110 protein-coding genes (1 of these 110 running past the window's edge) are annotated in these 115,343 nt (G+C 34.3%); 46 read left to right on the top strand and 64 right to left on the bottom strand.

Going from position 1 to position 115,343, the window contains the following annotated elements; genetic code table 11:
• Window positions 1–231: 231 nt before the first annotated feature.
• The 9 genes from D7004_RS00660 to D7004_RS20525 all read right to left on the bottom strand — a co-directional run bounded on the left by D7004_RS00660 (window position 232) and on the right by D7004_RS20525 (window position 7,592).
• Entirely contained in the window at window positions 232–570 is a 339-nt protein-coding gene (locus D7004_RS00660; RefSeq protein WP_123203947.1) for a MobC domain-containing protein, read from the bottom strand.
• An 85-nt stretch (window positions 571–655) separates the two neighbouring features.
• Complete coding sequence (locus D7004_RS00665; protein ID WP_123203948.1) at window positions 656–1,558, bottom strand: toprim domain-containing protein; 903 nt, start codon at window positions 1,556–1,558, stop codon at window positions 656–658.
• 245 nt (window positions 1,559–1,803) lie between these two features.
• Complete coding sequence (locus D7004_RS00670; RefSeq protein WP_123203949.1) at window positions 1,804–2,967, bottom strand: VapE domain-containing protein; 1,164 nt, start codon at window positions 2,965–2,967, stop codon at window positions 1,804–1,806.
• Window positions 2,968–3,078: 111 nt separating this feature from the next.
• The gene (locus tag D7004_RS00675) at window positions 3,079–3,399 is read right to left on the bottom strand and encodes a helix-turn-helix domain-containing protein (RefSeq protein WP_123203950.1); all 321 of its coding nucleotides are present in this window, start codon (window positions 3,397–3,399) and stop codon (window positions 3,079–3,081) included.
• Window positions 3,400–3,486: 87 nt separating this feature from the next.
• The gene (locus tag D7004_RS00680) at window positions 3,487–4,305 is read right to left on the bottom strand and encodes a hypothetical protein (protein ID WP_123203951.1); all 819 of its coding nucleotides are present in this window, start codon (window positions 4,303–4,305) and stop codon (window positions 3,487–3,489) included.
• Window positions 4,302–5,417: a tyrosine-type recombinase/integrase gene (locus D7004_RS00685; RefSeq protein ID WP_123203952.1), complete on the bottom strand. Its 1,116-nt coding sequence runs from the start codon at window positions 5,415–5,417 to the stop codon at window positions 4,302–4,304. The genes D7004_RS00680 and D7004_RS00685 overlap by 4 nt, the downstream gene beginning before the upstream one ends.
• A 5-nt stretch (window positions 5,418–5,422) precedes the next feature.
• The gene (locus D7004_RS00690; RefSeq protein WP_123203953.1) at window positions 5,423–5,782 is read right to left on the bottom strand and encodes an excisionase family DNA-binding protein; all 360 of its coding nucleotides are present in this window, start codon (window positions 5,780–5,782) and stop codon (window positions 5,423–5,425) included.
• 246 nt (window positions 5,783–6,028) lie between these two features.
• Window positions 6,029–7,387 (bottom strand): tRNA uridine-5-carboxymethylaminomethyl(34) synthesis GTPase MnmE, encoded by a 1,359-nt coding sequence (mnmE, locus tag D7004_RS00695; protein ID WP_123203954.1) that lies wholly within the window; start codon window positions 7,385–7,387, stop codon window positions 6,029–6,031.
• 28 nt (window positions 7,388–7,415) lie between these two features.
• On the bottom strand, window positions 7,416–7,592 hold the full coding sequence (locus tag D7004_RS20525; protein ID WP_167459367.1) for a hypothetical protein: 177 nt from the start codon (window positions 7,590–7,592) through the stop codon (window positions 7,416–7,418).
• 76 nt (window positions 7,593–7,668) lie between these two features.
• On the opposite strand from D7004_RS20525, the gene D7004_RS00700 reads away from it, so the two are divergent.
• The 3 genes from D7004_RS00700 to D7004_RS00710 all read left to right on the top strand — a co-directional run bounded on the left by D7004_RS00700 (window position 7,669) and on the right by D7004_RS00710 (window position 9,589).
• Complete coding sequence (locus D7004_RS00700) at window positions 7,669–8,781, top strand: AI-2E family transporter (protein WP_123203955.1); 1,113 nt, start codon at window positions 7,669–7,671, stop codon at window positions 8,779–8,781.
• Between the two features lie 20 nt (window positions 8,782–8,801).
• Complete coding sequence (locus D7004_RS00705; RefSeq protein ID WP_123203956.1) at window positions 8,802–9,326, top strand: protease; 525 nt, start codon at window positions 8,802–8,804, stop codon at window positions 9,324–9,326.
• 62 nt (window positions 9,327–9,388) lie between these two features.
• Window positions 9,389–9,589 (top strand): YtxH domain-containing protein, encoded by a 201-nt coding sequence (locus D7004_RS00710; protein WP_123203957.1) that lies wholly within the window; start codon window positions 9,389–9,391, stop codon window positions 9,587–9,589.
• A gap of 68 nt (window positions 9,590–9,657) precedes the next feature.
• Here D7004_RS00710 and D7004_RS00715 read toward each other — a convergent pair whose 3' ends face one another.
• Window positions 9,658–10,296 (bottom strand): DNA-3-methyladenine glycosylase family protein, encoded by a 639-nt coding sequence (locus D7004_RS00715; protein ID WP_123204195.1) that lies wholly within the window; start codon window positions 10,294–10,296, stop codon window positions 9,658–9,660.
• 33 nt (window positions 10,297–10,329) lie between these two features.
• Window positions 10,330–12,102: an arginine--tRNA ligase gene (gene argS, locus D7004_RS00720; protein ID WP_123203958.1), complete on the bottom strand. Its 1,773-nt coding sequence runs from the start codon at window positions 12,100–12,102 to the stop codon at window positions 10,330–10,332.
• 301 nt (window positions 12,103–12,403) lie between these two features.
• On the opposite strand from argS, the gene D7004_RS00725 reads away from it, so the two are divergent.
• The 4 genes from D7004_RS00725 to D7004_RS00740 all read left to right on the top strand — a co-directional run bounded on the left by D7004_RS00725 (window position 12,404) and on the right by D7004_RS00740 (window position 17,671).
• A complete protein-coding gene (locus D7004_RS00725; RefSeq protein WP_123203959.1) occupies window positions 12,404–13,849 on the top strand; it encodes an arginine deiminase family protein in 1,446 nt (481 codons plus the stop codon).
• A 119-nt stretch (window positions 13,850–13,968) separates the two neighbouring features.
• Window positions 13,969–14,865: a citrulline utilization hydrolase CtlX gene (ctlX, locus tag D7004_RS00730; RefSeq protein WP_244214213.1), complete on the top strand. Its 897-nt coding sequence runs from the start codon at window positions 13,969–13,971 to the stop codon at window positions 14,863–14,865.
• 163 nt (window positions 14,866–15,028) lie between these two features.
• Entirely contained in the window at window positions 15,029–16,417 is a 1,389-nt protein-coding gene (locus tag D7004_RS00735) for an arginine decarboxylase (RefSeq protein ID WP_123203961.1), read from the top strand.
• 354 nt (window positions 16,418–16,771) lie between these two features.
• On the top strand, window positions 16,772–17,671 hold the full coding sequence (locus tag D7004_RS00740) for a DUF72 domain-containing protein (RefSeq protein ID WP_123203962.1): 900 nt from the start codon (window positions 16,772–16,774) through the stop codon (window positions 17,669–17,671).
• A 75-nt stretch (window positions 17,672–17,746) separates the two neighbouring features.
• Here D7004_RS00740 and D7004_RS00745 read toward each other — a convergent pair whose 3' ends face one another.
• Window positions 17,747–18,247: a DUF1579 domain-containing protein gene (locus tag D7004_RS00745; protein WP_123203963.1), complete on the bottom strand. Its 501-nt coding sequence runs from the start codon at window positions 18,245–18,247 to the stop codon at window positions 17,747–17,749.
• 80 nt (window positions 18,248–18,327) lie between these two features.
• On the opposite strand from D7004_RS00745, the gene D7004_RS00750 reads away from it, so the two are divergent.
• The 5 genes from D7004_RS00750 (at window position 18,328) to D7004_RS00770 (ending at window position 25,218) form a co-directional block, all read left to right on the top strand.
• The gene (locus D7004_RS00750) at window positions 18,328–19,041 is read left to right on the top strand and encodes a 3'-5' exonuclease (RefSeq protein ID WP_123203964.1); all 714 of its coding nucleotides are present in this window, start codon (window positions 18,328–18,330) and stop codon (window positions 19,039–19,041) included.
• Window positions 19,041–20,744 carry an ABC transporter ATP-binding protein gene (locus D7004_RS00755; RefSeq protein WP_123203965.1) on the top strand — a complete coding sequence of 568 codons (1,704 nt, stop codon included), beginning with the start codon at window positions 19,041–19,043 and terminating at the stop codon, window positions 20,742–20,744. The genes D7004_RS00750 and D7004_RS00755 overlap by 1 nt, the downstream gene beginning before the upstream one ends.
• Before the next feature lie 161 nt (window positions 20,745–20,905).
• Window positions 20,906–23,035 (top strand): ribonuclease R, encoded by a 2,130-nt coding sequence (gene rnr, locus D7004_RS00760; RefSeq protein ID WP_123203966.1) that lies wholly within the window; start codon window positions 20,906–20,908, stop codon window positions 23,033–23,035.
• Window positions 23,036–24,235: a carboxypeptidase-like regulatory domain-containing protein gene (locus tag D7004_RS00765; RefSeq protein ID WP_123203967.1), complete on the top strand. Its 1,200-nt coding sequence runs from the start codon at window positions 23,036–23,038 to the stop codon at window positions 24,233–24,235.
• A gap of 8 nt (window positions 24,236–24,243) precedes the next feature.
• Window positions 24,244–25,218, top strand: coding sequence for a polyprenyl synthetase family protein (locus D7004_RS00770; RefSeq protein ID WP_123203968.1), 975 nt, complete (start codon window positions 24,244–24,246; stop codon window positions 25,216–25,218).
• Window positions 25,219–25,395: 177 nt separating this feature from the next.
• Here D7004_RS00770 and rpmA read toward each other — a convergent pair whose 3' ends face one another.
• The 4 genes from rpmA to D7004_RS00790 all read right to left on the bottom strand — a co-directional run bounded on the left by rpmA (window position 25,396) and on the right by D7004_RS00790 (window position 28,362).
• Complete coding sequence (gene rpmA / locus D7004_RS00775) at window positions 25,396–25,809, bottom strand: 50S ribosomal protein L27 (protein WP_123203969.1); 414 nt, start codon at window positions 25,807–25,809, stop codon at window positions 25,396–25,398.
• Between the two features lie 51 nt (window positions 25,810–25,860).
• Window positions 25,861–26,172 (bottom strand): 50S ribosomal protein L21, encoded by a 312-nt coding sequence (gene rplU / locus D7004_RS00780; RefSeq protein WP_056090270.1) that lies wholly within the window; start codon window positions 26,170–26,172, stop codon window positions 25,861–25,863.
• Between the two features lie 141 nt (window positions 26,173–26,313).
• Window positions 26,314–26,814 (bottom strand): hypothetical protein, encoded by a 501-nt coding sequence (locus D7004_RS00785; protein ID WP_123203970.1) that lies wholly within the window; start codon window positions 26,812–26,814, stop codon window positions 26,314–26,316.
• A gap of 171 nt (window positions 26,815–26,985) precedes the next feature.
• A complete protein-coding gene (locus tag D7004_RS00790; protein ID WP_123203971.1) occupies window positions 26,986–28,362 on the bottom strand; it encodes a dicarboxylate/amino acid:cation symporter in 1,377 nt (458 codons plus the stop codon).
• 159 nt (window positions 28,363–28,521) lie between these two features.
• Between D7004_RS00790 and D7004_RS00795 the strand changes: the two genes are divergently transcribed.
• From D7004_RS00795 to D7004_RS00805, 3 genes are read left to right on the top strand one after another with little or no spacing between them, the layout of a single operon-like run.
• Window positions 28,522–29,019 (top strand): RNA polymerase sigma factor, encoded by a 498-nt coding sequence (locus D7004_RS00795; protein WP_109924789.1) that lies wholly within the window; start codon window positions 28,522–28,524, stop codon window positions 29,017–29,019.
• Window positions 29,006–29,605 carry a hypothetical protein gene (locus tag D7004_RS00800; RefSeq protein WP_123203972.1) on the top strand — a complete coding sequence of 200 codons (600 nt, stop codon included), beginning with the start codon at window positions 29,006–29,008 and terminating at the stop codon, window positions 29,603–29,605. The genes D7004_RS00795 and D7004_RS00800 overlap by 14 nt, the downstream gene beginning before the upstream one ends.
• 32 nt (window positions 29,606–29,637) lie before the next feature.
• The gene (locus D7004_RS00805; protein ID WP_123203973.1) at window positions 29,638–30,195 is read left to right on the top strand and encodes a DUF922 domain-containing protein; all 558 of its coding nucleotides are present in this window, start codon (window positions 29,638–29,640) and stop codon (window positions 30,193–30,195) included.
• Here the strand turns inward: D7004_RS00805 and D7004_RS00810 are convergent.
• The 5 genes from D7004_RS00810 to D7004_RS00830 form a co-directional block, all read right to left on the bottom strand.
• Window positions 30,187–30,561, bottom strand: coding sequence for a diacylglycerol kinase (locus D7004_RS00810; RefSeq protein ID WP_123203974.1), 375 nt, complete (start codon window positions 30,559–30,561; stop codon window positions 30,187–30,189). The genes D7004_RS00805 and D7004_RS00810 overlap by 9 nt on opposite strands.
• A 68-nt stretch (window positions 30,562–30,629) precedes the next feature.
• The gene (locus D7004_RS00815) at window positions 30,630–31,232 is read right to left on the bottom strand and encodes a hypothetical protein (RefSeq protein ID WP_123203975.1); all 603 of its coding nucleotides are present in this window, start codon (window positions 31,230–31,232) and stop codon (window positions 30,630–30,632) included.
• Between the two features lie 64 nt (window positions 31,233–31,296).
• On the bottom strand, window positions 31,297–33,207 hold the full coding sequence (locus D7004_RS00820; RefSeq protein WP_123203976.1) for a beta-N-acetylhexosaminidase: 1,911 nt from the start codon (window positions 33,205–33,207) through the stop codon (window positions 31,297–31,299).
• A gap of 177 nt (window positions 33,208–33,384) precedes the next feature.
• A complete protein-coding gene (gene trxB / locus D7004_RS00825; RefSeq protein WP_123203977.1) occupies window positions 33,385–34,341 on the bottom strand; it encodes a thioredoxin-disulfide reductase in 957 nt (318 codons plus the stop codon).
• Window positions 34,342–34,884: 543 nt separating this feature from the next.
• Window positions 34,885–36,513 carry an acyl-CoA carboxylase subunit beta gene (locus D7004_RS00830; RefSeq protein ID WP_123203978.1) on the bottom strand — a complete coding sequence of 543 codons (1,629 nt, stop codon included), beginning with the start codon at window positions 36,511–36,513 and terminating at the stop codon, window positions 34,885–34,887.
• 462 nt (window positions 36,514–36,975) lie between these two features.
• Between D7004_RS00830 and D7004_RS00835 the strand changes: the two genes are divergently transcribed.
• Window positions 36,976–37,419, top strand: coding sequence for a DUF2721 domain-containing protein (locus tag D7004_RS00835; RefSeq protein ID WP_123203979.1), 444 nt, complete (start codon window positions 36,976–36,978; stop codon window positions 37,417–37,419).
• A 54-nt stretch (window positions 37,420–37,473) separates the two neighbouring features.
• On the opposite strand, the gene D7004_RS00840 is transcribed toward D7004_RS00835, so the two are convergent.
• From D7004_RS00840 to D7004_RS00875, 8 genes are all read right to left on the bottom strand, one after another.
• Window positions 37,474–37,938 carry a MaoC family dehydratase gene (locus D7004_RS00840; RefSeq protein WP_123203980.1) on the bottom strand — a complete coding sequence of 155 codons (465 nt, stop codon included), beginning with the start codon at window positions 37,936–37,938 and terminating at the stop codon, window positions 37,474–37,476.
• A gap of 64 nt (window positions 37,939–38,002) precedes the next feature.
• Window positions 38,003–38,596, bottom strand: a complete 594-nt coding sequence (locus D7004_RS00845; RefSeq protein ID WP_123203981.1) for an LOG family protein — start codon at window positions 38,594–38,596, stop codon at window positions 38,003–38,005.
• A gap of 250 nt (window positions 38,597–38,846) precedes the next feature.
• Window positions 38,847–41,426 carry a TonB-dependent receptor gene (locus D7004_RS00850; RefSeq protein ID WP_123203982.1) on the bottom strand — a complete coding sequence of 860 codons (2,580 nt, stop codon included), beginning with the start codon at window positions 41,424–41,426 and terminating at the stop codon, window positions 38,847–38,849.
• Window positions 41,427–41,876: 450 nt separating this feature from the next.
• Window positions 41,877–43,346 (bottom strand): IMP dehydrogenase, encoded by a 1,470-nt coding sequence (guaB, locus tag D7004_RS00855; protein WP_123203983.1) that lies wholly within the window; start codon window positions 43,344–43,346, stop codon window positions 41,877–41,879.
• A 119-nt stretch (window positions 43,347–43,465) separates the two neighbouring features.
• The gene (locus D7004_RS00860) at window positions 43,466–43,798 is read right to left on the bottom strand and encodes a type II toxin-antitoxin system RelE/ParE family toxin (RefSeq protein WP_123203984.1); all 333 of its coding nucleotides are present in this window, start codon (window positions 43,796–43,798) and stop codon (window positions 43,466–43,468) included.
• On the bottom strand, window positions 43,788–44,030 hold the full coding sequence (locus D7004_RS00865) for a hypothetical protein (protein ID WP_123203985.1): 243 nt from the start codon (window positions 44,028–44,030) through the stop codon (window positions 43,788–43,790). The genes D7004_RS00860 and D7004_RS00865 overlap by 11 nt, the downstream gene beginning before the upstream one ends.
• 105 nt (window positions 44,031–44,135) lie before the next feature.
• Entirely contained in the window at window positions 44,136–45,407 is a 1,272-nt protein-coding gene (locus D7004_RS00870; RefSeq protein ID WP_123203986.1) for a M16 family metallopeptidase, read from the bottom strand.
• Window positions 45,400–46,644 carry a M16 family metallopeptidase gene (locus tag D7004_RS00875; RefSeq protein WP_123203987.1) on the bottom strand — a complete coding sequence of 415 codons (1,245 nt, stop codon included), beginning with the start codon at window positions 46,642–46,644 and terminating at the stop codon, window positions 45,400–45,402. The genes D7004_RS00870 and D7004_RS00875 overlap by 8 nt, the downstream gene beginning before the upstream one ends.
• Window positions 46,645–47,009: 365 nt before the next feature.
• Between D7004_RS00875 and mqnC the strand changes: the two genes are divergently transcribed.
• On the top strand, window positions 47,010–48,134 hold the full coding sequence (gene mqnC, locus D7004_RS00880; protein WP_123203988.1) for a cyclic dehypoxanthinyl futalosine synthase: 1,125 nt from the start codon (window positions 47,010–47,012) through the stop codon (window positions 48,132–48,134).
• An 845-nt stretch (window positions 48,135–48,979) separates the two neighbouring features.
• On the opposite strand, the gene D7004_RS00885 is transcribed toward mqnC, so the two are convergent.
• The gene (locus D7004_RS00885) at window positions 48,980–49,837 is read right to left on the bottom strand and encodes a ferritin-like domain-containing protein (RefSeq protein ID WP_123203989.1); all 858 of its coding nucleotides are present in this window, start codon (window positions 49,835–49,837) and stop codon (window positions 48,980–48,982) included.
• Window positions 49,838–49,855: 18 nt separating this feature from the next.
• The gene (locus tag D7004_RS00890) at window positions 49,856–50,578 is read right to left on the bottom strand and encodes a ferritin-like domain-containing protein (protein WP_123203990.1); all 723 of its coding nucleotides are present in this window, start codon (window positions 50,576–50,578) and stop codon (window positions 49,856–49,858) included.
• A 128-nt stretch (window positions 50,579–50,706) separates the two neighbouring features.
• Here D7004_RS00890 and D7004_RS00895 point away from each other — a divergent pair, with 128 nt between their 5' ends.
• The 5 genes from D7004_RS00895 (at window position 50,707) to D7004_RS00915 (ending at window position 56,760) form a co-directional block, all read left to right on the top strand.
• Complete coding sequence (locus D7004_RS00895; protein WP_123203991.1) at window positions 50,707–51,501, top strand: LytR/AlgR family response regulator transcription factor; 795 nt, start codon at window positions 50,707–50,709, stop codon at window positions 51,499–51,501.
• Entirely contained in the window at window positions 51,479–54,478 is a 3,000-nt protein-coding gene (locus tag D7004_RS00900; RefSeq protein ID WP_123203992.1) for a sensor histidine kinase, read from the top strand. Before D7004_RS00895 ends, D7004_RS00900 begins: the two co-directional genes overlap by 23 nt.
• 248 nt (window positions 54,479–54,726) lie before the next feature.
• Complete coding sequence (gene scpB, locus D7004_RS00905) at window positions 54,727–55,293, top strand: SMC-Scp complex subunit ScpB (RefSeq protein WP_123203993.1); 567 nt, start codon at window positions 54,727–54,729, stop codon at window positions 55,291–55,293.
• Between the two features lie 89 nt (window positions 55,294–55,382).
• Complete coding sequence (locus D7004_RS00910) at window positions 55,383–55,571, top strand: hypothetical protein (protein ID WP_123203994.1); 189 nt, start codon at window positions 55,383–55,385, stop codon at window positions 55,569–55,571.
• Between the two features lie 70 nt (window positions 55,572–55,641).
• On the top strand, window positions 55,642–56,760 hold the full coding sequence (locus tag D7004_RS00915) for a GNAT family N-acetyltransferase (RefSeq protein WP_123204196.1): 1,119 nt from the start codon (window positions 55,642–55,644) through the stop codon (window positions 56,758–56,760).
• Window positions 56,761–56,921: 161 nt separating this feature from the next.
• Here D7004_RS00915 and D7004_RS00920 read toward each other — a convergent pair whose 3' ends face one another.
• From D7004_RS00920 to D7004_RS00945, 6 genes are all read right to left on the bottom strand, one after another.
• On the bottom strand, window positions 56,922–57,242 hold the full coding sequence (locus tag D7004_RS00920; protein ID WP_123203995.1) for a helix-turn-helix domain-containing protein: 321 nt from the start codon (window positions 57,240–57,242) through the stop codon (window positions 56,922–56,924).
• Between the two features lie 25 nt (window positions 57,243–57,267).
• A complete protein-coding gene (locus D7004_RS00925) occupies window positions 57,268–58,620 on the bottom strand; it encodes a UDP-N-acetylmuramate--L-alanine ligase (protein ID WP_123203996.1) in 1,353 nt (450 codons plus the stop codon).
• A gap of 72 nt (window positions 58,621–58,692) precedes the next feature.
• Window positions 58,693–59,544, bottom strand: a complete 852-nt coding sequence (gene prmA, locus D7004_RS00930) for a 50S ribosomal protein L11 methyltransferase (protein ID WP_123203997.1) — start codon at window positions 59,542–59,544, stop codon at window positions 58,693–58,695.
• A complete protein-coding gene (gene tpiA / locus D7004_RS00935; RefSeq protein WP_123203998.1) occupies window positions 59,544–60,305 on the bottom strand; it encodes a triose-phosphate isomerase in 762 nt (253 codons plus the stop codon). The genes prmA and tpiA overlap by 1 nt, the downstream gene beginning before the upstream one ends.
• 99 nt (window positions 60,306–60,404) lie before the next feature.
• Entirely contained in the window at window positions 60,405–61,568 is a 1,164-nt protein-coding gene (locus D7004_RS00940) for a GlmU family protein (protein ID WP_123203999.1), read from the bottom strand.
• A 72-nt stretch (window positions 61,569–61,640) separates the two neighbouring features.
• The gene (locus D7004_RS00945; protein WP_056872608.1) at window positions 61,641–61,889 is read right to left on the bottom strand and encodes a type B 50S ribosomal protein L31; all 249 of its coding nucleotides are present in this window, start codon (window positions 61,887–61,889) and stop codon (window positions 61,641–61,643) included.
• A gap of 345 nt (window positions 61,890–62,234) precedes the next feature.
• On the opposite strand from D7004_RS00945, the gene D7004_RS00950 reads away from it, so the two are divergent.
• Window positions 62,235–63,857 carry an amidase gene (locus D7004_RS00950; protein ID WP_123204000.1) on the top strand — a complete coding sequence of 541 codons (1,623 nt, stop codon included), beginning with the start codon at window positions 62,235–62,237 and terminating at the stop codon, window positions 63,855–63,857.
• 117 nt (window positions 63,858–63,974) lie between these two features.
• Here the strand turns inward: D7004_RS00950 and D7004_RS00955 are convergent, their stop codons facing one another.
• Window positions 63,975–64,250: a hypothetical protein gene (locus D7004_RS00955; RefSeq protein WP_123204001.1), complete on the bottom strand. Its 276-nt coding sequence runs from the start codon at window positions 64,248–64,250 to the stop codon at window positions 63,975–63,977.
• Window positions 64,251–64,791: 541 nt separating this feature from the next.
• Window positions 64,792–65,199 (bottom strand): methylmalonyl-CoA epimerase, encoded by a 408-nt coding sequence (mce, locus tag D7004_RS00960; protein ID WP_123204002.1) that lies wholly within the window; start codon window positions 65,197–65,199, stop codon window positions 64,792–64,794.
• Window positions 65,200–65,316: 117 nt separating this feature from the next.
• Between mce and D7004_RS00965 the strand changes: the two genes are divergently transcribed.
• The 3 genes from D7004_RS00965 to D7004_RS00975 all read left to right on the top strand — a co-directional run bounded on the left by D7004_RS00965 (window position 65,317) and on the right by D7004_RS00975 (window position 67,542).
• Window positions 65,317–66,528 carry an IscS subfamily cysteine desulfurase gene (locus D7004_RS00965; protein WP_123204003.1) on the top strand — a complete coding sequence of 404 codons (1,212 nt, stop codon included), beginning with the start codon at window positions 65,317–65,319 and terminating at the stop codon, window positions 66,526–66,528.
• 190 nt (window positions 66,529–66,718) lie between these two features.
• The gene (gene iscU, locus D7004_RS00970; RefSeq protein WP_123204004.1) at window positions 66,719–67,132 is read left to right on the top strand and encodes a Fe-S cluster assembly scaffold IscU; all 414 of its coding nucleotides are present in this window, start codon (window positions 66,719–66,721) and stop codon (window positions 67,130–67,132) included.
• A gap of 83 nt (window positions 67,133–67,215) precedes the next feature.
• Window positions 67,216–67,542 (top strand): HesB/IscA family protein, encoded by a 327-nt coding sequence (locus D7004_RS00975; RefSeq protein ID WP_123204005.1) that lies wholly within the window; start codon window positions 67,216–67,218, stop codon window positions 67,540–67,542.
• Between the two features lie 28 nt (window positions 67,543–67,570).
• On the opposite strand, the gene D7004_RS00980 is transcribed toward D7004_RS00975, so the two are convergent.
• A complete protein-coding gene (locus tag D7004_RS00980) occupies window positions 67,571–68,203 on the bottom strand; it encodes a response regulator (RefSeq protein WP_123204006.1) in 633 nt (210 codons plus the stop codon).
• On the bottom strand, window positions 68,193–70,145 hold the full coding sequence (locus tag D7004_RS00985; RefSeq protein ID WP_123204007.1) for a sensor histidine kinase: 1,953 nt from the start codon (window positions 70,143–70,145) through the stop codon (window positions 68,193–68,195). Before D7004_RS00985 ends, D7004_RS00980 begins: the two co-directional genes overlap by 11 nt.
• Window positions 70,146–70,385: 240 nt before the next feature.
• Here D7004_RS00985 and D7004_RS00990 point away from each other — a divergent pair, with 240 nt between their 5' ends.
• The 6 genes from D7004_RS00990 (at window position 70,386) to D7004_RS01015 (ending at window position 76,355) form a co-directional block, all read left to right on the top strand.
• Window positions 70,386–70,841, top strand: coding sequence for a hypothetical protein (locus D7004_RS00990; protein ID WP_123204008.1), 456 nt, complete (start codon window positions 70,386–70,388; stop codon window positions 70,839–70,841).
• 131 nt (window positions 70,842–70,972) lie between these two features.
• Window positions 70,973–71,512 (top strand): hypothetical protein, encoded by a 540-nt coding sequence (locus D7004_RS00995; RefSeq protein ID WP_123204009.1) that lies wholly within the window; start codon window positions 70,973–70,975, stop codon window positions 71,510–71,512.
• 152 nt (window positions 71,513–71,664) lie between these two features.
• Window positions 71,665–73,581 carry an AMP-dependent synthetase/ligase gene (locus tag D7004_RS01000; RefSeq protein ID WP_123204010.1) on the top strand — a complete coding sequence of 639 codons (1,917 nt, stop codon included), beginning with the start codon at window positions 71,665–71,667 and terminating at the stop codon, window positions 73,579–73,581.
• Window positions 73,582–73,707: 126 nt separating this feature from the next.
• The gene (locus tag D7004_RS01005) at window positions 73,708–74,166 is read left to right on the top strand and encodes a MaoC family dehydratase (protein ID WP_123204011.1); all 459 of its coding nucleotides are present in this window, start codon (window positions 73,708–73,710) and stop codon (window positions 74,164–74,166) included.
• Between the two features lie 141 nt (window positions 74,167–74,307).
• Window positions 74,308–76,017, top strand: coding sequence for a lysine--tRNA ligase (gene lysS, locus D7004_RS01010; protein ID WP_123204012.1), 1,710 nt, complete (start codon window positions 74,308–74,310; stop codon window positions 76,015–76,017).
• Window positions 76,018–76,142: 125 nt separating this feature from the next.
• Complete coding sequence (locus D7004_RS01015; RefSeq protein ID WP_123204013.1) at window positions 76,143–76,355, top strand: hypothetical protein; 213 nt, start codon at window positions 76,143–76,145, stop codon at window positions 76,353–76,355.
• A 119-nt stretch (window positions 76,356–76,474) separates the two neighbouring features.
• On the opposite strand, the gene D7004_RS01020 is transcribed toward D7004_RS01015, so the two are convergent.
• Window positions 76,475–77,029 carry a pyridoxamine 5'-phosphate oxidase family protein gene (locus D7004_RS01020; RefSeq protein ID WP_123204014.1) on the bottom strand — a complete coding sequence of 185 codons (555 nt, stop codon included), beginning with the start codon at window positions 77,027–77,029 and terminating at the stop codon, window positions 76,475–76,477.
• A gap of 386 nt (window positions 77,030–77,415) precedes the next feature.
• The gene (locus tag D7004_RS01025; protein WP_123204015.1) at window positions 77,416–77,955 is read right to left on the bottom strand and encodes a YgaP family membrane protein; all 540 of its coding nucleotides are present in this window, start codon (window positions 77,953–77,955) and stop codon (window positions 77,416–77,418) included.
• Between the two features lie 113 nt (window positions 77,956–78,068).
• Between D7004_RS01025 and D7004_RS01030 the strand changes: the two genes are divergently transcribed.
• Together D7004_RS01030 and ung are read left to right on the top strand one after the other, a co-directional pair.
• Window positions 78,069–78,587 (top strand): thioredoxin family protein, encoded by a 519-nt coding sequence (locus tag D7004_RS01030; protein ID WP_123204016.1) that lies wholly within the window; start codon window positions 78,069–78,071, stop codon window positions 78,585–78,587.
• A 78-nt stretch (window positions 78,588–78,665) separates the two neighbouring features.
• Window positions 78,666–79,343 (top strand): uracil-DNA glycosylase, encoded by a 678-nt coding sequence (gene ung / locus D7004_RS01035; RefSeq protein WP_123204017.1) that lies wholly within the window; start codon window positions 78,666–78,668, stop codon window positions 79,341–79,343.
• Between the two features lie 36 nt (window positions 79,344–79,379).
• On the opposite strand, the gene D7004_RS01040 is transcribed toward ung, so the two are convergent.
• Both D7004_RS01040 and D7004_RS01045 read right to left on the bottom strand, forming a co-directional pair.
• A complete protein-coding gene (locus D7004_RS01040) occupies window positions 79,380–79,559 on the bottom strand; it encodes a GxxExxY protein (RefSeq protein WP_341867657.1) in 180 nt (59 codons plus the stop codon).
• A gap of 52 nt (window positions 79,560–79,611) precedes the next feature.
• Window positions 79,612–80,082 (bottom strand): Lrp/AsnC family transcriptional regulator, encoded by a 471-nt coding sequence (locus D7004_RS01045; RefSeq protein WP_123204018.1) that lies wholly within the window; start codon window positions 80,080–80,082, stop codon window positions 79,612–79,614.
• A 126-nt stretch (window positions 80,083–80,208) separates the two neighbouring features.
• Here D7004_RS01045 and D7004_RS01050 point away from each other — a divergent pair, with 126 nt between their 5' ends.
• Together D7004_RS01050 and D7004_RS01055 are read left to right on the top strand one after the other, a co-directional pair.
• Window positions 80,209–80,871, top strand: coding sequence for a metal-dependent transcriptional regulator (locus tag D7004_RS01050; RefSeq protein ID WP_123204019.1), 663 nt, complete (start codon window positions 80,209–80,211; stop codon window positions 80,869–80,871).
• On the top strand, window positions 80,858–82,720 hold the full coding sequence (locus D7004_RS01055; RefSeq protein ID WP_123204020.1) for an Nramp family divalent metal transporter: 1,863 nt from the start codon (window positions 80,858–80,860) through the stop codon (window positions 82,718–82,720). Before D7004_RS01050 ends, D7004_RS01055 begins: the two co-directional genes overlap by 14 nt.
• Here the strand turns inward: D7004_RS01055 and D7004_RS01060 are convergent.
• Window positions 82,710–83,186 (bottom strand): TlpA family protein disulfide reductase, encoded by a 477-nt coding sequence (locus D7004_RS01060; protein ID WP_123204021.1) that lies wholly within the window; start codon window positions 83,184–83,186, stop codon window positions 82,710–82,712. The genes D7004_RS01055 and D7004_RS01060 overlap by 11 nt on opposite strands.
• A 206-nt stretch (window positions 83,187–83,392) precedes the next feature.
• Between D7004_RS01060 and smpB the strand changes: the two genes are divergently transcribed.
• Window positions 83,393–83,842: an SsrA-binding protein SmpB gene (smpB, locus tag D7004_RS01065; protein ID WP_123204022.1), complete on the top strand. Its 450-nt coding sequence runs from the start codon at window positions 83,393–83,395 to the stop codon at window positions 83,840–83,842.
• 126 nt (window positions 83,843–83,968) lie between these two features.
• Here smpB and D7004_RS01070 read toward each other — a convergent pair whose 3' ends face one another.
• Window positions 83,969–84,625, bottom strand: coding sequence for a protein-L-isoaspartate(D-aspartate) O-methyltransferase (locus D7004_RS01070; protein ID WP_123204023.1), 657 nt, complete (start codon window positions 84,623–84,625; stop codon window positions 83,969–83,971).
• Window positions 84,626–84,814: 189 nt separating this feature from the next.
• Between D7004_RS01070 and D7004_RS01075 the strand changes: the two genes are divergently transcribed.
• Window positions 84,815–85,501 (top strand): hypothetical protein, encoded by a 687-nt coding sequence (locus D7004_RS01075; protein WP_123204024.1) that lies wholly within the window; start codon window positions 84,815–84,817, stop codon window positions 85,499–85,501.
• On the opposite strand, the gene priA is transcribed toward D7004_RS01075, so the two are convergent.
• Both priA and D7004_RS01085 read right to left on the bottom strand, forming a co-directional pair.
• The gene (gene priA / locus D7004_RS01080; RefSeq protein WP_123204025.1) at window positions 85,498–87,978 is read right to left on the bottom strand and encodes a replication restart helicase PriA; all 2,481 of its coding nucleotides are present in this window, start codon (window positions 87,976–87,978) and stop codon (window positions 85,498–85,500) included. The two genes, D7004_RS01075 and priA, sit on opposite strands and share 4 nt — an antisense overlap.
• Window positions 87,978–88,364 carry a DUF423 domain-containing protein gene (locus tag D7004_RS01085; protein WP_123204026.1) on the bottom strand — a complete coding sequence of 129 codons (387 nt, stop codon included), beginning with the start codon at window positions 88,362–88,364 and terminating at the stop codon, window positions 87,978–87,980. The genes priA and D7004_RS01085 overlap by 1 nt, the downstream gene beginning before the upstream one ends.
• 91 nt (window positions 88,365–88,455) lie before the next feature.
• On the opposite strand from D7004_RS01085, the gene D7004_RS01090 reads away from it, so the two are divergent.
• Together D7004_RS01090 and D7004_RS01095 are read left to right on the top strand one after the other, a co-directional pair.
• A complete protein-coding gene (locus D7004_RS01090; protein WP_123204027.1) occupies window positions 88,456–90,024 on the top strand; it encodes a hypothetical protein in 1,569 nt (522 codons plus the stop codon).
• Window positions 90,025–90,062: 38 nt separating this feature from the next.
• Entirely contained in the window at window positions 90,063–91,463 is a 1,401-nt protein-coding gene (locus D7004_RS01095) for a DUF5723 family protein (protein ID WP_123204028.1), read from the top strand.
• Window positions 91,464–91,467: 4 nt separating this feature from the next.
• On the opposite strand, the gene tsaB is transcribed toward D7004_RS01095, so the two are convergent.
• The 7 genes from tsaB to D7004_RS01130 all read right to left on the bottom strand — a co-directional run bounded on the left by tsaB (window position 91,468) and on the right by D7004_RS01130 (window position 96,091).
• Window positions 91,468–92,154 (bottom strand): tRNA (adenosine(37)-N6)-threonylcarbamoyltransferase complex dimerization subunit type 1 TsaB, encoded by a 687-nt coding sequence (gene tsaB, locus D7004_RS01100; protein ID WP_123204029.1) that lies wholly within the window; start codon window positions 92,152–92,154, stop codon window positions 91,468–91,470.
• A gap of 251 nt (window positions 92,155–92,405) precedes the next feature.
• Window positions 92,406–92,636, bottom strand: coding sequence for a membrane protein insertion efficiency factor YidD (yidD, locus tag D7004_RS01105; protein ID WP_123204030.1), 231 nt, complete (start codon window positions 92,634–92,636; stop codon window positions 92,406–92,408).
• The gene (locus D7004_RS01110; RefSeq protein ID WP_123204197.1) at window positions 92,620–93,018 is read right to left on the bottom strand and encodes a ribonuclease P protein component; all 399 of its coding nucleotides are present in this window, start codon (window positions 93,016–93,018) and stop codon (window positions 92,620–92,622) included. The genes yidD and D7004_RS01110 overlap by 17 nt, the downstream gene beginning before the upstream one ends.
• A gap of 67 nt (window positions 93,019–93,085) precedes the next feature.
• Window positions 93,086–93,244 (bottom strand): 50S ribosomal protein L34, encoded by a 159-nt coding sequence (gene rpmH / locus D7004_RS01115; RefSeq protein ID WP_010601723.1) that lies wholly within the window; start codon window positions 93,242–93,244, stop codon window positions 93,086–93,088.
• A 147-nt stretch (window positions 93,245–93,391) separates the two neighbouring features.
• On the bottom strand, window positions 93,392–94,126 hold the full coding sequence (locus tag D7004_RS01120) for a LytR/AlgR family response regulator transcription factor (RefSeq protein ID WP_123204031.1): 735 nt from the start codon (window positions 94,124–94,126) through the stop codon (window positions 93,392–93,394).
• A complete protein-coding gene (locus D7004_RS01125; RefSeq protein ID WP_244214215.1) occupies window positions 94,104–95,165 on the bottom strand; it encodes a sensor histidine kinase in 1,062 nt (353 codons plus the stop codon). Before D7004_RS01125 ends, D7004_RS01120 begins: the two co-directional genes overlap by 23 nt.
• 164 nt (window positions 95,166–95,329) lie before the next feature.
• Window positions 95,330–96,091 carry a LiaF transmembrane domain-containing protein gene (locus tag D7004_RS01130; protein WP_123204032.1) on the bottom strand — a complete coding sequence of 254 codons (762 nt, stop codon included), beginning with the start codon at window positions 96,089–96,091 and terminating at the stop codon, window positions 95,330–95,332.
• 130 nt (window positions 96,092–96,221) lie between these two features.
• Here D7004_RS01130 and D7004_RS01135 point away from each other — a divergent pair, with 130 nt between their 5' ends.
• Entirely contained in the window at window positions 96,222–97,094 is an 873-nt protein-coding gene (locus tag D7004_RS01135) for a ChaN family lipoprotein (RefSeq protein ID WP_123204033.1), read from the top strand.
• A gap of 63 nt (window positions 97,095–97,157) precedes the next feature.
• Here D7004_RS01135 and mscL read toward each other — a convergent pair whose 3' ends face one another.
• On the bottom strand, window positions 97,158–97,607 hold the full coding sequence (mscL, locus tag D7004_RS01140) for a large conductance mechanosensitive channel protein MscL (RefSeq protein ID WP_123204034.1): 450 nt from the start codon (window positions 97,605–97,607) through the stop codon (window positions 97,158–97,160).
• Window positions 97,608–97,771: 164 nt separating this feature from the next.
• Here mscL and rpoN point away from each other — a divergent pair, with 164 nt between their 5' ends.
• Window positions 97,772–99,247, top strand: a complete 1,476-nt coding sequence (gene rpoN, locus D7004_RS01145; RefSeq protein WP_123204035.1) for an RNA polymerase factor sigma-54 — start codon at window positions 97,772–97,774, stop codon at window positions 99,245–99,247.
• Window positions 99,248–99,483: 236 nt separating this feature from the next.
• Here the strand turns inward: rpoN and D7004_RS01150 are convergent, their stop codons facing one another.
• The 4 genes from D7004_RS01150 to D7004_RS01165 all read right to left on the bottom strand — a co-directional run bounded on the left by D7004_RS01150 (window position 99,484) and on the right by D7004_RS01165 (window position 105,356).
• Entirely contained in the window at window positions 99,484–100,497 is a 1,014-nt protein-coding gene (locus D7004_RS01150) for a PorP/SprF family type IX secretion system membrane protein (RefSeq protein WP_123204036.1), read from the bottom strand.
• Between the two features lie 2 nt (window positions 100,498–100,499).
• Window positions 100,500–104,066 carry a PKD domain-containing protein gene (locus D7004_RS01155; protein WP_148042731.1) on the bottom strand — a complete coding sequence of 1,189 codons (3,567 nt, stop codon included), beginning with the start codon at window positions 104,064–104,066 and terminating at the stop codon, window positions 100,500–100,502.
• 235 nt (window positions 104,067–104,301) lie between these two features.
• Window positions 104,302–104,442: a Sec-independent protein translocase subunit TatA/TatB gene (locus D7004_RS01160; protein ID WP_123204038.1), complete on the bottom strand. Its 141-nt coding sequence runs from the start codon at window positions 104,440–104,442 to the stop codon at window positions 104,302–104,304.
• A gap of 59 nt (window positions 104,443–104,501) precedes the next feature.
• Complete coding sequence (locus tag D7004_RS01165) at window positions 104,502–105,356, bottom strand: HD domain-containing protein (protein ID WP_123204039.1); 855 nt, start codon at window positions 105,354–105,356, stop codon at window positions 104,502–104,504.
• Between the two features lie 215 nt (window positions 105,357–105,571).
• Here D7004_RS01165 and D7004_RS01170 point away from each other — a divergent pair, with 215 nt between their 5' ends.
• Both D7004_RS01170 and D7004_RS01175 read left to right on the top strand, forming a co-directional pair.
• The gene (locus D7004_RS01170; protein WP_123204040.1) at window positions 105,572–106,228 is read left to right on the top strand and encodes a TetR family transcriptional regulator C-terminal domain-containing protein; all 657 of its coding nucleotides are present in this window, start codon (window positions 105,572–105,574) and stop codon (window positions 106,226–106,228) included.
• Entirely contained in the window at window positions 106,229–107,536 is a 1,308-nt protein-coding gene (locus tag D7004_RS01175; RefSeq protein ID WP_123204041.1) for an ABC1 kinase family protein, read from the top strand.
• Here the strand turns inward: D7004_RS01175 and D7004_RS01180 are convergent.
• Window positions 107,533–107,889 (bottom strand): response regulator, encoded by a 357-nt coding sequence (locus D7004_RS01180; protein WP_123204042.1) that lies wholly within the window; start codon window positions 107,887–107,889, stop codon window positions 107,533–107,535. The two genes, D7004_RS01175 and D7004_RS01180, sit on opposite strands and share 4 nt — an antisense overlap.
• A 244-nt stretch (window positions 107,890–108,133) precedes the next feature.
• Here D7004_RS01180 and D7004_RS01185 point away from each other — a divergent pair, with 244 nt between their 5' ends.
• Together D7004_RS01185 and D7004_RS01190 are read left to right on the top strand one after the other, a co-directional pair.
• Entirely contained in the window at window positions 108,134–108,736 is a 603-nt protein-coding gene (locus D7004_RS01185) for a GIN domain-containing protein (RefSeq protein ID WP_123204043.1), read from the top strand.
• A 130-nt stretch (window positions 108,737–108,866) separates the two neighbouring features.
• The gene (locus D7004_RS01190) at window positions 108,867–110,813 is read left to right on the top strand and encodes an LTA synthase family protein (RefSeq protein WP_123204044.1); all 1,947 of its coding nucleotides are present in this window, start codon (window positions 108,867–108,869) and stop codon (window positions 110,811–110,813) included.
• 314 nt (window positions 110,814–111,127) lie between these two features.
• Here D7004_RS01190 and D7004_RS01195 read toward each other — a convergent pair whose 3' ends face one another.
• Window positions 111,128–113,422 carry a GAF domain-containing protein gene (locus tag D7004_RS01195; RefSeq protein ID WP_123204045.1) on the bottom strand — a complete coding sequence of 765 codons (2,295 nt, stop codon included), beginning with the start codon at window positions 113,420–113,422 and terminating at the stop codon, window positions 111,128–111,130.
• Window positions 113,423–113,708: 286 nt separating this feature from the next.
• Window positions 113,709–115,343, bottom strand: the 3' end of a protein-coding gene (locus D7004_RS01200) for a metallophosphoesterase (protein ID WP_123204046.1). 1,971 nt of this gene lie beyond the right edge of the window; 1,635 of the gene's 3,606 nt are visible here — the last part of the coding sequence; its start codon lies off the right edge, out of view; it ends in the stop codon at window positions 113,709–113,711.

The following is a 115,343-nucleotide window of genomic DNA, read 5'->3' on the forward strand; positions in this document are numbered from 1 at the left end:
CATGACTCATTCAAAACTGCATTAATGCAGATCAAGAGGGGTCAATATGCTCCATTACAAAATCTTTAATACCCAAGGGTGGGGTCAGCATCCGCCGGAATGTCAGTAAAAGCTTTAAATGGTTTTACCGTAAACCGGAATTGGAAAACATAATTGAGGGGTCAACATGCTCCAGAATATCCAGGTTGTAATCAAATGCCGTTTTAAAGCTGTGCACCTTTTGGATAGCGATCATCTTGATATAATTCTGGATCTTATTATTTTCAATAGTGAGTTCAGTTCATTTAGAACCGCTATATCCATTTCCTTAATCTTGCTTTGATGTACAGCTTTGACATATTGATTTACATTGACACCAATTTTCCGAAGCTCATAGTAAGTATTGATATCAAGCATCGGGGATTTTGCCTTTGGAAAGTTATTTTTCATCAGTAGCCGTCTAAATACATCTGGCGCATGCGTTCTGCAGTCTGTCAATACCTGATCTAGCTTGTGCTTTTCTTCTCTATTTAGGCGAATCTTGATTTCATAGATTCGCTTATCTTCAATGGGTAATTTTTTCTCTTTCATAAGTGAACAAAGTGAGGTTGATGTTGATTGGAGCAAGCGTGCAGAGGGACTCTGCACATGGCTTGCTAACTGCAAATCGTAAAAATTATTTCCCAACCAAATAGTCTGCTATATCCTTTGAGCTTCTGTAGAATTCGTTCAGTGGTATAACCTTCCCTGGAAATTTATTTAATAAAACATCCAGAACATTAGCACCAGCGGTATCATTATCTGTTGCCGAATAGATAGTTTGATATTGCATTTTTATAATCATAGAGATCATCTTATTTGTAGTCGATACAGAATTGAGTATAATAAAATCATTAACCTTTTCCATTTTTGGATAAAGAGTTAACAACGCAATGAAATCACTCCATGCTTCCACTACTACCAAACTTTTCGAGCCATTTTTAATGTGGGTGATATCTTTCGCCTTCATACACATTTTAAACCTCGAATGACTCGATGTTGCTTTATTCCAATATTCCCAACTTACTTCGTAACCATTACTTTCATTTTTGAAAGCTATACCGTAATAAATCCTATCACTCATTGTAAAATGAATTTCAAGTAAGTATTTCCAAAAAATGGGGTTAAGTTTTCTCTTGTTTAAGTATTTAACTAGGTTAGTGTGTTTTACCGGACCTGTTTTTTCAATTAGATAAGAATTGGTTTCATCTTTTTGCTTAGCGACAAATGTTTTAGTCAATTCTTGCTGTGGAAAAGAAGAAAAATTAAAATCCTTCACAATTTGTAAAGCTCTACGCACATCGCACCGGTAATAACTACATAAATAATCTATGACTGAACCATGCTGACCTGTACCAAAATCAAAGTAGGTATTTAGCAACGTATTAACAGAAAAACTAGCCTCTTCTTCACTTCTGAACGGAGATAAAAACCAATAATAGTTTATGCCTTTATTATTTCTCGTAAATTTTTCTTTGTAACCCTGCTTATGCAAGACACTTATTAATGATACTTTTTGCTTCACGTTTGCACAATTCATGATGGAAAGTTTTAAATAATTTGAAAAACAGGTTACCTAGTTACCTAGGCTACCTATCTAATTGATAGAAAGTTATTTAGGTCATAAAACCTTAATTACCAGCAGTTACCTTTACTACCTAAAACAACTATTTAGGTAGATCAATAAACTAAAAATTTATAGTTACCTTCCTATGTAAAATACTGATTTATAGCATCGTAAGATAGATTAGGTAACTAGGTAACTATAAATCATTTTTTATAAATTTAAATTAAAGTTGGGATTATAAGCCGAGCTAAATAACCGTACACTTGTCGCTTAGGATGCTTAATACGTAGATAACCATACTTTTTTAAAGCCGAACCGATTTTCATATTAGTCATCCTAATCCCTGTAAATGCGAGCTCATGAACAACCTCAGAAGAAGTTCGAAAATCACCTATATCCTCACTTTGTTCGTAGTATTTCAATACAGCTTCACATTCAATGGAAAGTATCATAAACTTTTCATTTCTTTCCTCATTTAAGCGTACATCATCAGCAGTCAGGGCAGAGTTAAATGTTTCAACATTTTTGAAGATATGGTAGGCTTGTGCCCAAAACTTATTGATATCAAACTCTCGGTTATAACGTTCATAATCTATCGTACCGATAACCTCAAAAACAATCCATCTTACGTTGCCAGTTTCATCAACTAGAAATTCAGATTTATTAGTGCTTCCAACAAAACTACATGTTCGACTAAGAAACGAATTCTTGCTGTCGAACGGTAGCCTGTCATTGACAGTTTGTAGCGATAACATCGCCTTAACTTTATCAGTATCCTGCTTATTTAGCGCCTCCAGCTCTTCAAGATTTAGAATGAAGGTTTTGCAGAGTTTTATACGACCATCTTTGTCCAGAGAGAGATTTTCACCATAATACCTCATCAATGTTGGTGGAACTAATTTTTTTAGATAGGTGCTTTTACCTGCATTCTGCTCACCATTTGCTAGAATTATAGCGTGCTTGTTTATTTCATCTTGCAACAAAACAGATTTAATGGCTCTTACAGCCCATTTTTTCATATGATAATGAAATAGTTCATCATTGTCAGTTTTTGCGTAGCTACAATATTGTTTGATATAATCGAAACCATCCCATTCTGCCAAATCCTCGAAATACCTTTGAATTGGGTTGTATCGAACAACTAAATCTGATTTTAAATAATTGACAAATTTCTCTTTACTTATTTTAATCTCAGCTTGGTCTAATAAAATTATTAAAGAGTTTTCATTTAGTTCAAATACTCTTTTACGATTTGTCAGGTTATTAATCTCATAAGACAGACTAACTTCATTAAAGTGTATTTGATAGCGTTCAAGAATATATTGGTGCACACGATTATAAATCGACTTTGCTTCAAAATCGAAGTGATATATTTGATCCATTTTTTTAAAAAGTTTTTAAAATGGATGGAATGCCTTATATTTGACTTAAGAGTTCAAGGGATATCCCGTCCGTAAGAGATTGAAAAGCCAATACCTGCAAGTATTGGCTTTTTACTTATAATTTTCCGCAATCTGGTCGATTTCTCCCTTGGTTAATTTTCTTCCGTTGTTAACCCAATTTAAAATCTTGCTCTCGTAAAAATAAAGTCGATTGCCTCTCTTAAAATGAGGGATATCAAGATTACTGCATAAACGGTATATACTCGCTTTTGATAACCTCAAGATTGCTACCACTTCATGCACTCCAATTGGCTTTTCCAGTTTGGAAATCGCAATATCTGGTTTGCTATTATTCAACAGCTTTGCTAGTGAATTTTCAATAATATCAATAAGCTCCTGTTTGTTGATACTGGTTATCATTACTTGCTCCATAGATCTAAATTTTAATTATTTATAATTTCTAAAGCGAAGTTATGATGAGAGCAATTCCGCTTTGCGAAAACGGAACTTATAAATTTTTTAAAAAAATGGGTCATGTTTTACTCCTTCAAGATACTTTATTATTGTACCCTCTTTACCAAGATTTCCTGAATCTCCTTCAATTTTAAATTTTCTAATAATCCAGGAAGCCAAGGCTTTCTTCTCTACATTCAAATAATCTTCATTGCACAAAAATTTAAAAAAACGGCAAAATTCTTTAAGTGTGGTAATATTAATACTATAGACCATCTCATTTACGCGCCCATCAAAAAATTCAGTACTGAATTGGATGTATTCTTTTTCATTTCTTATAACACTATTTAAGTATTTTATGACTTGTGCTTTTAGATCATCTTTCATAAACCCGGTCTCAAGTTTTACCAAAGCAAACTCCTCGGGTCTTTGCCGTACAAAATTTTTATTATAATTAATTTTAAGGATCTCTTCGTATTTTTTTATTTTAAGGTTGTAGATTGGGATAATTTGATTGATGATAAAGGCATGATAATCTAAGACGATCTGGCGTTTATTACCTCCAAGTAATAACTTAACTAACTCAAACTCATTCAAAGAAGATTTAAGATCAATTAACAACTCATGCTGCTTAAGTAGCTCTTCTTTCTTTCTGATAACTGAAATCAAAATTTCAAGTTGTAAATGCAAAAAATTGTTCAACACATCATCTCTACCGATATTTAATTCATTCACATTTAGATATTTATAATTAATCACAAATCGAACATCTACCTTTGACCGAATAACTTCATTATAAAATAATTTAAAATCATCCCACAGGTCAATCGATATTTTTATAAAATCACGACCAGCATCACAATCAAAAGTCCTGACTTCCATCATATCTCAATACTATTTGCAATCTCTATTTTATGCTGAATTCGCATTTTAGAATAAATTTCCGTTGTTTTCACATGCTTATGGTGTAGCATCTCTTTGCCTGCGTAAATACCATATTTTTCAATGACATTTACAGCGTAAGTGTGCCTAAAGTTGTGCCAAGTGATTTTCTTTTTAATGTCAGCGAGGTGCATCCACCTTTCCAACAATTTATTTGTATTAGCCGAGTACTTCAGCCCTTTGAAAACTCTATCTTTTGGAGAACCTATGCTCCCCATAAATTCAAAACCTTGGGCAGATATTGGATGCACAACAAATTCGCCTGGCTTTTTACTATTGAATCGCAATAAATGTTTATCATTCAAATCATAATGATAATTCTCCCACTTTAAAGGAAAAACATCACTTACACGCATTCCGCAGACGATTGCAAACAGTGCAGCTCTCTTAATGGTATCATTTTCGCAGACAGTCTCTTTCAACCGACAAATTTCATCTTGCGTTAAAAATTCTCTATAAGGTTGTGCTGCCTTTGGAGATTGTATTCTGGTAGTATGATTTTTTGCTAATAAACCTTCATCAAATGCCACTCTAACTGCCGCTTTAAATTTGTTAAAGTAGATATGTTGAGAATTTGCACTTAGGTTCCTTGACATACTACTTAAAGTATTGGTTTTAGAAAGATAATTTTTGAAACCTTCGCAGAGCCTTTCATTAAGATCTTTAAACAAGCAAATACCACTTACGTATTTCTCGAAATGTTTATATGCAGAAATCCAATTGTTAAAATTCCCTTCAGAACTAGCTCTGTTTTTGCACTCCAATTTAAAATATTGAAGAAAGCTCTCTTTCTGAGCGAAAAATGATCCGCTCTCAAATGCGCCTGTCAAAAACTTATTCTCCCGGTCAATCTTTTTCTTTTCAGCAGCAGATTTAATGATTAGATTTTTTTGTTTTTCTAAAGGGTCTTTAGTTTTCTTGTCGATGTACATTTTCAAAAACTCTCGCCTAGTGGATTTACCAGTTTTTGGGTCCACAATTGGAGGGTAATAGTCCAGATAAAAACTGGTTAGACCACTTTTCAACTCTTTCTCTCTTAGTTTAACTTTTACCATAGCACTTATTGTTTAAATAATTCATAAATCTGTTCCTTTGAAATAATGACACGTGAGCCCAATCTTGTAACCTTTAAGCGACCATCTTTAATTAACCGCCATAAAGTTGTCCGACTAATCTTTAATAATTGACTGCATTCAGCTATTGAAAAGAAAAGTTTATCAGAACCAAGTATTATTAAAGGCTTAGATTGAATTTTTTCCTTCGTTTCGACATTTGATTTCTCAATTTTCTTATTACGAGCTAGCTGTTTGTAATGTCTATTATTACAAATCTTCTGGCAATAACGAGTGACTGTAGTTTGCGCAATGAACGAACTACCGCAGAAATCACAAATTTTTACCAACTGAATATTACTCGACATACATCAATTTGTTTCTAGTTGTTAATAGGCGTTACATAGTGTTTCTATATGTTTCATAATTCCTCCTAATTATAGGAAATTTTGTACCTTTTTGTACCTCGAAAAGAAAGGTACAGTTGCAATACAAAACACTGATAGACACTATACTCCAAAGGTAAACAATAGGAAACAAAAAACCGCTTAAAATGTTAATTTTAAGCGGTTTAGTCTTATCGGTTATTATCGTTAATCAGCGTTTATCGTAAGCTACTTTCCGATACAAAACTTGGTAAATATATTTTCCAATAAATCATCTGTGGTAACCGTTCCGGTAATTTCGCCCAGATAATGTAAGGCTTGTTTAATATCCATGGCTAAAAAGTCTGAGGTGACCGGGTTATCTACATTGGCCAATACCCTTTGCAAAGCGTTTTCCGTTTGTTTTAAAGCTTCAACGTGCCTGATATTGGTAACCAAAGTTTCACTCGTATTAATATGATGAAGGTTAACTTGCGCCAGTAACGTTTCTTTCAATTCATCAATCCCCAATTTATCTTTTGCTGATATAAATACCACGTCCAGTTTCTTAAAGGCTTCACGCTGCGTAGGCGATAGCAAATCAGCTTTATTAACTAAGATTAGATATGGTATGGCCAATTGCCGCAGGCCCCGCACCTGCTCTTCAATGTCTGCAATGCTTTGTGCAGCATCAGCCATGTAAATGATTAATTTAGCTTGTTTCATTTTCTCCAGCGTACGCTCCACACCCAAAGCTTCGATAACATCGGCCGTATCACGTATGCCTGCGGTATCAATAAACCTAAACACAATGCCACCAATGGTCAGTTCATCTTCAATCGTATCCCTCGTGGTTCCGGCGATATCCGAAACGATTGCCCGCTCTTCATTTAATAAAGCATTCAACAAGGTCGATTTACCCACATTAGGCTTTCCGGCAATAACAATGGGTACACCATTTTTGATCACATTCCCCATTTCGAATGATGAAATCAATCGGTTCAAAACATGGTTTATTTTGGTCACCAGGTTACGCAATTGTTCGCGGTTGGCAAATTCAACATCCTCTTCGGCAAAATCCAGTTCCAGTTCTATCATCGACGCAAATTGAATCAATTGCTCGCGTAAGGCTTTCAGCTCATGGGCGAAACCCCCACGCATTTGCTGCATCGCAACATCATGAGAGGCCTTACTATTCGAAGCAATTAAATCGGCAACGGCTTCCGCCTGGCTCAAATCAAAAGCACCATTCAAAAAAGCACGTAAGGTAAATTCGCCCGGCTTGGCAGCCCTTGCCCCTTTGCTAATCAGTAAGCTAATAATTTGCTGAATAATGTAGTTTGAACCGTGACAAGAAATCTCCACCACGTTTTCCTTAGTATATGATTTAGGCGCTACAAATAAACCTGCAACAACCTCATCAACAATTTGTTCGCCATCCTTTATTAAACCAAAATGTAAAGTATGGCTATCCTGCTTTTCCAAATCCTTCCCACTAAAAACCGAGTTGGCTAAGGCTATAGCATCAGGGCCAGATAAACGTATAACGCCAATAGCGCCCGAACCCTGCGGAGTAGATAATGCAATGATGGTATCTTGATGATTCATATAATAATGTGAAAACGCAAAAATAAGGCTAATCTGCCACTATATTAGTAAATGTTGTATTTAATCTCAAAACTCCATCCTCAACCTCAGCCTCAACCTTAATCTTAATCTTAACCTCAACCTTAACCTTAATCTCAACCTCAACCTTAATCTTAACCTCAACCTCAACCTCAACCTTAACCCTCTCCCATCTTCCCTTATCCATCTTCCATCCCCCACATTTTATCCCTAACTTAAAACATTTCCAAGTCAATCATGTTTAATCACAAAACCGTAAAACTATGACGAATAATTTACCACTTACCGCGAAAAGATCCATAGAACTATTAGGCCTGATTTGCCTGGTAACTGTAATGGTGATAGGAAGGGATATCATTATGCCGATTTTAATGGCCTTTTTCATCAGCATTATGCTACTTCCTTTATATCGCTTTCTTAGAAAGAAAAAAGTACCGGAGAGTTTGGCAATCGTTCTCCCGATACTTGTAGTTGCACTTTTTGTTGGTCTGGTGGTTTGGTTTTTCTCCCACCAGATTGGCCTCTTGGTTAATGATTTTCCACGCATTAAAAGCAATGTAACACAACACATCAATGCACTTAGCGATTGGATCAGCCGCATTACCCATTACGATGATAGACAGCAAAAAGCCTTCATTCAGGATAAAAGCGATGATTTGATGAACATGGGAACATCCATGGCAGGCGGTGCAGCGGTAACGCTGAGTGGCATTTTTGTTTTTATTGGTCTGCTTCCAATCTACATTTACCTGATGCTGTTTTATAAGGACATTCTCTTGAAATTTATTTTCATGTGGTTCAAAACAGACGATCATCCTAAAGTTAAAGAAGCCATCTACGAAACCGAATCCATCATTAAAAGTTATTTGATAGGATTATTAATTCAAATCACCTACATGACCATCCTTTTAGGCGGAATTTTAATGCTGATTGGCATTAAACACGCTTTATTAATTGGTGTCATCTTCGCCATTTTAAACCTGATACCTTATGTTGGTGCGCTGATGGGTAATTTAATTGGTGTGCTTTTAACCCTAACTTCATCGCAAGAATTATGGCCGGTAATCACGGTTCTCGGCGTAATCGCTTTCGTTCAGTTTTTAGATAACAACATTCTAATGCCTCGTATTGTAGGTTCTAAAGTAAAAATCAATGCACTATTTGCCATCCTCGGCGTATTTATTGGCGGAAGCATCGCAGGTGTATCCGGCATGTTCCTAGCCTTACCAATAGTTGCAGTACTAAAAGTGATTTTCGATCGTACCGAGATGTTTAAACAATGGGGTGTTTTATTGGGTGATGAAAAACCTGCACGTAGCCCGATGAGCTTTCCAAATTTCAGAAGAAGAAAAGCACTTACAAGCAAATCCGAATAACCACATTAAATCTAATCCTTATGAAAAAATTAATTCCCGTACTTGGCCTTTGCGCAATAATATTTGCAGCCTGTGGTTCATCTGAAGATAAAAAAGAAGCAAACGCAGCCAGTGATACGACTTTACTTTCCGAAGCCAAAGCAACCAAGGTAACCGATCCTATAACAGAAAAAATGACCTTACTTGGAGAAGCTAAATTGGGCCAGCCCATCAACATCAAATTCTCGGTTTACAACAATACCGATACGGTTGCAAAGTTCTGTAAATGGCATACACCTTTCGAAAGATTGATGAGCAAATACCTGGATGTTGCAATGGAAGATCATGTTGATGTGAATTATACGGGTGCTATGGCGAAAAGAATAATGCCGCCTCCAGCTGATAGTTATATCATGCTTAAAAAAGGCGATAGTACTAGCACCAATTTCAATCTGAACGATGGATACGCGATAACCAAAGCGGGTAGTTATACGATTAAATACAATGCTACAACAATAAGTGGTATCGTAGTTACCGATAGTTTAAAAATTACAGTAAGCAAATAGCATTAATTTAAAACCATCGCAGCATTTAACTGTTACTATATTATAAAAAAAATCGATATAAAATGGGACTATTAAGAACAGCAGTAATAGGCGCCGCGATTTATGCAGGCGTTAAATACCTTACCAAGAAAGATTCAATCACAGGCAAATCTGTAGTAGATGATATTAAAGATAAAGCACCGGAGTGGATGGAAAAAGCTAAGGATTATAAAAGAGAATTTGAAAATAAATCAACTTATGCCCAGGAAGATTTGGGTATCTAAGTAAACCTTTTTTTAAAAGTAAAAATGTATCAATACTAAAATTGATGCATTTTTTTTTACTCAAATTTTTAACGCTTCCTTTCCTCTAAATAAAAATGCCATAGTAGCATTGTTGCCAGCGAAGAATAGGGTTTCCAATGTAAAGTTGTTGAAATAATTTCCTCTTGGCTTGATGTCTTCCCTAAACCTTTAACTTTCTTAAGCGCATTTACTGCAGCTAAATCTCCCATTGGAAATACATCCAAACGATGCAAAATGAAAATCAGGTAGATATCCACCGTCCAGTTGCCAATGCCTTTTATCTTCGTAAGTTCAGTCCTGATTTCTTCATCCGTCTCGTTAACTAAGGCATCTAAATCAAGTGTTTTACGGAGAAGATTTTGAGCCAAATCCCTAACATAACTGGTCTTTTGCCGACTGAAATAACAGTCCTTTAATTCTTCATCGGATAAGGATAAGAAGTTTTCTGGTGTGATGTTTATTATTCTATCCTTCAGCTTATTTAAGGTAGCCAGTGCAGAAGCTAGCGATACTTGTTGCTCTAATATGATGTGAACAATTGATTCGAAAGTATTAGGCCTGGACCAAAACGGCGGATAACCAAACCAATTTATAATTCCCTTCAAATCAACATCTTGCGCAGCAACTGCATCGCAAAACTGATGAAAATTCTGCTGATTAAAGGTCAATTTTAGATATGAATGCATTCCATTTTCCACCCTACCATTTTCCATCAACCCCTACATTCTCTCCGGCGATGTAATTCCTAAAATCAACATACCGGCTTTAATTACATCAGCAGTTTTCTTGCTTAAATTTAAACGGAACTGTTTTGCTTCACCAGCTTCGGTTTTAACGATTGGTGGTACCTCATGATAAAACTTATTAAACAACTTTGCCAATTCATATAAATAGTTAGCCAAACTTGCAGGACTATGCGCTTTAGCAGCGATTTCTAGCTCAGCCGGATATTTAGCCAATAACATAATCATATCGAGTTCAACAGGCAATAAATCTTCTGGTTTTGGTGTTCCAACATTCGCCTGATATCCTGCTTTGCTTAATAATGATTTTATTCTAGCATGCGTGTACTGAATAAACGGACCAGTATTTCCCTGGAAATCAATACTTTCATTCGGGTCGAATAACAATCGTTTTTTCGGTTCTACTTTTAATAAGAAATATTTCAAAGCACCTAAGCCAATGTTTTTATACAACTCAGATTTTTCATCCTCCGTAAAATCATTAATCTTACCTAAATCTTCGGTCTTTTCCTGTGCGGTAGCTATCATATCAGCAATCAACTCATCCGCATCAACTACAGTTCCCTCACGGCTTTTCATTTTTCCGTTAGGTAAATCTACCATGCCGTACGATAAGTGATAAAGTCCTTTTGCCCAGCTTTTACCTAATTTCTCAAGAATTAAAAACAAAACCTTGAAGTGATAATCCTGCTCGTTTCCAACCACGTAAATAGATTCATCCATCCCGAAATCATCATACTTCATTTTTGCGGTGCCTAAATCCTGAGTAATGTAAACGGAAGTTCCATCAGCACGAAGCACAAGTTTTTGATCCAAACCATCGGCAGTTAAATCAATCCAAACCGAGCCATCATCTTTTTTAAAGAAAACACCTTTGTCCAAACCTTCATCAACAGTATCTTTTCCTAACAAATAGGTGTTGCTTTCGTAATAAAATTTATCAAAATCTACACCTAGATTATTGTAGGTTACGTTAAAACCGGCGTAAACCCATTCATTCATGGTTTTCCATAGCGTAACAACTACCTCATCTCCGGCTTCCCATTGTTGCAACATGGTTTGAGCTTCCTTTATTAGCGGTGCGTTTTTCTTCGCCTCTTCTTCAGTTTGCCCTTCAGCTTTTAATGCCTCAATTTCTTTCTTGTATTCTTTATCAAAAATCACATAGTATTTTCCAACCAGGTGGTCGCCTTTTAAACCTGAGCTTTCAGGCGTTTCGCCATTACCCCATTTTTGCCAGGCCAGCATCGATTTACATATATGAATTCCCCTATCGTTAACCAGGTTCACTTTTGTAACTTCATAACCATAAGCTTTTAACAATTCGGCAACAGAATAGCCCAATAAATTGTTACGAACATGACCTAAATGTAGTGGTTTATTAGTGTTTGGCGATGAATATTCGACCATCACCTTTTTACCATTTGGTGCGTAATAACCAAAACTATCGGCTAAAATCTCATCATTAAAATGTTGTAAAAAATAACTTTCGGCAATGCTTAGGTTTAAAAATCCTTTAACAACATTAAAGGCCGTTACCTCTGTTACGTTGGCAACCAAATATTCTCCTATGGCTTGTGCAGTTTGTTCCGGAGATTTTTTTGAAATCTTGGTAATCGGGAAAACGACTATCGTCACCTGACCATCAAATTCTTTACGGGTTTCTTGTATATTAATTAAACTTTCAGCTACTTCTTCATTATAAAGTTGTTTAATGGCTTCAAGCGTTGGGGCAATAATAAAATTCATGGTGTAAAAATAGGAAAAAAGTCCGAAGTCGGATGTCAGAAGTCCTAAGTTCAAATTCCGGCTAAATTTAGATTATTTGAAAAGGTACTCTTGTGCGTATCGGTTTCTGTAGCCCTCCTTTCCGCTGTAGTCCCGATTGATTTCGATGAAAAACCGAAAATCGGGAGCTGCCGCTGCAATGAGGTTTAAGTCGTTAGATCATTGCAAACTAACAACCTTCTTGACGCAGATCATGCTCAAATCTATCATCTCAATTCTCATATCTAAATTTTTCTAATAGCTTTGTAACACTAACTAATATATGAGCGAATCAAATCAAAATTTTAAAGTGAACGTAAAAACCGAAATCGGTCGATTACGCAAGTTATTAATTCATAGTCCTGATAGTGGTTTAGGCAAAGTGGTTCCATCAAAAGCACAAGATTGGCTTTTTGAAGATATTGTTCATTTAGATACCATCCGTAAAGGCGAATACGATTATTACATCAAATTGCTGATGTATTTTATGGACCCTGAGAAGATTAAAGGAAAATTAGCCAAAATAGATTCGGAAGAAGACAACCGCAGTTTTTATAAACCCAATCATCCCGATTTTCACAATTCAGAATCGGTAATTGAGATTCAGAATTTACTAAGCGAAATGCTAGAGAATGAGTCTATACGCAAAAAATTGGTTGCTGCAGTTTGCGCAATTGAGGGCTGTACCTATAAAGTTCAAACCGAATTAGCAAATACCATCCCTAAGCAACTTGCAGAAATTCTTATCTCTGGAACGCTCGCCAACGATACCATGATTTTTGCACCCATCCCCAATTTAATTTTTACCAGGGATGTGGGTATAACCATAAATAACTACATCTTATTAAACAAACCTGCTAAAAAAGCTCGTGTTCGTGAAACGCTTTTAATGCGCTATATTTTCTTCAACCATCCGCTTTTCGAAGCCTATCATAATAACATTTTAGAAATTCCGGATGTTACCATGCACTTTTTACGCCCCGGCGATGAACCTGCATTTAGCACTACTTTAGAAGGCGGTGATGTGATGATGGTAAGTCCGACGCATGTGTTAATTGGCTGTAGTGAAAGAACATCAGAACATGGCGCTAACGAGGCTATTAAATTATTGTTTGACAATAATGTTGTAGAAAAAGTAACCGTTGTTAAGATACCGAGCAAAAGAGATTATATGCATCTTGATACCGTATTTACACATGTTAAACGTAACACCTGGGTAATTTTAAATTCCATTGCGCATTCTCCAAAATATAACCCACACGAACCTATTAACTTTTTAAAAGAGCCCGAGCAATTGGAGGCAACAACGGCAATTCAATTTACCAAAGCTAATCCAGGAGAACCTAAATACTTCGAACATGTAGAGGCTTTGCTGAATGATATAAGTCAGAACGATTTAAAAAGCACCGAACCTACCAAAATAATTTACAGCGGTAATAATCAGTTTCCATACGATTCTAGAGAACAATGGACAGATTCTTGCAACCTTTTAGCCATTAAAGAGGGTGTAGTTTTAGGTTATGATAGAAATGATAAAACCGTTGATGCCTTTAAAGCAGCCGGATTTAATGTGGTTAACGTGAAAGATTTAATCCAGGATTTAGAAAGTGGAAAAGCTGATGCTGAAACCATTACAGATACTTTAATTTTAATGCCATCAGCAGAATTGTCTCGTGCCCGTGGCGGATTTCATTGCATGAGTTTACCAATTTTAAGAGACGATTTATAGATATAAAACGTTAGATGGATGATTGACTCCATTATCTTGATACTCGATACTAAATACTTGATACTGAAAACTGAATACTTGATACTAAATACTAAATGCAAAGCACCAACCACATACTAATGATTCGCCCTGTTGATTTTAAATTTAACGAGCAAACAGCAGGAAACAATATGTTTCAGGTCGCATCTAATGAAGATGGTGTACAAGCACTAGCTTTAAAAGAATTTGATGGCTTGGTAGATTTATTAAAAGCGAATGGAGTTGATGTAACCGTAGTGGATGACACAAATCAACCAGAAACTCCGGATTCCATCTTCCCAAATAACTGGGTTTCGTTTCATGAAGATGGTTCGGTTTTTCTATACCCAATGTTTTCTGAAAACCGAAGACTAGAACGTAGAAATGATATCTTGGAAAAATTGAAAGAAAAATTCGAGGTAAATCATGTTAGTGATATTAGTTTTTACGAACAACAACATGCTTTTTTAGAAGGCACAGGTAGCATGGTTTTAGATAGAACCAATAAAATTGCCTATGCCTGTTTGAGTGTTCGTACTGATGAAGAAGTACTAAACAACTTCTGCATGCTTACAGGATATCAACCAATTGCTTTTCAAGCGGTAGATAGCAGTAGATTTCCGATTTACCACACCAATGTGATGATGTGTATTGGAGATGAATTTGCAATTATTTGTTTAGATTCGATTCCAAATGAGCAGGAAAAGCTTATTGTTGCGCTAAGCTTGAACAATAGCGGCAAACATTTGATTGAAATAACTTTAGAGCAAATGAATCAGTTCGCAGGAAATATGTTACAAGTGACTAATCATGATAATGAAAAATTACTAGTGATGTCAGAACAGGCTTATTTATCGCTAACTAAACAACAGATATCATTACTAGAGCAATATTGTCGTATAATTTACGCACCAATTTATACGATAGAAAAGAATGGTGGCGGTAGCGCAAGGTGCATGCTGGCAGAAATTCATTTGCCTTTAATTATTAATGATTAAAAGAACATTTTGCAGTTTCAGTTTTGACAACTCTTTAAGAGTTGTCAAAACTCCTATATAAAAGTTTAATCAGTTCAACCGTTTCTCTACAGTAAAAATATTTTCAATAAAGATTAATTCTCGATTTAAAATTACATTTTTGCAGAAATTATTTAAAAATTAAATGCAGAGTTATTCAGAATTTCTTGATCTAAGTGTTGGCTTTCCACAGGAAGGTTTCGATGTAATAGATGATGAATTATATTTTCAGGATTTAAACCTGATGGAAATGATTGAGACTTATGGTACGCCCTTACGTTTCACGTACTTACCTATGGTGAGTAAAAAGATTCAGCAAGCTAAAATTCTTTTTCAAACTGCCATTTTAAAGAATAATTATCGTGGCGACTATAAATATTGCTACTGTACGAAAAGCTCACACTTCAGACATATTGTTGAGGAAGCATTAAAAAACAATATCCACCTCGAAACATCTTCGGCTTTCGATATGCCAATGATTGAGGCCTTGGAGAAAAAAGGAGTTTTAACAAAAGATACCACCATTATTTGCAATGGCTTTAAAACCTATCAATACAAACAGTATATTATTGATATGCTGCATGATGGCTATACCAATATTATTCCTGTATTAGACAACAAAGAGGAATTTAACCTTTTTGATGATGAAGTTGATATCGATACACCTTGCAATTTAGGCATCCGTATCGCCGCTGAAGAACAACCAGATTCTCAATTTTACACCTCTCGTTTAGGTGTTCGCATGGAAGATATTATTGATTTTTACAACAATAAAATTGTTCATAATCCAAACTTCCGCGTTAAGCTATTACACTTTTTCATTAATTCTGGTATTACAGATTCCCCTTATTACTGGAACGAATTAGAAAAATACGTTACGCTGTATTGCAAGTTTAAAAAGATAAACCCTGATTTAGATACCTTGGATATTGGGGGCGGTATGCCATTTAAAGATTCGTTGGTTTTTGATTTCGATTACGAGTACATGGTAAACGAAATTGTTAAAAGGATTAAAGAAATTTGTGCCATTCATGAAGTAATGGAGCCAGATATCATTACTGAATTTGGTAAATATACCGTTGCAGAAGCTTCGGGTATTTTATATAAAGTATTAGGCCGTAAACAACAAAACGACCGCGAGCGTTGGTTAATGTTAGATGGTTCATTTATCACCAACTTACCAGATGTTTGGGCTTTAAATCAAAAATATATTTTATTGCCGATTAATAATTGGGATGCAGAATATGAGCGTGTAAATCTGGGTGGAATAACCTGCGACGGACAAGATTACTACAATCAGGAAGCGCACATGAACAGTGTGTTTATGCCTAAAACGCGTAAAGTTCAGTATTTAGGATTTTTCCATACAGGTGCTTACCAAGAAGTATTAAGTGGTTATGGCGGTATTCATCACTGCTTGTTGCCTAGTCCGAAGCACGTATTAATACGCAGGAACCGAGACGAAAGTTTCAATTTTGAGGTTTTTGGTGAAGAACAAAATAGTAAACAGGTTCTGAAGATTTTAGGTTATTAGGTTTTCCAGTTTTAACCGCAAAGAACGCTAAGCATATTTTTCACCACAAAGGCGCAAAGAACACAAAGTTAGTCCTTTAGTTTTTAAATATCAATCTTGATTCCCTCTCTTCAAGGAGAGGGATAGTACATAATTTGCCCAAACTTCAAACTTTAATAGGGTGAGGTTTTATAATTAATGCTAAGAAACAAAGTAAAATGAAAAATTTCTTAGCGTTTTTTAAATTACCATCGTAAGGTAAGAATCAATCCTACAACCTAAGGTTTACAGCGACCATTCTATTGCAAAATATTTTCTTTGTGTTTCTTTGCGCAACTTTCTTTGCTAACTTAGCGGTTAATTAAAAACCTCAACATGCAATTCGGTAAAGTAGACGACCCATCAATTATAGATTTCACGCTTCCTGCAGATGCTGCTCAAACAGCAGCTATTTTAAAAGCCAACAAGCCTAAGCAAAAATTCGAAGCTTTTGTAGGTTGCGCCAAATGGAATAAGGCTGATTTGAAAGGCTTCTATCCAAAAGGAACAAAAGATGAGTTGACCTACTATTCTACTCAATTTAATTCAATAGAACTGAATGCGACATTTTATGGAATGCCAAGCAGCGAACAAGTGATTACCTGGACGCAAAAAACACCGCCTGATTTCAAGTTTTTTCCAAAACTCACAAACACGATAAGCCATTTTAAAAGACTAATCAACGTTAAAGAACCTGTAGAGCAATATTGTGATGCGATAAGTAATTTTGAGGATAAACTCGGCATGGCATTTCTTCAACTTCACGACAACTTTAAACCAAAAGATTTTGATAGGCTTAAAACTGTAATCCAAGAATTTCCAAAAGTAATACCTTTAGCTGTTGAAGTTAGAAACGGAGAGTGGTTTTCGAATACTAATGTTGCCGATGAATTTGCCCAACTGTTTGTGGAAAATGGAATCACCAATATCATCGTTGATACTGCAGGACGGAGAGATATGCTTCACATGCGTTTAACAACACCGACAGCTTTTGTTCGCTATGTTGGTGCAAATCATGAAAGCGACTACACCCGTTTAGATGAATGGATTGAGAGGATTGTTGACTGGAAAAAACAAGGGTTACAAAATCTTTATTTTTTCGTTCACCAAAACGTAGAACTAGCTTCTCCCCTTTTATCAGCCTATTTTATTGAAAAACTTAATAAAGCTATTGGAACTGATCTGAAAATTCCTGGGATGGCAAATGGTTCGTCTCCAGATCAATTACTTTTTTAATAATAGATGTTATTCTGAGCTTGTCGAATACCTCAAACAAGATGATTTGATAAGCTCAACCTGAAAATAGAATTACTATAAAATGCGTTTAAGAACTGTTTCGGTAGCTTTTGCTTCTTCACCATCAGGAGAAATATTATAAGCTGAAATTACAATTTCATCATTATTTACCATCGCAAAATCGGTTCGCCAACCCCAAAGTTGTTCTCCATATTCCGGACTTCCATATTGCCCGAAAACAGAAAAGCCATCCGCTGTTTTTGTTCCGCTTGATAACATAATTTGTGTTCCCATGTGGAAGCTATCGACCCAACTGCTGCTAAACTTTTGGTACGGAATATCAAAACCAATAATCATTTTTCCTTCTAAAGGCTTACTGTCCAAGCTTCCCTGGTAATCGTAAGAAATAAATCTATTCCCCAAAAGTGAAGTGATTTTTCCATGAGTTTCAGATTCATCAGCTAAAACATCCTTTTCAAACCAAGTTTTAGTTGCTCCTTTCCATTCGCCAATCAAATTAGCCAAAATTTTATGGGAACCTTCTTCCAATGATATTTCAAATTTGCCTTTTGCCATATATCAAATTTATAAAAATAGTTCTGTTAATTTGATATTTCCGATTTTGTAAACTGGATAATTATTAAGTATCTTGTTTTATGCTGAAAACGTTAGATCTTAATCAGGTTATGGTTATTGATATAGAAACTGTACCTCAATATCCTTTTTATGAAGATGTTCCTCCAAACTTACAGGATTTGTGGGAGCAAAAAACACAGTATCAACGCAAACCGGAGCAAACACCAGAAGGCTTTTATGATAATGCAGGAATATTTGCTGAGTTTGGCAAAATTGTGTGCATCAGCTTAGGTATATTTTACACCCAAAATAAAACACAACACCTACGTATAAAATCAATTTCTAATACCAATGAACTGGAATTATTAACAGCATTTGCTGATTTGTTAAAAATGCAATTACCAACATTAATGTTTTGTGCGCATAATGGAAAAGAATTCGACTATCCATATCTATGCAGAAGGTTGTTAATCAATGGAATAGAAATTCCTGTTCAGTTACAAATTTCAGGCAAAAAACCTTGGGAAGTTAACCATGTGGATACCATGGAACTTTGGAAATTTGGCGATTACAAGAATTACACTTCTTTAAATTTATTAGCTGCTATACTAAATGTTCCAACACCTAAAGATGATATCGACGGAAGCATGGTTCGAAAGGTGTATTACGAAGAAAAAAACTTGCCACGCATTGTTACCTATTGCCAGAAAGATGTAATTACTACCGCACAAGTACTGCTAAAATTTAAAGGTATGGATATAATTCAACCAGAAAACATTACCATTGTAACCTAATGTTAAACGTAGAAAATTTAAGCATCGATTTTTTTAATCGGGATGAAAAAACCTGGTTTAAAGCCGTTAAAGAAATAAATTTTAATGTTAAAAAAGGAACAGTACTTGGTATTGTTGGCGAATCTGGTTCTGGAAAATCAGTAACTTCCTTTTCAATTATGCGCTTGCATGATGAACGCCTGGCAAAAATTACAGGTGACATAGATTTTGAAAATATAAGCTTGTTAAGTCTAGATTCAAATGAAATCAGGCAGTTTCGTGGCAATCAAATTTCAATGATTTTCCAGGAGCCGATGACTTCGCTAAACCCGGTATTTACATGCGGATATCAGGTTGCCGAAGCCATAATCCTACATCAAAAGGTTAGCAAAGCAGAAGCGAAAAAACAAACCATTGCGCTATTTGAAGAAGTACAACTCCCGCGACCTGAAAAAATATTTGATAGTTATCCGCATCAAATATCAGGCGGACAAAAACAGCGAGTAATGATTGCAATAGCGTTGAGCTGTAATCCGAAATTATTAATAGCCGATGAACCAACAACTGCTTTGGATGTAACCGTACAAAAAACCATTCTACAGTTGTTATTAAAATTGAAAGAAGAGCGCCAAATGGCGATGATTTTCATCTCACATGATTTAGGCGTTGTACATGAAATTGCAGATGAGGTTGCCGTTATGTACAAAGGCGAAATTGTGGAGCAAGGAACATCAAATGAAATATTTCATCATCCAAAACATCCATACACCAAAGGTTTGCTGGCTTGCCGCCCTTCGCCAGCATTACAACTTAAAAAATTACCTGTAGTGGCCGATTTTTTGACAGGCAAAATTGAAGATGCATCTGCACATTTGAATTCAAATAACCAAATTACATCAATAGAAATAGAAAAAAGACGCAACGAGCTTTATGCTAAAAAACCCATCCTAGAAATAAAAGATTTATCCACTTGGTACCCGATAAAAAATGGTTTTTTCAACAAAAGCAAAGAATATGTAAAGGCTGTAGATAAAATAAATTTCAATGTTTTTCCGGGTGAAACTTTAGGTTTGGTAGGTGAATCTGGTTGTGGAAAAACAACCCTTGGAAGAAGTATTTTACGTTTAATTCAACCAACATCAGGAAGCATCATATTTGAAGGTCAAAACATTACGAACGTAAATAAAGCAGAAATGAGGCGTTTGAGGAAAGATATGCAAATCATCTTTCAAGATCCTTATGCTTCGCTAAATCCGAAACTGACCATTGGTCAATCCATTTTGGAGCCATTAACCGTTCATAATCTTTTTGCTAGTGAAGCCGAACGAAAGGAAAAGGTATTTGAATTGTTAGATAAAGTAGATTTAAAACCTGAACATTACAATCGCTATCCACATGAATTTAGCGGTGGGCAAAGGCAACGCGTAGTTATTGCCAGAGCATTAGCACTCGAACCAAAATTTATTATTTGCGATGAGTCCGTTTCTGCATTAGATGTATCGGTACAGGCCCAAGTTTTAAACCTGATTAAAGATTTACAACGGGAATTCGGATTAACCTACATTTTTATTTCTCATGATTTAGCGGTAATTAAGCATATTTCCGACAGAATTTTAGTGATGAACAAGGGCAAAATCGAAGAAGAAGGTTTCCCTAAGGATATATTTTACGCCCCAAAAGCTGCTTATACGAAAAAACTAATCGATGCGATTCCAGGTACATAATATTGAAGATGTTGTATGTAAGATGGATGATGTTGTACGACCATCATCCATCTTCCATTTCACATTTTCCATCAATTTTGGTCATTCGTCATCCATTTTCCATCTTACATCCCACATCATTTCCATCTTTTCTGTATCTTCGATAAAATACTTTTATCAATATGGCAAAGAAAAAATCGGCAAATATAAAGTTAGTTCTGAATCAACTTGTTAGTGATGTTTTCGAGAAAAACAGTAATCAACCACTTAATTACAAACAGGTTTCTGCCAAGCTTAATCTTGATGATCAAGAATCCAGAGAAACTATTCTTGAGATTTTAAAAGAAGGAAAAAGCGCCGGAATATTTCTTGAGCCTGAAAAAGGAAAATTTAAGCTTAAAGAACGACAAAACTTTATTACTGGCCGTGTAGATATGACCGCTGATGGTTCGGCCTATATTGTTCCTGATGATGAGTTTGAAAAAGATGTTTTTGTTGCGCCTCGAAAATTAAGAAATGCACTTCATGGTGATTTGGTAAAAGTTTATGTTTTTGCAAAAAAGAATGGACGCAAAAACGATGGTGAAGTTGTAGAAATTATCAAAAGGGCTAAATCTGATTTTACTGGTGTTATTAAAATATCTGAGCGTTTTGCGTTTGTAATCGCCGATGATAAAAAGATGATGCATGATATTTTTGTGCCACTATCTGATACTTTAGGTGCAAAAAACGGGCAAAGGGTTTTGGTTAATTTAACTGATTGGCCAGAAGGTGCTAAAAACCCTATTGGGGCGGTTAAGCATGTTTTGGGCGACCAAGGTGAGAACAATACGGAAATGAATGCGATTTTGGCTCAGTATGGTTTCCCTCTATCATTTCCTCCAGCAGTAGAAAAAGAAGCCAATGCCATCCCCGAAGAAATACCTGAATCGGAAATTGCAAAGCGTAAAGATTTTAGAAATATTTTAACTTTTACCATAGACCCGGCTGATGCTAAAGATTTTGATGATGCCATCTCCTATCAAAAATTACCGAACGGAAACCACGAAATTGGTGTTCATATCGCTGATGTTTCTCATTACGTAATCCAGGGAACTGAATTGGATAAAGAAGCTTACAGTCGTGCTACTTCAGTTTATTTAGTAGATAGGGTGATACCAATGTTGCCAGAAAGATTGAGTAATGGTGTTTGCTCTTTACGTCCGCATGAAGATAAATTATGTTTTGCAGCTGTTTTTGAATTGGATAATGAGGCAAACATCAAAGCAGAATGGTATGGTAAAACAGTAATACATTCTGATAGACGATTCAGCTATGAAGAAGCACAGGAAGTTTTAGAGCAAAAGGAAGGTGATCATGCTACTGAATTGCTAAAGCTAAATGAACTTGCTTACATTCTTCGCGATAGAAAATTTAAAAACGGTGCGATTAGTTTTGAAAGTACAGAGGTAAAATTTAAGCTCGATGAAACAGGTAAACCAATTGGTGTTTATGTTAAAGAGCGAAAAGATGCACACAAGTTGATAGAAGATTACATGCTTTTGGCGAATAGAAAAGTAGCAGAATTTATTGCCACCAAAGTAAAAGGAAAAAACAAACTTACCTTTGTTTATCGTGTTCACGATTCTCCCAATATGGAAACGTTGAATACATTCGCCAACTTTGCTTCACGTTTCGGATATAAAATAAATACAAAATCAGACAAGGAAATTGCGAAATCATTAAACCATTTAATGGCCGATGTAGAGGGTAAGAAAGAACAAAATGTGCTAACATCATTGGCAATCCGCTCTATGGCAAAAGCAATTTACACTACAAAAAAAACCAGCCACTACGGTTTAGCTTTTGATTATTATACGCATTTCACTTCGCCCATTCGCCGTTACCCCGATGTAATGGTGCACCGACTGTTAGAAGATTATTTGGCAAACGGAAAATCAGCTGATGAAGAATTTTATGAAGTTGCAAGTGTACATTCATCTGCAATGGAAAAAAGAGCTGCAGAAGCTGAGCGTGCTTCGATTAAATACAAACAAGCAGAATACCTGGAAGGAAACGTTGGAAATGTTTACCAGGGTATAATTACCGGTGTTACCGAATGGGGAATGTACGTAGAAATTGAAGAAAATAAATGCGAAGGCATGGTTCGTTTACGCGAAATATCTGATGACTTTTATGTGTTAGACGAAAAGAATTACTGCATCATTGGTCAACGTAAAAAGAAAAAATACCAATTGGGCGATGAAGTGACAATTAAAGTTAAAAAAGTCGATCTGGCTAAACGACAAATAGATTTTTCGCTAGTTTTATAAATGATTAAAAATACCCTATTCATCCTGTTTTTGATAGTCGCTTTAAAAGGCTATACGCAAAATATTCAGGGTAAAGTTATTGATGAAGTTACTGGTGCGCCAATTCCTTTTGCATCTTTAATGATTATTGGTACGTCAATAACATCGATTACAAATGAAAACGGAGATTTTGTAATTAAAGCAACAGCGTTGCCTGCAAGGTTAAAGTTCAGCCACGTTAGTTATTTAAATGGCGAATTTGATGTAAAAAGTAATGCCGAAAATCTCGTCATTAAATTAAAACAAGCAGCCATCAATTTATCAGAAATAAATATTTCACCATATCGGGGCAAAGCTTTATTAAAAAGTGCATTTGAAAAAGCTTCAAAATACAAAGATGAAAATCACTATTTGCAAGCCTTTTACAGGCAGTTAACTTCTGTAAATAACAACCCAACTAAAATACATGAGATTTTTTATGATTTAAGATGGAACGTTACGAAAACCACTGGCTGGATAGCAAAGCAAACTCGTTTTGCAGAGAGTAAAAGCCAAATGCTATTCGATTTAAGCAATCAATCTTATTTCACATTTAGCGCTAGTGGCTACCTTACCCAACCTTCTTCCGGAACTTTCGTTACCGAAAAAACATTGGATAAATACACAATTGAAATTGAACGATACATAGAACAAGCCGACCAAGATGTTGCAGTAATAAACTGCACAATTAAGAAAGCCGGCAAAAATCAATTTTATGCCAACACTACTTTTTACGTTGGCACAGAAGATTTTAAAATTTACAGAATGGAGCAAAACATTTTGAATCTACCCATGGATTTGGAAAATGGAGCAGGCTTTAAATATCCACCTATCGTAAAAACCATTTCAACTTTTAAAAACGATAAGGGTGACATAAACATCCTGGAGAGCATCTCTACAAAAATGTATCTATCTGTAAACTATATGAATAGGATGCAATCTACAGATATAAGCGCAATTGTAAGCTCATTACTAACTGTTTATCAAGAAGATAATTCATTAAAGAATGAAACTTATCAGAGCGTAAGTAAAAATACTAAAGATAAAAATGTAGTAGAATCTATAAAATATAATGCCGATTTTTGGCAAAATAACCCAATCGTTAAACAAACATCATTAGAAGATAAATTCAGCAAAATGATGGAAGGTCAGAATGCCTTCGGTACAATGATTAATCCTTAAAACAAAGCATGTTTAGCACATTACAGTTACAAGAAATTTTAGAAACAGCAATTAAAAATTTAAAGTTTCCTGAAAATCCAAAACAACTATACGATCCAATTACATATATCATAAACCTTGGAGGCAAGAGAATCCGTCCTTTATTGGTACTTATGGCAACAGACTTGTTTGGCAAAAATCCTAATGATGCTGTCCATGCAGCAATGGCGGTAGAGGTTTTCCACAATTTTACCTTGGTTCATGATGATATTATGGATAATGCGCCTTTACGTAGAGGTAAAGCTACTGTTCATGAAAAGTGGAGCATTAATGTTGCCATATTAAGTGGCGATGTAATGATGGTTGAGGCTAATAAAAACCTGGCAAAAGTAAATGTTAAATACCTGAAAGATGTATTAGATACATTCAATGCTACAGCTCAAGGCGTTTGTGAAGGCCAGCAATTGGATATGGAGTTTGAAGAACGTGATGATGTAAGTATTGAAGAATACATCAACATGATTAGGCTAAAAACCGCGATACTATTAGGTGGGGCACTCAAATTAGGCGCAATTATAGCCGAAGCTTCAGAAAAGGATGCCAATTTAATATACGATTTTGGTGAAAATATCGGCATCGCCTTTCAGCTACAAGATGATATTTTGGATGTTTATGCTGACCCAGAAAAATTTGGAAAGCAAGTTGGAGGCGATATCATCGCAAATAAAAAAACCTTTCTGCTTTTAAAGGCATTTGAACTTGCAGAAAATGAGAATTTAAATTTGCTACAAAACTTAACCAAGCAAACCGAATTTAATCCGAAAGATAAAATTGAAGCCGTAAAAGGAATTTATGATACATTAGACATTCAGAACATCGCAAAGACTACAATGAATACCTATATGAATAAAGCCCTTGAATTAATGGCCCAAATTAATGTTAGCGACCAAGCTAAAGCGAAGATATTAGAATTAACAACGCAGCTCATGGCACGTCAATTTTAAGATGCTAATTATCTTGCTAATTTGTTGTTATTATTTTTAACGAGAATTTAACATTAAGTCAATAAAACTAAATAGGTCATTACATTCGACAAGAGATTCTCAGGATTCACAAAAACTTTATAACGCAAAAAAGCTTTCGAAAATTCGAAAGCTTTTTTAATATAAGTTTAATACTAATTATTCTGCAGGTGCAGCTTCTTCAGTAGTTTCTTCTTGTTTTGCTACTGCTTTTTTAGCAGGTGCTTTTTTCACTGGTGCTTCTGCAACAACTTCTTTAGCTTCAGCTTCTTTTTTAACTTTTGGTGCTTTAGCAATTGCTGCTTCAATTTCAGCTTCAGTTATAGGAAGAATAGAAACGTACGATTTATTGTCTTGTTTCTTTTTGAAGATAACAGTACCATCAACTAAAGCAAACAATGTATGGTCTCTACCAATACCAACACCTTTATCTGGGTGATGTTTTGTACCACGTTGACGTACTAAAATGTTACCAGCGATAGCTAACTGCCCACCGAAAATTTTAATACCTAAGCGCTTACTATGCGATTCACGTCCGTTTTTCGAACTACCGGCTCCTTTTTTGTGTGCCATGATTTTATATTTTGTAACTCGCTAAAAGCGAATTATTAGGTTAACAATTAATTATAGAGTGATGTCAGAAATCTGAATCTTTGTGAAAAACTGGCGGTGACCATTTTTCTTTTTGTAACCTTTTCTACGTTTTTTGTGGAAAATAATTACTTTATCACCTTTTAAATGAGATACGATAGTAGCTGAAACTTTAGCACCTTTAACCGCAGGAGCACCTACAGTAATTGCACCACCATTATCAACCAACAATACGTTATCAAATTCAATACTAGCGCCTTCATCTCCTTGTAATCTGTGTACAAAAAGGTGCTGGTCTTTAGCAACCTTAAATTGCTGTCCTGCTATATTTACTATTGCGTACATTGTTTAATTATTAGTTTTTTAATTTTTATTTAACGAGGTGCAAATATAGAATAAATTAGATTAACACACAAACCTATATTGAAATTATTTAAAGATATATTTTCGAAGTTATAAATAGTAAAACGATACAATCTGCATCACCTATTTTCCACTTCTTTTTTCTGCCTGGTTTATCGTATCCTCAATAACTTTTCTCATTTGCATAGCAGCATCTAAAAGTTTTGGATTTCCGTCAAAATCCCCATAAACAACAACATGTTTTGCCTTTTCTTTATATTGAAAAAACATATCATAACGCGGTACAGACATTGATTTGGAACTCTTCACCCCTATTGTATCAGGAAAATTCCATAAACCTAATTCGTTTGCTTTGCTGTGGATGTACAAAATATCATCACTTTTCAATAGCACCCTTTTTGTTATTACAGAATCGCGACTATTTACATATTGATATGCACCAGTTTTAGAATTGTATTGGTTTTCTAAAGTATCCTTAATTCCCCATTTATAATCCATAGAAACAAAATCGTTTTTCCTGAACGGAGCATTTTGTATAATGGGTTTATAATAGATGTAGCAATAAATTATCATCGGAAGGATGATGGTAAGCGCTAAAAATATTTTCTTTCCTTTGTTTGACACGGTTGTAAATTATTGAATGAGTGAATTTTGAATGATTGAATTTTGAATGATAAACCCTATTCAAAATCAAAACAAATCTCAGAATTTTTACTGATTATCATGACATAATAAAATCAAATTAAAATTTTGAATTACCTAGAATAATCTTGAAATCCTACAATCTTATAAACTCTAGCTATCTTTAAGTTCACCTTCCCACTTACTAACTACAGCAGTAGCAATGCTATTACCTACAACGTTTGTTGCAGAACGGCCCATATCCAATAACGGATCGATACCGATTAACAAGGCTAAACCTGCTTCTGGAATGTTAAAACTGGCAATTGTACCAGCAATTACCACTAATGATGCTCGTGGCACACCAGCAATTCCTTTACTGGTTAACATTAAGATCAAAAGCATAGATATTTGCTGTTCGAAACCTAAATGTATGCCATAAGCCTGTGCTATAAACAACGAAGCAAATGTCATATACATCATCGAGCCATCTAAATTGAAGGAATAACCTAGCGGCAAAACGAAACTTACAATTTTATCTTTACAACCGAAGCGTTCTAAAAGCATCATTGTTTTAGGGTATGCAGCCTCGCTACTTGCGGTACTAAAAGCTAAAATTGCTGGCTCTTTCATATCATTTACCAAACGGAAAACTCGTTTTTTCAGAATTAAAAACCCAAGAAATATCAATAAAGCCCATAAAATGGCTAGCCCAAAATAAAATTCACCAATAAAAATAGCATAAGTATTCAGAACATTTAAACCTTGTTTCGCCACAATAGCCGTCATTGCGCCAAAAACTGCGAGTGGTGCAAAATTCATTACATAGCCAGTCATCTTTAATATTACATGTGCAATTGCATCGAAAGCTTTAATTACAACCTGACCTAAATCGCCAATTGCAGCTGTAGCAACACCAAAGAATAAAGAGAAAACCACAATTTGAAGAATTTCATTAGTTGCCATAGATTCGGCAATACTTTTAGGAAAAACGTGTGTTATAAAGTCTTTAACACTCATTGATGCCTTTTGTATACCTGTATTAACCAATTGATCTGGCAAGGTCAGTTTCATATGCTTCCCTGGCTCGAAGAGATTTACAAGTATTAACCCCAAAACCAACGACATTAATGACATGGCTAAAAACCAACCAAGCGTTTTACCGCCAATTCTACCTACTGCTTTAATATCACCAACTTTCGCTACTCCAACAACAAGCGTTGTAAATACTAAAGGCGCAACAATCATTTTTATCAAACGAAGAAAAATATCACTCAATAACGTGAAATACTCTAACTTTTTCTCGCGGATTTCTTCATTATCTCTTTTGATTTTTGAGTTAGCCTTTTTTTCTGCTTTTAATTGCGTAAAAACTGCAGAAGTGGTATCTGTTGTTTTTGCTATACTTACTTCAATACTTTTAACTTTTGCATCGGCGTTAAGTATTTTTTGATTGTAAACATCAATTGAGTTAACATTTAAAATGTAGCCTAAAGCAATTCCTGCAATCAGCGCTCTAAAAATGAAAAGCGTGAGTCTGTTTTTCTTCATGAATAATTATTTTGTGGCGCTGTTAATTTGGTAAAACTACGATATTTACGCTTTGTAACAAATTTTGATTTCTGCATAGCAGGAAAATTATTCTATTTTTGAATTTCCCTGTAACAAAAATTTAATCGCACCATCTAAAAAATAATTATAACCCCTTAAATGGAACAAAAAGACAAGTTATTTAAAGAGATCTTCGATTCGAATTCCAAAAAAATATTCCATTTATGTTATGGTTATACGGGCGACACCGATGCCGCTAACGATCTTTTACAAGAAACATTTTTAAAAGTTTGGCAAAACCTGGATAAGTTTAGAAACAAATCTTTAATCTCTACCTGGATATATAGAATTGCTGTAAACACATGCTTAACTTATTTACGCTCAGAAAAACGTCAGGCAAAAGATGAACTGACTGATAATATAATTGAAAATAAAATTGAAGAATTTTCTGAGAAGAATGAGCAGGTAGCACTGCTTTACACATGTATTTCTAAACTCGAAGAAAACGATCGTTTAATTATTACTATGGTTTTGGATGAATTACCATACCATGAAATCGCTGATATTTCTGGCATCAGCGAAGGCAATTTAAGGGTTAAAATTCACCGCATTAAACAAAAATTAACAGAACTATATAACCAGTATGCAAGCGTTTGATCAAATACAGGAGTTGTGGCAAAAGCACGAGGTAGAAGTTAAAGTTTCTGCTGATGAAATGTTGCAACAAGTAAAAAAAGATGTAAATGGTTTAAAGCTTAAATCTGCTTTAAATATTTTAGGTATGGTTGCTTCTTTTTTAGCAATTGCAGTAATGTGGACACTATTTCATTTTGAATCGTGGACAACGCATGTTGGAATTAGCATTACTTTGATTGCAATCGGAGTTTATACTTTGCTTCTATACCGCGACCACAAATTAATATCGAAGAATGATTATACGTTACATCCAAATGAATATTTAAGCAGTTTAAAAACTTATCAATTAAATAGATACAAACTTTACAATACACTTTACTGGTTCTATGTAATAGCACTTTCTTTAGGCATAATATTTTACTTCGTTGAGATACTTTCACATTTTAATACTATTCAAAAATCATTAGCAATTGGATTTACCGCAATATGGATTCTTTTTTGCTCAACCATTTTAAGAAAAGCTGTAATTAAACGAGAGAAAGAAAGAATAGCATTGCTGATAGAAAAATTCGAGCGTATAAGCGCACAGTTTTCCGCATCAGAATAATTTAGGCACGGTTTTTACAATAGCCTTTATCTATGAAAAACCTTTTAATTACTTTTTCTCTTCTGGTGCTTTTACCACTGATGCCTTTCAGGCAGGATTATGGTGAGCCCGAACAATTGGATTGGAACATTCATTTTAAAGGTAAACCTGATAATAATTCTCCGTTTTACGCCCTTACAGCCATGACCTGGAAATACAGTTATGGTTCAACAGTTTACCGAAATAGGGTTGAAATAAAATTGAAAAATGAAATTACCATTGATAAAAATAGATCATGGGTAAAACTCGATAAAGTCAAATCTGAAGAAGGAAGAGAAAATCTTCTTCATCATGAACAAGGGCACGTTAATATTCAATATGTACTGCTTATGGAAGCCGATAGAGTTTTAAAAAATCGGTCGTATTCGGTTAAAAATTATAAAATTCAAATTGCTGATTTGGCCAATGAGATTAGTGATTATTTCGACACGATGCAGAAAAATTATGATGAAGAAACCGAACACGGAAGCAATCATAAAATACAAGCCCGTTGGGATAAGATAATTTATGATAAAATGGAAGAATCGAAAGCAGCAAGCAATTCAAAATAGTTTTGGTAAAAAAATAATTGCCCCAACTGCTAATGCTAATATGGCTGCCATTAAAACCGCGGCAGCAGCCATATCTTTAACAATTTTTATTTGAGGATTAACTTCTGGCGAAACCACATCAGAAAGCTTTTCCATGCATGAGTTAAAGATTTCAGCAACAAATACTACTACAATTACTGCTAAAATCGCGATCCATTCTAATGATGAAATATTTAAATAAAAAGATAATCCTATTGCAAAAGCCGCAGCTACAAGGTGAATCCTCGCATTATGCTCGACTACAAAAAAATGCTTTAAACCATTAAATGCGTATTTAAAACTTTTAAGCCGGGCTGCAATTGTAAATTTATCTTTTTCATTCTCCATTTCTGTATTAATTACACCAAGGATTTTTCAGCTTTAAATTGATTCTTTTATCAAAAAATCACTTAATACTATTCTGGTTTTAACTCACTGGTAGAAAAGCTATTACCACTTAATTTGTACTGATAGGTTTTAGTTAAAGTTTTGGTAGAATCAGCTTCATCTCTTACAGGAAAGGAGCGAAACAAATCTCCGTTTTTAATAAAAAATTTATCATCGCCAACGTATCCTTTTTTTTGTGAAAAACTTAATGAAGGAAAACCAATTTTATTGAAACTACCACCGGAATATTCAAACACATTTAAATCGGATACGTTTTTCTTACTTAATAATTGAATGTAAAGTTCTGGATTACCATCGTTATCTAAATCCATATTCCAAACGTCAGTCATAATGCCTTTGCGCTCTACAGCCGTAGATTTGTAGTTATTCCGAACTGAATCAGACATTAAAATTTGATAGCCACCTATGGAATCTGCTCCTTTTCCCCAACTTATCACCTCAAAGTTTAATCCTGGTTTAACTTCAATATCTTTATAAAACCGAAAAGGATTTTTTTGACCTTTTACAGGTTCTGTTTTTATCTCTGCAGGTTTTTCTTCCGTACACGAAAAGCAAAACAGCATCCCCGTGAATAACATGAGATGCTGCAAACTATGTTTTAATATTTTCATTTTTGTTTGGGACTTTTAACTTGTCCCAAATTAATGAATTTAGCTTTTGAATGCAAGTTAATAATTACTTCTTCGCCTCAGGTTTTACTTCTGCTGCACCATTGTTTAAAATGGTTTGTAAGGTAACACTACTTCTTCCGCTTGGTGCAATAACAATGGTTTTTAAAGTTCTTTTTTCACCTTGTGGAACAACAACTTTAAAAGGTGCGGTGTATAGAAATGCGTTTTCCGATGGACGAGATTCATCAAGCGAATAGTAGATTTTTCCTCCAGTAACAGGTACCTTTAAATCGATAGTGAATTCGCTACCCGTAAGCGTTTTATCTCCTTGATTTATCGGCGTAGGAATCCAGTAATTAACATTCATTTCGTCTAACCGAGCTAAATGTTTAGGTAAACGTTCTTCAGAAAAGTTTTTCAAATCTTTGCGTTCAACAGGGCTCCAGGCGATTTCAGCCAATGATAATAAACGTGGAAAAGCATGATTTTCTGCTTTTGCAGGTGTTTTAATGTATTCTGACCATAAGTTCGCCTGTACACCTTTTATATATTTTCTTTGATCGGCCGTTAGCACTTTCGGTATAGGATCGTAAGCATAGATATTTTGATATGGAGCAAATCCACCAATGGTAACAGGTTCGTCTGGAGAGTTTGATTGTTTATGATCGATGTATAAACCCATTGAACCAGGTGTCATAATCACATCGTGGTTTTGTTGAGCCGCTGCAATACCCCCATCTTCACCACGCCAACTCATTACCGTTGCATTGGGTGCCAATCCACCTTCTAAAATTTCATCCCAACCAATAATTGAGCGACCTTTCCCATTAACGTGTTTTTCTATGGTTTGAATAAAATAGCTCTGCAATTCATGCTCATCTTTTAAACCTTTTTCTTTCATCAAAACCTGGCAAAAAGCAGATTCTTTCCAATAGGTTTTAGGTGCTTCATCGCCGCCAATGTGAATATATTTTGAAGGGAATATTGCGATTACTTCATCCAATACATTATTAAGAAATGTAAACGTATTTTCAGATGGAACAAAAATATCATCAAAAACACCCCAAGTTTGTTGAACCTGTTTTCCTTTTCTACTGCCGGCCCAAGGCGTTTTATCACTTACAAAAGTATCTCTATCAGGGAAGCAACTTAACTCTGGATAAGCTGCAATAGCCGCAGAGGCATGACCGGGTAATTCAATTTCCGGAATTACAGTAATGTATCTTTCTGCTGCATATTTTACAATTTCTTTTGCTTCATCTTGAGTGTAAAACCCTTTAACTTCGGTTAAGTAATTTCCTTTGCCAGGATAATTTCCTATTACAGAACCATTTCTGCTCGAACCAACGGTAGTTAATTTCGGATATTTTTTAATCTCCAATCTCCAACCTTGGTCATCAGTTAAATGCCAGTGAAAAGTATTTATTTTATAGAAAGCTAATTGATCTATATACTTTTTGATAAAAGAGATGGGAAAGAAATGACGAGAAACATCTAACATGGTTCCGCGGTATGAGAAACGGGGATAATCATTGATATCAACTGCTGGAACACTAATTTTATCTCCTACTTTATCCGGTAACATTTGCATTGCCGATTGCACTGCATAGAATAAACCAGCGCCTTTACCAGTTAATAAAATTTGGTTTGGAGTAACTTTTATGGTGTAACCTTCAGCAGGTAATTTATCAGCACCAACTGATGTTAACACAATACTTTTCTGATTTGGCTGAGCAACTTTAGCTTCTCTTAAAGCAAAACCAGCTTTTGTTACAATAAATGCATTGAGTAAATCTGCAGATTTTGCACCATCAAGACTTTGATTAATTAATACAGTTGTTTTATCTATAATAAAATTTCCATTAGCCCGGGTAACGCTTACTGGTGCAGGAATAATACCAAAATTTGGATCGGTTTGAGCAAAAACATTGGTGCTTATTAAGGCAACAATTAAAATCGATAGTACTTTATTCATTTTGTTTTCAGTTTGAGAATATTCTGATTTAAATTAAACCAAGATAGATAATATGAGATGATTATAACACCACATTTTTGTTACACTATTTATCAAACGTTTGATTAGTGGATTTAGAGCATAAAAAAATCTCTCAAAAGTGAATCGGAGAGATTTTTAAATAAGCTTTGAAATAAATTACACTTCTACAGGATGTTCTTTAGCAGCTAAATATCTTTCTGCATCGAGTGCTGCCATACAACCAGAACCTGCAGCCGTAACTGCCTGACGGTAATACATATCCTGAACATCGCCACAAGCAAAAACACCTTCCGCATTGGTTAAGGTAGAACCTGGTTTAGTAAGTAAATAACCAGTTTCATCCATATCAAGCTGACCTTTAAAAATATCGGTATTTGGTTTGTGCCCAATGGCTACGAAAAAGCCTTCAACAGCGATATCGGTTTCTTCACCAGTTTTGTTATTTAATACTTTGACTGCGGTAACATTTTTACCATTACCTAAAATTTCTTGCGTTTCGGTATTGTAATGAACTATAATATTTGGTGTTGCTAAAACACGTGCAACCATTGTTTTCGAAGCTCTGAATTCATCCCTACGAACCAACAAATGAACAGTTTTACACAATTTTGCTAAGTAAGTTGCCTCTTCAGCAGCAGTATCTCCAGCACCTACAATTGCAACATCTTGTCCTTTAAAAAAGAAACCATCGCAAACTGCACAGGCAGAAACACCGAAACCATTATATTGTTGTTCGCTTGGTAAGCCCAACCATTTTGCAGTTGCACCCGTAGCAATAATAACGGTATCTGCTGTTATGGTTTTAATTTCATCAACAACAACTTTGTGAGGCGTAGATGAAAAATCAACTGAACTTATATAACCGAAGCGAATATCTGTTCCAAAACGTTCTGCTTGCTTGCGGAAATCTTCCATCATTTCGGGCCCCATAATTCCTTGTGGATAACCTGGAAAATTTTCTACATCGGTGGTTTGAGTTAACTGACCACCAGCCTGCATACCAGTATACATAATTGGTTTTAAATCGGCTCTGGCTGCATAAATTGCTGCTGTGTAACCCGCAGGACCAGAACCTATAATTAAACACTGAACGTGTTCGTTTTCTTGTGACATTATAATATGTGTTTGAAATTCGTTTTGTAACGCAAATTTAATGCTTTAAATAATTGTTGGCAAGTGCACATTGTCAACATAGTTTACTTATTAACATCGGTTGATGGTTGCTTTATCATATGTTGTTTACCTGAAAAACTGATTTAATATCGATATGATTTACCAACATGAGTTCGATTCTAAAACTTAATATTTTGCTATTTTATCGACGTATTGCTCGTACGACACGTCTTGCTGAATTTATTTCAGCATCCTTCCTGCTGAAAAGACCCTGAAATAAATTCAGGGTGACGCTAACTAAAAAAAAGCAGCTTATTAATTATATGAAGGAAAATTAATAATCGAACTCGGTTTACTAGTGATCTATAATGGATTTACCACCTCAGACACCTTAGATTTACAAAATGCCTCAGGTGCCTCAGGTGGTTATTAATTTTTGAGATTATACCTACTTCAAGTTTCTCGTGTTATACAATTGATCAACCACCTAAGACACCTAAGCCTTTTTAGTGTATGTAAAATGTATCCTGAATGGTTATTATCCTATGTCTGTATAATACCAACATTAAATTTTCTTGTAATTGGCGATTGATTTGCAGCTTCAATACCCATTGAAATTACTTTTCGGGTTTCTAAAGGATCGATTATACCATCTACCCAAAGACGAGAAGCCGCATAGTATGGTGTTGTTTGGCTATTGTATCTATCTGTTATTTCCTTTAATAGTTCAGCTTCTTTCTCTGGTGTGATGACTTCTCCTTTCGCTTTCAGTGATGCTTCCTGGATTTGCAGTAAGGTTTTAGCTGCTTGCGAACCACCCATTACAGCAATTTTTGCCGATGGCCAGGCATAAATTAGTCTTGGATCGTAAGCTTTACCACACATTGCATAATTACCGGCTCCGTAAGAATTGCCAATAACGATTGTAAATTTAGGAACGACTGAATTGGCAACTGCATTCACCATTTTCGCACCATCTTTAATGATACCACCGTGTTCAGAGCGACTTCCAACCATAAAGCCAGTTACATCCTGTAAAAAAACAAGGGGAATTTTCTTTTGATTGCAATTCATAATAAAACGTGTTGCTTTATCGGCACTATCAGAATAAATTACGCCACCAAACTGCATTTCACCTTTTTTAGATTTTACCACCTTACGCTGATTGGCTACAATGCCAACTGCCCATCCATCTACCCTACCTAAACCACAAACAATGCTTTGTCCATAACCTTGTTTATATTCTTCAAATTCAGAATTATCAACCAATCGATGAATTATATCCAGAATTTCATAGGGTTTATCTCGGTTTTCGGGTAAGATGCCGTATAGTTCCTCTTCCTTTTCTTTAGGCTTAGCAGGTTTTATTCTATCAAACCCAGCGTTTTGAGGTGAACCTAACATGCTCATGATATTTCTGATGCTATCTAAACAAGCTTCATCATTAGGATGTTTATAATCTGTTACGCCAGATATTTCGCAATGGGTTGTTGCCCCACCCAGTGTTTCATTATCAACTTCTTCGCCAATAGCCGATTTTACCAGATAAGAACCGGCTAGAAATACTGAACCTGTTTTATCAACAATCATAGCTTCGTCACTCATGATTGGAAGATAAGCTCCACCAGCAACGCAAGCACCCATTATTGCCGATATCTGAACAATCCCGTCAGCCGACATCATTGCGTTATTGCGAAACATTCGGCCGAAATGTTCCTTATCAGGAAAAATTTCATCTTGCATTGGCAAATACACACCAGCACTATCTACCAAATAAATTACGGGCAATCGGTTTTCCATTGCAATTTCCTGTGCCCGAAGGTTTTTCTTTGCCGTCATAGGAAACCATGCACCGGCTTTAACTGTTGCATCATTTGCAACAATCATACACTGCCTGCCACTAACATATCCAATACCACACACTACACCAGCCGATGGACAGCCGCCTTGTTCGGCATACATGCCATCAGCCGTAAAGGCACCAATTTCAAGAAATTCAGTCTGTTTATCAATTAAATAAGCTATCCTTTCTCGAGCCAATAATTTGCCCTTTTCTTTTTGTTTAGCGGCATTTTTTTCGCCACCACCTAAAAATATTTTCTTGAGTTTTGTTTTAAGCTCATATACAAGTTGCTTATTTACATCCTCATTTTTGTTGAATTCGATATTCATGCTGGCAATTTATATTTTATTTTAGAAAAATCATCGTGACTGAAATGGTTTCGGGTCTGCATGTTTGTTTAACCGTAAAGTACCAAGAGAAATTTTAACCACAGAGGATACAAAAAAGAGATTTTGCACTAAATTCAAAACCTTTCCCTATCAACATTAGAACGGCTTGTTCTTAATTAAGCTTCTGATAAACTTTGTGCATCTCTGTTAAAGCTTGTTGTTCTCTTTGGTTAAATTCCAAATAATCTGCGAATCTGTGGCTAAATTAATCACCCAACTTTGCGTTCTTTGCGAAAAACTTAGCGTCCTTTGCGGTTAAATGAACAAATACCCAGATAATCTGCGAATCTGTGGCTAAAACCAATCACCCAACTTTGCGTTCTTTGCGAAAAACTTAGCCTCCTTTGCGGTTAAATAAACAGATATCCATTTAAAACAATATTTTTGAGCAAACACAGCTAAATGGAATTAACCGTAAACATCCCAGCATTATTATTTCCTGCCATTAGTTTGATAATGTTAGCTTATACCAATCGCTTTCTGGCTTTAGCAGCTTTGGTAAGAAGTTTAAAGGCAAAATATGAAGAGGGAGAAAAGAACGTTGGTTTACAAAATCAAATAAAAAATTTACGCTACCGATTAAGATTAATCAAAAATATGCAGGCCTTTGGTGTTCTAAGTTTTTGTGCTTGCCTTTTTTGTATGTTTTTTATTTATTTAAAGTGGAACCTAATTGCAGAAGTGTTATTCGCTATCAGTTTAATATTTTTCACCATATCTCTAATCATTTCTTTAATTGAGATTCAACTCAGCACCAAAGCATTAGAGTTAGAATTAAGTACTTTAGAAGAATTGGAAGACGAATCGATAAGTGGATTTATTAAAAAGAAATTTAAAAAAGATTGAGCAACCTTAGCTGTTCACTTTTAACACCAACATGCAAATATGCTAGATGAAAAGTTAAGTTGTTATGAAATGATATAAGAAAACAACCTCACCAGTAAAAGCCGGTTTCTTTTGTCCTTCAATTTCCATTTCTATACCCATGTGTACCTTGGTTACGCCACGTAAATTTACTATGGATGCAAGTTTAGCTTTTAATCTGATATTGCTGTTAACGATTACCGGTTGAGCAAACTTTAAGCTTTCAATCCCATAATTAATCTCCATTTTTAGATTTTGGATATCTACAATTTGTTTCCACAAAAATGGTATTAAGGATAACGTTAAATAGCCATGTGCAATGGTTGCTCCAAACGGACCTTCATTTTTGGCCATCTCCTCATCTGTATGGATCCACTGATAGTCCAAAGTTGCATCAGCAAATTTATTAATCTGTTCTTGTGTGATTGTGTGCCATGAAGATACGCCCAATTCTTTGCCAAGGTATTGTTCAAATTCTGCGTGGGATGAAATAATTTGCATTGAAATGTATTTTTTATCGCCTTGAGTATGGCGGTTTATAATTGGTTATTGTTTTTAATGTAATCTAAATCAAATTTCTTTCTTTAAACCAAACCTCATCGGGTACTGCAGAAAAGTTATCCATTTTGTTGATTAATATTTCTGCATCGGCTTCGTTAAATACCAAATCGCGATTTGCAGGTTTAAGGAATTTACTTTGCACCATCATTTCCATTTGGGCAAACAAAGGATCGTAAAAGCCACCCACATTTAAAACACCTATGGGTTTGTTGTGCAACCCAAGTTGTAACCAGGTAAGCACTTCAAAAAATTCTTCAAGCGTACCAAAACCACCAGGCAAAATAACGAAACCATCACTTAAATCGGCCATTTTTTGCTTACGCTGATGCATGTTTTCTGTAATAATCATTTCAGTAAGGGCTTTATGACCAACTTCTTTATCCATCAAAAATTGAGGAATTACGCCCGTAACCAAACCGCCATTATCCAAAACATCGTTGGCTAAAACACCCATCACTCCAACGCTACCTCCACCATAAACCAACCTAATTCCTTGCCTTACAAGTGTTTCTGCAAGTTGTTTTATTGCAGTACGCAGCTGCATATCGCCATTGAAGTTTGAGCCGCAGTACACACAAACTGATTTAAGCTTATTCATTTAAATAAAAATTTAGCGAAGTTAATATTTTATCGGCTTTTTGTAAATTTTATTCTGCACAAACCTGTTACACTTATTTATGTTATGGTTTTAAACCTTGTAGCGGTAGTTAATTTTGTAGTATATGATGTTTGCCTAAATTCAATATTTACTAAAATTTTATCTTTAATTAGCAAAGCAAAAGATATCGTACACAAAAAAGCGCCGAATAAATCGACGCCTTCTAACCAAATATAAATTGAAAAAAGAATTAAAAAGAAAATCTTAAAGTTGCACCATACGTTCTTGGGTCGCCTAACACACCAGCGTATAAGCCAGAATTACCTGCAGCTGCCTGCAATTGTTCATAATAATTTTTATTACCAATATTTCTACTCCAAACAAAAGCCGAGAATTTATCTGACCTGAACCCCAATCTTGCATTAAATAATGAATAGCCCTGAACGTTTAATACCGTACTTGGCGTTGCATTCGATGAATATTCCGAGCGGTAACTTGCATCGCCGGCAATAAAATATCGACCGGGCTTAGTAGCTAAATTTCCCGGAGTGCTAAACTCTGCGCCACCAGAAATGTTCCATTTTGAAATTCCCGGCAATCTACCGCCTGATGCATCTTTAAAAGCAACTTGAGTTGCAACACCATTTATTACTTGAGTAAATCCGGTTTCTTCTAGCGGTAATGGAGCATTTGTGAAAGATACATACTTACCATCAAGATATGCCAAGGCAGCATTTAATGTTAAAAATCTTTCTAATTGATATGTTCCATCAACTTCTAAACCTTTTACATTTACCTTTTCTGCGTTTGCCAAATAGCCTCTGTTTACCCCCAATTGTGGCGATTGTACATTGGTTTGGTAATCTTTAATATCTGTATTAAAAGCAGATACATTTAAAATTGCACCTTTGAATGGCCTTGTTTTTACACCAAGCTCATAATGCTCAACATATTCAGGTTTAACTACTGCTAGCGATAAATCTGCCTGGCCGGTTGAAGTTGTAGGCAACCCACCTACATTTACACCAACAGGTTTATAAGCAGTAGAAAATGTTCCATATGCGTTTAATTTAGGGCTCGGACGATATGACACTGTAATGTTTCCTGATAGGTTATTATTTTCTATGCTCGTATTAAACTGTTGATTGCTGTAAACTGCCGCTTTCAATCCCAATAAAGTTGCATCTGTAGTTTGTAAACCGCCATAAGTGGCTCTATCGTAATTCACATCCTTTTTATCATATGTAAATCTTAAACCAGGTAAAACGTGTAAATTTTTGAGCACTTCCCAATCTATCTGACCGAAAACCGCAGCACTCAACGATTTTATTGTCGAATTTGTTTTTATACCAAACCCATCCAATAAACCAGGAGTGGCATATAATGCTTGGCTACCTGTATTTGAAGTCTGCACAAATCTCCATTGGTCTTTTCCAACTTCTTCCGTTTGGTCTAAGCCTTGCAAATCCTGACTTAAAGCAAATAACCCAATTACACCGCTTATTTTTTCGGTAATGTTACCTGCATATCTAATTTCTTGAGAATATTGGTCGTGGCGAGAATTACCTTGTGATTTTGTAAGTGCAGCCAATTCCGAAAAATCACGATCATTTGTTGGATCCCAGTTCCAGAATCTCCAGGCCGTTGTTGACGTTAATGTTCCATTGCCAATTTTGTAATCGACATTTAAAGAGATACCCCCTATTGATTGATTATGTCTCCACGGGGTATTTGTATTTATCTCTCTCGAAAACGGATCTATTTTAGGTTGCTGATAGCCTAAATCGGAAATAATTCTGGCATACTGGCGGTAAGCACTACGTTGGGTAGTTGTAACACCAGCAATAACTAAAGGATAACCTGCCGGATGTTGAACGCTAACATCGCTACTTAACAATATTTGTAATCTATCTGAAGGGCTAAAATAAAGCTGACCTTTAAAGCCAAGATTATTCTGCCCGCTATATCTACGTTCCTCCCTTGTATTCCAAATGGTTCCATCTCTTTGCGTACCTGATAAAGAAATTTTTGCTGCTAGATTTTTTGCTAATCCGCCAGAAACTGATGCCTTCGCTTGAAGAAAATTATAATTTCCAACACTCATTTCTACTTTAGCCGAAGGCGTTTGAGTAGGTTTAGTAGTTGTGATGTTGAAGGCACCTGCAGTTGTATTTTTGCCAAATAATGTACCCTGGGGACCTCGGATAACTTCTATTCGTTCTATATCTAAAAAATCTGTTGATGTAGCAGCCGGACGAGCATGATAAACACCATCTACATAGAAACCCACGCCCGGGTCGATACCATCATTTGTTAATCCGAATGTAGAACCCAAACCTCTGATATTAAGTGTAGTATTTCTTGCATTGGATGCGTAAAGTTGTACAGAAGGAACCAATTCTTTCAGCCGATTAACATTAAATGCACCAGCATTCTCTGCAGCTTGTCCTCCAATCACCGTAATTGGAATCGGTACATCCTGCAATACCTCTGACCGTCTTCTTGAAGTAACAACAATTTCATCGAGCTGTGTATCTTCTACCAAAACCAATTCAAGTGGTGTATCCTGAAATTTTAAAATTTGAAAATCCTGAGGTTTGTAGCCTACAGAACTTATTCGAATGTAAAATGGTGGCTGTTGCTTTGCATCTATGGTAAAAACACCTGCTGTATCTGCAATTACGGCTACGTTCGTTCCTCTCACAGCAACTGTGGCGCCAGGTATAATAGCATTATTGGCTCCCTTTACTATACCTTTTATTGATGTTTGAGCATAAAGAATTCCGGTGGATAGTAGTATTGAAAAGATGATAAGTAAGCTTTTTTTCATAATTATGTAATATGGAGGATAAGGATTTGGAAAAAAATAAAATTCTGTATGTGTGTTTTGAATTGATAATTCTAAATATTAATATTATATAAAATCTATAGATTTAGTAGGCAAATATATTAAAAAAAAGTGTTTGCCAAATTTTATTTTGTGGAATTGAGATAAATTTTCATTTCAGAAAAACTTTTTCATAAAAAAAGCGGAGCCTCTAATTGAGATTCCGCTTTTCAAAATGCTTGATTATAAACTGAATTCGACTATTAATTTTCCTTCATATAATTAATAGGCTGCTTTTTATAGTTAACGTCACCCTGAATTTATTTCAGGGTCTTATTTGCAGGAAAGATGCTGAAATAAATTCAGCAAGACGTGTCTTAAAAGCAATACGGCTATAAAACAGGAAAATATTAGGTTTAATTGATCACAGGTTTACAGTAATTTCAATTTCTCTTATCTCGTATAATTTGGAGCTTCTTTCGTTATTGTGATATCGTGTGGGTGGCTTTCACGCATACCCGCTGCTGTAATCTGAACAAATTGAGCTTCTTGCAAAGCTTCGATGTTTGCAGCACCGCAGTAACCCATACTTGCTCTCAAGCCACCAATGTATTGATACATCACTTCTGCCAAAGTACCTTTAAATGGAACACGACCAACGATTCCTTCAGGAACTAGTTTTTTGATATCATCCTCAACATCCTGGAAATAACGATCTTTTGAACCTTGTTCCATTGCTTCGATTGAACCCATTCCGCGATACGATTTAAACTTACGACCTTCGTAAATAATGGTTTCACCTGGTGACTCTTCTACTCCGGCAAACAATGAACCAGCCATCACCGTACTAGCACCAGATGCAAGTGCTTTTGCGATATCGCCTGTGTGCTTAATACCTCCATCAGCAATAACCGGAACGCCAGTGCCTTTCAAAGCTTTTGCGCATTCATAAACTGCATATAACTGAGGAACCCCAACACCTGCAATAATTCTGGTGGTACAAATCGAACCAGGACCAATACCTACTTTAACCGCATCTGCACCTGCATCAGCCAAAAATTTTGCTGCAGCGCCAGTTGCAATATTACCAACAATAACCTGTAAATCAGGGTATTTTGCTTTTACTTCTTTAAGTTTATCTACAACACCTTTGGAATGACCATGGGCTGTGTCAATAGTGATAACATCAACACCTGCGTGTACCAAAGCATCAACTCTTTGCAGAGTATCTGCGGTTACACCAACCGCAGCACCAACGCGTAAACGGCCACGTTCATCTTTACAAGCTGCTGGATAATCTTTCACTTTTGAAATATCTTTGAAAGTGATTAAACCACTTAAATAGCCATCTTTACTAACAACAGGGAGTTTTTCTATCTTATAATTTTGAAGAATTTCTTCTGCCTGAACAAGTGTCGTCCCTTCTGGGGCAATGATTAAATTATCTTTGGTCATTACTTCCACAATCGGTCTTTTCATATCCTTTTGGAAACGCAAATCGCGATTGGTAATAATGCCGACCAATTTATTATCGCTGCTAACCACAGGAATACCGCCAATTTTATGCTCTTTCATGATTTTAAAAGCATCGGCTACAACAGCAGTTTCCAGTAAAGTAACAGGATCTTGAATCATTCCGCTTTCCGAACGCTTAACTTTTCGCACTTCTTCCGCTTGTCTTTCGATAGTCATGTTTTTATGCAACATGCCAATACCGCCATTTTGTGCAATAGCGATAGCAAGTTCAGCTTCTGTTACGGTATCCATGGCTGCAGAAATCAGTGGAACGTTAAGCTTGATTTTTTTTGTTAAGAAAGTGGCTGTATTTACATCGCGAGGCAGAATTTCTGAATATGCGGGTACTAAAAGTACATCGTCATAAGTTAAACCTGTAGCAATAAATTTTGTGGAGTCGAGTTGCATAGCAAATAAATTACGATTTATTATTTGCCAGGCAAAGATAAGGAAATAAGCTGGAAATAAAAGCTTAAAATATATTATAGATAAATATTAAGGTTTGTTGACAAAGCATTAATTAAAATTTAAACAATGTTTTCTGATTCTAAAATTTCCGAAATTTCTTTACTAGAGATAGAATCCCTTACACCTTTACTATAAATGTTGACTAAAAAAACAGTCTTTTCAACAATTTTTACAAATGAAATTATTCTAGCACCTCCACTTTTGCCTTTATTTTTTGATGAAATCGCAATTCGAATTTTATAGACATCATTACCCAAAGATGTTCCCTTAGTTGGATTTTCTTGAAGTTCTTTACCCAAATCACTTAGCTCATTGGATAAAGAGGGGTATTTTTTAATTAACTTTTTTGCTTCCTTTTTGAAGGTAGCCGTAAGAATGATATCATACTTCATTCAAAAAATCTTCTAAAGATGTACCACTCATCTTTCCTTTTTGAATGAAGCCTACTTCCTTAAAACCTTGCTTAAGATCTTCATATACCTGAGTATTTTTAGATTTTGCTATCTTTTTACTTAAATCTTTCTTGATTTCAAACTTAACATTAAAAGCCTTAACTACAGCTTTTAATGCCTCTATTTGGTCAGTAGTTGTAGGATGTGCTATAAAAATACTATCCGTTTGCATAATCGTTTATTCTTCTCTTGGCTTAATATACAAATTTACAATTACAATTAAATAATTAGTATCGAGGAAAACTATTTTATATCAACATTCATGATAAAACTCTCCCTATTTCTTCCCTACTACAACCTCGGTAAAGGTTTCAGTTGTTAAATACTTATTCGCTAAGACTTTTATTTCAGCAGTAGTGATGGTTTTAACTTTATTAATGTAGTTTTCATAGTAATTGTAATCTAGCCCTGAGAAGTAAATATTTTTAAACTTATCTGCGTGAGAGAATACATTTTCGAGGCTTCCAAGCATAGAACCTAGCATATAATTTCTCACTAAACCTAGTTCTTCTTCCTCAACCAATTCATTTTTCAACAGTTCAATTTCTTTATAAATTTCGGTTAATGCCGCAGAACAAACATCAGCACCAACTTCTGTAGCGATAAAGAAATAACCCGCATTTTTCATCGATACAATACCAGAGCCAATTCCGTAGGTATATCCTTTATCTTCACGAATGTTATTCATCAATCTAGAACCAAAATAGCCACCTAAAACACAGTTTAAAATTTGTAAACCAGCAAAATCTTCATGTCTACGATTAATAGCCAAACGACCGATACGAATGGCCGATTGTAATGATTCTGGTTTTTCTTTATATACTTCGTTCTTCTGAGATAAATCGAAATTAAATTGATTTTTAACTGAATTGCTTGCTAACCAGTTGTTTCCAAAATGTTCATTCAATAAAGAAAAGCTTTGTTCATTAAATTTACCTGCAACAACAATCGTACAATTATTTGGCGTGTAAGCAGCACCAAAATATTCCAACAAATCATCTCTTTTCACAGCATCGTAGTGCTTTAGTTGAATATCTACACCATAAGCCGTATTACCAAAGAGTGCATGTGAAAACTCTTTACGAGATAGTATATCATTCTTTTGAAGATTGACTTGCAGTTTTTGCTTTTGATTTTGAATGTAGATATCGAGCTCTTTTTGAGGAAACTGACTATTTGAAAGCACATCTTTAACAATTGGTAAAACCGATGCCAAGTGTTTATTCAGCGTGTAAAGTGTAACAGTAGAATGATCCTGACCATATTCTGTTTGAAAAAATGCTCCGTAAAAATCTATTTGCTCTGCTATTTCCTTTGCCGAAAGTTTATTCGTTCCATTATTCAGCATAGCATTAACTGCTATTGCCTGCAATGGTTTTTCAGCATTCCAATTTACATTATCAAAAAGAAATTCAATTCTTACTAAATCCTGCTCGCCAGAATATACAGTAAAAACGGGCACGCCATTATCTAAAATACTTTTCTGAGGCTGAATAAATTTTATGTTTGAAACCTGTTTAAAATCAGGCGCTTGCGTACGATTAAGCATTTTCTTCGGTTAAATAATATAATGTTGATGATGAATTTTTATCGAAAGTTTGATTCGATATTCTTTTGATATCTTCTGCCGCTACCTTTAAATATTGACTTGCTTCGTTATTTAAAATATCAGCATTTCCAAGCAGTTCGTAGTAAGCCAGATTCATAGCTTTATCCAACAAACTCATTTCAGAAAATACTAAAACAGATTCTACTTTGTTTTTTACTTTGGTTAATTCATTAGCATCAACCAATTCCGTTTTGATTTTTTCGAGTTCTGCCCAAATTGCTGCTTCTGCCCTTTCTATCGACACACCTTCAACAAGCTTTCCTTCAACAATAAATAACCCGGGATCTAAGCTACTCGATATGTATGCATTAATATCGCTAAACAGTTGTTGCTCTTTAAGTAAACTGTTGTGCAAGCGTGATGATTTGCCACCAGAAAGAATATCTGAAAGTAAATCATAAGCGTAATAATCATCGCTTAATCTACCTGGAGTTTTAAATGCAACATAAATAGCATTTAAGGGAACATTTGCTTTAACCGTTTCAAATCGTGCTTCGGTTTGCTTATCTTCCTGGGGTAAATTTCTATTGTATTTTTCTCCGGATGGAATTGGTTCAAACCATTTTTCGGCAAGCTTTTTAACATCTTCAGTTTTTACGTTTCCACCAACAACTAAAATTGCATTTTGAGGATTGTAATGCTTATTAAAGAAAGCTTTCACATCAGTCATTGTTGCATTTTCGATATGCGAAAGTTCTTTACCAATGGTTGCCCACCGATATGCATGTTTTTTATAGGCAAGCGGACGTAATTTTAACCAAATATCGCCATAAGGCTGATTTAGATATCGCTGCTTAAATTCCTCGCTAACAACGTTGATTTGTGTTTCTAAACTTTTTTCAGAAAAAGCTAGGTTAAGCATTCTATCACTCTCTAACCAAAACGCAGTTTCTATATTTTCTGCAGGTAATGTGATGTAATAATTGGTAATATCATTGCTGGTAAAGGCATTGTTTTCTCCACCAACGCGTTGCAAAGGTTCATCGTAATTTGGGATGTTAACAGAACCACCGAACATTAAATGCTCGAATAAGTGTGCAAAACCCGTTTTTTCTGGGTCCTCATCGCGAGCACCCACATCATATAAAATATTTAAAACTGCCATTGGCGTTGTAGCATCTTCATGCACCAAAACTTTTAAACCATTGGCTAGTGTAAAGCGATTAAAATCTACCATTATCAAATTTTAGGAGCGTAAAGATAGAATTTTTTTAGTTGTTTGGGGGGTTAGTTGATTGGGTGTTTACTTGGTTCGTTTTTTGGTGATTGGGTGTTTAGTTGTTAGTTGATTAGGTGTTTGGTTAGCGGTTGATATAGTAAAGTTTTTGGATACAATTAATCAATTAGATAGCAAATTATCTTACCAGAAAATAATTAGCCTACTAACAAACCAAAAAACCAATCAACTAATAACCCAAAAAACCAACTAACCTTGCTATTCTAACCAACCAAAAAACCAACCAACAAACAAACCAATTAGATTTGACATCTAACAAACCAAAAAACTAATCAACCAACAAACCATTGCTTATATTTGTACCTATGAATACAGCCGATTTACTGCAAAGGGCATTACATTTCGAATTTTTAACACAAGAAGAAGGTGTTTATTTATATCATAATGCCGATACCGCATCACTAATGTTTGTTGCCAACGAATTGAGAAAAATTCAGGTTCCAAGCGGTAAGGTAACTTGGCAAATTGATAGAAATGTAAATACAACGAACGTTTGTATTGCCAACTGTAAATTCTGTAACTTTTTCCGCAGGCCTGGTCACGACGAAAGTTATATTACCGATATCGAAACTTACAAAGTTAAAATTGAGGAAACTTTCCGTTTAGGTGGCGACCAATTACTTTTACAAGGCGGCCATCATCCAGATTTAGGCTTGGCTTTTTACGCTGATTTATTTAGAAAATTAAAAGAATTATATCCTGATTTAAAGCTACATGCTTTAGGTCCACCGGAGATTGCGCATGTTGCAAAATTAGAAGGTATAAGCCATACTGAAGTTTTAAAAGCATTAAAGGAAGCTGGTATGGATTCGTTACCTGGTGCAGGGGCTGAAATTTTGAACGACCGTGTTAGGCGTTTAATATCAAAAGGTAAATGTGGCGGACAAGAATGGCTGGATGTAATGAGGGCTTGCCATCAGTTGGATATTACTACATCTGCAACGATGATGTTTGGACATGTTGAAACCATCGAAGAACGTTTTGAACATTTGGTTTGGATTAGACAAGTACAGAGTGAAAAACCAGCTGATGCAAATGGCTTTTTAGCATTTATTCCATGGCCATTTCAGGATGATGGAACATTGCTGAAACGTTTGAGAGGCATTACCAATGACGTTACGGCTGATGAATACATCCGCATGATAGCGTTAAGCAGAATAATGTTGCCGAACATTAAAAACATACAAGCGAGTTGGTTAACCGTTGGTAAAGCAACAGCTCAATTGTGTTTACATGCTGGCGCTAACGATTTTGGTTCAATTATGATTGAAGAAAATGTAGTATCAGCTGCAGGTGCACCACACAGATTTACAGCTGCAGGCATTCAACAATCTATAAAAGCAGCAGGTTTTGAACCACAACTGCGTGGACAAAAATATAACTACAGAGATTTGCCAGAACATTTGGAAGAGCAGGTAATTACTTATTAAGATTGGAATTAAAGGAATGAGTGAATTTTGAATGAGTGATTTATTGAATGATTGGATGAGTGAATGAATGAATTATTGAATTGTTAAATGACTTTAAAATCTCCGATAACGCAAATATTAATCTCAAATAGCGAAAATCTCGTTTTATCTCACTTGCAAAACAAGCTTAGGTTTCTTGCAATTACCAAAGTAAACTAAACCCTTTTGAAGCGACATCCTTTTTAGCTTTTTCAGCTAAAAAGATACAGCGGAAAAAGGGATGGACACAAATTGAAAACCGGAGCTTGTTTTTCCAAAAAATCTAGAGCTGATTTTATTGAGTTTTATCTTGAAAGTCCTTTAATCTTAAAAATCCTGCCTAAAAAATTAAAGGGGAGAAAAATCTAAATTCTACCTTCAAGATATTATCTTGAAAATCCTTTAATCCTACAAATCCTGGCCAAAAATAAAGGTAAGTAAAACCTAAGTTCCACCTTAAGGATATTATCTTGACAATCCTTTAATCTTTCAAATCCTGGGCAAAAAAATAAAGGGAAGTAAAACCTAAATTCTACTTTAAGGATATTATTTTGAAAATCCTTTAATCTTTCAAATCCTGGCCAAAAAATAAAGGGAAGTAAAACCTAGGTTTTACCTTAAGGATATTATCTTGAAAATCATCCTTTAATCTTAAAAATCCTGGCCAAAAATAAAGGGAAGTAAAACCTAAGTTCCACCTTAAGGATATTATCTTGAAAGTCCTTTAATCTTAAAAATCCTAGCCAAAAATAAAGGGAAGTAAAACCTAAGTTCTACCTCCCTACCTTAAACTAAACATTACCTAATCAATAATGTAAAATTCTCATTTACGACAGTTTGAATCCTGTTCTAATAAATAAGTTTGCTATGTTTTTAACAGCAGCTCCTGTTAAGAATTCATCAAATGATTCTGCAGCAGCAGCTCTTGTAACACCTGTTGCAATACCAGTAACTTCAATTGTTGCTTGGATTGTGTTGTTTTCGCCAGCATAAACAGCATCTACAGCAGCAATACCAGTATCGTTTGAAACACCACCAGCACCTAAGCTAATCCATGGTTTTAAACCAACACCTAAAGCAGCAGCAGTCATTTGACGTAAGTGAGCAGCGTGACGAGCTTCAACTGAGTGAATTTGTAATGCAGTAGTTAATACAGGCATACCTTTTAATACCGGTGCTTGACCTTTGTAAGCTCTAACGCCCGTATCTTCGAAAGCTGTTGCAACTTTCAAGAAAGTTTGATAGTTAGTGAAAACATCAGCAAAACCACCACCAGCAGTAAAATCAAAATTGGCTTCAACTAAATTAATCGGAGTTGCATTTGCAGCTGTGATTGCTCCTTTTAACAAGTTAACGTGTGCTAATTCATGTGTACGAATGGTTGTAATTGCACCAGTTGCAGCACCAGCTGGAATTAAACCAGTTGATAACAATGCACGGTTGTAAAAATTATATTCTAAATGCTCTAATGCTAATGCGAAGTTTAAAACTTCTACAACATTTGCAGGGTTAGATTGACCATAAGCTTTCTGGAACATTGAACCTAATGCCAATGGTAATGCAGCTAATGAGATTTTTTTACCTGCGTTGAAAAAACTTTTCATTGCAGCTCTACGAGGATTTAACCTTTCATAGATCTCTCCATCAACTTTTTCAATTTCGTCTAATATATTTAAGATATTCATGATTTCTGATTTTAAAGATTAAAGGTTGGTAACGTTAATTTTGGTTTTAATAAATGGACCAGCTAATGCCAATACTTTATCAGGCGTTAAAGCACCATCTAAACCGTTTGAATCAGATGCGCCGAAAGCAGAAAGTGTTCCTAAATCTGCAAATGTACCATTAGAAATTTGGTCTCTTACATAAGCTGCGTGACGAGCCTCAACAGATACGATTTGACCTGCCAATACTAAATAAGTAGTATTTGTTAATCTTACACCTGCACCATTATAAGCTGCAACACCTAAATCTTCAAAGGTTTTTGCAGTTGCTAATACGCTACCCGCATCACTAAAATTGATGGATGAGAAGTTAACTTCTAAGCTACCAATAGCTGCAGTACCTAATGCTTTTTTAAAGAATTCTCTGTGTGCAATTTCGTGAAATTGAACATCTTGAAAATAAGCTTTTTGAGTTGCTGTAAAAGCTGCTGGTGGAGCAGATGCAACTTGAATGTAAAAAGCAGCCTCTAATTGCTCTAAAGCGTAAGCATAATTTAATACACCAAAATCATCTTTAAAATCTAAAGTTGCGCCCATGGTAGTATCTATATAACCACGATCTTTTTTACAACCTGCGGCAACTAATGCTAATCCGGCAGCACTTGCACCGGCAAACTGTAGAAAAGACCTGCGGCCTAAACTACCATTAAACAAACTTTCTTCCTGAAGTTCATCTTTTACTTTTAGTTCAGTGTTTTTCATAATTTTTTTTATGTCTAGGGGTTTTTATTCCTGTTTTGCTGATATATACGTGACAATTCTTTAGGCGGTTTTTTGATTTTGCATTTTTTTTTACAAGCTGTTTTTAATACATTCACAAACCTATTGCTATGAGTATATTAAAAGCTATTATTGTTGATGATGAAGAGTTTGCCCGATCATCTCTTTTTTTCCTGTTGCAACAAAATTGCCCGGCAATAGAAATTACTGGCATTGCCCGTTCTGTAGCCGAAGCGAAGGATATTTTAGCCCATCACCAAATTAATTTAATTTTTTTAGATATTGCTATGCCGGGCGGAAATGGTTTTGAATTGATACCCGATGCCCAGCAACATAATGCTGCAGTTATATTCACCACTGCGTTTGACCAGTATGCCTTAAAAGCAATAAAAGCCAATGCATTAGATTATCTTTTGAAACCTATAGATATTGATGAATTAAAAATTGCAGTTGATAAAGTTTTGGAATATACCCGGTTGCATCAAACTCTTGATAAAAAAGATGAAAGGATTACCAACCTGGCTACGAGCTTAAATAGCAAAACAGAAATAAGAAAATTAACGCTTCCGTATGGCCAAGGATTTAAGATGATTGATGTTGATGATATCATTTATATTGAAGCAGATAGCAATTATTCGGTTTTTCATTTAAGCAACCATGATAAAATAACGGTTTCAAAAGTTTTAAGAGAGTTTGAAGAACTACTGCCTTCAGAACAATTTGTGAGGATACATAAATCGAGTATCATAAATCTAAATCATCTAAAAGAATACAATTCTAAAAATGGCTTACAAGCATTGCTCAAAAATGGTGAAAGCATTAATGTATCAAGAAGAAGAGCCAGCGATTTTTTCGAAAAAATAAAACATTTTACAAAATCCAATGGTGAGCATAAGCAAAACTAACAAAGGATTTCTACCTGCAAGGAATTCCTGTAGCTTAAAAACTGTTTTTGGATGCATGGTCTTTGTGCTAATATCCCTGTTTAATCTTCCTCTTACTATAGCTCAAACAACCTATTTACCACATTATACTTCTAAAAACGGTTTACCAAGCAACAACTGTTTTTACATTCTACAAGATAAAAAAGGTTTCATTTGGATTGCTACCGATGCGGGCTTGAGTAGGTTTGATGGAACAAATTTTCAAAATTTCTCCATCGAAGATGGTTTGCCAGATACCCAAATTCTACAAATTAAAGAAGATAAGGAAGGAAGACTTTGGTTTTTAGCTTTAAACGGTCAGTTGAGTTATTTACAAGATGGTAAATTTTATAACCGAAATAACAGCAAGGTTTTAAAGGAATTGAACTCTAAAACCGTAATTGTTTCATTTTTAGAAGACAGTAAAGGCAGAATTTGGTTGGGTACAAACGCTAATCTTATCATTCAGTGGGATAAAAAATCGGTTAAAAAATTTATTTCATCAAAAATTAACAACCAGTTTACAAATGCATTTCTACACGAAGATGAGCTTGGAAATATTTATGCGTACAGCGATATAAGCACTCAAAAATTTGATGGTCAAAATTTTGTTCCAGCGAATAATATGGTGAACCCTTTATCCTACATGACAGCTTTCAACACCACTAATAGGTCATTATATTATTTAGATGAAGGCGGTTTGAAGCAATACCAAAATGGAGTTATAAAAAGCTTAATTAGAATTCCTGATAATTTGCTTAAAAATATGGCTGGCTATTTTTATTATGATGATAAAGATAAGGAAGTATGGCTGGCAAGCAATAATGGTGCTTTGGTCATGAATCAAAGTGGTAAAACAATAATGTATCTTCAAGGCACTGCCGTAAATCAATCTGTTAAAGATAACAGCAGTAACATGTGGTTCGCGACCAATCAAGGTATTTATATGCTGCCAAATACAAATTCCAGGTTATCAATTATCGATGCAGAATCTGGCCTAAGCAGCAATGTTATCAAAAGCATAACTAAAGATGCAGACAACCGACTTTGGCTTGGAACAGACGATGCAGTTATCGACATTTTAAATATAAAAAATTTCGAAATTGATGAAGTTGGTTTAGATGATTATAAGAAATACAAAACGGTTAAACAAATCACTTACGATGCAAAAAATAAATCCATCTACTTCTCTTCTGATTACGGTTTGGGAGTATTCAATAACATTTACAAAACTAAAAATGATGTCAAATACCTGAAAGAGGCAAACAACTCTATGTTTGTTATCAAGCATTTTAGTGTTGGCGAAAACAATAATCAACTAGCACTGGCACTCTCTTCAGGTGTCGTTTTTCTACCAAATCGAATTAATAATCTAGAATTTAATGCCTCAAAATACCGCGAAAAAGCAGACTTTTTTAAAAACCGGGCTTATCATGTTTTCTATGATAAAAACGGTGCATTGTGGTTTTCTAATGTAGATGGCTTATCAGAGCTTGTAAATGGCAAGCTTGTGCAACACTTTAAGAGAAATCAATTGCTAACAAAAAGAATAAATGACATACAACAATTACCAGATGGGACTTTAATTCTGGCTACGGATGGCTTTGGTTTATTATTCTACAAAAATGGCAAAATCACTAAGCAAATTACCCAGCAACAAGGTTTAACAAACGATATTTGCAATAGGCTATTTATTAAAAACAATGAGATTTGGGTTATTACCAATAAAGGCGTAAATAAAATTTCTGACTATGCAAATAAAGCTGATATTACCAATTTTGATTACGGTAAAGATTTATTAACAGAGGATGTAAATAACCTTTATATTGATGAAAGCACAGCCTATTTCGCAACAAATAAAGGGCTCATACTTTTTAAATATAACAATCAGAATGCAACTAAAAGCAAGCCAAAGGTTTATATAACCTCTATTATTAAAGATAAAGAACGTTTACCCATTAATAAAGATAATTTTGTTTTTGAAAGCGGTAATAACACCATACTTTTTACATTCGGTGCTGTAGATTTTACCACAAGCGATATTACTTATCGTTATCGTTTAAATGAAAATGCGCCTTGGGTAGAAACCAAAACTAGGCGTTTAGATTTCTCGGCGCTACAACCTGGTGATTATCTTTTTGAGGTTAGCGCAAAAAGTCAGAACAACGAATGGGGTCCATCGGCAAAGATTTCATTCACTATAAAAAAACATTTCTGGCAAACGTTTTGGTTCCTATCTATATTGATCGTTTTGGTAGGTTATGCTTTTTACAGATTAGCCGTTTACATTACCCGCCGGCAAAAAGATAAGGAGCAACAACAATTGCTCTTAAAAAATAAAATCTTAATGCTGGAGCAGCAAGCTTTACAAGCGATGATGAATCCTCATTTTGTTTTCAACGTTATGAATTCGATTCAGCATTACATAAATACACAAAATACAGCTTCGGCAAATAAAGTGTTAACAGGCTTTGCAAGGCTAATTAGAAAAAATCTGGAAATCTGTACCAAGAGTTACATCACGTTAGAAGAAGAATTAGATTACTTAAATCTTTACCTCAAATTAGAAAAAAACCGTTTTGGCAATAAACTTCAGTATAGTATAAATGTAGATGAAGAGATTGATAAGGATGATACATTAATCCCATCAATGTTATTACAACCTTATGTAGAAAACGCAATCTGGCATGGTATAATGCCAAAAGAAACCGGCGGGGAGATTCAAATAAATATAAATTTAGGCGATAACGACTACTTAAATATCGATATTATAGATGATGGCGTTGGCATAGAGAATTCTTTAAGAGGAAAAAAGGACAATCACATTAGCAAAGGCATGCAGCTTACACGCGAAAGATTAATCCTTTTAGGACAAATTGAAGCAAAACCTATACATCTAAACATACATCAAAACACCGAAAACGGTACAACAGTCTCTATTTCCGTACCATTAAAATAAAAATATACCGTTTACTCAATTATTGATACCACTTACTAAATATAAACTACTACAGGTTGTGTTTAGCCTTAAACTTGTGTTAGAAATAAACGATAGTGTTTATCAAAACGTTCTTATAGAATTGATATAGATATTAATAACCTAACCTAAAACTATATCTTAATTCAGGTTTCATTTGTGTGTTAAAAGCGGTCTTGTTTTTTAAAAACGAGACCGTTTTTTTTTAGTCAAAAATTTTACATTTGTTTATGCCGCAAATTAATCTAGTCAATCACATTGAAGCCTTAATTTTCTCATCCGTACAAAGTATAACTGTACAAGAAATTCTGTTAGCATTAAATGCAATATTTGAAGATAGTTGTAACGAAAATCAAATATTTGAAAGTTTAGCAGCAATTAAAGAAAAATACGCGTCAAATAACTTTGTTATAGAATTGGTAAATCTTAATAACGGTTATCAGTTTTTAACCAAAAAAGAATGCTACGAAACCGTAAATCAACTCCAGTTACACCGTTCTAAGAAAAAATTAAGCCAGGCTGCGATGGAAACCTTAGCCATTATTGCTTACCGCCAGCCGATAACAAAATTAGAAATTGAACAAATTAGAGGTGTCAACTCAGATTATTCTGTTCAAAGGCTTTTAGAGAAAGAATTAATTAGCATAGAAGGAAAAGCAGAAACACCTGGGAGACCAATTTTATACACCACAAGTGGATTATTTATGGATTATTTTGGCCTAAATAACCTATCACAGCTACCGCAGCTGAAAGATATTGCTAAAGAGGAAAATACTATTGGTGAAACTGCAGAATAAATAAATTTTAATTTGTTTATAGCCAGGTCGTTATTAAAAAAAGTTTTTTCGTATTTTTAAACTGTAAAAGCAATATTTATTTTTGTTGTATGAAAACTCCAAAGAAATCCCCGATAAAGCCGACTTCAAAAAAAGAAGTAGAAGATAATGATGATTTTGAAGATGATGCAGAATTAATACCTGCTAAAAAACCTCAAGATGAAGATGATGATTTCGACATTCCATTAGATGATTTGGAGAATTTCGACACTTTTGACGATGATGACGAAGATTATTAATTTTTAATATATATACATTTGAGAAGCATCCGCACCGTTTGGTAGGATGCTTTTTATTTTAAAAACTGCCATGCAAATTATACAGGTTAACAATACATCATTAAAAAACAATTTTTTAGAAGTACCAAAAATTCTTTACAAAAAAGACAAAAATTTTATTTGTCCGCTGGATACAGAAGTTGAGAATGTTTTCGACCCAAAAAAGAACAATTTCTTTAATCATGGCAAATGTACAAGATGGGTTTTGAAAGATGATTCAGGAAGTTTAATTGGACGTGTTGCTGCTTTTATAAATGAAAAAAAAGCATTTAACTATGAACAGCCAACCGGAGGCATGGGCTTTTTTGAATGTATTGATGATGAAAAAGCAGCTTTTTTATTGTTTGATACAGCAAAACTGTGGCTAACAGAAAATGGTATGAAAGCCATGGACGGACCGATTAATTTCGGCGAAAATGATAGTTTCTGGGGCTTATTGGTTGAAGGTTTCACGCCACCTTCTTTTGGTATGAACTATAACTTCCCTTATTATAAAAAACATTTTGATGCTTATGGTTTTGTGACCGAATACGAACAACTAACAAATCATATCAATTTAACCATTCCTTTCCCCGAGCGCTTTACAAAAATTGCCAATTGGGTAAGAAACAAACCAGGATACACTTTCGAATATTTCAGCAAAGCAAATTCTGAAAAATACATAGCTGATTTGATGGAAATTTATAATGACGGCTGGCAAGATTTTGAAAATTTCGTACCGATTAAGAAAGAAACTTTAGAAGAGAGTTTTAAAAGTATGGAACCGATTATGGATGAGCATTTAATTCAATTTGCTTATTTTAACGGTGAACCAGCATCATTTGTTGTACTTATTCCTGATGCAAACCAAATGATTAAAGGTTTTAATGGAAAACTCGGTTTATTAGAAAAGTTAAAGTTTGCATACAGGCGTTGGGTAGGTGTTACCCGTATGAGGGCGATTGTGATGGGTACAAAACCAAAATTTCAAAAACATGGTTTAGAATCTGTATTGTTTATAAGCCTAGGCGAATATGTACTACCAAAAAATCAGTATAAAGAATTGGAATTGAGTTGGGTTGGCGATTTTAATGAGCAAATGATTGCAATCCACAAAGCAACTGGCGCAACATTTGGCAAAAAGCATTTAACAATGAGGAAGGTTTTTTAGGAGCAAAGATAAAGGAACAAAGAGCAAGCGGAAAGGAACAAAGAGCAAGGGGAAAGGAACAAAGAGCAAGGATGAAAGAGCATTTTGCTTTTCACCTTTATTCTTTATTCCTTGTTCCTTATTCTTTATTCCTTATTCTTTATCAACGTTCTCAACGCAACTCAGATTCCCAATTTATCATAAAGCTCAATCACTTTTTTACGAAGTTTAGTTAATTCCTCATCTTTTTCTACCATTTCTTTTTTCAATATAGAAATTTCATCGGCTGAATTTTGAGATTCACCATCCCCAGAGATAAGGTGATGAACAGAAACTTTGAATGTTTTTGCAATTTGAAGTAAACGAGAAATATTTAAATCGGTTTGTCCGGTTTCAATTTTGCAAAAGGCTGGTGTAGAAATATTAATCATTTTGGCTGCTTCAGCCTGACTCAGGCCTAGCTCTATCCTACTCTGTTTGATATTCTCTCCAATACTTTTCATTTATTAGTTGATAACTGAGGAAAGTTTATCTCGATAATGCTCCAGCCAATTCAGGCAAATCAAAACCGGCATAATTACCAGAACTCATCATTAATAAATTTGCATTTTTATAATTTAGGCTAAGCAAATAAGCCTTTAATTTAGAAGCGTCATTAAAAAATTTTAGATTTTTGTTTGAGAAAGCTTCCTGCACATCCATTTCAGAAAACGGCTCCATCCTCTTTTGCTCAAATGATTTCAAATCAATAAAAACTATAGCATCATCGGCTTTATCCATCGAACCTCCATATTCCTTTAAGAAATCTTTATTCAAACTACTAAAAGTATGCAACTCTATGCAAGCGACCAATTTACGATTTGTAAATTGAGCTTTAACAGCTTCGATTGTGGCTTTTAATTTAGATGGTGAATGCGCAAAATCTTTATACACATTTGTCGATTCATCAGCAGAAATTACTTCTAAACGTTTTGCAGCACCAGTGAAAGATGAAATGGCTTTGTTAAATTCAGCCTCGTTAATTTTTAATTCTGCACAAACTAATTTAGCAGCATTAAGGTTCATTAAATTATGGTCGCCAAAAATCTTTAATTCTGTATGCTCAGGCTGCAAATAAGTGATTCCATTTTTAATAACATGCTCAGGAATTGAATATCCGATTTTGTTAATTTTAGCTGAGGATTTTTCTACAATATCATTTAAATCTGCATCCGCTTCGCAATAAATTAAGGTTCCACCTTCTTCAATCGTATCAATAAATTTATCAAACTGAGCGGTGTAATCTGCATATGTTGGGAATACGTTTATATGGTCCCATGCAATTCCGCTTATCACAGCAACATTTGCTTTGTAAAGATGAAATTTTGGGCGCCTATCAATTGGTGATGCTAAATATTCATCACCTTCGATAATCATGACTGGTGCTTCTTTAGTCACTTTAACCATAGTTTCAAAACCTGCAAGTTGCGCACCAACCAGGTAATCAAAATCACGATTGTAGTAATTCAGCACATGTAAAATCATGCTGGTAATTGTGGTTTTACCATGGCTACCACCAATAACAACTCGTAATTTATCTTTGCTTTGCTCGTAAATATATTCAGGATAGGAATATATTTTTACGCCCAATTCCTGTGCCTTTAATAATTCAGGGTTATCAATTCTGGCATGCATTCCTAAAATTACGGCATCTAAATCTGTAGAAATTCTACCTTCATTCCAACCCATTTCAGCCGGCAATAAGCCATATTTATCTAAACGAGATTTTGCCGGTTCAAATATCACATCGTCGGAACCTGAGATTTGATAACCTTTTTTATGAAGTGCAATGGCTAAATTGTGCATGGCACTGCCACCTATTGCTATAAAATGTATGCGCATATAAATAAATTTTGAATGAGTGAATTATTGAATGAGTGAATGTATGAATTAGCATTCTATCATCCGCCCATTCTATAATTCTATCATTTTTTTTTCAAACTGGGCCGCAACCCAATCTGCATTTTGCTTATGATCAATATATTTAATACCATATTTGGCGCATTCTGCAGTAATCATTCCTAAATCTGGGTCAAGGTAAAAGCCACTGAAGAATATTTTTCCATTTGGTTTTAAAACTTCTGCATATCTGCTAATCTGATCAAGCAAAATATTTCTATTGATGTTTGCTAGTATAATATCGTAAAGCTCATCAGGAATAACTTCCTTGCTGCCGCACAAAGCTGATAAATTTTCGACTTGATTTAGGTTTGCATTCTCTATTGTACTTTCATAGCAAATATCATCATAATCGATTGCCATTAAACTTTTTGCACCTAGTTTAGCGGCGAGTATGGCTAAAATTCCTGTACCACAACCCATGTCCAAAACAGATTTGCCTTTAACATCAGCAGCCAGAATGTACTGCATCATCATTGTGGTAGTTTGATGATGACCAGTTCCAAAAGCCATTTTCGGATCAATTATAATCTCGTAAGGATAGGAAGGCTGAGGTTGGTGAAAGGTAGCACGAACGTAGCAAATGTCATCAATAATTAGCGGACTAAAATTTTTCTCCCATTCGGCATTCCAATTTTCGTCAGCTACATCACTTAAGGTATAATCTGCCTTAAAATCCCCTTCATTATTTTTGAGTAGGCTTATTAAGCTTTGTTCATCAAAATTTTCTTTAATTACAAAAGCTGTAAAACCATTTTCACTATCTTCAAAAGTATCGAAGCCTAAATCTGCAAGGTCGCTAATAAGCAAATCTTGCTGATAGTCTTCAATAGCTTCAAATTTAAATATTGCTTTTATGTATTGCATTAGCTGTTTAAAGCTTTAATGATATCGGTAAAGTCGCGTGATTTTAATGATGCACCGCCAATTAAACCACCATCAATGTCTTTCTGTGCAAATAAACTTGCTGCATTTCCAGGATTACAACTTCCACCATACAAAATTGTGGTATCATCAGCTACATTAAAACCATAATTTGCTTCAATTTCGCTACGAATAAAAGCATGAATATCTTGCGCTTGTTCTGGTGATGCTGTCAAACCTGTACCAATAGCCCAAACTGGTTCGTAAGCGATAACAACTTTGCTAAAATCTTCTTCAGTTAAGCTAAAAATACCATTTACCAACTGTTTTTTTAGAACTTCGTAATAACTACCATTGTTACGTTCATCTAAAGTTTCACCAATACAAAAAATCGGTTTTAAGTTATTTGATAAAGCGATTTTTGTTTTTGCAGCTAATAATTCATCGCTTTCTGCCTGGTATTGTCTGCGTTCTGAGTGACCAAGAATCACATATTCTACCCCAACCGATTTAATCATTTTTGCAGAAATCTCGCCAGTATATGCACCACTTTCTTTATCGTGAATATTTTGTGCGCCAATAGCAACATCAGCACCGCCAAGTTTAGCAAGACTGTTTAAGTGAATGAATGGAGCACAAATAATGGCAATTTGGTCGCCTTTACGTTCATCCTTAACCATGTTAACGATTTCACTAAATAACGAAACACCTTCGTTATAATCTAAATTCATTTTCCAGTTTCCTGCAACTATTTTTTTTCTCATTGTTTATTATTTATTTAAGGTTGGAATGTTATAGAATTGAAATGTTAAAATATTCAACATTCAAAGCTTTTCAACTTTGTTAAACATTTCAACTAATTTTTAAAATCTTCTAAATTCTTGTGTTAATTCAAAAACCTTGTTCAATATATCTTTTTCAATTTCATTAAAAGGTAAATCTCTTCTGGCATACACTTTTTCGGCAGTTTCAAACATTTTGGTAATGCTGTAAACTTCAAACCCATGCGCTCCGCCCCAGGCAAAATCAGGAATGAAATTACGAGGGAAACCAGCGCCGAAAATGTTGGCACTAACACCTGCAACAGTACCAGTATTAAACATGGTATTGATGCCACATTTAGCATGGTCTGCCATAATTAAACCGCAAAACTGCAATCCTGTTTTACGAAAACTTTGTTCATTGTAATCCCAAAGCCTAACATCTGCATAATTATTTTTTAAGTTCGAGTTATTACTATCGGCACCAATATTACACCACTGCCCCATAACTGCGTTCCCTAAATAACCTTCGTGTCCTTTTGATGAATATCCCCAAATTACGGCATTATTAATTTCACCACCAACCCTACTATGCGGACCAATGGTTGTGTTTGGATAAATCTTTGAACCCATTTTTACCGATGAACCTTCGCATAAAGCAAAAGAACCTCGAATATTACTACTTTCCCATACCTGGCTATTTTTTCCTAAATAAATTGGCCCTTGCAAACTGTTAAAAACAGAACACTCTGCTGTTGCACCTTCTTCAACAAAAATATTATCACCTAAAAATGTATTGGTAGAACTTAAATTTATTGATGTTCTTCCTTTAGTTAGCAATTCAAAATCCTTTCTTAATTCTGCGCCATTGTGCGTAAAAATATCATCAGGATATGTAATTTTAATAAACTGATTGCTGTATTGAATTGGTTTTAAAGTATTTACAGCTGCTAAATCGAAACTATCAGCATTAAAGGCTATAATTAAATCTTCAGCTAATAATACTTCGCCATGATTTAAGCCATTAATTTCATTTAGCAAGCCATCATCAGGACAAACCGAACCATTTATAAAAAGATTGGCATTTATTGAAGGATATTTTACAGAAAGATAATCTTGCGTATTGAAGCCAAAATCAGCATCAAAGTATTTAGCCCATTTCTCGGCTATGGTTAAGATGCCAATCCGTAAATCGGCTACTGGCCTTGTAAAAGTAAGAGGTCGTAATGATTCCCAACTAGAATCATCAAATAGATTGATTGTCATAAGCAACAAAAATAAAAAAAGTCCCGATGCTTTTGGCAAAGGGACTTTAAAAAATGCTTTTTAACGCTAAAATTATTTCTTAGCGTAACGGTTTTTAAATTTATCGATACGTCCTGCTGTATCAACCAATTTCATTTTACCAGTATAAAAAGGGTGAGACATGTGAGAAATCTCTAATTTATAAAGAGGATACTCATTACCATCTTCCCATTTAATTGTTTCTTTTGTATCTACACAAGATTTTGTTAAGAAAGCATATTCGTTAGACATATCTTTAAAAACAACTGGTCTGTAGCTTGTAGGGTGCAAATCTTTTTTCATTTGAATATTATTTTAGTTATTTGTGTTGAAAGCATCAAGAACATTTTTGCAATTTGCTGGCAACAACGCTTATGACCTTTCTGTTAGTCTTTTCTATCTCTATTTTAGAGGATGCAAATATCTTAATTTTATTTCTTAAATACAAGCGCAAATTAGAATTTTATATTGTAATAGTTTTGCATTTAAATTATTATGTCAATATCTAATTTCACGTCAGAGATGTAGCATAAAGTTTTTCAGAGCTATGTGTTTTCAAAGTGTTAGAAAAAGTTACCACAAAAATCTTCGCATTAATTTGAAGTATTTATAAACTATATTTATTGTTTCAATCACTTTACCATCCCCATGAATAGAAGAAACTTTATTAAAAGCGGCTCTGCTGCAGGTTTAATTACTACAATTGGCTTACCTGTATCTGCAGGAATTATTGTTGATGATGATATAATTACCGAATTTAAAGATGATTTCGATTTAAATGAAGTCACGATAACCCAATTGCAAAAGCTAATGCAAAGTGGTAAAGCAAGTTCGAAATCAATTACAAAAATGTATTTAAAAAGGATTGAAAAGATTGATAACAGCGGACCGAAATTAAACGCTGTGATAGAACTTAATCCAGATGCTATGGAAATTGCATCTAAAATGGATGATGAACGAAAAGCAGGTAAAATCAGAGGGATGATGCATGGAATACCTATTTTAATTAAAGACAATATTAATACTGCAGATAAAATGCAAACCACAGCTGGTTCATTGGCTTTGGCTGGAAATGTAGCTAGCGAAGATGCATTTATAGTTAAAAAACTTCGTGATGCTGGTGCTGTAATTCTTGGCAAAACAAATTTAAGTGAGTGGGCAAATTTCCGCTCTACACGGTCTTGCAGTGGTTGGAGTAGCCAAGGCGGACAAACTAAAAATCCATATATTTTAGATAGAAGTCCGAGTGGTTCTAGCTCAGGTTCTGGTTCTGCTGTATCGGCCAATTTATGTGCGATAGCCATTGGTACCGAAACCAACGGCTCTGTTATTGCTCCATCATCGTACAATGGTGTTGTTGGATTAAAACCTACTGTTGGTTTGCTAAGCCGGAGTGGTATTATTCCAATTTCAACAACTCAAGATACCGCCGGACCAATGGGTAGAAATGTTACCGATGTTGCAATCTTGCTCTCATCCCTTTCAGGAGTTGATGTGGAAGATGAAATAACGAAAAATAGTGAGGGTAAATCAGCAATAGATTATACCTCATTTTTAAAAGAAGACGCACTTAAAGGTAAAAGAATTGGTATAGAGAAGTCATTTTTAACAGGGCATGAAGGTGTAGTTGCGCTTTACAAAAACGCTATAGAAAAATTAAAGGAATTAGGGGCAGAAATTATCGAAATAGAGCTTTTAAAGGAAATGAGAGTTATTGGCTCTGCAAGTTTTACGGTATTGCAATGCGAATTTAAAGATGGCGTAAATGCTTATTTATCAAAAGCAAATGCGAAGGTTAAAACTTTGACTGATGTAATCGCATTTAATAAAGCTAATGAAGATAAGGCTATGCCTTATTTTAAACAAGAAACTTTAGAAAGTAGTGATAAAGCACCTAAAATTGATAGTAAAGAATATAAAGATGCTTTGGAAAAAGTAATCTCATCAAGAAAAATAATTACAGATTTGATGGCAAAATTTAAATTAGATGCCATTGCAGGAACGAGTTATGGAATTCCATCTGGTATTGATTTATTTAACGGAGATTACGGAAGTGGGTTTTATTTCTGTTCGCCGGCAGCTATGGCTGGCTTCCCACACATTACTGTACCGATGGGCAAAATTTATGAATTACCGGTTGGTTTATCAATTATGGCATTGGCTTATGAGGAACCTAAAGTTTTATCCATGGCTTTTGCTTATGAACAAGCTACGAAACACAGAACGGCACCAAAATTTATTAAATCATCGAATTTTTCATCGGGTGTTTAATCATTTGCCACGGAATCACAGAATACACGGAAACAAGTTTTTATAATCAAAGTACTGTGTTTTTATCTTGCATGAAAATTAAGTCTGCTTTGAACGCCCACTTCCAACATTTAGGCTTTATCTGCTGAATGTTTTCCAGGTTTCGATTTTGGCAAGTTGCCTAGCAATATATGCATCAGTTATTACCTCTGCGGAGCTCATACCTTCTGTAGTTTCAAGTAGCTCTTTTAATTTATATTGGTCAACATCGGCTTTGTATAAAATCTGAAGCAATTTTGGAAAATCATTATCAACTAAATAAGCAAAGGCATCTACAAGAACTTCTCGCAGCTGATTTTCTGAAAGGTTTTCGTTTAAATCGAAGTCTTTACCGATGATATTAATTATTTGCACGTAACAGGATTTTGAGATTTTAGAATTTTAGGATCTTGCTTTACGCTAAGAACCACAAAACTAAGTTAAATAAACCTGATAAAAGCGGACACGGAGCATCAGCCTTTTCGGCTGATTGCGGAGTAAAGCGGTTAGCAGGACTGCTGGTGCCGATGAAATGCAGAACCATTCATTTCCAAATCCCTAATCAACATTAAGGAATTAAGATCCCCGCATACGCCCGAATGACGAGCGTGTGAAAAAACATGCGGAATAAAGCGGTTAGCAGGACTGCTGGTGCCGATGAAATGCAGAACCATTCATTTGCAAATCCTTAATCAACATTAAGGGAATTAAGATCCCAGCATACGCCCGAATGACGAGCGTGTGAAAAAACTTGCGGAGTAAAGTGCTTAGCAGGACTGTAGAAGCCCTTGAAATGTAGAACCACTCATTTTCAAATCCTTAATCAACACTAAAGGAATTAAGATTCCCGCATACGCGAGAATGACAAGCGAATAAAACACATCATCCATTTCCCATTCACACATCTTCCATCATTTTATATCCACTTTATCTCCTGGCAAATTTCTATCAAAACGCCATTTGTATCTTTAGGATGTACAAAACAAACCATTTTATTGTCAGCACCTTTTTTTGGAGATTCATTTAGCAAAACAAAACCTTCTTGATGCAAGCGTTCCATTTCTGCCAAAATATCATCCACAAGAAAAGCAACGTGATGAATGCCCTCCCCTTTTTTCTCGATAAATTTTGCAATTGCACTATCATTAGAAGTCGCCTCTAAAAGTTCAATTTTATTATCTCCAGTTTTAAAAAAAGCTGTATTTACAAATTCTGATGCTACAAGTTCGGTTTTATAGCAATCGGTATTCAGTAATTTTTGGTAAATATCTATCGATGCATTTAAATCTTTTACGGCAATGCCAATATGTTCTATCTTATTCATAGTTTATAAGGTTATGTGAATGTAAAAATGCATGTTTTCCCTATACCATCATAGCTATTAATTATAATTGTTAAATAAGTTTTTTCGTATCTTTGTGTTACAAATAACAGAACTGAAATGAAACAGCCGATATATTTAGATAATAATGCAACTACACCTCTTGATCCAAGAGTTTTAGAGGCGATGCTACCATACTTTACCGAGAAATTTGGAAATGCTGCAAGCCGTAATCACGCTTTTGGTTGGGTGGCAGAAGAGGGAGTAGATTATGCTCGTGAACAAGTAGCCAAATTAATCGGCTGTACTGAAAAAGAAATTATTTTTACATCTGGCGCTACAGAGGCTGATAACCTTGGTATTAAAGGTGTTTTTGAAATGTATAAAGAAAAAGGTAACCATATTATTACTACGGTTACTGAGCATAAAGCTGTATTAGATACTTGTAAACATCTTGAAAAACAAGGTGCAAGAGTTACCTATTTAGGTGTTAAAGAAGATGGTTTAATTGATTTACAAGAACTTGAAGCTGCAATGACACCTGAAACGATTTTAGTTTCTATTATGTATGGAAACAATGAAATCGGTGTAATTCAACCAGTTAGAGAAATTGCTGCCATTGCACACAGATTTGGTGCTTTATTTATGACTGATGCAACACAAGCAGTTGGAAAGATACCTGTAGATGTAATTGCAGATGGTATCGATTTAATGGCTTTTACTGCGCACAAAATGTATGGACCAAAAGGCGTAGGTGCACTTTACGTTCGCAGAAAAAATCCAAGAGTTAAAGTAACCTCTCAAATGGATGGCGGTGGTCACGAACGTGGAATGCGTTCTGGTACTTTAAACGTTCCTGGCATTGTTGGTTTGGGTAAAGCATGCGAACTTTGTCGCCTGGAAATGGAAAGCGAAGCAATTCGTTTATCCGCTTTGCGTGATAGATTAGAATCTACCTTAAGCCAATTAGAAGAAAGTTATGTGAACGGAAATACGCAACATCGTTTACCACATGTAGCCAACATTTCTTTTAAATATGTTGAAGGTGAAGGTTTGATGATGGCGATGAGTGATTTAGCAGTTTCATCTGGTTCTGCTTGTACTTCAGCTTCGTTGGAACCATCTTACGTTTTAAAAAGCTTAGGTTTATCTGATGATTTAGCACACTCATCTATCCGTTACGGTTTAGGAAGATTTACTACTGAAGAAGACATTGACCAGGCTATTGCAATTACTCAAAAAGCTGTACTTCACTTAAGAGAACTTTCTCCACTTTGGGAAATGTTTAAAGAAGGTATCGATTTAAGTAAAATTGAGTGGGCAGAACATTAATTTGCTACGCAAATAAAGTTAAAAGTTATCAGTTGAAAGTTAAAAGTTAGGATGCAAAACATAAATATATTCAAATCGTTTGGTTAATAATTTGTGTTCTATATAACAATAATATATAATTAATAATGGGCTTCTACAGCTCTCTCCCTACTGGGGAGGGTTGGGGTGGGGCTCTAAAATCAAAAATATCATGGCATATTCAGAAAAAGTAATTGACCATTACAATAACCCACGTAACGTAGGGACATTAAATAAAGAAAGTAAATTTGTAGGCACCGGTTTAGTTGGTGCACCTGAGTGCGGCGATGTAATGCGCTTACAAATTGAAGTTGGAGCAGATAACGTAATTACCGATGCAAAGTTTAAAACATTTGGTTGCGGTTCTGCAATTGCTTCTTCATCTTTAGCTACAGAATGGTTAAAAGGTAAAACAATTGATGAGGCTTTAACAATCGACAATATGGATATTGTTGAAGAGTTAGCATTACCTCCAGTAAAAATTCACTGTTCTGTGTTGGCAGAAGATGCAATTAAATCAGCAATTAACGATTATCGCGTTAAAAATGGTTTAGAGGCAATCGTTTTAGAAAAATCACACCACTAGGAAATTTTAGATATTAGATTGACGATTTTAGATTGCATTTTGCAGGCTAATCGTAAATCTAAAATCGTAAATCGTAAATAAACATGATTACAATAACCGATAAAGCAAAAGAAAAAATCGACCATTTGATGCAGGATTCTGAAATGGGTTCTGATTATTTTTTACGCGTTTCTGTAAAAGGAGGTGGTTGTTCTGGTTTATCTTATAATTTAGATTTTGATAATGAATCTAAAACCGGAGATCAGTTTTTTGAAGACAGAGGAATTAAAATTGCATTAGATATGAAATCTTTCCTTTATTTGGCCGGAACGGAATTAGATTTTACTGATGGATTAAATGGTAAAGGTTTTAATTTCATAAACCCTAATGCCAGCCGCACTTGCGGTTGTGGCGAAAGTTTTTCAGTTTAAAAAACATTTTTATATTTAAAAATAGCCTCTACAAGAAACCTTCTTTAGAGGCTATTTTTATTAATTCAGCAACGTTATTAGCTTTAAATTTATGCAATAAGTTTTTTCTATGCGTTTCTACAGTTAATTTACTCAGGAATAGCATTTTAGCAATCTCTAAAGTTATTTTACCATCAGATATCAAAAGTAAAATTTCCTTTTCTCGCTTAGTAAGTTTTGGCATTTCACAATTACCATTTAAAGCTGGTTTTAATATTATAGCCCTTACGTCTTCGCTGAAAACAATTTGACCATTTAAAGCATCATTAATACAATTTAATAACTCAGCTGAAGATATATTTTTAAGCAAATAACCGCTTGCTCCGTTTTGAATCATATTCATTACCATACTTCGTTCTGTATGATTACTAAAGGCCAATACAATTGTTTCTGGAGCAATAGCTTTTAATTCTTTACATAAATCTATTCCGCTAAGATCAGGCAAGTTAATATCCAGCAATACCAATTCTACAGCATTCTTTTGTATGTATTTAATAAAATCATAGCCGTTATTAAAACTTGCTGCCAATTCGAATTTGTCAAAAATAAGAAGAAGTTTTTGTAAACCTTCAATTACTACGGGATGGTCATCAACAATGGCTATGCGTGTTTTACGTAACATTTAACTCAATATTTACGGTTGTACCTTTTTGGTTTTGTTCAGATTGTAACTCCAATTTTCCTTTCAAATAATTTACTCTGTGTTTGATATTGGTCATACCCATTCCCTGCTTTTGTTTTATTAAATCAATATCAAAACCTTTACCATCATCCTCTACAGTTATAAAAATGGTATCCCCGTTTTGGCTGCATTGCACCATAATTTGTTTTGCTTCAGCGTGGCGAACTGCATTTGAAAGCAATTCTTGAATGATACGATAAATTGTAAATTGTATTTTTGAAGGCAATTCTGTACTGAGATTATATAAATGGAAATCAACAGAAGTATTTTCTGTATTGGCAGATTCGCATAAATCTTTCAAAGCTGTTTCCAATCCGAACTTCAATAAAGATTCGGGCATCATATTTCGGGCTATATGTCGCAGTTCTTTAACAGAGCCATCTAGTTGAGCTATTATTTTTTCTAATTCCGGATCGGCAATGATTTCATTCTTATTCGCAGCCCATGTAGATAATTTGATTTTAACCGCCGAAAGCATTCCACCCAAACCGTCGTGCAAATCTCTTGCTACCCTCCTACGCTCTTTTTCCTCTCCATCAAGCATTGCATTAGAAGTAATAAGTTTGTTTTTGTTTTTGTAATAATTTATTGTGAAGAATGTAATAAGTAACAAAAAGGCTGCTACCGCTGCAAGCAACCAAATTGTTAATCGATTATTTTTTGCAGATAAACTCGCTTTTTCTTTTTCTATCTGAAGCTGTTCTATTTTTTTTTGATTTTCTACATTTCTAAATTTTATTTCTAATGCGTTAATTTTTTCTTTAAGCTTTGCATCATTTAGGCTATCATTAATTTTATTATATGCGACTAGCCATTTATAAGCTTCATCCATTAAGCCCATATTAGCATTTGTTTTAGCCAATTGGCCATAAATACTTTTTCTGCTATTTACATCCGATCGTAGTGGCCCATAAGACAGCAGATCCAACAAAATATTTTTACTCTTACCGTATTGCTTTGCATTGATATAAACCTCGTGTTTACGAAAGGAAAGCATTTGATACAACATCTTTTGATTATATGCCTTAGCGAGGACCATACCTTTATCTGCATTTTCCAATATGCGATTGGGAATTTGCTTGGAGGTGTAATACATGGATTCGCTATAATAATAAAGCGGATACTGAATGGATTCAGGATAAGGCTTAAGTATCTCCGCTGCTCGGTTCAGCATTTTTCTTGCTTGGCTGGTTTTGATAAGATAGCAGTAATTACCTGCTGCTGAAAGATAAGCCAGCAGAATGGTCGATGAATTGGGGTATGTTTTTTCAGCTAAAGCAATGGATTTATTAAATAATAATTCTGCTTTATTAAATTGAGCATTATACATAAAAGCACACCCAAGTTGTGTGTAGTAATAGGCCGTTCGTTCTGTATCGTTAATAGATTCTGATATGGGAATTACCTTTTTTAATATAATATCTATCAAATATTCGTACCCGTTTTCTGCTCGTTTAACAAGCGCATAATTAAACCAGCTGTAGGCTAATAATTGTTTAGCATCTTTAGTGCTATATTTTGCTAATTCGGCACAAGCTTTACCATAAGCCTGCTCAGCACTAATTTTATCATTGGCAACCAAATACCCGCCCTGATAAAAATAGAATGCCGCTTGTAAGAATTTGTATTTTTCTGATTGTTTTTTACCTGTTAACAAATAACGCTTACTTTTTACAGAATCTTTTAATCGCCAATAATCTGATAATAAAAAATTTGCCTTAGCAGACAGGCTATCCGATTTTTTGGAAACAATTATATTGTTCAGGCTATCAAGATATTTGTGCTCATTTAAAGGGACGTATTGCTGAGCCACGAGGTTTGAAAAATTGCAGAATAGAAAGCATACGGACAACCATCTTTTTAAAACAATCGATTTTTGCATTTACCTATATCTTTTTTAATTGAGGGACAATAATTCAATTAGTATTTTAACAAAAAAGCATCTTTGCTTATTATCTATAACAACGCAAAAGATAAGTATTATTAAATATATTAATTAAGTATTTTTAAATATACCTGTAAATGGGTACAAAAAAAATGCCTGCATGTTGGTATTGATTGCATTACATCTTGATCATAATTTTATTAAGCTTTTAATGAAAAACATTTAATAAAATAAATTATGAAAAAAACGTGGATAACTTGTTTTGCCTTTATATTGTTAGGCATAACATCGGCAAATGCTCAAGGAATTTTAGATAAAATTGACCGCACATTAAATAAGGCAGACAGGGCAGCTAATACAGCAGACAGAACAAATAATACAGCTGGTAAAATTGGTGGTATGTTCGGAAAGAAAAAATCTGCTTCTGGAGATAAATCAGATAACACAACCCTGATAAAGCTTAGTGGTGTAACATTTGCATCTCTTAAAACCATTAATGCAAATGTTCAAGCTAGTAAAGGTGTAGAAAATACAAAAATGAAATTTAGTTCTTCAGGCTCAACAATTACAGTACAACACGCCGGAACAACAGAAGATTTATTAAAATCTCTGCAGAAAAGTTCACCATCTACTTTTGTTGAAAAAAATATTGATGGCTTGGATGAAGGAGAAATTTCAGTCAAAATAAAATAAATGGAAAATTAACACATCTTAGTAATCCTTGGGTAGGTTCTATCTAAGGATTATTTGTTTTATACGCTCAGTTTTTTTGCAAATAGATTATCTGAAGTAATAATTATTAATGTTAATTAATCAACCCTTTTATGCAAACATCTAAATTTCGCAACATTTTATCTTTACTTTTTTGTATTGTGCTAATTACGGTTCTTTTATCGTGTGGTAAAGATGCTGCTGGAGAAGCAAGTACTGATAAATTTTTAAAGTGTAAATTAAATGGCAAAGCGTATAATTTTAATTATAATGTAAATGCCAATGATAAACCATCCGAAAAAGAAATTCATTTTGTAACAATTAGTGGATGGGAAAAGGAAGATATGATAACGGGCTTTGGCATCGGTTTAGTGGTTCCAAATGAGGGCGCTAAAGAAACAACCTATTCAGTAGCAGGTTCTTTATCCCCAGAGCTTGATGGAGACTATTTCATCCAAAACATGAAAGACGGCAAAATTATTAGCACTACCGTTTACAGCGGCGGCAGAAGTAGCGAAACATCATTTACATTAACGATAACCAGTTTAACCAAATGGGGCGTTAAAGGAACTTTTTCAGGAAAGCTAAAATTAAGTGGTGGTAATACCTTTATAAATGTAACTGAAGGTGAATTTTCTGCCCCTTACAATTGAAATTAGAATTTACCTCATAGCTAGTTATAAGGTATAAATAAACCCTTACCATCTAAAAAACAACAAGGCTTCGAATTTTCGGAGCCTTTTGCATTTTTTAATCAAAAAGCGTTATTATTGCTAACTGTAACGAGCAAACCAAATTGTAAGCAATGCCAATAATTAACGAGTTTTCTACTATACCTACATTACTAAGAAATGTGGTAAAAACCATTCATAAACCCGAACATACCTTTTTAATTCACAAGCAGGGTGCAGAATGGGCAGAAATATCTTTTGAAGATACTTTAAAGAGAGCTGACGCTGTATCTGCTTATTTCTTAGAGAAGGGAATTAAAAAAGGCGATCGATTAGGATTAATGATAGAAAATTCGCCAGAATATGTTTATTACGATCAGGGAATTCAGCAAATTGGCGTTATAAATGTATCCATCTTTCCAACATTATCAGAGCAAGAAGTTGCATATATCATCAATGATTCGGGCATTAAAGGCATTTTAATAGGTAACAATTTTTTATATCGCAAAGTGCTCAAAGTAACCGGAAGATGTAAAGAACTCAAATACATTATCCCCGCTTTTAAGGATTTTGAAAAGGTAACAATACCTGCCGATGTAAATGTAGAAGTAATTGCATTTTCGGATATTCTTGCTCTTAAACATCAAATCAGCGCTGCTGAAAAAGCAGAAATTGAACAATGCAGAAATGCTGTAAATCCAAGCGATGTTTCTTCTTTAATATATACTTCAGGAACTACCGGAACGCCTAAAGGTGTTATGCTAACACACTACAATTTTGTTAAAAATGTTGAGGTTTGCTTGGAACAGATTCCTGTAATTGATAAAACTGAAACATTTCTATCCTTCTTACCTCTTTCACACGTCTTCGAACGCACTGCAACCTATCATGTATGCTGTGCACAAGGCTGTAAAATAGCTTTTGCTCAAAGTTTAGAGCTTCTGGCAAAAAATATGGGCGAGGTTCGTCCTACAATTATGAGTTGCGTGCCTAGATTATTAGAACGGATTCATGATAAAGCCATAAAATCTGGTACAGCCGGTGGTGGTACAAAAGCCAAGATATTTACTTGGGCTCTAGAAACCGGAAATAAATATCGCTTATCTAAAGAGGCTGGAGAAAATCCAGGACTTGTTTTGACTGCTAAAAAAGCTATTGCCGAGAAACTGGTATTTAGTAAGATTAAAGAAAAAACCGGCGGAAGATTGAAATTTATGATTTCTGGTGGTGCAGCATTACCAAAAAATGTTGGTGAATTTTTTGGTGATTTGGGCATTAAAATATTAGAGGGTTTTGGTTTAACAGAAACCTCACCCGTTATGGCAGTTACAGAGTATCACCGACAGGTTTATGGTACCGTGGGACGCGTTATACCTGGTATTGAAATTGGCATTCAGGAGATTGAATCTAAAGAGATTATTAACATACAAACACACGATACTTTTAATGAAGACTTTGAATGCGCTGAAGGAGAAGTAATCGTACGTGGCCATTGCGTTATGAAAGGTTATTTTAATAAACCAGCAGAAACTGCCGAAGCAATCGATTCGGCTATGTGGTTTCATACTGGAGATATTGGTCGGTTTTATAAAGGCAATCTTCAAATTACAGACCGCTTAAAAAACATGATTGTTAACGCTTACGGCAAAAACGTATATCCAACTCCGGTTGAAAATATTTACCTAAAAAGTCCGAAGATTGAACAATTATTTTTAATAGGCGATAAACGCGAATTTATTACAGCCATCATCATTCCAAATCGTGAAACTTTAGAGGAAACCTTTAATCTGAAACCTTCGTTTTTTGATGAAGCTGATCCTTTTATTCAAAACAAAGATATAAAGGATTGGATGGAACAGGATATTAAAAAGATTTCTAATGAGTTGGCCAAGTTCGAACGCATTAAAAACTTTAAAATTAAACGAAATCCTTTTAATATTGATGAAGGAGAAATTACGCCTACCATGAAAGTTAAACGGAGAATTGTTGAAAAAAAGTATGCTGATGCGATTGATGAAATGTACGAAGAAGGCATAGAAGCTGAAAGCTAATAAACTGTAAAACAATTTGTAAACAATTAATGTTCATCAGTTCTTAATAATCGAAATATTTTCAAACAAAGTATAAATAATTTAATGTTTTAATCAATACCCGGAAATGGGAATCAATGCAATTTTATGGTTATAATTAATAGTTTCGAAGAGTATAAATCATATTTAGGTTGCGCAATAGGTTCGTCTAATTGGCACAAAATAGATCAGGAGCAAATCAATAAATTTGCCGAGGCAACACTTGATTTTCAATGGATACATACCGACCCAGTAGCGGCTAAAGAAAACAGTCCATTTGGAGGAACTATTGCTCATGGTTATTTAACGTTATCTCTTATTCCGTATTTATGGAAACAAATTGCCGACATACAGAATGTTAAAATGGAGGTAAATTATGGCATTGAATCATTTAAGTTTAACAAACCAGTATTGGTAAATGATGAGGTTCAGTTAAGAGCAAAACTTATCGCGATATCAGATTTGAGAGGGATTACTAAAGTTGTTATTGAGGCAAATTTAGACATCAAAGGACAAACAAAAACAGCTTATACCGGCAATGTTATCTTCCTTTATCATTTCAAATAATTCAATTAATAAAAATTCAGGCTATTCATTTATTTAAAACAGCCACCAAATACCACACGAGGCAAAATTATTACTTTAATACAGCAGATTACTATTGCTAAACGTGTTGTAAAATGCATACTTTTGCAAAAAATACCTGAAATGAGTATAGGATTATCAGAACAAGAAATACTACGACGTGAGTCGCTAAAACAACTTAGAGAATTAGGCATTAACCCTTATCCTGCAGAATCTTACGAAATTAATGTAAGCGCTGCTGATATTTTAGCAAACTACGAAAAGGATAAAACCGCTTATAGAACCGTTAGTTTAGCTGGTCGCATCATGAGCAGGAATATCATGGGTGCTGCATCATTTGCAGAACTTCAAGATTCTACAGGTCGTATTCAAATTTACTTAAAAAGAGATGAGCTTTGTCCTGATGAAGACAAAACACTTTACAATACCGTTTTTAAAAAGCTTTTAGATATTGGTGATTTTATTGGTGTGAAAGGATACGTTTTCACAACGCAAACAGGAGAAATTTCTATTCATGTTACCGGCTTTACAGTTTTATCAAAATCATTAAGACCATTGCCAATTGTTAAGCGAGACGACGAAGGAAACGTTTATGATGGATTTACAAATCCGGAATTACGTTACAGAATGCGTTACGTTGATTTAACGGTAAATCCCGATTTTAAGCAAATTTTCATCAAACGCAGTAAGGTAATTAACTCCATGCGTAATTATTTTGATGAACAAGGTTGGATGGAGGTAGAAACCCCAATTTTACAACCGATTCACGGTGGTGCTGCTGCTCGCCCCTTTGCTACGCATCACAATACTTTAGATATGCCTCTTTATTTGCGCATTGCAAATGAATTGTACCTAAAAAGATTAATTGTTGCAGGTTTTGATGGCGTTTATGAGTTCGGTAAAATGTTCCGTAATGAAGGAATGGACCGTACACATAACCCTGAATATACTTCAATGGAAATTTATGTAGCCTACAAAGATTATATCTGGATGATGGCTATGGTTGAAGAATGTCTGGAGAAAGTAGCTATCGCTACAAATGGTAGTCCTGTGGTTACTGTCGGCGATAATCAAATTAATTTTCAGGGTCCGTACGAAAAATTAACCATGTACGAATCGATACAGAAATTTACCGGAATTGATGTTTCGGCAATGAATGAAGAACAATTAATTCAAACATGTAAAGAATTAGGTATTGAAACCGATTCTACCATGGGTCGTGGTAAATTGGTTGATGAAATATTTAGCGAGAAGGTTGAAGCCAATTTAATTCAACCAACTTTTATAACCGATTATCCGATTGAAATGACTCCTCTTGCGAAGAAACATCGCTCCGCAGAAGGATTGGTAGAACGTTTTGAAATATTTGTTAATGGTAAAGAAATCGGAAATGCGTATTCAGAATTAAATGATCCTATTGACCAAAAAGAACGTTTTGAAGATCAATTAAAACTTGCAGACCGCGGTGATGCCGAAGCAATGGCAATGGATGATGATTTTGTTCGTGCTTTGGAATACGGAATGCCGCCAACTTCGGGCTTAGGCTTTGGTATTGATAGGATTGTGATGCTTATGACCAATCAAAGTACCATTCAAGAAGTTCTGTTTTTCCCACAAATGCGACCAGAGAAGAAGAAAATTGAATTAACACCCGAAGAAGCTGAATTATTCGCATTGGTAAAAGAGGGAGAAAATTTTCTTTTAGCTGATGTTAAGGCAAAACTAGCAGACTGGAGTAATAAAAAATGGGATGTTACCTTAAAAGCATTAACAGGTAAAGGTATTTTAAAAGTTACTAAAACTGAAGAAGGATTATTTTTATCGCATAAATAAGGTATTAACTATAAATATCTACACATAGTTAACGTAAACATAACACAAATTTAAAAGGCTTGCTAACAAATATTTAGCAAGCCTTTTCTATATTTACAGCAATCGATAATTAAAATCATTGCTATATGAATACTTCAAGTTTAGAGATTACCGAAAGAGAATATTGCATTAAATTGAGTAAAGATGCATTCGACTTATCTTTGGTTCACCAGTTAATTAAAAGAATTCAAGCCGAAGCTTTCTTTTTCAAAAGAGCTGAAGCTCAAGAAGACGATATTTTAAGTAAAAGAAATCAAAGAGAAGAATTAGAAGGATTTGATTACTTAGGTGATAAGTAAAGATTTTAAAGAGTAAAAACTCCAAAATTGTTAATCAACCTTGGCTTTTATCTCACCCTTAAACTCAATCTTAACCTTATCCTCAACCTTAATCTCATCCTTAACCTCAATCTCAACCACTAATCAATATCTAAAGTACCCTCAACCGAATCATCCATTGTTTTTCCAGTAATCACCGAAGCTGCAATTTTTAGGAAAGCTACCGCGGTACCGTGTTTTGTATCCCAATAATAACCCTCTGAAGGGATAACTTTTATCAACGTAATATTAGGATCGTCTTTACCACCTTGAAACCAGGTCTTAATAAATGGACTCCAAAGTTCATCAATTTTAGCTTGGTCTCTAAGAATTTCTGAAATACCATAAATATTAACGAAACCAGAATGAGCACCAGCCTGAAACAAAAGATGTGTAAACGGGTCTGAAGCAATTTCCTCATTTTTATTGCTATCCTTCATACTCATAAACCAAATGTTGCCCTCATCATCAACTTGCTGAATGGCCATTGGCCTAACCGACATTGGTACACCAGTTTTAATATTTGTACAAAAGAAACAACTTTCAGCTTTATCTGCCAAATCACGTAGTTTCTCTACAGCTTCTTTTCCGCCTAAATCTTTAATATTATTTTCTTCTTGAGTATTGTTCGTACTCCCTTCTTGCGATGTTGCCATAAGTGTAAGTTTTATATACACTACAATTTTAAAATTGATTTGGTTTTGAAGATTTCGAAAAGCACATTCCCAATAAGAATAAATGTCAGTCCTGCTATCACTACTATCTTTTTGTTAATGTTAGTGCTAGCATTATTAATTCTACATCAAAAAGTATAATCGTTCTATCAGGTTTATCCACTTAAGTTCGTGCTGTAAACTTAAAGCATTACGTCTATACATCTCGCAAATTGCTTAATTTTAAAGCAAGATTGGAATAGCATTCTCGTTGTTTTTCGCAAAGTTTGAATTTACAGCGGATGTTCATTTTCCATAAAATGCTAAAATACATTTTAAAAAAAAAGCCAAATCAATTAAGAAATGGCTTTCATTTATTTTGATAGAATTTATCTATATCTAACCTGCTGTTGCTTATCCATCATACCCATTTGGTCTTTCATTTGTTTAATCTGGTCGGCAAGTAATTTATTTTTATCTGCTTTTTTTGCTTCGGCTAGATACATTGTTGCTTCACGCTTGTTACGTTTTGCCATAGCAATACCTGCCAAACTTAATTTAGCCAATGCAATGTTGTGTTCCATTTGCATACCTAAACTTAAAGCTGTTTTAAAATATTTTTCTGATTTTAAAGGTGCTGTTCTACTTTCAATTAAACCAACAAGAAGGTTGTAGTATCCGTGTTGCACTTTAATTAGTTGTTTCTGATAATCAGTAATTCTATCTAAATACATTTTAGCTTTAGGCATATTATCCTTTCTAAGAAACCATTGTGCCAACAACATATTCTCATTGAAAAAATAAGTTACCAATACAATTAGCCCAAGGAATATGGCAACAATGCCCCATGGCCAAAAACCGAAAATAAATAAAGCTACAGCGCCACCCAATAATGCAAACCCCGCAATTAATCTTATAATATTTGGCATAAATTTTATTCTAAATATTTTTTTTTTGCAAATATCGTGTTTAAATAGCAGAAATTAGATTTTAAAACAATAATTTCATTAAAAATTTAGACGTAAAAAACTTAGCCATCAAAATGAAATATCTATTATCTATAACCCTAATTATCCTAGCCATGAATGTTTCTGCACAAGAAGTGAATAAAAAAATTCACGATGCTGCTCACAATAAAGAAATTCTAATTAACACTTGTACAAGAGAAGGCGTTGTCACCTTCCCCGAATTTAAAGAAATGTATGATCCATTGTATGCTGCGTACATTCCAGATGCCGCAACAATGATTGAACTGAAAAAATTAATTAAAAAGGAACAAGTAAAGATTGTTTTTGGAACCTGGTGTGGTGATAGTAAGGTAAATGTTCCTAACTTTTTTAAAGTTTTAGATGCTTTACATTTTAAAGAAAAAAATGTAAGTATTATTGCTGTAGATGGACATAAAAAAGCAGAGAATGGAATTATTGATGGTTTAGATATTCAAAGAGTACCTACTTTTATTGTGTATGATAAAAAAGGTAAGGAATTAGGTAGAATTGTCGAGCATCCTAAAACAACTCTTGAAGGTGATTTTTTAGCAATTCTTAAAAAGAAACCTTAAAACTTTAATAGATTAATTTGGTTGTATTTTAAAATCATTGATTGATTTATACGATTCACAATTTTATACCAATAATATATGTCTGCCGCGTTAGAACCAGGTTGGTTAGCCGTTTTAGAAGAAGAGTTTAATAAAGACTACATGAAAAGCCTTAAAGCTTTTTTGACTGAAGAAAAGCAAAAAGGTCATCAGGTTTTTCCAAAAGGCAGCGATATTTTTAATGCACTAAATACAACTCCATTTGATAAAGTTAAGGTTGTTATTCTTGGTCAGGATCCTTATCATGGTAATAATCAAGCTCATGGACTTTCATTTTCTGTTCAAAAAGGAGTTGCGATTCCGCCCTCATTAAAAAATATATATAAAGAACTGGAAACAGATATAGAAGGTTTTCAAGCACCGCAACATGGAAACTTGATGCAGTGGGCAGAACAAGGTGTTTTATTGCTTAATGCAACATTAACCGTTCGTGCTTCAGAAGCTGGTTCACATCAAAATAGAGGTTGGGAAATATTTACTGATGAAATCATTAAAGCGTTATCGCAAAAGCGTGAGCATTTAATTTTTCTTCTTTGGGGAAAATACGCTCAACAAAAAGCTACATTGATAGACGAGAAGAAACATTACGTTTTAACTGCAGCTCACCCATCCCCTTTTTCTGCATACAATGGATTTTTCGGTTCAAAGCACTTTTCAAAAGCAAATCAATTGTTGGTACAGAATAATTTAACGCCGATTGATTGGACAATAAGGTAAACTTATTACCACCTTAGACATCTTAGAACATCTAAGTTAGGTGTTTAGATTGAACATGTATTCACTAACAAATGCTTTCTTGCCGTTTTGCACAATGTTGGTACAATTGAAATTTACAAGCATTCCTTTTGGAGCTTTCAATAATTTCATGTAAGTAATAATTTGTGCTTCGTGTATTGGAAGAATTTTTTCCACAGATTTTAATTCCAAAACCAAGCATCCACTAAAATAATCTGAAATTTATTTGAAATCTAAGATCCTAAGTAAATTAATACTCCAAAGGTACAATAGGCTCCTTTTTAGTCGTAGACATGATCATCATCGTTTGAAAAGTTTTAACAACAGATATTTTACTAATTTTATCCATAATTAAACGCTCGTAAGCTTTGATATCCTTCACATAAACCTTCAATAAAAAATCTGCCTGCCCAGTAACATGGTGGCACTCCGTAATCTCTTTTATTTGATTTACTTCATCCAAAAAGATTTGAATGGTATTGTTTTTATGGAAATCGAGCTGAATTTGGATGAACGTTTTAATACCCAAACCTAATTTTTCTTCATCAACTAAAGCATGGTAACTTTTGATAAATCCTGCCATTTCCAATTTACGAACACGTTCTAAAGTTGGAGCCGGAGATAAACCAATTTCCTGAGATAGTAAAAGATTGGTAATTCTACCATTCTCTTGTAAAATTTTTAAAATTTTAAAATCAATTTTGTCTAATTCAGATGCCATATAAGTTCAAAGGTATTGAGAACACAAACATAACCAAATTATATTCTAAAATTTAACATAATTTATCATATATATTTTAAATAATAATTTTTAGATTTACCTAAAAATATAATTAGATAAACATAAATGCAAAGTTTTACCGAAGAGAATTATCTTAAAGTTATTTATCACTTGGCTGAGCAAACAAACAATGTTCAAACCAATGCAATTGCCGAGCAGATACAAACAAAACCTGCTTCTGTAACCGATATGATTAAGAAACTTGCCGAGAAAGGTTTAGTAGATTATATAAAATATCAGGGTGTAACACTTACAGATAAAGGCAGACATGCCGCAGTCGATATTGTGCGCAAGCATAGACTTTGGGAAGTTTTTTTAGTTGAAAAACTAAATTTTAAATGGGATGAAGTTCATGATGTTGCAGAAGAACTAGAACACATAAAATCCGTTAGTCTAATTGAGCGTTTGGATGAATTCTTAGGTTTTCCGAAAGCAGATCCTCATGGCGACCCTATTCCGGATAAAAACGGAAGGTTTGCAAAAACTCAGTTCATCAAGCTTATCGAATTAAAAATTGGCGACAGTGGAACTATTACAGGTGTTAGTCAACACAGTTCAGCATTTTTAAAACACCTAGAAAAGCTTGGTTTAACATTAGGCAAACAAATCAAAATTTCTGATGTTACGGATTTCGATGGTTCGGTAGAAATTTTAATTGAAGAAAAACAAATCAACATAAGCAGAGAAGTTGCAAAACACATTTTAATAAGCAATAATGGCAAAAACTGAGTCGTTAAGTGAAGTTCATCAGAGCGTAAATACCGATAAAAGAAAAGGCTGGCGGAGAATTTTATCATTCATCGGGCCTGCGTATTTAATCAGCGTTGGTTACATGGACCCAGGAAACTGGGCTACAGATTTAGCAGGTGGCAGTAAATTTGGTTACCAACTGATTTGGGTTTTATTAATGTCGAACCTCATCGCTTTACTATTACAATCGCTTAGTGCAAGGCTTGGCATCGTTCGAGGATTAGATTTGGCTCAAGCTTCGAAACATGCCTATCCTAAATGGGTAAATATTCCATTGTTTGGTTTGGCACAAACAGCAATTGTTGCTTGCGATTTAGCCGAGATTATTGGAATGGCAATTGGCTTACAGCTGCTTTTTGGATTACCTTTAATTTGGGGTATCTCTATCACCATATTCGATACCATATTATTGCTATTCCTTTTAAACAGAGGTATGAGAGCCATGGAGGGTTTTATCGTATCAATGGTATTTATAGTTGGGATTTCTTTTTTAGTAGAGATGTTTATCGTAGAACCTTCACTTAAAGAGGTAGTTAAAGGTTTCGAACCTTCACTTTTAAGTGGCGATGCATTGTACATTGCTATCGGTATCATAGGCGCAACGGTGATGCCGCATAATCTTTATCTGCATTCTTCACTAGTACAAACCCGAAAAATAGAACGTACGAATAAAGGCATGAAAGAAGCCATAAAATTTAATTTTATTGATACAGCCGTAGCTTTAAACTTGGCATTTTTTGTAAACGCAGCTATCTTAATTTTGGCTGCTGCAGCATTTTTTAGAAATGGTTTACACGAGGTAGCAGAAATTCAGGATGCGCACAAATTGCTATCAAATATCTTCGGTAACGTAGCCCCAACCCTATTTGCTATTGCATTGATAGCGGCCGGGCAAAGTTCTACCGTAACTGGAACACTTGCCGGACAAATTATTATGGAAGGGCATATTAACTTACGTATTCAGCCCTGGTTAAGAAGATTAATAACACGATTATTGGCCATAATACCTGCATTTTTTACGATTTTGTATTATGGAGATGGTGCTTTAGGTAGCTTGCTGGTGTTAAGTCAGGTTGTTTTGAGCCTGCAATTGGGTTTTGCAGTTATTCCACTAATTCATTTCACATCAGATAAAAAGCTGATGAAAGATTTTGCCATCAAAACATGGATGAAGGTTTGGGCTTGGGGAAGTGCATTTCTTATTATTTCTCTAAATGTTAAGTTGGTCATAGAAGAAATCTCAGGTTGGGCTAAAGATGCGAACACCTGGTGGATTTATGTTTTTGTTTTTCCGGCGGTAGTTTTGGTGGTATTGCTTTTATTGTATGTATTTCTTCATCCGCTGATAAACAAAGGCAATCTTCAAAGACAAATGGTTCCCCATGGAAATGCGCTCGATATTGGTAAAATAGAAAAGATAAGTTATGAAAGAATTGGCATAGCGGTTGATTTTTCTACAAACGATAGAAATACCATAAGGCATGCCTTAATTCAAGGCGGAAAAGATGCGCATTATTACTTAATTCATGTGGTAGAAACAGCAGCAGCAAGGTATCATGGTGATATTGTGATGGATCATGAAACACAAAGTGATGCCAATAATCTCGAAAAATATAAAATAAACCTGGCGGATTTAGGATACGATGCTACTGTTTTTATAGGATTTGGTGGCACAGCAAAAGCAATTGCAGACATTAGCAATAAAAATAAATTTGAGCTTTTGGTGATGGGCGCTCATGGACATAAAGGACTTAAAGATTTAATCTTTGGCACAACAGTAGATTCTGTTAGGCATAAAGTTAATATCCCGGTTTTGATTATCCGATAGCTTTTAAAACTTTTTTGATGCCGCCATCTCCATAAGTGTAAACCAGCAATTTTCCAGCAGGCGAGTATAAATAAATGGCAGGATACTGTGATGGTAAAAACGTTGGAATAAAAGTTCGGTTTCTATCTTGAAGAACGGTAACATTTGGTTTTAAGTTTAAACCTGGTGCAAAAGAGCCAAAAAACTTTTGGATAGAAATCGATTCATCAAGCGTAACCATCAAAATTGTAACATTTTTCAATTTAGAGTAGGCCAGATTAAGTTCTTTCGCTTCTCTTTGACAATGCTCGCATGTACAATCAAAAAGAATGAAAAGTGTTTTTTTTGTCGTGTTGATATTGATGTTAGAATATGGCTTTCCATCTAATTTAAAAAATTTAAATTGAGGTAAATAATTCGGTTGTTGTGCATTTGCCGAAAAAGCAAAAAACATAATCAAAACAAAAAACAGGTTTCTAAACTTCATAACGAATAATATAAATTCAAACTTAAATTTTTAAATTGATAACAGAACACATTATAGATTAGGTTTTACAAAAATTGAACATTTATATTTTATAGACAAGTTGCATAAAATAATAAATTTCATGCATTTTTTGAGATATTTGCAACCCCAAGTATTTTTGCTTCAACAATTAGCATTTACTTATTTGGTTTAACAACGTACCCATTTTGAAAAACGATATTAATATAAAAAATAAAAGAGCTTATTTCGATTACAATTTGATTGATAAATATGTAGCAGGAATTGCCCTTTTAGGAACAGAAATAAAAGCCATTAGACAAGGAAAAGCAAACATGACAGATGCATTTTGCATGTTTATTGGTGGAAATTTGTACGTAAGAAATCTCCATATTTCTGAATACAGCCACAGTTCCTTTTTTCATCACGATATTAAAAGAGACCGTGCTTTGCTGCTTCAAAAAAGAGAAATTAAGAAACTGAAAGCTAAGGGGGAAGAAAAAGGTTACACAATTGTTCCGCTTAGAATTTTTGTAAATGAGCGTGGCTTTGCTAAAATAGAAATCGCGTTAGCTCAAGGAAAAAAAGAATTTGATAAACGCGACAGTTTGAAAGATAAAGATGTAAAGCGGGAAATGGATAGAGCAATGAAAAGATAGTTTTAAAATCAATTTTCTATTTTTTAGTGCTGATATTTAAATAAACCATCACCAAATGAATAACCAACAACCAAAAAACTAACGAACCAAAAAACTAAACAACCAAAAAACCAACCAACCAAAAACCTACCAAGCTTGGTCGCCCACTAATGGCACAAACCTAAAGGTATCTAAAACAATTTTCTCGTAATCATTTTCGCTAACCCTAATTACGGTTACCATTTTTTGAGTACGCTCATCTCCTACCGGTATTACCAATATGCCGCCAACCTTTAATTGCTTCAATAAAATTTCTGGTACGAGTGGCGCTCCTGCAGTAACTATAATTTTATCATAAGGTGCATGTTCAGCTATTCCTTTTGAGCCATCACCACAAAAAAAAGAAGGTTTGTATCCCATTCCCGGCAAAACCTGGATGGTTCGGTTAAAAATATTTTCTTGTCGCTCTATTGTGTAAACTTTAGCGCCCAATTCCATTAAAATACAGGTTTGATAACCAGAGCCCGTTCCAATTTCCAATACCTTATCGCCTTTTTTTATATGTACCAATTCACTTTGGTACGCTACGGTATAAGGTTGAGATATGGTTTGTCCATCTCCAATAGGAAAAGCAATATCTTTATAAGCCTGATTCCAGAAAGTTTCGTCAAAAAAGAAATGACGTGGAACTTTTCCTATTGCTTTTAATACATTTTCATCTTCAATTCCACGAGCTTTTAGCAATTCAACTAACTTCTTTCTCGCTCCTTTTTCCCGGTAATTATCAACAAATTTGTAGGCCATGAAGTTTCAAAAGTAGTTTATTTATGCTTTTGTACAAGGTAAAAAAATATTTCTGAATGTAAGTTGCAGGTAATCAAAACTAAAATTTTTTAAGCTTGTTAGCACCATAAATATTATTTGTTCGTTATTAAGAATTATTTCTACTTTTGAAAACTAAATACATTTATAAAAATATCTATTTCCTCTTAAATGAAAAAAATACTACTTAGCATACTTATTTTATGCACCGCCGTTACCACAACCATATTTGCACAAACAAGCGCCGATTATAATTACTCTTTTGCAGTTAGAGGCTTTAGTATGATGCAACTACCTAAGATATTAAATCAAACTAATACTCAGGATTATACCAAAATGGTTGGTAACGGAGCAATGTTAAAATTTAACGATAACCAGATAAGCTATAGAATAAGCGGGAATTACTTTAGAGATACTGATGTTCAATTTCAAAATACATGCGAAACCTGCGAAATTGCTAAAGGAAAAGTAACTGATTATTCATTTAAAATAGGATTCGAAAAAAACTTTAACTATTCAAGAGTTCAACCATATTTTGCTTTTGATATTGGATATCGTTCTAACAGATTTACCGGAACATTATCACCGGCCAATTCTATGGTTCCTACCACAAGTCAATCTGCCGATGCAAGTAAAAACGGATTGGTTATGACTCCATCTTTGGGACTTAAAATTAACATTATTCCAAACCTTGCAATATTTGCCGAAAGCAGTTTAGATTTTAATTATTCTTACGAAAAGCAAGATATTACACAGCCAAACCTTGCAGGCAGAACCATAAATACATACAATAAGTGGGAATTTTTGTTAAATCCAGTTTCAGCAGGAATTCAGTTTAACTTTAATAGTAAAAACTAATAAGGGTCAACATCAATTTGAATTAAAACACCTTTATATTCTTTCATTGCATTAAATTCGGTAAGGGTTTCTCTTAAAACTGATTTTACTTTATTAATTGCCGTGTGTTTATCTGCTTTAATTATGATTTGTTTTATGTAGAGATTCCTTACTCTGCTAACCAAAGGCTGTTCAGGACCTAAAACCCTTTGTCCGAATTTTGCTTTTAATATTTTCGCAAGGAAAAAAGCGGCATTTTCCAAAACTGTAGCGTCTTTATGTTTCACGGCAATGAAAATCATTCTTGAAAATGGCGGATATAAAAACTTTTCACGTTCTGCAATTTCATCGTTATACATTCCCAGGTAATCATTATCAACAACCTGCTTGATAATTCTATTATCAGCATCATAAGTTTGTATGCAAACGTTCCCTTGGTCTGCCCGCCTACCTGCCCTACCAGCAACCTGAGCTAACAATTGATAGCTACGCTCGTAAGCCCTAAAATCCGGGTAGCCTAGTAAAGTATCTGCATTGATTACACCAATAAGACTTAAATTATCAAAATCCAAACCCTTCGCAACCATTTGCGTACCAATTAAAATATCCGTTTTTTTATCTTGAAAATCGGTTAAAATTTGCTGAAGCCCATTTTTAGTTCTGGTAGTATCCATATCTAAACGGGCAATGGTAATTTCCGGATAGAGTAATCTCAGTTCCTCTTCAATACGCTCTGTGCCGAAGCCTTTCTGCTCGACATGTACTGAGCCACAAGCCGGACAAATATTAACACTGCTCTGCTGAAATCCGCAGTAGTGACAATGTAACTTGCCGCTGCTTTTATGATATGTTAAACTAACATCGCAATTTACACACTTGGGGGTGTAGCCACAGGTAGCGCAAATTAAAATCGTTGCATACCCTCTGCGGTTTTGGAATAGAACAATTTGCTCCTTCTTACTTAAGGCTAAATCAATATCCTTAATCAAAACGCTAGAAAAATAAGAAACCATTGTTTTTCTTTTGGTTTCTTCAGCTATGCTAACAACTTGTTGATTTGGCAATTGAACGCCACCAAAACGTTCTTTCAGCTCTACCAAGCCATATTTTCCTATTAATGCATTATGATAACTTTCCAGTGATGGTGTTGCGGAACCTAAAATAACCTTTGCTTTATGCAAATGGGCCAAATATATGGCCGAATCTCTGGCCTGGTACCTTGGAGCCGGATCGTATTGTTTGTAAGATGGTTCATGCTCTTCATCAATAACAATTAATTTTAAATTCTGAAAAGGCAAAAACACAGCCGAGCGAGCGCCTAATACGACTTTAAAAGCACCATGCTTAACCTTATTCCAAATTTCTACCCTTTCGCTATTGTTAAATTTTGAATGATAAACGCCAATTGAATTGCCAAAATATTTTTTAATCCTTTCTACAATTTGCGTGGTTAAAGCAATCTCCGGTAATAAAAATAAAACCTGCCCATCGCTGGTATTTATAATTTCTTCGATTAGTTTAATGTAAACCTGGGTTTTACCAGATGCTGTAACGCCGTGGAGCAAAACCACGTCTTTATCTTCAAAAGCGGTATTGATTTGAATTAGTGCACTTTGCTGACCATCATTGAGCAAAAAATTTACACTGAAATCATCATCATGAGCTGCAAGCCTGCTTACTGGTCGTTTTAAAACTGTAAAAATATCTTTATCAGTTAATGCTTTCAATGCTGCTGCACCACAATTACTTTCTTCTAAAAGCTGTTCTTTAGAAATTGGCAAACCTAGTTTATTCAATTTTAGGTAAGCGAGAAGTGCATCTAGCTGTTTAGGTGCTCTATCTAAAATTGCAAAAAGCTGTTTTAAATTTTCTTCTTCGTTATAAAACTCATTTAAAATTATAAATGATTTTAACAAAGGCTTATACTTTTGAATAACTTCTTCGGCAACAAGAATAAGTTCCTTATCCAATAAATGGTTAATAATCGGATAAATGGTTTTTTGACCCAATAACTTGGAGACATCATTAACCGTTAGCTTTTGCTGCTTTTGTAAAGCACTTATAATTATTGCTTCTCTTTCTGTTAGTTCAACGCTATCATCAAAATTTTCTCGCAGAATAAGAATGGTTTCACTCGCCAATTTTAAGCTTGCAGGCAATGCAGCAGCCATCACATCACCTTCATTACACATGTAATAATCCATCATCCACTTCCAAAACTTAAGTTGGGTTTCGGTAACTGAAGGTGCAGAATCAATTACATCGAGTATGTATTTTGCTTCGTAAATGGTTGGTGGAACGGTTGTAATGCTGTTAATTAAAGCAGTATAAATTTTATGCTTACCAAACTGAACAACTACCCTTTTACCAATTTCAATCTGACTATTCAGCTCGAAAGGCACGCGATAGGTATAGTTTTTTGCCAAAGATAAAGGCAAAATAACTTCCACAAAAAGTGTTTCTCTTTCTGTAAAAATATCCAATTCAAATCCGTTCATTATTTGTCTTTAACAGCAGCGAAAAATAACATTATCCAGCCCAATACAAAAAGCAAGCCTCCAATCGGAGTAATCGGACCAATAACATCAACAAATCCAATATTTAAAATACTTCTGGTTGCCAGCAGATACAATGAGCCTGAGAAAAGTACAATTCCGAAGGTGAAACAAAAATAAGCTATATTGATTAATTTATTTCGGTAACGGGCAAATGTTGAAAGGTAGAGTAAAGCAAAAGTGTGGTAAAACTGATAATTTACGCCCTTCTGCCAAATTTCTAAAGAAGAAGCATCAACCAGAGATTTCAAGCCGTGCGAGCCGAAAGCACCCAATAGAACAGCAACGGCACCAAAGAAAGAAGCAGTAAGAATTATACGTTTGTTCATAAAGTTTAGCTTGAAACAAACGCTAAATTAATAAATTGGGTAAGAACTTAGTACAAATGGATGTAATAATTTAAATTTGTTGCACAAACAGATGAGAAAAATCTTAATTCTAATAATTGCATTGATTGCAGGCGTTGCATTTTTAACTTACCTGTATTTTTCTAAATTAAGTAATGAGAACAATGCGAAAGATTTAGCCTTACAATCTGCCACTAATAATGCTGCAATTATTTTTGCTTTTCAAAATGATAAAAGTTTTTACCAAATTATTGAAAGTCAGGGTTTATTGCAGCAGGTTTTAGGCACACAGAAAACCTGGTTTTTAAGGCATTTAAGAGATAAAATTATTAATAACAATGCTTTAAACAGTTTTATTGCTGATGAAAAAATCTACATAAGCATTTTACCAGATGAACAAAAAGAGCTAAATTTTTTAATCACAACCCAAATTTTAGCAGATAGAGATTTTAAACAATTCAATCAGGAACTAAAAAAGGAAACCAATTTAACTGCCATTAAAAAAGACGTTTATAAAATTAATTTTAATGATAGTCTGTCAATTTTTATTGGCGTTCAAAACCAGGTGTTAACTGCCTCAACATCTTTAAAACTTATTGATGATGCTGCTGTAAGGTTATCCGAAAATCCTTTTACGGATTATATTAACAAAAACAATCTGTTGAATAAAAACGTATTGGCGCATTTATACATTAATTTTAACCATGCACCACAAGCATTAAAAAATATAATTTCCGGAAATTTAAATGGTGAAATCTCATTTCTTAACAAGCAAAACAGTTTTGCTTCGCTAACTTATAATTTTAGTAAAGAGCAGATATTATTTAGTGGCACTACAGAATTTGTAGCTACAGATAATTACCTGAAAATTTTTGAAAATGATGTTCCCCAAGCCATCAGCATTACAAACCTGTTACCTAATAATACTGCTAATTACAGCCTTTTTTCATATAGTGATTATAAACTTTGGAACAAAAAACTTAATAATTGGCAAAGCCTAATAGAAGAAACAAAAAAAATAGAAGGCACCATCAATTCAGTTAAAAACAATTATCGTGTTGATTTAAAATCTATCTTTTTACCTTATGTGAAAAATCAGTTTATTAGTTTCCAATTAAGTACAACAGAAAAATTGGGTGCAATTACCTTATCAAATGGCGAAAAGGTAAAGCAATTGCTTTTAGATGTTAGTGCAGATTATAGCGATGAAATCAAAATTTTTAAATCGCCAAATATTTTGTACAGTTTCTTTGGTGAACCATTTAAAAAATTTGAAAGACCATATTATACCATCATTGATAATAATTTGGTTTTTGCTAATAATGCAAGTACAGTTCAATCTTTTTTAAATAGTTACAAAAACAATAAATTATTAATTCAACAAGCTGACTATCAAGATGCTTTAAATCAGCTTTCAACAACATCAAACATTAGTTATTATATAAATACTAAGAATTCGACTGATATTTTCAGAAGGAATATTAACTTAAACTACTACAAACATTTAAGGGCAGATAGTGGCTTAAAGGGTTTCGATACTTTTTATTATCAAATGAGTTCGGATAAGAATAAATTTATTACTAACACGCTACTAAACAAATATTTAAAATCACAAATACCAGATTCACTAAGTGCTCGTTAATAAATCAGCCAATAAACTCAAGCCAAAACCAACCATTAATGAAGAAACTTCTACTTGCTATCATTCTTTTCGTATCATTCAACACCAGTTTTGCACAACAGTATGCTTTGTTTGGCACCAAAACCATGTTTGATGCCTTTGAAAATCCATCTCAAAAATCGTTCACTTTAGATTCTTCCAGAAAATTTTCCTCGAACTTTTTCCTGCCTTATTTCGGTGTTAATGGTGCTAATAAAGGAAGTGCCGAATCCGTTATCCGAAGGTTAATGGTTGATGGCGTAAACGACAACAGAGATTTACCAATTGGAACGGGCGAAATAAATCATTTTTATCAAAACAGCAATATTTATGTGCTTACTTTACGGCTTTTCCATTCTTATAAATATCAAAAAGAAATGGGTTTTGCCTGGCAAATTAGGTCAGATTCTCAAATTGATTACACCAACGAATCACTTATCATTTTTGATTCAGCTCCGAGATTTCCTGATAATAGATTAGATGATATTTTTAATACCAAAGGTTATCAGCAATCTTACCACCAATTTAGTTTTACTTACCGAGAAAATTACAATAAAAGATTAGCATTTGGCGTAAAGGCAAGTGTGTTAAGTGGCATTGTTTACAACGATTTAAACATTTCGGATTCGTATTTAGATAAAGATCCTTCTACAGGCTCATTAGATATTGGCTTGACTGGTACCTACGCTAGCAATTTTAATGATCAAAATAAAATCAATAGGAATACAGTAATTCCTAATTTTAAAAATCCAGGTGTTTCTGTTGGCTTTAGTACAAATTACACCACCAAAAAAGGATTGTTTTTAATGGCTAACATCAAAGATTTGGGCTTTATATGGTGGAGAAGTAATACCACACAATCGACGCTAAGCATTCCTAGTACAATTAATACTTCAAATCAAGGCAATACCAATCGGCAGATAAGAGATATTTTTGAATCATCAGAACAGCCGAAAAAATTCTTAGCTGCGACCAATGCCAAAGCTGATGTTTACATATCGAAAAACTTTGATTTTTATAAACCCGCAATTGCAATTTCAAAAAATCTATTTTACAAAGGTGGCGATATTGCATTCATAAATACATTTAAATACAATGATTTTAGCGGAAGTGTAACGCCTTTATACAACCTAAACAATATTTTTATGGTTGGCTTACAAGGCAAGTATCAAACGCCTAATTTTGAAATATTTATGGGCACAGATAACTTAATTTCATCTGCCAATTCGGCGAGAGCAATACTAAAAAATGACTACACCATAGGCAGCGGACCAAATGGCGCTTCATTTTACATGGGTATTGGAATTAAATTTGGAAATGTGGTTAACCATCCACAATTTAGTGATGTAATGCCTGGAATTAATGATAATGGAGGCGGTAGCTTTTTCAAAAACCTGTTCTCATTATTTAAAAAGAATTAATCCGTTAAACTTTTTTCTTTGGTTGTGTAAGTACGAAATTCTTTAAGTAAAAAGGTTCAAAATATGCCACATCTTCAAAAGTGCCAATTTTAAAAGCATCTTCTGCAAGAATAGAAAGATTACTTGCAGAGTTGAAGTTGGCAGAACTAAATTTGGCGTTCGGATTTGATAAAATTTCAGCACACTTGGCAGCTCCATCTCCAATAAAGGTAATTTCATGCTCAGCAAGCAGATTTACAAAACTTAAGTCGTCAATGATTTTGGCGGTTGTTGACTCTAAAATTTGCAATTCTGAATCAAAAACTGCAGTGTAAACTTCCATTCTTCTAGCATCAATCATTGGGCAAACCAAGCCTTTATAACCAGAATTTTGACTTAAAAAACCTGCAGCCATCATGGTTAAAGTTTCTATTGCGATTAATGGTTTATCTAATGCATAACACAAACCCTTTGCGGTAGAAACACCTATCCTTAGTCCCGTATATGAACCCGGACCTTTACTGATTGCTATAGCATCTAAATCTTTAAATACATAACCAGATGCTTTTAAAACATCTTCGATAAACAAAGTTAAATTACTAGCATGCAAATTCTGCCCGCTTTCTTCTTTTGTGAAAACCGTTTCTCCGTTGACTGATAAAGCGACTGAACAAACAGCGGTTGCCGTTTCTAACTGAAGTATTATTGCCATTTTAATTTGGGTTTAAGGTTTGGATTTTTTTGTGATGAAAGGTTTAATGTGTTGAAAATTATTTTTCATTTTTTTTTATTTAATTAATTACCAGCAGAGTAACTCGTAACTTTTAACTCTTCCGCATATCGCCCCATAACTCGCAACCCCCAACTGGTAACTGTTTATTGCATCCAGCCCCCCAACCGGTAAACGGTCATTGCATCCAGCCCCGCAACTCGCAACCCACAACAGGCAACCATTTAAAACAACTAAGGCACAGGGTCATGGCCATGATTTCCCCAGGGATGACATCGACCAATACGTTTCAAGGCTAGCCAGCCGCCCTTAAATGGCCCATGCTTTCTAATTGCTTCCAGTCCATATTGAGAACAAGTTGGCGTAAACCTACAATTCGCACCTAACATTGGCGAAATTGCATATTGATAAATCCTAATCAACCCTAAAAATAACCAGCCGAAAACTTTATTTATCAACTTCATTCGGCTCGATTAACTTAAAAAATCGGTTAAATGTCGCGATTAATTTTTTTTCTACGAAAGAAAATTCATACTTCTCTTTACCAATAAACTGAAGCGAAAATAAAAGCAAGCCCTTATCAACAGGTAGTTTTGTGTAAAAATTATTTTGTTTGTTTAATCGGTAAGCCTCACGAATGCGACGCTTTAAAAGATTGCGGTCGACCGCCCTTTTGTATCTTTTTTTTGGAACATTGATAACCACTTGGGCCTGAACCTTAGCGGGTTCATCAATAAAAAGATAAGAAACCCTAAACGGGTATAATAAAAAAGAAGAACCGTTTTTAAACAGCAGATCTAAATGTTTTCTGCTGCATAACCGTTCTTCTTTCCTGAATGTGTACATATTTTTTTGATTGATAATTGCAGATTTTGATCTGCCAGTTCCGATTGCTCGGAAAAGCAATCAAAAATTATGCTTTATGCTTGCGTTCGTCAGAAACTGTTAATCTTTTTCTTCCTTTAGCACGACGTGATGCTAATACTCGTCTGCCGTTAGCTGTTGCCATTCTTTCGCGGAAGCCGTGTTTGTTTCTTCTCTTTCTTTGCGAAGGTTGGTATGTTCTTTTCATGACTGTATATTATCTTATTATAATTTCAAAATTAAGAGGTGCAAATATAAAGCGATTTCTCTACAATTGCAAGCCCGATTAATTTTATTTTTTAATTTGAAAAGCAAATGTAGTAAATCTTTCTAAAACGCATTTGCAGATTGCTGTTTACAATCCTAATGCTGTTTTTAATTTGGCATAACCTGTTTTACTCACAGGCAACCAAATGTCTGATTTAAGCAAAACAACATAACTGTCTTTCTCTTTAAGCTCGATTTTAGTTACTTGTGCCAAATTAATAATGTAAGAACGATGTATTCTGATAAACTGTCCTGCATCAAGCGTTTGCTCAAAGAAAGCCATCGTTTTGTTTTTATAAAATGCACCTTCAGTTGTACTTAATTTAACGTAGTCGTCATCCGCTTCCAAATAATTAATATCAGCAACCGGTATAATTTTAATAATACCGTCCTTTTTAACAACAACACGATTACTTTGAGCCGAACTCATTGCTACAGCATCTAAAACAGCATCAGTACTTTCTTTCTGGTTTAACCTTAAAGGCAGCTTTTGCATGGCTAAATCGAAGCGACTTTTATCAATTGGTTTCAATAAATAATCTACTGCATTAACTTCGAAAGCTTTAATTGCAAATTCATCAAATGCAGTTGTAAAAATTACAGCGGGCTTATCCTCAACCAATTCAAGCATTTCAAACCCACTAATTTTAGGCATTTGAATATCCAGAAAAATTAAATCGGGTTTATGTTGGGTTATTGCTTTTAATCCTTCAAAACCATCACAACACTCTGCAATTATTTCTATTTCTTTATGTTCTGATAGGTAATATTTTACAATATCTCTTGCTAAAGGCTCATCATCAATTAGTATGGTTCTGATCATCTTTCTGAGGAATTTTAAGAGTGGTAATATATAAATTATTTGCCTCAATTTCGGTTTGTAACAAATTCTGATTGGCAAATAACAGGTATAATCTTCTTTTAATTGCCGTTAAGCCAAAACCAGTTCCTCCTGTTGCTTTCATTTCAGGGTCGAAAGGGTTTTGTACCCTTAAATTTAAAATATCATTCTCGACCGTAACATCTATTTTAATGGTAATCCCTGCAGATGTATTGTACAACCCAAATTTTATAGCATTTTCTACAATTGGCTGCAGTAATGTACCAGGCAAACATAGGTTAAGTGTATCTTCACTGATGTTCACTTCAATATTTAACCTGTGGCTAAAACGTACTTTTTCGATATCAAGGTAAAGTTGAATGTATTCCATTTCTTCTTCCACAGATACCCAAAGTTCATCGTCTCTTTTTAAAGTTCCTCTTAAAAAAGAGGCCAATTTGGTTATCATTACACCTGCTTCTTTTGGGTTTACCATAGTTAAAGCAAATACCGAATTTAAGCTGTTAAATAAAAAATGTGGCTGTAATTGATGCCGTAATTTATTCAGCTCCGCTTCTTTAGCCAAGTTTTGTGTTGATAATAGCCGTCCTTGCATTTCCGATTGTTCTTCTAACCTATACCATAAAATATTTGCTAAAGCGCACCAACCTAAACACATAAAAGAAATAAGACCTCTAAAAGGAAAAGAAAAATTATAAAAATCCTGATAGTTTTTAAAATCAGTAAAAATAAATAGAAGGGAATATTTTGCGAGATAGATGATAACAAAAGTGAGCGCTAATGAAATGATTAAAACATACAAAACCCGTTCATTTTTGGGTTGATAATAGCCAAGCATATTGCTGATGCTGATGCATGCCACTATCAGCAAAAAGTTGGTAATTACACTATCTGTAAATGAAATCACCCATGAAAAATTTACCACATAATGCAAACCTGCGGCACATAAAATTATCCATGCTATGGCAAAAGCAATAGAAATTTTCTGTATTTGTGGAACGGATAATGGTCTGGTTGTCAATGTTTAGTTAGTTTAGGGAGTAGTTAATGTAATGATGAATTTTATATAAGCCTTGGATGAGTGAATTCCAAACTTACCCCTTACCGCGATTTGGCGGCAGTTTACCCACCAAATGTGTTGCAACAATATTTTAAATTACGTCTCTTTTTTATAAAGATAATTTCTTAAAAACTCTTAATTTCGATGCCACCAAACATTACGGTTCCATCAATTACTAAAGTCTTTTGAACTTCACCCGTAGGAATTAAATGTCCGCGTTTATCTTCTACGCTACCAAATATTGGTGTAACATTCGATTTGATAATCCAATTTTGCGGCACAACCAATTTTATCCCACCAAAAATTGCCGTAACATCAAGTGCGATGCTTTCTGTAAAATCGGCTTGAATGAAATTTAAATCAGCCCCACCAAATACAACGGTAACATCGCCACCCTTTAAATTTTTAGAATAAACAATCTGGTTGCTTCCGCCAAAAACTGCAGTTGCTTCTACAAAATCATTACCATCTAAATTTTGATTTATATTGATTGTTTCACTGCCAGAAGCAGGATTAAAACCATCAGCATAGCGATTTTTCCGTTTTACTTTTAATGTTCCCTTTGGCTTAAAAATTAAATAAGCACCAAAAATAACAAAACCAAAACCTAACGCATATTTCGAAATATCAAAGTCGAGATGCATATTTTCAATGGTATTGTATGCTCCAATTAAGATTAAACCTAACCAGGCAATGCCTTTAAAATTGTTTCTTAAACCAATAAAAATCCCGATAAGAATTAAGAAGTTAGACCAGCTAAAAATCCAACTTGGTAAATCGAGGTTTAATGTATTGATAAGAAAAGCTATCCCAATTAATACGATTATCAAGCCGCTAAACATTCTGCTTGAACTATTATTGGATAAATTGTTATTTGAGTTTTCCATTTGTGCAATTGTTAATAACCAAAAGTATTTACAATGCAGCAATAGATATATACATCAACTGCAAAAAATGGCTAAAAAGCGGTGAGTTATCTCATTTCATCGGTGAAAAATGTTTTAGTATTTTAATCGCATGAAATTTCTATCATTTATCTTATTATTTACTGCCTCAACTACCCTATTTGCTCAAAACATCAGCGATAATTATAAAATTTACGATGTTAAAAAACAAAAAATAATCGCAATTAGCGATATTATTGCAGATATGGATAAGGCAGATGTTTTATTTTTTGGTGAAGACCACAACGATTCTATCGGACATTATCTTGAAGCAGAAATTTTTAAGCAGCTGTATCAAAAATATCCCAAAAAAACAGCCGCATCCTTCGAAATGTTTTACACTGATACGCAACCAGTTATTGATGAATATTTGGCAGGATTGATATCGGAGAAAAACTTTATTAAAGAAGCCCGAGTTTGGCCAAACTATAAAGATTATCGTCCGTTAATTGAATATGCAAAAGAAAATAAAATCGATGTAATTGGTGGTAATGCTGCAACCCGATATAGCAATGCAGTTACAAAAAGTGGATTGGAAACATTGAAAGATTTTCCGAAAGGCTCTTCCAGCTTTCTTCCACCTTTACCTATTGATACTGCACTTGGCAGATATTATGAAAAATTCGGAGAAAGCATGGGTGGGCATGGAACAGGCACCATGAAAATTTATCAAACTCAAAATCTTTGGGATGCTACAATGGCCTGGAATATCGATAAGTATTTAAAGGCGCACAATGGATTTAAAATTTTACAGCTGAATGGAAGATTCCATAGCGACGAGAAATTAGGAACTTTAGCTAAACTTCAAAAATATGCTCCTAAATTACGAATATTGAATATTTCTTCCTTTTCTGATGAAAGTTTTGATAATCCTGAATGGGAAAAATTTAAAACTCTGGGCGATTATATTATCATAACAGACCCAAAAGTTAAAAGAAGCTATTAAGGAAAAAGGCTGTTTCAAAAGTGGTATGGTTAAATCCATATCTTTTGAAACAGCCAAATTTATTTATGCTTTTGTTTTAAGTAAATCTCTTATTTCTGTCAAAAGCGTTTCTTCTTTTGTAGGCGCAACCGGCACTGCAACTGCTGCCGCTTCTTCTTTCTTCTTCATATTATTAATCGTTTTTACCATAATAAAAACAATTAATGCTAATAATAGGAAGTTGATGGCAACCGTAATAAAATTACCGTATGCAAATATTGCAGCGTCAGGAGCAGCTTTTTTAGCATCCGCTAATGATGCACCTGTCGGTATCAACTCTGCGCCTTTACCCATCGCAAAATAAATACTACTAAAATCGGGCTTTCCAACCATAGCTGCAACTATGGGCATTACCAGGTCATCAATAACACTAGTAACTATTTTACCAAAAGCACCACCTATAATTACCCCAACAGCTAAGTCGAAAGCATTACCTTTAATTGCAAATTCCTTAAATTCTTTTACAAAACCCATACTATATTCTATTATTTGTTTGATTTAAGACTAAAGTAATAAACATAAACATTATTTCAAACGTTTAGGGAATATTTAAAATATGATCTTAAAACAGCATTTATTCTATTCTAGAAAATATCTGAGATGATTTGTTTATTTTTGCCATTCCTTTTATATAAAATATGTTAAAGCAGCACCTACAACAAAAATTATTACAAAAATTATCTCCTCAGCAAATACAATTTATAAAGTTGTTGCAGGTACCAACCGTTGCTTTAGATACCCGTGTAAAAGAAGAATTAGAAGAAAATCCTGCGCTTGAAGACCCAAGTTTAATGACTGCCGATGAGCCAAAAGGCGAATACGATGATTTAAATGATGGCCCGGAGGATTATGATAAATCATCAGACGATAACAGTAGTACTGATGAATTTAATGTAGATGATTATCTGCAAGATGATAACACCAACGATTACAGCACAAACTACAATAATGGCGATGATGATGAGGAGAAAAAAGAAACGCCAATTGCTATAGAAAGTACGTTTTTCGAGAGCTTACAGGAGCAGCTAGATTTAATTCCACTTTCTGACCAGGATTTTATTATTGGCAAACAAATTATTGGCAGCTTGGATGATGATGGTTATTTACGCCGTCCGTTAAGTTCCATGATAGATGATTTGGCTTTCTCTCAGAATGTAATGGTTGAGGAAGAAGATGTATTGGAAATGTTAAGGCTTATTCAAAGTTTCGATCCTCCAGGCATTGGCGCCAGAGATTTAAAAGAATGTTTATTGATTCAACTGAAAAGAAAAGATGCCGGCAATCCAATAATCGTTAAAGCGATGAATGTTGTCGAAAATTATCTTGATGAATTTACACGTAAGCATTATGATAAACTAGAGAAAAGCTTAGGTTTAGATAGTGAAGAATTAAAAGAAGTAGTTAATGAAATTCTTCGGTTGAATCCAAAACCTGGAGATGCTAATCAGGTTACTACGAAACAAATGCAAATCATTCCAGATTTTCATATTAGCAATAACGATGGCATTTTAATTTTAACACTAAACTCTAAAAATGCTCCTGAACTTAAGGTTAGCCGTTCTTATCAAGAAATGTTTGAGCATTACGATAAAGCCTCATCAAAAGATAAAAAGCTAAAAGAAGCCGTTCAGTTTGTTAAGCAAAAATTAGATTCGGCCCGTTGGTTTATCGATGCAATTAAGCAAAGACAACAAACTTTGCTTAAAACCATGAATGCGATTATGCATTATCAATACGAATATTTTTTAACAGCTGATGAACGTAAGATGCGTCCGATGATTTTGAAAGATATTGCCGATAAGATTGATATGGATATTTCTACGGTATCACGGGTTGCAAACTCTAAATATGTACAGACAGAATTTGGTACATTTTTATTAAAATCATTTTTCTCTGAGGCAATTCAAACCGAAAATGGTGAAGAAGTTTCTAATAAAGAAGTTAAAAAAATTCTGGAAGATTGTATTGGCGATGAAGATAAACGCAAGCCACTGGCCGATGAGAAACTTACTGATATTTTAAAAGAACGCGGTTATAACATCGCCAGGAGAACTGTTGCAAAATACCGCGAACAGATGAATATTCCTGTTGCAAGGCTTAGAAAAGAACTTTAGGCTTACTTGTCTTTTGGGTTTTTGGGTGTTTCGTTTTTTGGGCTCAAAGTTTCATAAAGAATTTTAAGATATGGATTCGATGCAGGAAATACACTAATCACCCATTTTCTATCTTTTATGCCAACAAACTAATTAACCTCCAAACGTCGAAAAAACTTACAAACAAACCAATTAACAAACTATCCCTAACCATCCAAAAAACTAACAAACTAACCAACCAAAAAACCCAACCACACCTACCACATTCTAATATACGACGGCACTTTATAAATGTTATTCAGCAGTAAGCCTAACACAATTTCGTGGCTACCGTTGCTAACCGTGTTTAAATCAGAAGTTGTAAAATCGTAAGAGTAAGTTAAGTTTACGATTTTACCAATGTTAAAACCTGCCATAGCAGCGAAAGAATCATCTTTACGATAACTTCCTCCAAGCCAGATTTTATCTCTAAAAGCAATTTTCATATTCAAATCTACCGATACCGGAGCAGGCTGAACATATTTAACCATTACAGATGGTATAGCAGCAATCTGTTCATCCAGGAAAAATTTATATCCTGCCGTAGCAAAATAATGTGGAACCTCTTTGCCTGTATTGTAGTTATCAGAATTTGTAAAACTTAATTTTTGTGATAACACTTGTTGTGCTGAAACACCGGCAAACATTCGGGCTCCATAAAGCCAAACGCCAACACTTAAATCTGGCCTCAGCTGACTAATAAAAGCGTTTGTTAATGCCGGGTCGGTTTGGCTATCCGGAAAAGTAAGCGAATTAACATCTAATTTAATGCTCGAAACTCCCGCCGCTGCACCAACGGATATATTGAAATTATTGCTTAATTGTAAATGATAAGCATACGTTAAATTAGCATCTATTCTTGAAATCGGACCTGCCTTATCTTGAACTACTGTAACACCCATACCGTGGTGGGCTGGAGAAGAAGTATAGTTTTGTGTATAATTTCTATCCATCGGGTCGCCACTTTGTTCTGGAAAGGAAGTTAAAGCATTGCTCCACAAATGATTATCACTAAGCGCCCAATGTGCAGAAACAAAAGAAGTTTGCGGCGCATCATTAATTCCCGCCCATTGCTTGCGATAACCAGCCTTAAAATCGATATAATTTTCAATTCCCGATATTGCAGGATTTAATAAGTATTGATTAAAAATATATTGCGTGTACTGCGGTTTCTGCTGACTAAAACTTTTGAAACCAATAAATAGGGCGATTATGATGAAGTACCTTTTCAATTCTATCTGATTATGGTTAAAGGGCCGGTTATTGATTTTCGCCCATTTCTTGGATTGATAACGTAATAATAAACGCCAACGGGCAAAGGCTCATTTTGATAATTGCCATCGAAAGGCACTTTATATGCATTGCTGAAAAACACCCTGTTACCGTTCCTATTGAAAACCTCAATCGTTGCATTTGGGTAACTTTCTAAATATTTGATGTTCCACACATCGTTAACGCCATCGCCATTTGGTGTAAATGAATTTGGCGGAACTAAAGCTTGTAACACAATAACTTTATAAATTACTTTTACGGTACATCCATCACGTGTAGTTGCTGTTAATTCATAATCTGTATCTTTCTCCGGCGATGCTATTGGATTTAAAACATTGGCACTATCTAAACCTAAAGAAGGGCTCCAGTTGTACGTTAAACCCGAACCTGTTACAAAAGCAGGAAGTTTAACCTGACCACCAGCAAGAATATAAAGAGTGGCTCCCATATCTGCAGTTGGCGATTCGTATACGTTTATGGTTCTTGAAATTACTTCTGCACAACCATTGATAGCTGTAAAAGTATAAGTAATTACATGCGAACCGATGCTTACAGATTTAGGATTGAAATTACCATCTGCATCTACCCCATCGCCAGAATATATTCCTGAACCTGCAATACCTGAAGTTTCTTTTGCCTGGTTGATTATAACTGAGCCATCATTTTGGCAAGCAGCAGGAATATCTGCAAACTCTAATATTGGGGATGGTTTAAGCGTAACAATTTTCGATGTTTCTTTAAAACAGGTTTCTCCTGAATAAGCAACTAGTTTTATGGTATAATCTTTAGTAGCTGAACCGCCAAAAGGCAAATAAACTAAATGAATATCATCTGAAGTTGGATATATAATCGTCTCAAAAACTTCGGGTTCATCTACAAAATCTTTATAAATAATTATTTTAGTTATTTTACCAAAAAAAGCGCTCGAAGAATTATTAATTATAACATCTTTATTACTACATAGGTTGGTTTGGTTTTGAATAGAAAAATCTGCTTTTTCCACTTGCCCATTTACTGTAAAAAGCTTTTGTTGAATAACCTGGCAGCCATTTTCATTGGTAATTTTTAATGTTACTAAGTAATCTCCAGCAGTTAGATAAGTGTGTTTACCATCAATATCACTGGAGGTATTTGTTGAAGAACCAATTTCTCCAAAGTTCCATTCATAAGTTAAACCATTTGTAGTACCATTAACATTTTTAGATGTATTTTTAAATATTGCAACTCCATCATCAAAACAAACTGCTGGAGTTGTAAAATCTGCTGTAGGTAAATCGGTAATTGTGATGGTTTTTATGGTAGATGTACTACTGCATCCCATATCAGATGTAGTTCTTAGGGTTACACTTTTAGTTCCAGTACTTAAATACTGATGTGTCGGATTTTGTTCTATTGATTTTGGTGTTCCATCACCAAAATCCCATTCCCAGGAAGCTATTTTTGCATCAGCATAGATTTCCTTGTTTATTTTTGACAAATCCTCAAAGCTTACACTGGTATTAATGCAGGTTGTTGTATTACTAATGGAAAATTCAGACACAGGAATAGGGTAAACCATAATGGTCTTTTTAAGCGGATCAGACCAACATCCATCCTGTGTTCCCACACTTAATGTTACTGAATGCGGTCCCTCTGTATTAAAAGCAAATTTTGGATTCTGATCAGTAATTATTGTACCATCAAAGTCCCATTTCCATTTGGTTATTTGATTATCAGCTAATGTACTCTTATCGATGGGCATAAATTCGATTCCCAAACAAACTTTTTCATCTAAAGTAAATTCTGTTTTTGGTGCTTCCTTAACAGTAAAATTGCCTTCTATTTCTTCTGTCAGACCGCAATTTGTAGCATTTAAATATGTTACATTTACAGTAAAAGTATTATCTCCGGGTGTTGTAATTATTATATCATCAGGGTAAGTGTAAGTGTAATAAATTTTTCCTCCTATGCTTGTTTCTATTGGTGTGAGATTTGTTTGATTCTTTGTATACGCACCTCCAAGATTCCATAAAATTTCTGAAGCAGGAGCAGATAAATTAATTTTTAGTTTAAAAGGTTCGTTAGAACAACTTGATGTAATACTTTGATTGGCCAAGTTGCTGGTTTGAAAAGTAAAACTTTGAATATTTGCACCTGCTAGATATGCATAGGATTCGACATTACCGTAACCATAGGCTATTGCAGAGAACCCACCATCAGATGTTAATCGATGTTGCGCTTGTAAGTTTGTAACGTCAATAACAGCATAGCTATATTCAGAACCAGGTATATTTACAAACGATGAATTGAAATTAGCACCATCAAGTTTAAAAGTTACTATATCTATAGTTTTAATGATAACATTAATAAAATATTTATTAATTGATGTTGGAACTCCTAATGATCGAATATTTGAAAAGACAGTAATATCATTAAGCGTTTGTTCAACTGGATTTAATAAAGTTATTTCAGGATCGCCAGGAAAAGGTATTGATGCATTCATACCAGTAGCAGTAGGATTACTTAAGTTACAGGTTTGCGAAGTTTGATAATGAGCTAATGCTATAGGCTTGGAGCCCGAAACAATGTTTGGTGCCGTAGAAAAAAACGTTATAACGGAACCTTTTGCATAAGGATTAGTTAAAGGCAAACCATTAGCATTTGATGTGCTACCATTTACATTAATTATTGTATTATCTTCTGATACGATAATTTTGAATGCATCTGTATTTCCATGCAACGTATTATAAAATGGTGCAGTAACAAAATTTTTGCCCCAAGAATTTATTGGAAATATCTGTTGATACAGATTATCACCACCGCTTGGTGATCTTGAATTACCGTCTTCACAGAAAGCAGTCCAAGTATTACCAGAAAAAAATGCAATAGGCTTACAATCACCCACACTACTTACATAACTTCCAGTCAAATCGCTAATAGATTGATACTGATAAATGTCACCTTTATTTAGCTGAATAGTGAATTTAGTATTTGCAAGTCTATTCCCACTTCTTGAAGTTTGAGTTGGTGTAATTTCTACTTCAGTTCCATCTTTAGTAGCTAAAACTGTGAATTGAGAATATACTGTATTAGAACCAGAATTACCCCCAAAATTTTGATACGAGAACGCATAGTAATCTTTACCTAGAGTATTGGTAGGCAAAATCATTGAGCCACCAGTTCGCGAGTTATTGGATATGATTGCATATAATGAAATTGACTTATCAGTTACGACATGTATTGCCTTGTCAGTCTCCTTAACTTCCGAAGATGAAATATAAACGTTAAATGCATTAGGGTTTATAATTTCTTGTTTAGATGTATTGGCAGCGATACTACCTGTTGCAACGACGGTATTTCCAATAGAAACGGTATAATTGGTTTGAACATCAGCAGAAAGGATCAAAGTCATTCTGGATGTTAAATTATCCACGTGTGCAGAATATGCTAAATAAAAATCTTTGCCTTTATTTGATGAGCTTTGCCCAAAACTTTTTAAAGAAAACGAAAATACAAAAACAATAAAAACCAAAAAAGCAGTCTTCATCATTATTAATTTATTAGGAATGTAGTTTGCATTTGGTTGGATATCGAAATGCAATATACTATTTATGAATATACAACAAAAGCACTAAGCAGTTATTTAACAATTTTAAATTGTTAAACTATGGTTTTGTGTAAAAAAGACGAAAATTGATAGAATAAAAAAAATGATTTTAACTTCTAAAGCCTTAAATATCTATGCGATAAATAAATACATTTAGAATATCATGAAGAAAAATTAATTACTTATCCGGAGGTTCATCCTTACCTTCTTTAAATTCTTTAATACTTCTTCCAATCCCTTTCATTAATTCAGGTAGTTTTTTACCTCCAAAAATTAAAAGAATTACTGCACCAATTAAGATTATTTCCACGACCGACATATTAGGGTTTTCAGTAATATACGATTTATCGGCGCTTAAGTTTTATTTTAATATATTATTTAAACTAATAACGCTTTTAAGCTTCTTGCTTTTACTTTCGGTAAAGCTCCATGCCGCATAAATTCAGCAAATCCTTTTAGTTGTTTAATAGATTTAACAGCCTCATAACCAAAAGTATAACTTCTTATTTTATTCAACAACATAGTGTCCGTTTTAAATAAATCACTTTCTGATAATATTTGCTTCTTTATTAAATTTTTAATCAACTCAGCCATTTTTCCATTTGCATAAAGGTAAAGCGGCAGTTTAAATACATCCTCATTAAGTTTTATAAAGGTTTCATTAATCCAGAGCACTTCTTTTTTGCTGTTTATCGCAATTTTTCCATTCTTAAGGATTACAGCTTTTAAAAATTCTTTTGCTCTTTGTCTCGATATAATTCCGGCGTAAACACCATCACGTAATGTATAATCCAATCTATCCGCACAAAGCGCTGGTAAAGGCTGCTCTAAAATATCAAACTTGCTAAACAAAATTTGATTTACACTATATCCAAATTTTATCAGTACATCAGGAATTTCCGACTTGTACAAAACTTCGGCAAATACCTTTTCGTGATAATCTTCTTCAACGTTATCAAAAACATAATCTCCAACATGAGAGAAAGCAGTATGTGATACATCATGCAATAAACCGGCAATTTGTTCAATTTCTGTTCCGCCTAATTTTTTGATTAGCATGGTTACACCAATAGCATGCTCTAATCTGGAATGACAGATATCTGGATTTACCAAATAGATAGCGCCACTCTGGTGGATTCCGGCCAAACGCTTTAAAGCATCAGTTGCTAAAAGTTCGGTAAATACATCTGGCAATTCCATTTTACCATACAAAAAATCGCTTAGCTGCATCATATTAATAATGTTCAAATTGTGAAAATCAATACACGAAATTACTAATATTTTTAGTTAAATAATTAATTATTATTCCACATTTAACTAAATTTTATAGCTTGTAAATTAACTTTCAATTATTTTGAAATTGATTATTACAATAACATGATTAAGAAATTGTTGTGTAAAAAAACAAGGAAATCATATTAACGTTATACTTGTAAAAAAACAGGTATATGGCAACTGCTCAACAAATTCGACAAGCATATCTTGATTATGTTTTAACCAACAATGAGAAACCAAAATCGGTTTACGTTTTCGTTAAAAAACTTAAAATTACCGAAGCTGAATTTTATCAGTTTTATGCTTCGTTCGAAAGTATCGAAAAGAATGTTTGGTTTCAATTAACGTTCGAAACCATTACAAAAATTAAAGAACAAGAGGTTTGGCTTCAATATTCCTCTCGTGAGAAAATACTTTCCTTTTTTTATAGCTACTTAGAAAATTTAAAAAACGAACGCAGTTTTGTTATTTATAGCTTAAAAAATCAAAAAGGAAAATTTGAAATGCCAAATGTGCTTTCTGGTGTTAAACCTATCTTCGAAAATTTTGCTGAAGAAATTATAGCTGAAGGTTTGGAAAGTGGCGAGCTTGCCGAACGCAGGTTTTTAAGCAAAAGATATAAGGATGCTTTGTGGATTCAGTTTGCATTTATTTTAAATTTTTGGATAAATGATGATAGCGATGGTTTCGAAAAAACAGATGAAGCGATTGAAAAAGGCATAAATGTTACCTTCGATTTATTTCAGCACTCTCCAATAGATAACTTGTTTGAGTATGGCAAGTTTTTAAGCCGCAATGGCAAGTACGCAGGTAAAATGGGTTTTAATTAAATGAAAGAACAAAATAGTATTCCTGTAACAAAGGTAGAACGATCTGCTAAATTTGTAAAAACTGGTTTTCAAATTGGCGGAAATTACATAAAACATTATTCTAAAAAATTGTTCAATCCAGAAATGGATAGAGAACAACTTAATGAAGATAATGCCACAGATATTTACAAATCTTTAAGTGAACTTAAAGGCAGTGCTTTAAAAATTGCGCAAATGTTGAGTATGGATAAAAACATACTTCCAAAATCTTATGTTGATAAATTTACGCAGTCGCAATATAATGCTCCACCCCTTTCCGGACCATTAATTGTAAGAACTTTTACCAAAAATTTCGGCAAAACGCCAGAGCAGATTTACGATACTTTTAACATTAATTCTACAAATGCAGCTTCAATTGGTCAGGTGCATCAAGCTACTTTAAAAGGTAAAAAACTTGCGGTTAAAATCCAATATCCTGGTGTTGGCGATAGCATCTCATCAGATTTAAAATTGGTAAAACCTTTTGCGTTCCGCTTGTTGGGCATGTCTGAAAAGGAATTAAACATTTACATTAAAGAAGTTGAAGAAAGACTATTAGAAGAAACGGATTATGAACTAGAAGTTAAACGTTCTATTGAATTTTCTGAAGCTTGCAAAAATTTGGATAATGTAGTTTTCCCAACGTATTACCCTGAACTTTCTGGTAAAAGAATCATATCCATGGATTGGATTGATGGATTACACTTAAAAGAGTTTTTGCAGACTAATCCGTCACAAGAATTAAGAAATAAAATTGGACAAGCCCTTTGGGATTTTTATAATTTCCAACAGCATGAATTAAGGGCAGTACATGCAGATCCGCACCCGGGTAATTTTATGATTACGCCTGATGAAAAACTGGGGGTAATTGATTTTGGTTGTATAAAAGAAATGCCTGATGATTTTTACTATCCGTTTTTCTCATTAATTTCAACAGATGTCATTAATGATAAAGCAAAAACAATTGATGCATTTAGGCAGCTTGACATGATTCATAAAGATGATACTGCATCGCAGGTTGAGTTTTATTATAAATCGTACAAAGAAATGATTGAGCTTTTTGCGAAACCATACATTAATAACACTTTCGATTTTAGTCAGAATGAGTTTTTCGAAAAGCTTTATGAATATGGCGAGAAAATAGCCAAAATGCCTGAATTTAAACAAGCCCGTGGCGTGAAGCATTTTATTTATGTAAACCGAACTAATTTTGGTTTATATACGATCTTACATGATTTAAAAGCTGTAGTAAAAACAGATACTTTTAAACCTTCATTAAATAAAAATTAGGTATTCCGTTTAACCACTTTTACCATATCATCAATATCAAAAGGCTTTTGAATGTAATCATCAGCCTTGCTTTCTTCTGCAATTTCAGGAAGTTTTTCTGACGTTGATGTAAGAATAGCAGACACATCTTCTGTTTTAGGATCAGACTTAAGGTCTTTAACAACTTTAGAACCTTTTTTTGATCCTTTTATATGATCATCAATAACAACCACATCCGGATCTATCTCCTCAATTTTATCTATAGGATCGGTTGTTAATGATGGCGTTACATCAAATCCCTCTTCTTCCAATATCTGGTCCATAATGTCCAAAATATCTTTGTTATCCTGAACGAGAACAACCTTTTTCTTCATGTGTGGTGTTTGGCTTATTTTGCATAAAGATACTAAAAAGTATAACTACACATCATATTTAGAATTATTTTACAAATAGACAAAAAATACATTTGGTTCGTCTGTTTTTTACACCTGTTCGTCGATTAGTTACCAATGCTGGTATAATATCAAGTAATCGACTGCAACGTTTTTATGTTGATGGCGTCTTATCTACAAAACAACTTAAAAACTTAAATAATAAATAATTTTAAAATACAGCATTATGAAAACCTCAATCAAAACTCTAATCGCAACATCATTAACAGCTATTGTTTTAACAACAACTACATTTGCAACCAGTGTAATGGCGGCAGAAAAATATCCGGTATCATCTGAGTCATCTACCAGCTACAGAAGAATAATTGTTAAAGGAAATGTAGAAGTAACGCTTGTACAAAGACAAAACGAAGGCATCAATTATGCTGATGATAATTTAGGAAATGCAAAAATAACACAGGAAGGAAATATATTAAAAATCAGTTCGAATGATAAAGAAGTAAGCAAGCTTACTGTATATGTTAACGACCTTTACAGAATTGAAGCTTCTGAAAATGCAGTTGTAAAAACTAATGGAAAACTTAAAGCTAGATTTTTACAAATCTTTTTAAAAGACAATGCTTTTGCACAGATTAATTCAAGCACAGAAGGTTTATATACAGTAATTAAAGATAATGCTGATTTAAAATTAAGCGGCGCTACAGATAATCATACATTAGTAATGGGCAACACGCCAAAACTTACCATTGATAAATTTGCAGCCTTAAAAACAAATATTAGCTCAGTAGAATCTAATGATGCTATTGAAGTTGCTGCCAACATAAAATAGAGCTTATTTATCAGGAAGAAAGCGATGAGGAAAACCTTATCGCTTTTTTTGTGTCCAACATTTTTGGGTCGAGATTTATCTTCAGCATTCCTTCAGATTTGAAAGTTAACTTCGATGAAATTTCCTTTTAATGAAAAAATTATTTAAAGGTAGATTTGCACTATATTTTGCATTTCTGACTTTCTTCATCATATTTTCTTTTACAGTCAGAACATTACTCTTTATCTCTGCATGTCATCACACCGATTTCACATTATTCGAAATTGTAAAAATATTTGGCATAGGATTGTTCTTCGATATAGGCACCGGATTAATAATTGCACTTCCATATGCCCTATTTTTATTATTTGTATCTGATAAATTGTACCGCAAGAAATGGAATAAAATTTTTACTCCAATAATTTTATTCATTTTTATCGTTATTACTCTTTTCTCTTTTTTTGCGGAATTAACCTTTTGGCAAGAATTCGAAAGCAGGTTTAATTTTATCGCCGTAGATTATTTAATATATACTTACGAAGTTATACACAACATAAACGAATCCTACCCAATTCCTTTATTACTTGCTGCAATATTGATAATAGCCTTTGTGATTACTTATGGTTTGTATAAGCTTAAAATTTTTAGTCAAACTTTTGAAAGTGCATCCACTAAAAAATCAAGAAGTGTACCATCTATCACATTAATAGTTTTTGCTGTTGCATTTATCATCTTTGTTAAAAATTCCTGGGCAGAACAAGGTAATAACCATTACACCAATGAGTTAAGCAAAGCTGGTACATATTCATTTTTTGCTGCATTTAAAAACAATGAACTGAATTACCAGGATTTTTACAGCCAAGTTGACGATAAAATGGCTTTCGAAATTATACGAAATCAGCTAAAAGAAAGCAATAGTAGTTTTATAAACTCTGGAAAATCCATTAAAAGAATCATTTCAAGTAAAAACAAAGCCTATAAACCTAATGTAATCACAATAACGATTGAAAGTTTAAGTGCCGATTTTTTGGCGCATTACGGCAATACACAACATTTAACACCCTTTCTTGATTCTTCAGCAAATCAAAGTGTATTTTTTAGCAACATGTATGCAACAGGAACCAGAACTGTTCGAGGTATGGAAGCACTTACACTGTGTATTCCGCCAACGCCTGGAAGCAGCATTGTAAGGCGAATGGATAATGAGCATTTATTTACAGTTGGACATGTTTTTAAAAATCAAGGCTATACCAATACATTTTTTTATGGTGGCGATGGTTATTTTGATAACATGAATCACTTTTTTGGAAACAATGGTTATAATATTGTTGATAGAGGTAGAAAACTTTTGAATGAAACATACGATGGTAGCAGAACCATGATTCAAGATAAGGACGTGACTTTCGAAAACGCATGGGGCATTTGCGATGAAGATATTTTTAATGTGGTTGTAAAAGATGCAGATGAAAAATATAAACACCATCAGCTATTTAATAATTTCATAATGACTACTTCGAATCACAGGCCATACACATTCCCTGCCAATAAAATAAATCTTGCACAGGGTACGCGAGAAGCAGCAGTTAGATATACAGATTATGCCATCGAAAAATTTATTGAAAAGATAAAAAATAAGCCATGGTTTGAAAATACGGTTATTGTAATTGTTGCAGACCATTGTGCCAGTAGTGCTGGTAAAAATGAAATCGATATTTCTAAATATCAAATACCCTGTATGATATTAAATTTGAAAAATACAGCAAACACCAATATCAATAAAATGACTTCTCAAATTGATGTTTTTCCTACACTATGGGGGTTTATAGGATGGAATTATACCAATGACTTTTTCGGAAAAAATGTGTTGGATAGCAACTATAAACCAAGAGTAGTTTTAGGAACTTATCAAAAGCTGGCTTATATGCAAAACGATAGTTTGGTGATTTTAAGTCCGCAGCGAAAAATAGAAAGTTACTTATACGATAAATCAAAAAATGAACAGCGGAAAGCAAATTTTTCAAAAGAGTTTACCAATAAAGCAATTGCAAATTATCAAACTGCTTATGAACTTTTTAAAAATGGAGGATTAAAAGAGTAGCTTTTTCATTGTGGAAGATTAGAAGAAACCTTAAGCTAAAATAGTTACAAAGCCTATATTAAGCTTTGTAACTAATAACCTGAGGAGTTCAATTCTTAATTTTCATTCACATCATTAATAAGTTTTTTTTCTAGTTTACGTCACCCTGAATTTATTTCAGGGTCTTATATTGCAGGAAAGATGCTGAAATGAATTCAGCATGACGTGTCGTACAAGCAAAACGGCTATAAAACAGCAAAATATTAAGTTTAATAATCAAACTCAGTTTAATAATGGATATAACAAAAATTGGCCTTAAGACAATATAGATTTCTCTAATTTTCGTTTAAGCTCATATCTTCAGTTTTCGCGTTTACCAATTCTCGCTTTGTATTTTTACTTAAATATTTAACGCCTACTCTCAAAGCTTTTAACCCTGAAACGCCTTGAAGTTCTTCCAAATCCAATTGCTCCAAATCATCATTTAAATAACCTTGATCTTGCAAATATTTAATGTATTCGATGTATTCCTTAGCTTCTTCTGCATTGAAATAAACCATCGCAATTTTATCTGGCTGGGTTAAACGTTCTGATGTATTTTTAATTAAAACCTTATCAATTCGTTTTTTAACAACCTCATACCTAATATTATATGCACCTTCCACATCAAATCTTCTTTCATCATTTCTAAAGCTGATATCAATTGAATTCGAATGGATGAAAACCAATTGAGTGGTTTGTAATGGTCGTGGCATTTCGCCTATTAAACTTTTAGAAAGCCTAGCAATTTCTACCATTGATGTAAGCTGCCATAAGCGAATATTTTTCAAATACAGCAAATCGAAAGGTTTGTTAGGCGCAATTTCCTGACCGATGTAAATATCATATTCAACACCATCGGTTCTAAATTTTGCAAAATAACAAGGGTATGAAGCCTGAAGATTTTGTTGAGCTGTTTCTAAAAACTGACTCACTTCCATATTAATGGATTGCATCGAAACCTCCAGTTTTCTTCTATTCTCATAAGCTAAACCAGTTTCAGGTATAATCTCAGCAAAATAATCATCTACAATTTCGGTTACCTCAGGATGATTTAATTTAATAACGGAAAAGAAAGGATAAACCTCAGCGCTCAAAAACTCATTCAACAGCATTTCTTCATTGCTAGAGGCAACGTTGCTTATACGAACAATCCAATCATTACAATTAAAAATGAGCTTCTCTATAAGTTCTAAAGGAACAAACTTCCGAATACCTTTTAAAGTTTTGATGATATTTAAAAGGTGTACATGCATATCCTCTTTTAAAGCTTGGTTACGCTCATTAGTCGAATTCCTGATGTCAACCGCACCAAATAAAGGGTACATATTTTTGAAAGTAATTGTATCGATCTGTCTGTGCTTTCTACTTTCTTTATTTTGTCGAAGAAAATGCCAAACTGCCTCATTAAATTTCCATTGAACAGAAGGCTGCAAAGCAGTAAATTTATCCATCAAAACGGCATCCATTTTGGCATTAAACTCCTCAATACTATATTGAAAAAGCTGTCCAATTAATGGCATTGCAGGGCGTAATCTCGATAATAATTTATCATCGACAGCCATTTCTTTTGTAGAATAAACCTCAAGTACGCCAGCCAACTGCTTATTGTAATAAATTGGCAAAACAGAATATGAACAAACACCAGCAGCTTTTAAAACGCGTAAAAACGGATCTTTAACAATCTGATCCTCATTAATAGAACTTACAAAAATTGCTCTTGGATCTTCTTTATATTTATCTACTAAAGAGTAAAAAACCTCTTCTTCGAGGTTAGATGCTTTAGCAGAATTTATCAGCATACTTTGAGAAAAATCCTGATTATCAAAAACCAATTTATCATTAACAGTTAAAAATGGCATTAAACCAAATTCTAAGTCACCATTTCCACTCAACGTTTTTAAAGCCTGAATAACGTGATTATAGGCTTCTGTTTGATAATTATGATCAACCAATGCACTTCTAATTCCTTCTATTGCATGCTGTAACGTTACATCAGTTATTGATATTACACTAAAACCTTCAAAAGTAAATTTCTTTAGTGGAAGATTTTTATCCAGGTATTCTATTTCTGTTCCCTCCTGGAAATGTTTAGCCAATTCTTCAAAATTCAATTCGGGCAAGCTACCTTTATGCTGAATATCAATAAATTGCGTATCATTTTGAATGTTGTAATACTGCGTTAGGTTGTTTTCGGTATTTACATGCGCATAAATAATATCATTTTTTAACACCGAGGTAAAGCTGTAAAATCTATTTAAAATTAAATTATAAATAAATTTTAAATGCTTCATTTGCGCCGATTCATCTTTACCAGTATTTACTTTGGTTTTAGGATCGTGATCTTTAAAGAATTGATAGAAAGCATTTGTACTGAAGAATATTTCATCAGGTACAGGCGTACTCAACGCCCAATACAATTCATTTTCGTTAGCCATTAAAGGCGTCAAAATCGTGAATATTAATTCAAGCGTATCTTTATGTTTTGCTAATTCTTGCGTAGTTATATTTCCAAGTAAAGCGTCTTCTTTCTCTATTTTTTCCAATAGAAATCTGTAAAACTCAGATTTAACGGTTTTCTCGGTTTTCAATCTGTTCTTCAGATAATTTACTAATGGTCTGAAAGACAAATTTGATTTTACTTGGCAATGAATACATTCATTTTTATGTATTTGTATTACATTGGTATTCATGAGTATAGGTGCTTAATAGACGTAAAATTTAATAAGTAAAAAAAATAATTACACAAAGATACAAACAGCGAAAGCCAAAAACAGTCTGCAAAACGTAATACTATTTTTACAAATTCAATAGTTAATATACGCTTAATTGCTGTAAATAGTTTCTAAACGACCAAATTACTTAACTAAAGAGGTTTTAATATCTGAAGTTTAATGATACATAAGGGTACCATCCATCAGTTGAATGTCCCATTACGAAACGTAAAACTGTTAATGATGCAGGCGCAAAATAAACACCACCACCAACGCCATGGTGCCATAAATCAGAACTTTGATTTCTGCACCAAACCCTACCAACATCGTAAAATCCTAACAGGCCAATTTGCCCTGGTAGAACGTAACTCACTAAATCTCCAAGTTTAGCTCTTAATTCTAAATTATTATAAAAACTATGGTCGCCTGCAAACCTAAATTGGCGATAGCCCAACAAATTTCCCTGACCACCAATAAACTGAGATTGATAAAAAGCTGGCTTACCGATTGTAATACCGCCACCAAATCTATCAGCAAGAATAAATGCTTTTCTGCCATCAAGATTTTTATATAAAGCAATGCTACCCGTAAACTGCCCGAAAGAGTTTGAGTATTTATTTAAGCCTTTGTATCCTAAAAATTTAAAATCAACAAAACTACCCAGTGTTGGCAACAAATCATTATCACGAGTATTGTTTGTAAAGTTAACAATCGCACCACCAAACATTTTTTCGTTACGAACATTTAAACTATCAGATGACCCAAGTGGCGCACCACTGGTTATAAATCGGCCTTCGTTATCTTCCTGATTCAATTTATAATATTGAAACGACGGACCAAAGCTAAAAGTAGATTTTGGTCTGCGCCATCTTAAGGTTGGTTCTACTTGATAAAGATTAAATCTGGCTCTGTAAAACCTGATATCATCTCCATGCTCATCAAAAACAGTTTCATTTCCAACACCGAAAAAGTTTTGAGTATTATTGGGTGCATAAGCATCGGCTTTAATTATAAAATCTGCTTTACCTAATGCTTTTAACCATTCGCCCCTGTAATTAAAGCGAAATGCTTTTGTAGAAAATGAATGTAAAAATGAAACTGTCTGCGTATTACCATAAGGTTGTTTTCTAAATCCAGGATTGGTTTGTTTATAAATTAGCCCTAGTAAAATACCATCATCATTATTGTAACCAGCGTTTAAATTATACGATCTTCTATCGTACATATCTTTCGGTATGTAACTGAAATTGGACGTATCATTAGAAATTACTTTACTGATTTTTTTAACATCGTTTCCATTGTAAGTCGCTTTATCTTCTCTGCCATATAGCTTTACAAAGCCATTACTACTTTTGAAATCGTAAACCTTATCTCCCTTACCTCCAATAATCCTGATTTTAATTTTCGAATTTTTATTATTTAGAAATAGGCTGTCGTTACCATTGTGCATATAAACCCTTATTTCTTTGGTTACTTTTGGGTCGAAAACACGATTAAACAATTCATCCTTAATATTTCCTTCTTTTGATATTTTGTTGATTTTAACTTTTAAGCCCTTATCATCGGTATCACTAATTTTAATCAATTCATTTTTATTGGTTACTTCGATATCAACTACTTCGTTAAAGAAATGATAATAATCGTTCATTAATTTTGGCAATTGCTTAATTCTAACTCGCATTTGTGCTAAAATTGCATCGTGATGAAGCGAATAACTTGGCTCCGGAAGTTTCTTCAAGGCCTTTTCGAAAACTTCATCATTGTACTTGGAACAAAAATCTTCAACAATCTTATCCCA

This window comes from Pedobacter jejuensis, assembly GCF_003725795.1.
GTDB lineage: Bacteria > Bacteroidota > Bacteroidia > Sphingobacteriales > Sphingobacteriaceae > Pedobacter > Pedobacter jejuensis.

Coding starts and splice junctions, on each gene's coding strand:
- mnmE (WP_123203954.1), bottom strand. CDS start 7,387: ATGAATCATCAAGATACCATCATTGCATTATCTACTCCGCAGGGTTCG.
- D7004_RS00790 (WP_123203971.1), bottom strand. CDS start 28,362: ATGAAGAAAAACAGACTCACGCTTTTCATTTTTAGAGCGCTGATTGCA.
- mscL (WP_123204034.1), bottom strand. CDS start 97,607: ATGGGTTTTGTAAAAGAATTTAAGGAATTTGCAATTAAAGGTAATGCT.
- D7004_RS01120 (WP_123204031.1), bottom strand. CDS start 94,126: ATGATCAGAACCATACTAATTGATGATGAGCCTTTAGCAAGAGATATT.
- D7004_RS01025 (WP_123204015.1), bottom strand. CDS start 77,955: ATGCCAAATATTATAAGATTAATTGCGGGGTTTGCATTATTGGGTGGC.
- D7004_RS00680 (WP_123203951.1), bottom strand. CDS start 4,305: ATGATGGAAGTCAGGACTTTTGATTGTGATGCTGGTCGTGATTTTATA.
- D7004_RS00800 (WP_123203972.1), top strand. CDS start 29,006: ATGCAAGCGTTTGATCAAATACAGGAGTTGTGGCAAAAGCACGAGGTA.
- D7004_RS01170 (WP_123204040.1), top strand. CDS start 105,572: ATGGCAACTGCTCAACAAATTCGACAAGCATATCTTGATTATGTTTTA.
- D7004_RS00985 (WP_123204007.1), bottom strand. CDS start 70,145: ATGCAAAAATCGATTGTTTTAAAAAGATGGTTGTCCGTATGCTTTCTA.
- D7004_RS00670 (WP_123203949.1), bottom strand. CDS start 2,967: ATGGATCAAATATATCACTTCGATTTTGAAGCAAAGTCGATTTATAAT.
- tpiA (WP_123203998.1), bottom strand. CDS start 60,305: ATGAGAAAAAAAATAGTTGCAGGAAACTGGAAAATGAATTTAGATTAT.
- D7004_RS00860 (WP_123203984.1), bottom strand. CDS start 43,798: ATGAAGTATGATATCATTCTTACGGCTACCTTCAAAAAGGAAGCAAAA.
- D7004_RS01055 (WP_123204020.1), top strand. CDS start 80,858: ATGGCAAAAACTGAGTCGTTAAGTGAAGTTCATCAGAGCGTAAATACC.
- D7004_RS00705 (WP_123203956.1), top strand. CDS start 8,802: ATGAAAAAATTAATTCCCGTACTTGGCCTTTGCGCAATAATATTTGCA.
- D7004_RS00675 (WP_123203950.1), bottom strand. CDS start 3,399: ATGGAGCAAGTAATGATAACCAGTATCAACAAACAGGAGCTTATTGAT.
- D7004_RS01060 (WP_123204021.1), bottom strand. CDS start 83,186: ATGAAGTTTAGAAACCTGTTTTTTGTTTTGATTATGTTTTTTGCTTTT.
- D7004_RS00715 (WP_123204195.1), bottom strand. CDS start 10,296: ATGCATTCATATCTAAAATTGACCTTTAATCAGCAGAATTTTCATCAG.
- D7004_RS00700 (WP_123203955.1), top strand. CDS start 7,669: ATGACGAATAATTTACCACTTACCGCGAAAAGATCCATAGAACTATTA.
- D7004_RS00745 (WP_123203963.1), bottom strand. CDS start 18,247: ATGGCAAAAGGCAAATTTGAAATATCATTGGAAGAAGGTTCCCATAAA.
- D7004_RS00990 (WP_123204008.1), top strand. CDS start 70,386: ATGAAAAAAACGTGGATAACTTGTTTTGCCTTTATATTGTTAGGCATA.
- prmA (WP_123203997.1), bottom strand. CDS start 59,544: ATGCAATACATAAAAGCAATATTTAAATTTGAAGCTATTGAAGACTAT.
- D7004_RS01130 (WP_123204032.1), bottom strand. CDS start 96,091: ATGGAAAACTCAAATAACAATTTATCCAATAATAGTTCAAGCAGAATG.
- D7004_RS00750 (WP_123203964.1), top strand. CDS start 18,328: ATGCTGAAAACGTTAGATCTTAATCAGGTTATGGTTATTGATATAGAA.
- tsaB (WP_123204029.1), bottom strand. CDS start 92,154: ATGGCAATAATACTTCAGTTAGAAACGGCAACCGCTGTTTGTTCAGTC.
- D7004_RS00910 (WP_123203994.1), top strand. CDS start 55,383: ATGAAAACTCCAAAGAAATCCCCGATAAAGCCGACTTCAAAAAAAGAA.
- D7004_RS00895 (WP_123203991.1), top strand. CDS start 50,707: ATGAGTATATTAAAAGCTATTATTGTTGATGATGAAGAGTTTGCCCGA.
- D7004_RS01075 (WP_123204024.1), top strand. CDS start 84,815: ATGAAAAAAATACTACTTAGCATACTTATTTTATGCACCGCCGTTACC.
- D7004_RS00765 (WP_123203967.1), top strand. CDS start 23,036: ATGATTAAAAATACCCTATTCATCCTGTTTTTGATAGTCGCTTTAAAA.
- D7004_RS01160 (WP_123204038.1), bottom strand. CDS start 104,442: ATGTCGGTCGTGGAAATAATCTTAATTGGTGCAGTAATTCTTTTAATT.
- D7004_RS00865 (WP_123203985.1), bottom strand. CDS start 44,030: ATGCAAACGGATAGTATTTTTATAGCACATCCTACAACTACTGACCAA.
- D7004_RS01175 (WP_123204041.1), top strand. CDS start 106,229: ATGAAAGAACAAAATAGTATTCCTGTAACAAAGGTAGAACGATCTGCT.
- D7004_RS01005 (WP_123204011.1), top strand. CDS start 73,708: ATGGTTATAATTAATAGTTTCGAAGAGTATAAATCATATTTAGGTTGC.
- D7004_RS01135 (WP_123204033.1), top strand. CDS start 96,222: ATGAAATTTCTATCATTTATCTTATTATTTACTGCCTCAACTACCCTA.
- D7004_RS01000 (WP_123204010.1), top strand. CDS start 71,665: ATGCCAATAATTAACGAGTTTTCTACTATACCTACATTACTAAGAAAT.
- D7004_RS01030 (WP_123204016.1), top strand. CDS start 78,069: ATGAAATATCTATTATCTATAACCCTAATTATCCTAGCCATGAATGTT.
- D7004_RS01090 (WP_123204027.1), top strand. CDS start 88,456: ATGAGAAAAATCTTAATTCTAATAATTGCATTGATTGCAGGCGTTGCA.
- D7004_RS00975 (WP_123204005.1), top strand. CDS start 67,216: ATGATTACAATAACCGATAAAGCAAAAGAAAAAATCGACCATTTGATG.
- D7004_RS00740 (WP_123203962.1), top strand. CDS start 16,772: ATGCAATTCGGTAAAGTAGACGACCCATCAATTATAGATTTCACGCTT.
- D7004_RS01180 (WP_123204042.1), bottom strand. CDS start 107,889: ATGAAGAAAAAGGTTGTTCTCGTTCAGGATAACAAAGATATTTTGGAC.
- D7004_RS00965 (WP_123204003.1), top strand. CDS start 65,317: ATGAAACAGCCGATATATTTAGATAATAATGCAACTACACCTCTTGAT.
- D7004_RS00810 (WP_123203974.1), bottom strand. CDS start 30,561: ATGGAGAATGAAAAAGATAAATTTACAATTGCAGCCCGGCTTAAAAGT.
- D7004_RS00815 (WP_123203975.1), bottom strand. CDS start 31,232: ATGAAAATATTAAAACATAGTTTGCAGCATCTCATGTTATTCACGGGG.
- D7004_RS00845 (WP_123203981.1), bottom strand. CDS start 38,596: ATGAATAAGCTTAAATCAGTTTGTGTGTACTGCGGCTCAAACTTCAAT.
- argS (WP_123203958.1), bottom strand. CDS start 12,102: ATGAATTTTATTATTGCCCCAACGCTTGAAGCCATTAAACAACTTTAT.
- mqnC (WP_123203988.1), top strand. CDS start 47,010: ATGAATACAGCCGATTTACTGCAAAGGGCATTACATTTCGAATTTTTA.
- D7004_RS00900 (WP_123203992.1), top strand. CDS start 51,479: ATGGTGAGCATAAGCAAAACTAACAAAGGATTTCTACCTGCAAGGAAT.
- D7004_RS00755 (WP_123203965.1), top strand. CDS start 19,041: ATGTTAAACGTAGAAAATTTAAGCATCGATTTTTTTAATCGGGATGAA.
- D7004_RS00995 (WP_123204009.1), top strand. CDS start 70,973: ATGCAAACATCTAAATTTCGCAACATTTTATCTTTACTTTTTTGTATT.
- lysS (WP_123204012.1), top strand. CDS start 74,308: ATGAGTATAGGATTATCAGAACAAGAAATACTACGACGTGAGTCGCTA.
- D7004_RS00870 (WP_123203986.1), bottom strand. CDS start 45,407: ATGCTTAATCGTACGCAAGCGCCTGATTTTAAACAGGTTTCAAACATA.
- ung (WP_123204017.1), top strand. CDS start 78,666: ATGTCTGCCGCGTTAGAACCAGGTTGGTTAGCCGTTTTAGAAGAAGAG.
- D7004_RS01185 (WP_123204043.1), top strand. CDS start 108,134: ATGAAAACCTCAATCAAAACTCTAATCGCAACATCATTAACAGCTATT.
- D7004_RS00665 (WP_123203948.1), bottom strand. CDS start 1,558: ATGAATTGTGCAAACGTGAAGCAAAAAGTATCATTAATAAGTGTCTTG.
- rplU (WP_056090270.1), bottom strand. CDS start 26,172: ATGTACGCAATAGTAAATATAGCAGGACAGCAATTTAAGGTTGCTAAA.
- D7004_RS01085 (WP_123204026.1), bottom strand. CDS start 88,364: ATGAACAAACGTATAATTCTTACTGCTTCTTTCTTTGGTGCCGTTGCT.
- D7004_RS00795 (WP_109924789.1), top strand. CDS start 28,522: ATGGAACAAAAAGACAAGTTATTTAAAGAGATCTTCGATTCGAATTCC.
- D7004_RS00840 (WP_123203980.1), bottom strand. CDS start 37,938: ATGCAAATTATTTCATCCCACGCAGAATTTGAACAATACCTTGGCAAA.
- trxB (WP_123203977.1), bottom strand. CDS start 34,341: ATGTCACAAGAAAACGAACACGTTCAGTGTTTAATTATAGGTTCTGGT.
- D7004_RS20525 (WP_167459367.1), bottom strand. CDS start 7,592: ATGGATAAGGGAAGATGGGAGAGGGTTAAGGTTGAGGTTGAGGTTGAG.
- D7004_RS00770 (WP_123203968.1), top strand. CDS start 24,244: ATGTTTAGCACATTACAGTTACAAGAAATTTTAGAAACAGCAATTAAA.
- ctlX (WP_244214213.1), top strand. CDS start 13,969: ATGATTCGCCCTGTTGATTTTAAATTTAACGAGCAAACAGCAGGAAAC.
- D7004_RS00950 (WP_123204000.1), top strand. CDS start 62,235: ATGAATAGAAGAAACTTTATTAAAAGCGGCTCTGCTGCAGGTTTAATT.
- D7004_RS01020 (WP_123204014.1), bottom strand. CDS start 77,029: ATGGCAACATCGCAAGAAGGGAGTACGAACAATACTCAAGAAGAAAAT.
- iscU (WP_123204004.1), top strand. CDS start 66,719: ATGGCATATTCAGAAAAAGTAATTGACCATTACAATAACCCACGTAAC.
- scpB (WP_123203993.1), top strand. CDS start 54,727: ATGCCGCAAATTAATCTAGTCAATCACATTGAAGCCTTAATTTTCTCA.
- yidD (WP_123204030.1), bottom strand. CDS start 92,636: ATGAAGTTGATAAATAAAGTTTTCGGCTGGTTATTTTTAGGGTTGATT.
- D7004_RS00685 (WP_123203952.1), bottom strand. CDS start 5,417: ATGGTAAAAGTTAAACTAAGAGAGAAAGAGTTGAAAAGTGGTCTAACC.
- D7004_RS00850 (WP_123203982.1), bottom strand. CDS start 41,426: ATGAAAAAAAGCTTACTTATCATCTTTTCAATACTACTATCCACCGGA.
- D7004_RS00875 (WP_123203987.1), bottom strand. CDS start 46,644: ATGGTAGATTTTAATCGCTTTACACTAGCCAATGGTTTAAAAGTTTTG.
- D7004_RS01045 (WP_123204018.1), bottom strand. CDS start 80,082: ATGGCATCTGAATTAGACAAAATTGATTTTAAAATTTTAAAAATTTTA.
- D7004_RS01050 (WP_123204019.1), top strand. CDS start 80,209: ATGCAAAGTTTTACCGAAGAGAATTATCTTAAAGTTATTTATCACTTG.
- D7004_RS01095 (WP_123204028.1), top strand. CDS start 90,063: ATGAAGAAACTTCTACTTGCTATCATTCTTTTCGTATCATTCAACACC.
- D7004_RS00710 (WP_123203957.1), top strand. CDS start 9,389: ATGGGACTATTAAGAACAGCAGTAATAGGCGCCGCGATTTATGCAGGC.
- D7004_RS01155 (WP_148042731.1), bottom strand. CDS start 104,066: ATGATGAAGACTGCTTTTTTGGTTTTTATTGTTTTTGTATTTTCGTTT.
- D7004_RS00725 (WP_123203959.1), top strand. CDS start 12,404: ATGAGCGAATCAAATCAAAATTTTAAAGTGAACGTAAAAACCGAAATC.
- D7004_RS00660 (WP_123203947.1), bottom strand. CDS start 570: ATGAAAGAGAAAAAATTACCCATTGAAGATAAGCGAATCTATGAAATC.
- D7004_RS00920 (WP_123203995.1), bottom strand. CDS start 57,242: ATGAAAAGTATTGGAGAGAATATCAAACAGAGTAGGATAGAGCTAGGC.
- rpoN (WP_123204035.1), top strand. CDS start 97,772: ATGTTAAAGCAGCACCTACAACAAAAATTATTACAAAAATTATCTCCT.
- D7004_RS01015 (WP_123204013.1), top strand. CDS start 76,143: ATGAATACTTCAAGTTTAGAGATTACCGAAAGAGAATATTGCATTAAA.
- D7004_RS01165 (WP_123204039.1), bottom strand. CDS start 105,356: ATGATGCAGCTAAGCGATTTTTTGTATGGTAAAATGGAATTGCCAGAT.
- mce (WP_123204002.1), bottom strand. CDS start 65,199: ATGAATAAGATAGAACATATTGGCATTGCCGTAAAAGATTTAAATGCA.
- D7004_RS01070 (WP_123204023.1), bottom strand. CDS start 84,625: ATGGCCTACAAATTTGTTGATAATTACCGGGAAAAAGGAGCGAGAAAG.
- D7004_RS00940 (WP_123203999.1), bottom strand. CDS start 61,568: ATGACAATCAATCTATTTGATGATTCTAGTTGGGAATCATTACGACCT.
- D7004_RS01190 (WP_123204044.1), top strand. CDS start 108,867: ATGAAAAAATTATTTAAAGGTAGATTTGCACTATATTTTGCATTTCTG.
- D7004_RS00830 (WP_123203978.1), bottom strand. CDS start 36,513: ATGAATATCGAATTCAACAAAAATGAGGATGTAAATAAGCAACTTGTA.
- D7004_RS00690 (WP_123203953.1), bottom strand. CDS start 5,782: ATGTCGAGTAATATTCAGTTGGTAAAAATTTGTGATTTCTGCGGTAGT.
- rnr (WP_123203966.1), top strand. CDS start 20,906: ATGGCAAAGAAAAAATCGGCAAATATAAAGTTAGTTCTGAATCAACTT.
- D7004_RS00820 (WP_123203976.1), bottom strand. CDS start 33,207: ATGAATAAAGTACTATCGATTTTAATTGTTGCCTTAATAAGCACCAAT.
- D7004_RS01110 (WP_123204197.1), bottom strand. CDS start 93,018: ATGTACACATTCAGGAAAGAAGAACGGTTATGCAGCAGAAAACATTTA.
- D7004_RS00835 (WP_123203979.1), top strand. CDS start 36,976: ATGGAATTAACCGTAAACATCCCAGCATTATTATTTCCTGCCATTAGT.
- D7004_RS00805 (WP_123203973.1), top strand. CDS start 29,638: ATGAAAAACCTTTTAATTACTTTTTCTCTTCTGGTGCTTTTACCACTG.
- D7004_RS00915 (WP_123204196.1), top strand. CDS start 55,642: ATGCAAATTATACAGGTTAACAATACATCATTAAAAAACAATTTTTTA.
- guaB (WP_123203983.1), bottom strand. CDS start 43,346: ATGCAACTCGACTCCACAAAATTTATTGCTACAGGTTTAACTTATGAC.
- D7004_RS00890 (WP_123203990.1), bottom strand. CDS start 50,578: ATGAAAAACACTGAACTAAAAGTAAAAGATGAACTTCAGGAAGAAAGT.
- D7004_RS00945 (WP_056872608.1), bottom strand. CDS start 61,889: ATGAAAAAAGATTTGCACCCTACAAGCTACAGACCAGTTGTTTTTAAA.
- D7004_RS00735 (WP_123203961.1), top strand. CDS start 15,029: ATGCAGAGTTATTCAGAATTTCTTGATCTAAGTGTTGGCTTTCCACAG.
- D7004_RS00925 (WP_123203996.1), bottom strand. CDS start 58,620: ATGCGCATACATTTTATAGCAATAGGTGGCAGTGCCATGCACAATTTA.
- rpmH (WP_010601723.1), bottom strand. CDS start 93,244: ATGAAAAGAACATACCAACCTTCGCAAAGAAAGAGAAGAAACAAACAC.
- D7004_RS00885 (WP_123203989.1), bottom strand. CDS start 49,837: ATGAATATCTTAAATATATTAGACGAAATTGAAAAAGTTGATGGAGAG.
- rpmA (WP_123203969.1), bottom strand. CDS start 25,809: ATGGCACACAAAAAAGGAGCCGGTAGTTCGAAAAACGGACGTGAATCG.
- priA (WP_123204025.1), bottom strand. CDS start 87,978: ATGAACGGATTTGAATTGGATATTTTTACAGAAAGAGAAACACTTTTT.
- D7004_RS00980 (WP_123204006.1), bottom strand. CDS start 68,203: ATGTTACGTAAAACACGCATAGCCATTGTTGATGACCATCCCGTAGTA.